This is a genomic window from Rhodococcus ruber (assembly GCF_027270735.1).
GTDB lineage: Bacteria > Actinomycetota > Actinomycetes > Mycobacteriales > Mycobacteriaceae > Rhodococcoides > Rhodococcoides rubrum_A.
On sequence record NZ_JAPWIJ010000002.1, the window covers coordinates 173015 to 288357 of the forward strand.

General features: G+C 64.4%; 111 protein-coding genes and 1 tRNA gene (2 of these 112 running past the window's edge). 46 read left to right on the plus strand and 66 right to left on the minus strand.

Translation table 11 applies throughout. The features are described from left to right. The 15 genes from O4220_RS04505 to O4220_RS04575 all read right to left on the minus strand — a co-directional run. Window positions 1-80: the 5' end (the start) of a ricin-type beta-trefoil lectin domain protein gene (locus O4220_RS04505; RefSeq protein WP_269602427.1), read on the minus strand. It extends 1171 nt beyond the left edge of the window; 80 of the gene's 1251 nt are visible here — the first part of the coding sequence; its start codon is at window positions 78-80; the stop codon falls past the left edge of the window. A gap of 164 nt (window positions 81-244) precedes the next feature. Further along, on the minus strand, window positions 245-460 hold the full coding sequence (locus O4220_RS04510) for a DUF2945 domain-containing protein (protein WP_269602428.1): 216 nt from the start codon (window positions 458-460) through the stop codon (window positions 245-247). 62 nt (window positions 461-522) lie between these two features. Beyond that, on the minus strand, window positions 523-1527 hold the full coding sequence (locus O4220_RS04515; RefSeq protein WP_269602429.1) for an alpha/beta hydrolase: 1005 nt from the start codon (window positions 1525-1527) through the stop codon (window positions 523-525). Window positions 1528-1626: 99 nt separating this feature from the next. Continuing rightward, complete coding sequence (locus O4220_RS04520; protein WP_269602430.1) at window positions 1627-2784, minus strand: RNA polymerase sigma factor; 1158 nt, start codon at window positions 2782-2784, stop codon at window positions 1627-1629. A 22-nt stretch (window positions 2785-2806) separates the two neighbouring features. Then, on the minus strand, window positions 2807-3214 hold the full coding sequence (locus O4220_RS04525; RefSeq protein WP_269602431.1) for a YciI family protein: 408 nt from the start codon (window positions 3212-3214) through the stop codon (window positions 2807-2809). A 94-nt stretch (window positions 3215-3308) separates the two neighbouring features. Then, the gene (gene fbaA, locus O4220_RS04530; RefSeq protein ID WP_032405687.1) at window positions 3309-4331 is read right to left on the minus strand and encodes a class II fructose-bisphosphate aldolase; all 1023 of its coding nucleotides are present in this window, start codon (window positions 4329-4331) and stop codon (window positions 3309-3311) included. Window positions 4332-4339: 8 nt separating this feature from the next. Beyond that, window positions 4340-5365 (minus strand): LacI family DNA-binding transcriptional regulator, encoded by a 1026-nt coding sequence (locus O4220_RS04535; RefSeq protein ID WP_269602970.1) that lies wholly within the window; start codon window positions 5363-5365, stop codon window positions 4340-4342. Between the two features lie 60 nt (window positions 5366-5425). Continuing rightward, on the minus strand, window positions 5426-6076 hold the full coding sequence (locus O4220_RS04540; protein WP_269602433.1) for a nucleoside/nucleotide kinase family protein: 651 nt from the start codon (window positions 6074-6076) through the stop codon (window positions 5426-5428). Next, window positions 6066-7004, minus strand: coding sequence for a PfkB family carbohydrate kinase (locus O4220_RS04545; RefSeq protein WP_269602435.1), 939 nt, complete (start codon window positions 7002-7004; stop codon window positions 6066-6068). The genes O4220_RS04540 and O4220_RS04545 overlap by 11 nt, the downstream gene beginning before the upstream one ends. Further along, on the minus strand, window positions 6985-7767 hold the full coding sequence (locus O4220_RS04550; RefSeq protein WP_269602436.1) for an ATP-binding cassette domain-containing protein: 783 nt from the start codon (window positions 7765-7767) through the stop codon (window positions 6985-6987). The genes O4220_RS04545 and O4220_RS04550 overlap by 20 nt, the downstream gene beginning before the upstream one ends. Continuing rightward, entirely contained in the window at window positions 7764-8753 is a 990-nt protein-coding gene (locus O4220_RS04555) for an ABC transporter permease (protein WP_032376276.1), read from the minus strand. The genes O4220_RS04550 and O4220_RS04555 overlap by 4 nt, the downstream gene beginning before the upstream one ends. 34 nt (window positions 8754-8787) lie before the next feature. Next, window positions 8788-9786 carry a substrate-binding domain-containing protein gene (locus O4220_RS04560; protein ID WP_269602437.1) on the minus strand — a complete coding sequence of 333 codons (999 nt, stop codon included), beginning with the start codon at window positions 9784-9786 and terminating at the stop codon, window positions 8788-8790. Between the two features lie 194 nt (window positions 9787-9980). Next, complete coding sequence (locus O4220_RS04565) at window positions 9981-11564, minus strand: carboxylesterase/lipase family protein (RefSeq protein ID WP_269602438.1); 1584 nt, start codon at window positions 11562-11564, stop codon at window positions 9981-9983. After that, on the minus strand, window positions 11561-12163 hold the full coding sequence (locus O4220_RS04570; protein ID WP_269602440.1) for a TetR/AcrR family transcriptional regulator: 603 nt from the start codon (window positions 12161-12163) through the stop codon (window positions 11561-11563). The genes O4220_RS04565 and O4220_RS04570 overlap by 4 nt, the downstream gene beginning before the upstream one ends. A 70-nt stretch (window positions 12164-12233) precedes the next feature. After that, entirely contained in the window at window positions 12234-13208 is a 975-nt protein-coding gene (locus O4220_RS04575; protein WP_420030311.1) for a YihY/virulence factor BrkB family protein, read from the minus strand. 140 nt (window positions 13209-13348) lie between these two features. On the opposite strand from O4220_RS04575, the gene O4220_RS04580 reads away from it, so the two are divergent. Together O4220_RS04580 and O4220_RS04585 are read left to right on the plus strand one after the other, a co-directional pair. Next, window positions 13349-13519 (plus strand): CsbD family protein, encoded by a 171-nt coding sequence (locus O4220_RS04580; RefSeq protein WP_027495724.1) that lies wholly within the window; start codon window positions 13349-13351, stop codon window positions 13517-13519. 271 nt (window positions 13520-13790) lie between these two features. Beyond that, window positions 13791-14414 (plus strand): GAF and ANTAR domain-containing protein, encoded by a 624-nt coding sequence (locus tag O4220_RS04585; protein ID WP_269602441.1) that lies wholly within the window; start codon window positions 13791-13793, stop codon window positions 14412-14414. Between the two features lie 118 nt (window positions 14415-14532). Here the strand turns inward: O4220_RS04585 and O4220_RS04590 are convergent, their stop codons facing one another. The 4 genes from O4220_RS04590 to O4220_RS04605 all read right to left on the minus strand — a co-directional run bounded on the left by O4220_RS04590 (window position 14533) and on the right by O4220_RS04605 (window position 18723). Continuing rightward, a complete protein-coding gene (locus O4220_RS04590) occupies window positions 14533-15330 on the minus strand; it encodes a DNA-formamidopyrimidine glycosylase family protein (RefSeq protein ID WP_269602442.1) in 798 nt (265 codons plus the stop codon). Window positions 15331-15489: 159 nt separating this feature from the next. Continuing rightward, complete coding sequence (locus O4220_RS04595; RefSeq protein WP_269602443.1) at window positions 15490-16680, minus strand: Dyp-type peroxidase; 1191 nt, start codon at window positions 16678-16680, stop codon at window positions 15490-15492. A gap of 25 nt (window positions 16681-16705) precedes the next feature. After that, complete coding sequence (locus O4220_RS04600) at window positions 16706-17260, minus strand: copper chaperone PCu(A)C (protein WP_269602445.1); 555 nt, start codon at window positions 17258-17260, stop codon at window positions 16706-16708. Then, window positions 17257-18723, minus strand: a complete 1467-nt coding sequence (locus O4220_RS04605) for a PepSY-associated TM helix domain-containing protein (protein ID WP_269602446.1) — start codon at window positions 18721-18723, stop codon at window positions 17257-17259. Before O4220_RS04605 ends, O4220_RS04600 begins: the two co-directional genes overlap by 4 nt. A 21-nt stretch (window positions 18724-18744) precedes the next feature. Here O4220_RS04605 and O4220_RS04610 point away from each other — a divergent pair, with 21 nt between their 5' ends. Beyond that, window positions 18745-18873: a hypothetical protein gene (locus O4220_RS04610; protein WP_269602447.1), complete on the plus strand. Its 129-nt coding sequence runs from the start codon at window positions 18745-18747 to the stop codon at window positions 18871-18873. 31 nt (window positions 18874-18904) lie between these two features. Here O4220_RS04610 and O4220_RS04615 read toward each other — a convergent pair whose 3' ends face one another. Both O4220_RS04615 and O4220_RS04620 read right to left on the minus strand, forming a co-directional pair. Beyond that, entirely contained in the window at window positions 18905-19432 is a 528-nt protein-coding gene (locus tag O4220_RS04615) for a hypothetical protein (RefSeq protein ID WP_269602448.1), read from the minus strand. Window positions 19433-19543: 111 nt separating this feature from the next. Then, on the minus strand, window positions 19544-20545 hold the full coding sequence (locus O4220_RS04620; protein WP_269602449.1) for an alpha/beta hydrolase: 1002 nt from the start codon (window positions 20543-20545) through the stop codon (window positions 19544-19546). Between the two features lie 91 nt (window positions 20546-20636). Between O4220_RS04620 and O4220_RS04625 the strand changes: the two genes are divergently transcribed. Further along, on the plus strand, window positions 20637-20891 hold the full coding sequence (locus O4220_RS04625) for a hypothetical protein (protein WP_269602450.1): 255 nt from the start codon (window positions 20637-20639) through the stop codon (window positions 20889-20891). A 37-nt stretch (window positions 20892-20928) separates the two neighbouring features. Here O4220_RS04625 and O4220_RS04630 read toward each other — a convergent pair whose 3' ends face one another. Next, window positions 20929-21504, minus strand: a complete 576-nt coding sequence (locus O4220_RS04630) for a TetR/AcrR family transcriptional regulator (RefSeq protein WP_269602451.1) — start codon at window positions 21502-21504, stop codon at window positions 20929-20931. Between the two features lie 78 nt (window positions 21505-21582). Here O4220_RS04630 and O4220_RS04635 point away from each other — a divergent pair, with 78 nt between their 5' ends. Next, a complete protein-coding gene (locus O4220_RS04635) occupies window positions 21583-22239 on the plus strand; it encodes an NAD(P)H-dependent oxidoreductase (protein WP_269602452.1) in 657 nt (218 codons plus the stop codon). A 27-nt stretch (window positions 22240-22266) separates the two neighbouring features. Here the strand turns inward: O4220_RS04635 and O4220_RS04640 are convergent, their stop codons facing one another. Both O4220_RS04640 and O4220_RS04645 read right to left on the minus strand, forming a co-directional pair. Then, on the minus strand, window positions 22267-22908 hold the full coding sequence (locus O4220_RS04640; protein WP_269602453.1) for a CatB-related O-acetyltransferase: 642 nt from the start codon (window positions 22906-22908) through the stop codon (window positions 22267-22269). Window positions 22909-22936: 28 nt separating this feature from the next. Then, the gene (locus tag O4220_RS04645) at window positions 22937-23356 is read right to left on the minus strand and encodes a nitroreductase/quinone reductase family protein (RefSeq protein ID WP_269602454.1); all 420 of its coding nucleotides are present in this window, start codon (window positions 23354-23356) and stop codon (window positions 22937-22939) included. Window positions 23357-23522: 166 nt separating this feature from the next. Here O4220_RS04645 and O4220_RS04650 point away from each other — a divergent pair, with 166 nt between their 5' ends. The 4 genes from O4220_RS04650 to O4220_RS04665 all read left to right on the plus strand — a co-directional run bounded on the left by O4220_RS04650 (window position 23523) and on the right by O4220_RS04665 (window position 27927). Next, window positions 23523-24569 carry an ABC transporter substrate-binding protein gene (locus tag O4220_RS04650; RefSeq protein WP_269602455.1) on the plus strand — a complete coding sequence of 349 codons (1047 nt, stop codon included), beginning with the start codon at window positions 23523-23525 and terminating at the stop codon, window positions 24567-24569. Window positions 24570-24667: 98 nt separating this feature from the next. Continuing rightward, on the plus strand, window positions 24668-25633 hold the full coding sequence (locus O4220_RS04655) for a FecCD family ABC transporter permease (protein ID WP_269602456.1): 966 nt from the start codon (window positions 24668-24670) through the stop codon (window positions 25631-25633). Then, the gene (locus O4220_RS04660) at window positions 25630-26409 is read left to right on the plus strand and encodes an ABC transporter ATP-binding protein (protein WP_269602457.1); all 780 of its coding nucleotides are present in this window, start codon (window positions 25630-25632) and stop codon (window positions 26407-26409) included. Before O4220_RS04655 ends, O4220_RS04660 begins: the two co-directional genes overlap by 4 nt. Window positions 26410-26418: 9 nt before the next feature. Beyond that, window positions 26419-27927 (plus strand): protein adenylyltransferase SelO, encoded by a 1509-nt coding sequence (locus O4220_RS04665; protein ID WP_269602459.1) that lies wholly within the window; start codon window positions 26419-26421, stop codon window positions 27925-27927. A gap of 10 nt (window positions 27928-27937) precedes the next feature. Here O4220_RS04665 and O4220_RS04670 read toward each other — a convergent pair whose 3' ends face one another. The 3 genes from O4220_RS04670 to O4220_RS04680 all read right to left on the minus strand — a co-directional run bounded on the left by O4220_RS04670 (window position 27938) and on the right by O4220_RS04680 (window position 30655). After that, window positions 27938-28384: a VOC family protein gene (locus tag O4220_RS04670; RefSeq protein WP_269602461.1), complete on the minus strand. Its 447-nt coding sequence runs from the start codon at window positions 28382-28384 to the stop codon at window positions 27938-27940. A gap of 24 nt (window positions 28385-28408) precedes the next feature. Further along, entirely contained in the window at window positions 28409-29587 is a 1179-nt protein-coding gene (locus O4220_RS04675; protein WP_269602462.1) for an acyl-CoA dehydrogenase family protein, read from the minus strand. 207 nt (window positions 29588-29794) lie between these two features. Beyond that, a complete protein-coding gene (locus tag O4220_RS04680) occupies window positions 29795-30655 on the minus strand; it encodes a class I SAM-dependent methyltransferase (protein ID WP_269602463.1) in 861 nt (286 codons plus the stop codon). A gap of 63 nt (window positions 30656-30718) precedes the next feature. On the opposite strand from O4220_RS04680, the gene O4220_RS04685 reads away from it, so the two are divergent. From O4220_RS04685 to O4220_RS04695, 3 genes are read left to right on the plus strand one after another with little or no spacing between them, the layout of a single operon-like run. Then, entirely contained in the window at window positions 30719-31531 is an 813-nt protein-coding gene (locus O4220_RS04685; protein WP_269602466.1) for a class I SAM-dependent methyltransferase, read from the plus strand. Window positions 31532-31536: 5 nt separating this feature from the next. After that, window positions 31537-32502 carry a phytanoyl-CoA dioxygenase family protein gene (locus tag O4220_RS04690; RefSeq protein WP_269602468.1) on the plus strand — a complete coding sequence of 322 codons (966 nt, stop codon included), beginning with the start codon at window positions 31537-31539 and terminating at the stop codon, window positions 32500-32502. 49 nt (window positions 32503-32551) lie between these two features. Continuing rightward, window positions 32552-33841, plus strand: a complete 1290-nt coding sequence (locus tag O4220_RS04695; RefSeq protein ID WP_269602469.1) for an esterase/lipase family protein — start codon at window positions 32552-32554, stop codon at window positions 33839-33841. Between the two features lie 64 nt (window positions 33842-33905). On the opposite strand, the gene cynS is transcribed toward O4220_RS04695, so the two are convergent. Further along, a complete protein-coding gene (gene cynS / locus O4220_RS04700) occupies window positions 33906-34358 on the minus strand; it encodes a cyanase (RefSeq protein WP_420030328.1) in 453 nt (150 codons plus the stop codon). A gap of 177 nt (window positions 34359-34535) precedes the next feature. Here cynS and O4220_RS04705 point away from each other — a divergent pair, with 177 nt between their 5' ends. The 3 genes from O4220_RS04705 (at window position 34536) to O4220_RS04715 (ending at window position 38025) form a co-directional block, all read left to right on the plus strand. Continuing rightward, a complete protein-coding gene (locus O4220_RS04705) occupies window positions 34536-35450 on the plus strand; it encodes an aldo/keto reductase (RefSeq protein ID WP_269602471.1) in 915 nt (304 codons plus the stop codon). Between the two features lie 133 nt (window positions 35451-35583). After that, the gene (locus tag O4220_RS04710; protein ID WP_269602472.1) at window positions 35584-36558 is read left to right on the plus strand and encodes an iron-siderophore ABC transporter substrate-binding protein; all 975 of its coding nucleotides are present in this window, start codon (window positions 35584-35586) and stop codon (window positions 36556-36558) included. A 177-nt stretch (window positions 36559-36735) separates the two neighbouring features. After that, window positions 36736-38025: a sensor domain-containing diguanylate cyclase gene (locus O4220_RS04715; protein ID WP_269602473.1), complete on the plus strand. Its 1290-nt coding sequence runs from the start codon at window positions 36736-36738 to the stop codon at window positions 38023-38025. Window positions 38026-38050: 25 nt separating this feature from the next. Here the strand turns inward: O4220_RS04715 and O4220_RS04720 are convergent, their stop codons facing one another. Then, window positions 38051-38830 (minus strand): SGNH/GDSL hydrolase family protein, encoded by a 780-nt coding sequence (locus tag O4220_RS04720; RefSeq protein ID WP_269602475.1) that lies wholly within the window; start codon window positions 38828-38830, stop codon window positions 38051-38053. A gap of 89 nt (window positions 38831-38919) precedes the next feature. On the opposite strand from O4220_RS04720, the gene O4220_RS04725 reads away from it, so the two are divergent. Both O4220_RS04725 and O4220_RS04730 read left to right on the plus strand, forming a co-directional pair. Then, window positions 38920-39480, plus strand: a complete 561-nt coding sequence (locus O4220_RS04725) for a PadR family transcriptional regulator (RefSeq protein ID WP_269602476.1) — start codon at window positions 38920-38922, stop codon at window positions 39478-39480. A gap of 103 nt (window positions 39481-39583) precedes the next feature. After that, window positions 39584-39988 (plus strand): nuclear transport factor 2 family protein, encoded by a 405-nt coding sequence (locus tag O4220_RS04730; RefSeq protein WP_269602477.1) that lies wholly within the window; start codon window positions 39584-39586, stop codon window positions 39986-39988. 108 nt (window positions 39989-40096) lie between these two features. On the opposite strand, the gene O4220_RS04735 is transcribed toward O4220_RS04730, so the two are convergent. Beyond that, window positions 40097-40237: a hypothetical protein gene (locus O4220_RS04735; RefSeq protein WP_269602478.1), complete on the minus strand. Its 141-nt coding sequence runs from the start codon at window positions 40235-40237 to the stop codon at window positions 40097-40099. A gap of 86 nt (window positions 40238-40323) precedes the next feature. Further along, window positions 40324-41352, minus strand: coding sequence for a LacI family DNA-binding transcriptional regulator (locus O4220_RS04740; RefSeq protein WP_269602479.1), 1029 nt, complete (start codon window positions 41350-41352; stop codon window positions 40324-40326). Between the two features lie 280 nt (window positions 41353-41632). On the opposite strand from O4220_RS04740, the gene O4220_RS04745 reads away from it, so the two are divergent. Both O4220_RS04745 and O4220_RS04750 read left to right on the plus strand, forming a co-directional pair. Further along, window positions 41633-43048, plus strand: coding sequence for a sugar porter family MFS transporter (locus O4220_RS04745; RefSeq protein ID WP_269602480.1), 1416 nt, complete (start codon window positions 41633-41635; stop codon window positions 43046-43048). Window positions 43049-43076: 28 nt separating this feature from the next. Continuing rightward, complete coding sequence (locus O4220_RS04750; protein ID WP_269602481.1) at window positions 43077-43433, plus strand: universal stress protein; 357 nt, start codon at window positions 43077-43079, stop codon at window positions 43431-43433. 260 nt (window positions 43434-43693) lie between these two features. Here O4220_RS04750 and O4220_RS04755 read toward each other — a convergent pair whose 3' ends face one another. Genes O4220_RS04755 through iolC form a run of 8 tightly spaced genes read right to left on the minus strand, consistent with a single transcriptional unit; the run spans window position 43694 to window position 52846 of the window. Continuing rightward, window positions 43694-45190 carry a CoA-acylating methylmalonate-semialdehyde dehydrogenase gene (locus O4220_RS04755; RefSeq protein ID WP_269602482.1) on the minus strand — a complete coding sequence of 499 codons (1497 nt, stop codon included), beginning with the start codon at window positions 45188-45190 and terminating at the stop codon, window positions 43694-43696. A 24-nt stretch (window positions 45191-45214) separates the two neighbouring features. Continuing rightward, window positions 45215-46084, minus strand: a complete 870-nt coding sequence (locus O4220_RS04760) for a sugar phosphate isomerase/epimerase family protein (protein ID WP_269602483.1) — start codon at window positions 46082-46084, stop codon at window positions 45215-45217. A gap of 5 nt (window positions 46085-46089) precedes the next feature. Next, window positions 46090-47124 carry a Gfo/Idh/MocA family protein gene (locus O4220_RS04765; RefSeq protein WP_269602484.1) on the minus strand — a complete coding sequence of 345 codons (1035 nt, stop codon included), beginning with the start codon at window positions 47122-47124 and terminating at the stop codon, window positions 46090-46092. 22 nt (window positions 47125-47146) lie between these two features. After that, window positions 47147-48070, minus strand: a complete 924-nt coding sequence (locus tag O4220_RS04770) for a sugar phosphate isomerase/epimerase family protein (RefSeq protein WP_269602485.1) — start codon at window positions 48068-48070, stop codon at window positions 47147-47149. Window positions 48071-48112: 42 nt separating this feature from the next. Beyond that, on the minus strand, window positions 48113-50071 hold the full coding sequence (gene iolD, locus O4220_RS04775) for a 3D-(3,5/4)-trihydroxycyclohexane-1,2-dione acylhydrolase (decyclizing) (RefSeq protein ID WP_269602486.1): 1959 nt from the start codon (window positions 50069-50071) through the stop codon (window positions 48113-48115). Then, complete coding sequence (gene iolB, locus O4220_RS04780) at window positions 50068-50949, minus strand: 5-deoxy-glucuronate isomerase (RefSeq protein ID WP_269602487.1); 882 nt, start codon at window positions 50947-50949, stop codon at window positions 50068-50070. Before iolB ends, iolD begins: the two co-directional genes overlap by 4 nt. Before the next feature lie 3 nt (window positions 50950-50952). Continuing rightward, window positions 50953-51855: a Cgl0159 family (beta/alpha)8-fold protein gene (locus O4220_RS04785; protein WP_269602488.1), complete on the minus strand. Its 903-nt coding sequence runs from the start codon at window positions 51853-51855 to the stop codon at window positions 50953-50955. Then, window positions 51848-52846, minus strand: a complete 999-nt coding sequence (gene iolC / locus O4220_RS04790) for a 5-dehydro-2-deoxygluconokinase (protein WP_269602489.1) — start codon at window positions 52844-52846, stop codon at window positions 51848-51850. Before iolC ends, O4220_RS04785 begins: the two co-directional genes overlap by 8 nt. A gap of 189 nt (window positions 52847-53035) precedes the next feature. Here iolC and O4220_RS04795 point away from each other — a divergent pair, with 189 nt between their 5' ends. Then, window positions 53036-53806, plus strand: a complete 771-nt coding sequence (locus tag O4220_RS04795) for a GntR family transcriptional regulator (protein ID WP_269602491.1) — start codon at window positions 53036-53038, stop codon at window positions 53804-53806. Between the two features lie 38 nt (window positions 53807-53844). On the opposite strand, the gene O4220_RS04800 is transcribed toward O4220_RS04795, so the two are convergent. Beyond that, on the minus strand, window positions 53845-54843 hold the full coding sequence (locus O4220_RS04800) for a Gfo/Idh/MocA family oxidoreductase (protein ID WP_269602493.1): 999 nt from the start codon (window positions 54841-54843) through the stop codon (window positions 53845-53847). 78 nt (window positions 54844-54921) lie between these two features. Between O4220_RS04800 and O4220_RS04805 the strand changes: the two genes are divergently transcribed. From O4220_RS04805 to O4220_RS04825, 5 genes are all read left to right on the plus strand, one after another. Beyond that, the gene (locus tag O4220_RS04805) at window positions 54922-55956 is read left to right on the plus strand and encodes a Gfo/Idh/MocA family protein (protein WP_269602494.1); all 1035 of its coding nucleotides are present in this window, start codon (window positions 54922-54924) and stop codon (window positions 55954-55956) included. Window positions 55957-56099: 143 nt separating this feature from the next. Continuing rightward, window positions 56100-57134 carry a substrate-binding domain-containing protein gene (locus tag O4220_RS04810; protein ID WP_420030312.1) on the plus strand — a complete coding sequence of 345 codons (1035 nt, stop codon included), beginning with the start codon at window positions 56100-56102 and terminating at the stop codon, window positions 57132-57134. A gap of 66 nt (window positions 57135-57200) precedes the next feature. Next, window positions 57201-58259, plus strand: coding sequence for an ABC transporter permease (locus tag O4220_RS04815; RefSeq protein WP_269602496.1), 1059 nt, complete (start codon window positions 57201-57203; stop codon window positions 58257-58259). Window positions 58260-58261: 2 nt separating this feature from the next. Further along, window positions 58262-59080: an ATP-binding cassette domain-containing protein gene (locus O4220_RS04820; protein WP_269602497.1), complete on the plus strand. Its 819-nt coding sequence runs from the start codon at window positions 58262-58264 to the stop codon at window positions 59078-59080. 79 nt (window positions 59081-59159) lie between these two features. Further along, window positions 59160-60326, plus strand: a complete 1167-nt coding sequence (locus tag O4220_RS04825; RefSeq protein ID WP_269602498.1) for a Gfo/Idh/MocA family protein — start codon at window positions 59160-59162, stop codon at window positions 60324-60326. Between the two features lie 95 nt (window positions 60327-60421). On the opposite strand, the gene O4220_RS04830 is transcribed toward O4220_RS04825, so the two are convergent. The 5 genes from O4220_RS04830 to O4220_RS04850 all read right to left on the minus strand — a co-directional run bounded on the left by O4220_RS04830 (window position 60422) and on the right by O4220_RS04850 (window position 65176). Beyond that, window positions 60422-60844 carry a phosphate acetyltransferase gene (locus O4220_RS04830; protein ID WP_269602499.1) on the minus strand — a complete coding sequence of 141 codons (423 nt, stop codon included), beginning with the start codon at window positions 60842-60844 and terminating at the stop codon, window positions 60422-60424. Window positions 60845-61193: 349 nt separating this feature from the next. Beyond that, the gene (locus O4220_RS04835) at window positions 61194-63692 is read right to left on the minus strand and encodes an ABC transporter permease (RefSeq protein ID WP_269602500.1); all 2499 of its coding nucleotides are present in this window, start codon (window positions 63690-63692) and stop codon (window positions 61194-61196) included. Between the two features lie 3 nt (window positions 63693-63695). Continuing rightward, the gene (locus O4220_RS04840; RefSeq protein ID WP_269602502.1) at window positions 63696-64475 is read right to left on the minus strand and encodes an ABC transporter ATP-binding protein; all 780 of its coding nucleotides are present in this window, start codon (window positions 64473-64475) and stop codon (window positions 63696-63698) included. A gap of 185 nt (window positions 64476-64660) precedes the next feature. Next, a complete protein-coding gene (locus tag O4220_RS04845) occupies window positions 64661-64930 on the minus strand; it encodes a hypothetical protein (protein ID WP_269602504.1) in 270 nt (89 codons plus the stop codon). A gap of 171 nt (window positions 64931-65101) precedes the next feature. Next, window positions 65102-65176, minus strand: a tRNA-Thr gene (locus tag O4220_RS04850). 92 nt (window positions 65177-65268) lie between these two features. Here O4220_RS04850 and O4220_RS04855 point away from each other — a divergent pair. Continuing rightward, a complete protein-coding gene (locus O4220_RS04855; RefSeq protein ID WP_032376227.1) occupies window positions 65269-66732 on the plus strand; it encodes a threonine/serine ThrE exporter family protein in 1464 nt (487 codons plus the stop codon). Between the two features lie 8 nt (window positions 66733-66740). Here the strand turns inward: O4220_RS04855 and O4220_RS04860 are convergent, their stop codons facing one another. Next, the gene (locus tag O4220_RS04860) at window positions 66741-67001 is read right to left on the minus strand and encodes an MbtH family protein (RefSeq protein WP_032376226.1); all 261 of its coding nucleotides are present in this window, start codon (window positions 66999-67001) and stop codon (window positions 66741-66743) included. A gap of 91 nt (window positions 67002-67092) precedes the next feature. Beyond that, entirely contained in the window at window positions 67093-67902 is an 810-nt protein-coding gene (locus O4220_RS04865; protein WP_269602506.1) for an alpha/beta fold hydrolase, read from the minus strand. A gap of 92 nt (window positions 67903-67994) precedes the next feature. Between O4220_RS04865 and O4220_RS04870 the strand changes: the two genes are divergently transcribed. Together O4220_RS04870 and O4220_RS04875 are read left to right on the plus strand one after the other, a co-directional pair. Then, the gene (locus O4220_RS04870) at window positions 67995-68522 is read left to right on the plus strand and encodes a general stress protein CsbD (protein ID WP_269602507.1); all 528 of its coding nucleotides are present in this window, start codon (window positions 67995-67997) and stop codon (window positions 68520-68522) included. Between the two features lie 30 nt (window positions 68523-68552). Beyond that, complete coding sequence (locus tag O4220_RS04875) at window positions 68553-69206, plus strand: hypothetical protein (protein ID WP_269602508.1); 654 nt, start codon at window positions 68553-68555, stop codon at window positions 69204-69206. A gap of 90 nt (window positions 69207-69296) precedes the next feature. Here O4220_RS04875 and O4220_RS04880 read toward each other — a convergent pair whose 3' ends face one another. Together O4220_RS04880 and O4220_RS04885 are read right to left on the minus strand one after the other, a co-directional pair. Next, window positions 69297-70760 carry an HNH endonuclease signature motif containing protein gene (locus O4220_RS04880; RefSeq protein WP_269602509.1) on the minus strand — a complete coding sequence of 488 codons (1464 nt, stop codon included), beginning with the start codon at window positions 70758-70760 and terminating at the stop codon, window positions 69297-69299. A 104-nt stretch (window positions 70761-70864) separates the two neighbouring features. Continuing rightward, window positions 70865-71821: a GlxA family transcriptional regulator gene (locus O4220_RS04885; RefSeq protein WP_269602511.1), complete on the minus strand. Its 957-nt coding sequence runs from the start codon at window positions 71819-71821 to the stop codon at window positions 70865-70867. 126 nt (window positions 71822-71947) lie between these two features. Between O4220_RS04885 and O4220_RS04890 the strand changes: the two genes are divergently transcribed. Together O4220_RS04890 and O4220_RS04895 are read left to right on the plus strand one after the other, a co-directional pair. Beyond that, window positions 71948-72127, plus strand: a complete 180-nt coding sequence (locus O4220_RS04890; protein WP_269602512.1) for a hypothetical protein — start codon at window positions 71948-71950, stop codon at window positions 72125-72127. An 89-nt stretch (window positions 72128-72216) separates the two neighbouring features. Then, window positions 72217-72984 carry an NAD(P)H-dependent oxidoreductase gene (locus tag O4220_RS04895; RefSeq protein ID WP_269602513.1) on the plus strand — a complete coding sequence of 256 codons (768 nt, stop codon included), beginning with the start codon at window positions 72217-72219 and terminating at the stop codon, window positions 72982-72984. On the opposite strand, the gene O4220_RS04900 is transcribed toward O4220_RS04895, so the two are convergent. The 4 genes from O4220_RS04900 to O4220_RS04915 form a co-directional block, all read right to left on the minus strand. Beyond that, window positions 72985-73473, minus strand: a complete 489-nt coding sequence (locus O4220_RS04900) for an FBP domain-containing protein (protein ID WP_269602514.1) — start codon at window positions 73471-73473, stop codon at window positions 72985-72987. Between the two features lies 1 nt (window position 73474). After that, window positions 73475-74041: a TetR/AcrR family transcriptional regulator gene (locus O4220_RS04905; protein WP_269602515.1), complete on the minus strand. Its 567-nt coding sequence runs from the start codon at window positions 74039-74041 to the stop codon at window positions 73475-73477. Between the two features lie 69 nt (window positions 74042-74110). Next, on the minus strand, window positions 74111-75859 hold the full coding sequence (locus tag O4220_RS04910) for an ABC transporter ATP-binding protein (protein WP_269602516.1): 1749 nt from the start codon (window positions 75857-75859) through the stop codon (window positions 74111-74113). Continuing rightward, the gene (locus tag O4220_RS04915; RefSeq protein WP_269602518.1) at window positions 75856-77604 is read right to left on the minus strand and encodes an ABC transporter ATP-binding protein; all 1749 of its coding nucleotides are present in this window, start codon (window positions 77602-77604) and stop codon (window positions 75856-75858) included. Before O4220_RS04915 ends, O4220_RS04910 begins: the two co-directional genes overlap by 4 nt. A gap of 104 nt (window positions 77605-77708) precedes the next feature. Between O4220_RS04915 and O4220_RS04920 the strand changes: the two genes are divergently transcribed. The 3 genes from O4220_RS04920 (at window position 77709) to rsgA (ending at window position 80560) form a co-directional block, all read left to right on the plus strand. After that, a complete protein-coding gene (locus tag O4220_RS04920) occupies window positions 77709-77882 on the plus strand; it encodes a hypothetical protein (protein WP_008710019.1) in 174 nt (57 codons plus the stop codon). A gap of 52 nt (window positions 77883-77934) precedes the next feature. Further along, the gene (locus tag O4220_RS04925) at window positions 77935-79386 is read left to right on the plus strand and encodes an alpha,alpha-trehalose-phosphate synthase (UDP-forming) (RefSeq protein WP_032376219.1); all 1452 of its coding nucleotides are present in this window, start codon (window positions 77935-77937) and stop codon (window positions 79384-79386) included. A gap of 157 nt (window positions 79387-79543) precedes the next feature. Next, window positions 79544-80560, plus strand: a complete 1017-nt coding sequence (gene rsgA, locus O4220_RS04930; protein ID WP_269602520.1) for a ribosome small subunit-dependent GTPase A — start codon at window positions 79544-79546, stop codon at window positions 80558-80560. A 1-nt stretch (window position 80561) separates the two neighbouring features. Here rsgA and O4220_RS04935 read toward each other — a convergent pair whose 3' ends face one another. After that, a complete protein-coding gene (locus tag O4220_RS04935) occupies window positions 80562-80792 on the minus strand; it encodes a hypothetical protein (RefSeq protein WP_269602521.1) in 231 nt (76 codons plus the stop codon). Window positions 80793-80946: 154 nt separating this feature from the next. Here O4220_RS04935 and O4220_RS04940 point away from each other — a divergent pair, with 154 nt between their 5' ends. Together O4220_RS04940 and O4220_RS04945 are read left to right on the plus strand one after the other, a co-directional pair. Continuing rightward, window positions 80947-82362, plus strand: a complete 1416-nt coding sequence (locus O4220_RS04940) for an MFS transporter (protein ID WP_269602522.1) — start codon at window positions 80947-80949, stop codon at window positions 82360-82362. After that, on the plus strand, window positions 82359-82763 hold the full coding sequence (locus tag O4220_RS04945; RefSeq protein ID WP_269602523.1) for a MarR family winged helix-turn-helix transcriptional regulator: 405 nt from the start codon (window positions 82359-82361) through the stop codon (window positions 82761-82763). The genes O4220_RS04940 and O4220_RS04945 overlap by 4 nt, the downstream gene beginning before the upstream one ends. Window positions 82764-82771: 8 nt before the next feature. On the opposite strand, the gene O4220_RS04950 is transcribed toward O4220_RS04945, so the two are convergent. The 6 genes from O4220_RS04950 to O4220_RS04975 form a co-directional block, all read right to left on the minus strand. Next, entirely contained in the window at window positions 82772-83518 is a 747-nt protein-coding gene (locus O4220_RS04950; RefSeq protein ID WP_269602525.1) for an FAD-binding oxidoreductase, read from the minus strand. Window positions 83519-83835: 317 nt separating this feature from the next. After that, window positions 83836-84252, minus strand: coding sequence for a heat shock protein transcriptional repressor HspR (locus O4220_RS04955; protein ID WP_269602526.1), 417 nt, complete (start codon window positions 84250-84252; stop codon window positions 83836-83838). Beyond that, the gene (dnaJ, locus tag O4220_RS04960) at window positions 84252-85430 is read right to left on the minus strand and encodes a molecular chaperone DnaJ (protein ID WP_094610928.1); all 1179 of its coding nucleotides are present in this window, start codon (window positions 85428-85430) and stop codon (window positions 84252-84254) included. The genes O4220_RS04955 and dnaJ overlap by 1 nt, the downstream gene beginning before the upstream one ends. A 31-nt stretch (window positions 85431-85461) precedes the next feature. Beyond that, the gene (gene grpE, locus O4220_RS04965; protein ID WP_032405538.1) at window positions 85462-86094 is read right to left on the minus strand and encodes a nucleotide exchange factor GrpE; all 633 of its coding nucleotides are present in this window, start codon (window positions 86092-86094) and stop codon (window positions 85462-85464) included. Further along, window positions 86091-87935, minus strand: coding sequence for a molecular chaperone DnaK (gene dnaK / locus O4220_RS04970; protein WP_269602527.1), 1845 nt, complete (start codon window positions 87933-87935; stop codon window positions 86091-86093). The genes grpE and dnaK overlap by 4 nt, the downstream gene beginning before the upstream one ends. 301 nt (window positions 87936-88236) lie before the next feature. After that, complete coding sequence (locus O4220_RS04975) at window positions 88237-88740, minus strand: Pro-kumamolisin, activation domain family protein (RefSeq protein WP_269602528.1); 504 nt, start codon at window positions 88738-88740, stop codon at window positions 88237-88239. 295 nt (window positions 88741-89035) lie between these two features. Here O4220_RS04975 and treS point away from each other — a divergent pair, with 295 nt between their 5' ends. After that, window positions 89036-91216: a maltose alpha-D-glucosyltransferase gene (treS, locus tag O4220_RS04980; RefSeq protein ID WP_269602530.1), complete on the plus strand. Its 2181-nt coding sequence runs from the start codon at window positions 89036-89038 to the stop codon at window positions 91214-91216. A gap of 40 nt (window positions 91217-91256) precedes the next feature. Then, window positions 91257-91817: a hypothetical protein gene (locus O4220_RS04985; protein WP_269602531.1), complete on the plus strand. Its 561-nt coding sequence runs from the start codon at window positions 91257-91259 to the stop codon at window positions 91815-91817. An 18-nt stretch (window positions 91818-91835) separates the two neighbouring features. Here O4220_RS04985 and O4220_RS04990 read toward each other — a convergent pair whose 3' ends face one another. From O4220_RS04990 to O4220_RS05000, 3 genes are all read right to left on the minus strand, one after another. Beyond that, window positions 91836-93296 carry a dynamin family protein gene (locus tag O4220_RS04990; RefSeq protein WP_269602532.1) on the minus strand — a complete coding sequence of 487 codons (1461 nt, stop codon included), beginning with the start codon at window positions 93294-93296 and terminating at the stop codon, window positions 91836-91838. Then, window positions 93293-95101 (minus strand): dynamin family protein, encoded by a 1809-nt coding sequence (locus tag O4220_RS04995; RefSeq protein WP_269602534.1) that lies wholly within the window; start codon window positions 95099-95101, stop codon window positions 93293-93295. The genes O4220_RS04990 and O4220_RS04995 overlap by 4 nt, the downstream gene beginning before the upstream one ends. Window positions 95102-95231: 130 nt before the next feature. Continuing rightward, window positions 95232-97748, minus strand: coding sequence for an IniB N-terminal domain-containing protein (locus tag O4220_RS05000; protein ID WP_269602536.1), 2517 nt, complete (start codon window positions 97746-97748; stop codon window positions 95232-95234). Window positions 97749-98009: 261 nt separating this feature from the next. On the opposite strand from O4220_RS05000, the gene O4220_RS05005 reads away from it, so the two are divergent. The 6 genes from O4220_RS05005 (at window position 98010) to O4220_RS05030 (ending at window position 107722) form a co-directional block, all read left to right on the plus strand. After that, window positions 98010-99788 carry an Hsp70 family protein gene (locus O4220_RS05005; RefSeq protein ID WP_269602537.1) on the plus strand — a complete coding sequence of 593 codons (1779 nt, stop codon included), beginning with the start codon at window positions 98010-98012 and terminating at the stop codon, window positions 99786-99788. 7 nt (window positions 99789-99795) lie between these two features. Beyond that, window positions 99796-102303, plus strand: a complete 2508-nt coding sequence (locus O4220_RS05010; protein WP_269602538.1) for a helix-turn-helix transcriptional regulator — start codon at window positions 99796-99798, stop codon at window positions 102301-102303. 77 nt (window positions 102304-102380) lie between these two features. After that, the gene (locus O4220_RS05015) at window positions 102381-103499 is read left to right on the plus strand and encodes a hypothetical protein (protein ID WP_269602539.1); all 1119 of its coding nucleotides are present in this window, start codon (window positions 102381-102383) and stop codon (window positions 103497-103499) included. Next, window positions 103496-105127, plus strand: coding sequence for an Hsp70 family protein (locus tag O4220_RS05020; RefSeq protein ID WP_269602540.1), 1632 nt, complete (start codon window positions 103496-103498; stop codon window positions 105125-105127). The genes O4220_RS05015 and O4220_RS05020 overlap by 4 nt, the downstream gene beginning before the upstream one ends. An 81-nt stretch (window positions 105128-105208) precedes the next feature. Continuing rightward, the gene (locus O4220_RS05025) at window positions 105209-106507 is read left to right on the plus strand and encodes a S1 family peptidase (RefSeq protein WP_269602541.1); all 1299 of its coding nucleotides are present in this window, start codon (window positions 105209-105211) and stop codon (window positions 106505-106507) included. 87 nt (window positions 106508-106594) lie between these two features. Beyond that, entirely contained in the window at window positions 106595-107722 is a 1128-nt protein-coding gene (locus O4220_RS05030) for a S1 family peptidase (protein WP_269602542.1), read from the plus strand. Window positions 107723-107791: 69 nt separating this feature from the next. Here O4220_RS05030 and O4220_RS05035 read toward each other — a convergent pair whose 3' ends face one another. Then, on the minus strand, window positions 107792-108451 hold the full coding sequence (locus O4220_RS05035) for an ammonium transporter (protein WP_269602543.1): 660 nt from the start codon (window positions 108449-108451) through the stop codon (window positions 107792-107794). A gap of 540 nt (window positions 108452-108991) precedes the next feature. Between O4220_RS05035 and O4220_RS05040 the strand changes: the two genes are divergently transcribed. Continuing rightward, a complete protein-coding gene (locus tag O4220_RS05040; protein ID WP_269602544.1) occupies window positions 108992-112375 on the plus strand; it encodes a (Fe-S)-binding protein in 3384 nt (1127 codons plus the stop codon). A gap of 118 nt (window positions 112376-112493) precedes the next feature. On the opposite strand, the gene O4220_RS05045 is transcribed toward O4220_RS05040, so the two are convergent. Beyond that, on the minus strand, window positions 112494-113486 hold the full coding sequence (locus tag O4220_RS05045; RefSeq protein WP_269602546.1) for a diguanylate cyclase domain-containing protein: 993 nt from the start codon (window positions 113484-113486) through the stop codon (window positions 112494-112496). Window positions 113487-113643: 157 nt separating this feature from the next. On the opposite strand from O4220_RS05045, the gene O4220_RS05050 reads away from it, so the two are divergent. Both O4220_RS05050 and O4220_RS05055 read left to right on the plus strand, forming a co-directional pair. Then, on the plus strand, window positions 113644-114498 hold the full coding sequence (locus O4220_RS05050) for a hypothetical protein (RefSeq protein WP_269602547.1): 855 nt from the start codon (window positions 113644-113646) through the stop codon (window positions 114496-114498). Between the two features lie 41 nt (window positions 114499-114539). Then, on the plus strand, window positions 114540-115244 hold the full coding sequence (locus O4220_RS05055) for a hypothetical protein (RefSeq protein WP_269602548.1): 705 nt from the start codon (window positions 114540-114542) through the stop codon (window positions 115242-115244). An 11-nt stretch (window positions 115245-115255) separates the two neighbouring features. Here O4220_RS05055 and O4220_RS05060 read toward each other — a convergent pair whose 3' ends face one another. Then, window positions 115256-115343: the final stretch of a helix-turn-helix transcriptional regulator gene (locus O4220_RS05060; RefSeq protein WP_269602549.1), read on the minus strand. Its footprint extends 2372 nt past the window's final position; the window shows 88 of its 2460 coding nt (coding positions 2373-2460); its start codon lies beyond the right edge, outside the window — the gene reads right to left on this strand; it ends in the stop codon at window positions 115256-115258.

Consider the following 115343-nt stretch of genomic DNA (forward strand, 5'->3'; position numbering starts at 1 on the left):
GCGGGATCCTCGGACCCGAACGGACTGCACCCGGTGATCAGCGACGCCACGGTCAGTAGCGACACAGACGCAACAATCATGCGTCGTGCACTCCGTACGCCTCCACCCCACCGACCGGGACGCGAACTTCCATGCCGAATTCGCATCGGGGTCGTCCCCATTGCTGCCTCCATAAGTGACGATCCGTACTTTCCGAGAGTACAGACAGTCGGCAGTCGACCCGTTTCTCAGCCCTCCAGCGGGCTCAGCCCCTCTTTTTCAACGCGTCCGGCTTGTGGACTGCATCCTTACCCGACTTGTCGCTCTCGACGCGATACTGCGGGTCGTCCTTCGAGGCCTTCACTGTTCGGCCTGCCGCTTCGGTCTCGGAGGTGATCTTCTCCACCACCTCCCCCTCGGTCGTTGTTCCATGGGTCTGCCATTCGACCTTGTCGCCCTTGTGTAGTTCGTCTTTCGCCATGGTCGGGCAGTCCCTTCGTCGGTGATGTTCATCGACGAGTACCCAAGGGAGTCTCGGCGCAATCAGCTGGTTCCCAGAGCCGGAGCCAGTGTGGTGAACCAGGCTTCGCGTAGCTGATCCTCGAACAACGGCCAGGTGTGTGCACCCTCGTCGCGCATGGAAACGGTCGCCGGCACATCGGCCTGGCGCAGCGCATCGACGAAGATCGACGTGCAGTAGTTCACCATCGCTTCGACCGCCATTCCACCGAACGGCGGAATGGCACCCTCGGGAATCCGGTCCACCGGTCCGGGAAGTCCACGGGACGAGCTGACGTACACTGCGGTTCCGCGCAGTCGTTCGACGTTGAGGGAAGGATCGTGGTCGCGCCAGCCCTGGCTTCCCGGCAGCCCCCACATGTTGAACGGATTGTTGAGCCCGCCGGCGATCATTGCCGAGATACCAGCGGTGGCAAGAGGATTCGACGGTGCCGGGCAGCCACTGAACGACGCGGCGGCGTCGAACACATCCGGGGCCTGGATCGCCAGATCCAGTGCGGGCCCACCGCTCATCGACAGACCTGCCACCCCGCGTCGACCGTTGGACCCATAGGCGGCGTCGACGGCTGCAGGCAGTTCGCGAGTCAGGTACGTCTGCCACATGTTGCTGCCCAGTACCGGATCGGGTGTCTGCCAATCGGTATAGAAGCTGAAACGGCCTCCGATGGGCGCTACGACCGTGACGTTCTTGTCGAGAAAGAACTGTTCGACGCCGGAGTTGTTGAGCCACCCCACCCCGTCTTCGTTGCCGAGTGCACCGTTGAGCAGGATCAGGCTCGGGGCAGGTCCGCCTCCCGGCGAATGCAGAATCTCGTTGGAGACGACGCGATTCATGGACGGGGAGAACACATTCAACACTGCACGGGTGGCCGACACCTGATGGATCCCGACGGCTCCGGCCGCCGCGTCGGCCGATCCCGAGTTGCCCGGCAGGGCCTGGGCCGACGTCCCGGTCAGCAGCATCGATCCCATCACGGCGGCCGTCACCACCGCAGCGGATCGAGTTCGCTTCTTTCTCTTCAGTCCCACTGGCAACATCAGCACCATCCGAGGGTTGCACGGATTCCGCTTTCTACCGCTAACGATCAGATTACGAAACCGATCGGTTCGTACGCTTGCTCGGCGCCGTCACGGATTCGCAGCACGGATCCGCGCGGCTTGCAGCGTCAGATGGTGCCGCTCGGTCACCGAGGGAGCCGACTGCGCCGCGCGGGCGTACAACTGCGCGGCCTGGGTGAGGTCACCCGCCTTCTCGTGCAGATGAGCAGCCGCCGCAGTGTGCCTCGGGACGGCGGAATCGACCTCGGCGAGGGCCGCGAGCCCAGCGGCGGGGCCGTCGGCTTCCCCGACGGCCACCGCACGGTTGAGCTGCACGACGGGGCTGCCGGTGAGGGCCAGCAACTCGTCGTACCACTCGACGATCTGGACCCAGTCGGTCTCCTCGACTCGCATCGCGTCGGCATGCAGGGCAGCGATCGCCGCCTGGGCCTGGAACTCACCCAACCGGTCTCGGGCGAGCGCCGCCTGCAAAATCTGTACGCCCTCGGCAATAAGTGCTGTGTCCCAACGGGATCGATCCTGTTCCGCCAAGGGGATGAGTTGACCGTCCGATCCGGTTCGCGCCGAACGGCGCGCGTGATGCAGCACCATCAGCGCCAACAGACCCGCGGTTTCTTCGTCGTCGGACAGTGACGTCAGCTGTCGCGTCAACCGGATCGCCTCCGCCGCCAGGTCGACATCTCCGGTGTACCCCTCGTTGAACACGAGATACAGCACCCGTCGTACCGTGCCCAGGTCGCCCGGCGCATCGAAACGCACATCACGCACCGCACGCTTTGCTCGGCTGATGCGCTGCGCCATGGTCTTCTCCGGCACGAGGTACGCCTGCGCGATCTGCTGTGTCGTCAGCCCGCCGACGGCGCGCAGGGTCAGCGCCACCGCGGCCGCCGGAGTCAGCGCCGGATGTGCACACAGGAAAAACAACTGCAGCGTGTCGTCGACGCTCGCCACGCTCCCCTGTTCCGGCTGCGCCGCGAGTCGATCTTCCCGATCTCGACGCGCCTTCTCGGAGCGCTGTGCATCGAGAAATTTCCGCCAGGCGACGGTGACGAGCCAGCCCTTCGGGTCGGTGGGCGCGTCACCTGCCCCGGCCGAGATTGCCCACGTCGAAGCCGCCTGCACCAATGCCTCCTGCACGGCGTCCTCGGCCGACGCGAAGTCTGCTCCGCGGTGGACGAGGACGCCGATCACGGCGGGCGTCAGTGCCCGCAGCACTCGGGGATCCATGACGATCGTCGGCCGACCGCCGTCAGTCGGCGATCGTCGGAGGAGCCTCCATGAACGGACGCAGCTCGAGCCACTCGTCGATCGGCTTCCCACCGGCACCGGGCGCTGCCGACAGCTGCCCGGCCAGCTCGAGCGCGCGATCGTAGGAGTCGACATCGATCACCATCCAGCCTGCGATGAGGTCTTTGGTCTCCGCGAACGGGCCGTCGGTGACCGGAGGCTTCCCTGCTCCGTCCGAGCGCACCCACGTTCCCTCGGGTGCCAGAGCCTGCGCGTCGACGAACTCGCCGGTCTTCTCGAGCTCGGCGGCGAAATCTCGCATGAACTGAATATGGTCGTGCACTTCGGCCGGGGTCCACCGGTCCATCGGGATCCAGTCGGCAGGCTCGGGGGCTCCGCGGTAATGCTTGAGCATGAGGTACTTGGCCATGATCTCTCCTAGCGTCGGATGCAGCCATTCTTTCTGCATTCGACCCTGGGACGTAGCCGGTCCTCGGAATTCGACATATCCGAGAAAAAAGTTTTCAGCGCATCGTGCGGCCTGCCGAGCCGAGCATCTGCGTCGCCTCGACCACTCTCGCCGCCATCGCCGTCTCGGCCGGCTTGCCCCACGATCGGGGATCGTAGGCCTTCTTGTTGCCGTACTCGCCGTCGACCTTGAGGACCTGGTCGTACTTGCTCAACATGTGCCCTGCGATGGAACGGGTGAACGCGTACTGAGTATCGGTGTCGATGTTCATCTTGATCACCCCGCTGGCCACCGCGGAGGCGATGTCTTCTGCGCTGGATCCCGATCCGCCGTGGAACACCAGATCGAACGGGTTGTCCTTCCCGGTCTCGGCTCCGACGACGGCCTGAATCTCGGCGAGAATTTCCGGGCGTAGGTGCACCGAGTCAGGGTTGTAGACGCCGTGCACGTTGCCGAAGGTCAGGGCAGTCATGTATCGACCGCGCTCCCCTGCGCCGAGTGCGGCGATCGTGGCCCGAGCATCGTCGACTGTCGAGTACAACTGCTCGTTGATCTCGTGTGAGACGCCGTCCTCTTCGCCGCCGATCACGCCCACTTCGATTTCGAGGATCGTGTTCGCCTGCACCGACAGATCGAGCAATTCTCGAGCGACACGCAGGTTCTCGTCGAGCGGCACCGCCGAACCGTCCCACATGTGCGATTGATACAGCGGGTCGAGTCCGCGTCCGCGCCGGTCGATCGCGTCGGCCAGCAGGGGCCGCACCCAGTCGTCCAGATTCTCGGCGGGGCAGTGATCGGTGTGCAGCGCAACCGAGATCGAATAGTGTTGCGCCACTTCGTGGGCGTACTGGGCGAGAGCCTTGGAACCGGCGAAACGGTTCTGCACGGCGTTGCCGGAGAGGTACAGCGCGGTGCCGACCGACACCTGGATGATGCCATCGCTCTCGGCCTCGGCGAAGCCCTGCAGCGCTGCGTTGAGCGTCTGCGAGCCGGTGACGTTGATCGACGGGTAGGCGAACCCGCCTTCCTTCGCACGGTCCAGCATGGCCGCGTACTGATCCGGACTGGCAATGGGCATGAGCTGTCCTATCTTTCGGGTGCGGCCGGTATTCCGGCCGAGGTTGCGGCGCAGCCGCAGGAATTGCGATGGTTGAACGTGGTCGGCACTCGGATCGACCGAGGCTTCTCGTCCCGTCCCTCGATGCGATTCAGCAGTAGGTCGGCTGCGGTTCGTCCTATCGTCTGTACGTCCTGAGCTGCCGCCGTCAGGCGAGGCTCGAACAGATCGGACCATTCGAAATCGTCGTAGCACACGAACGCAAGATCGTCGGGAATCGACAGGCCAAGGGCACGAACTGCTTTGAGTGAGCCGATCGTCATCGAGTTGTTCATCGACACCAGTGCCGAGGGCCGGTTCGAGCTCGACATCAGCTCATGCACGTGCATTTCGGCCACCTCGACGTTGGACCTACCGTCGAGAATCAGTCGAGGATCGAGGTCGACTCCCCGATCGGCGAGCGCGCGGGCATAACCGTCGAACCGTTCGTTCGTGGAGGAGATTCCTTCGATTCCGCGGACGATCGCGATGCGACGATGGCCGGCATCGAGGAGGTGGGCGGTGAGCTGGTAGGCCGAGGCGTCGTTCTCCGGACCCACTTGATCGCACGGAAGATCGAGCATCCGGTCGATCAACACCAGAGGGGTACCACTACGCACGATCTCGGGAATGGTCGTCGACTCCGATCCTGCTGCGGGAGCGAGGATCATGCCGTCGACCTGGCGGTCCAACAGGGAATCGGTCACTCGCCGCTCGGACAACGGCTCGTCGTGCGAATCGCCGAGAATCAGCACGTATCCGGCCTCGGAAAGTCGTTGCTCGACGGCGTGTACCAGGCTGCCGAAATAGGGGTTGGTCAACGCGGCGATCGAGAGCCCCACCGTATTGGTTCGGCCCGCGGCGAGCGAGCGGGCAACGACGTTGCGTCGGTAGCCGATCTCGACAATCGCCGCGTCGACGCGTTGGCGGGTGGTCGGATTGACGTTACGGGTGCCGTTGAGTACGTGCGAGACAGTCGACACCGACACTCCGGCGATGCGGGCGACATCGTCCATCGTGGGCACGTCAACGGTCCCGGAATTGTTGCGTCCGAGGGCTGCGGATCCGCGAAACTGTCATGCCAGACGCAGGATTCGATCGGCGCGGCCGGCGGTCGACCCGATCAGTTCCGCGTTGCGTTCGTCCGAGCCCAACGCCCAGAACTCCGCATCCTCGTGCGACTTTCCGTAGGCCTCGTGCCGAGCTACCAGGCGCTCGTGCCGAACCCTTGTGTGCGGAGCCAGAAACCAGACCTCGTCGATCATCGACCGCGCAGCGGGCCACGCGTCGGACTCCATCAGCAGATAGTTGCCCTCGGTGACCACCAACGGAACAGTCGACGGAACCGGAATGGCCGAACCGATCGATTCCTCGATCTCGCGCCGGAACCTCGGTGCGTACACGATGGGGTCGCCGGGTCGCTGGTCGTGAATTGCCGCGATCAGTCGCGCGTATCCACCGTCGTCGAACGTGTCGTGTGCACCTTTGCGGTCGAGCCGGCCCAGGTCGATCAACACCTCGTTGGCCAGGTGGAACCCGTCCATCGGAACCAGCACCGCGCGCTCCGGCCCGAGCGCATCGACGAGTTGCCCGGCCACCGTGGACTTTCCGGCTCCCGGCGCGCCGGTCAGGCCGAGTATGCGCCGTTCTCCGGCGATGGAGAGTCGCCCGGCCAGCTCCACGAGCTCGCCGAGGGTCGCTCTCTGTACATCCTGATCAGTGCTCACCGTTGCCGCTTTCAGTCCGTCGGTAGTGAAGTGTGTCAGCGGAAAGTTCGTGTAGCCACGCCCTGGGTCCGATCACCGAGCAGCGCAGTGCCGCAACGTGAGCCGACCTGTCGATACGCTCGGCCAAGGAGCCCGACTGCGTCGAGTAGTAGGCATACGCGCCGTGGAAAGCGTCTCCGGCACCCACTGTGTCGACCGCTGTCACCGGCTCCACCTCGACCGAGCCCGAGGATCCCTCGGTCCACCATTCGACGGGCTCGCTGCCGTGGGTGGTGACGACGGTATGCACGCCCGCTCCCACGAGTGCCGCTGCAGTGGTAGCCGTGTCGGAGGTACCGGGGGTGCGAAAGTCCGCCGAGCACACCATGTCCGTGACATGCGGGATCAGCTCGCTCATCACCGGCTTCCAACGGCCGGCGTCGACGACCAAAGTGGTAACCCGCGCCGCCGCATGTTCGGCGGCGGCGCAGGCGATCAGGGGGTGATGCCCGTCGACGAGGACGACATCGGCACCGGCCACTACGGTCTCGAGATCCTCCGGCGGTGAAACTTCGGAATCCACGGCGTCCGCCGAGACGACCGACCGGTCGCCGGTCGACTCGATCACCGTCACTGCCGAGACGGGCACCGACCTGCTGGTGCCCAGGGACGCGTCGAGCACTCGGACGCCGAATGCAGCCAGATCGGCTTTGACCAGCTCGGCCACCGGGTCGTCGCCGAGTGCGGTGACGAGCACGGCCGTGCCGCCGAGCGCGGCGAAGGTGACGGCCGCGTTGGCGGCCGGCCCTCCCGCCGCGACGAACTGCGCACTGGACGTGATCTTCTGGTTCGGCGACGGGGCTGCCGACACTCGATGGATCACGTCGAGTGTCGCCAGCCCGACGAAAACTCCTACCGGAGCATCCCTTTCAGAGGCCTGCGCGTTCATCGTCGGTCGGCTCCTCTGCACCGGTCATCAGCGCAACGACCTCGGACATGGTGCGGTTCTTCGGATCGACGACACCCGCGCGCTTGCCGAGGCGGTGAATGTGAATCCGATCGGCAACCTCGAACACGTGCGGCATGTCGTGGCTGATGAGCACCACCGGTATGCCGCGGTCGCGAATGGTTCGGATCAGATCGATCACCATGCCCGATTCCCGCACGCCGAGCGCGGCCGTCGGCTCGTCCATGATGATCACGCCGCGTCCGAACGCTGCAGCCCGGGCAACTGCCACGCCCTGACGTTGACCGCCGGAGAGCGTCTCGACCGCCTGATTGACCGACTTGATACCGATCTTGAGATCCTGCAGATGCTTCGACGACTCCTCCCGCATCCTCGGCATGTCCAGACGCCGAAAGAGGCTGCCGCTGATGCCTTTACGCTTGATCTCGCGTCCCAGATAGACGTTCGAGGCGATGTCGAGCGCCGGGATGACGGCCAGGTCCTGATAGACCGTCTCGATGCCGGCCGCTCGTGCGTCGCGTGTGTTCTTGAACGACACCGGCGAGCCGTTCATCAGGATCTCACCCGAATCCGGGATGACAGCCCCTGCCAAAGCCTTGATGAGACTGGACTTTCCGGCACCGTTGTCGCCGATCACCGCCAACACCTCACCGGCCCGCAACTCGAAATCCGCACCGTTGATGGCCGTCACGCTGCCGTAGGTCTTGACCAAACCGCGTGCTTCCAGAGCGAGGGGGGCATTCACTGTGACCTCCTACGTGCGAATTGGTCTACCGCCACCGCGACGATGACGAGAATGCCGGTCGCGACGTTCTGGTACAGGCTGTCGACGCCGGCCTGGGTGAGCCCGTTGCGCAGCACACCGACGATCAAAGTTCCGATGAGCGTCCCGATCACGGTGCCGCGGCCACCGAACAGGCTGGTTCCGCCGATGACGACCGCGGTGATCGTTTCGAGGTTGGCGTTCTGATACGCATTCGGGTCGGCGTTGGGGATCCGTCCGAGCGCTGCCCATGCCGCGATCGCTGCGATGACACCCGTGACGATGTACACCGAGAACAGCACCCGACCGGACTTGATGCCCGAGCGGTCCGAGGCCTGCGGACTGCCGCCGACCGCGTAAATATGCCTACCCCATGATGTTTGGGACAGGGCGTACCACATCACGGCGTACACCAGCAGCATCACCACCACGCCGTAGGTCGTGGAGAAACTGCCGATCTTGAACGAGGTACCGAGCAGCGTCAGTGGTCCGCTCGGCACCTGGTAGGTCTCGGAGCCGGCCAACAGCCTGGTGGCCGCTTGGATTGCCGTGAACGTCCCGAGCGTGACGATGAACGGTGGCAGCCGCAGCATCGTCACCAATCCGCCGTTGATCGCGCCGAACGCAACGCACACGGCGAGCGTCGAACCCAACGCTACGACCGGTCCGTTCGCCCCGGCCGACTGCGCCATCACGATGGTGCCCATCACTGCGACCGCGCCGATCGACAGATCGATACCGGACGTGAGGATGATCAAGGTCTGGCCGACGGCGAGAATGCCGACGACCACAGACTGCTGCAGAATCAGAGAAACGTTCTGCGGGTTGAGGAACGAGCTCGAGATCGAGCTGAACACGATGATGGCAATGACGAGTGCGGCCAGTGGCCCGAGCAGCGGTTCACGCAGGATGGTCCCCACGTTGAACCGGCTCGGTGCCTTGGGAGGCGCAGCGGTATCGGTACTCACGAATCAAATCCCTGTGTTCGCCGTTACTTCGCGATCAGCCCCAGCAATTCGCTTCGCCCCAGGCTGTGTCCTGGGAATCGATGCCGGCGACCGGCTTGTCGGTGACGAGCTGCGAGCCGGTGTCGTTGAATCCGCTGGGCTTGGTGCCGTCCTGGGCGAACTTCACGACCGCGTCGACGCCCTGCTCGGCCATCTTCGCCGGGAACTGCAGCACCGTCGCGCCGATGATGCCGGACTTGACGTTTGCGATGCCGGTGCAGCTGCCGTCGATGGAGCCGATAGTGATCTGATCGGCGCGGCCGGCGGACTGAATTGCCTGGTAGGCACCCGCCGCGGCGGGCTCGTTGATCGTGTAGAGCGCGTTGACGCCCGGAGCACGCTGCAGCAGGTTCTCCATGGCCGTCTGTGCCTTGGTCTGGTCGCCGTTGGTGTTCTCCTGGCCGACGATCTCCGACGAGCTGTCGGTCAGGCCCATTCCTTCGAGGAAGCCGTCGTGACGGAATGTGTCCACGGTGCCGCCCGCGGTGCCGTCGAGCATGATGACCTGGGGCGCTGTGGTTCCGAGTGTGCCCTTGACCCATTCGCCCTGGCTGACGCCTGCAGCCTTGTTGTCGGTCGCGAACGTGGCGTCCACCGCGTCCTCGGGGTCGGTGGCAGTGTCGAGGGCGATGACGACGACACCGGCGTCACGTGCCTTCTTGATCGCGTCGAGCACTCCGGTCGAGGAGTTCGGGGTGATCAGAATTCCCTTCACGCCCTGTCCCACCAGGTTCTCGATGGCTGCGACCTGTCCTTCGTTGTCACCGTCGAATGCACCGGCCAGAGCCACCAACTCGGCACCGCTGGAATCTGCCTTCGCCTGTGCGGCCTCGCGCAGCTTGACGAAGTACGGATTGGAATCCGTCTTGGTGATGAGCCCGACCTTGACGCTGTCCGAGTCCGAGCTGCTGCACGCGGTGAGACCGAGGACGAGCGAACCGGCCATCAGCACGGTCCCGATCGTCAGCGCAGACTTCCGACGGTGATTGAACATGTGGACTCCCTTGTCCCCTAGCCACGCGGTCGCGTCGCTCGATTGCAGGAGCCTAAGGCGCATACAAGCGCTTGCGCATGCGCTTTCGCGAAACAAACTCGAAGTCTTTTACGAACGACCGGCTGACCGGTTCGTGACGGGGGTCACGCGGCTCGGCACTTGGTCCTCGCCGCCCCAGCCTCCGCCCGCCAGCCTCAGCGCTCGAGTGAATTCCAGAAGTCACAGTGATGCTCGGCATCGGCGTCGATCACCGAGATGTCGTCGGAGACGAACTGCAGAACGGGGCTGACGTCTGCGGTGGTACGAGGCCACTGCGGTGCATCGTCTGCACTGGGCGTTCCGGTGTGGGCAAACGAAGTGAAGTACTCGATCATCGTTCGCGCCAACTCCTGCTGGGCCGGTGTTTTCAGCAGGTTCACTCCGCCGAGATCGAAGAGGTACGGCATGTCGGTCGCGTGTGCGGCGTCCTGCGAGACTCCCGACGCACCGACTCCGTTGACGTCGGTGGTCCCGGTGTCCGCGAACTCGTACGAGTACACCGGCGCGGCCTTTCCCAAAGCGCGGTTGTTTCGGTATGTGGGACAGGACCATCCAGCATCCGTGGTTGCCGCCGCCCATGCGAGCGCCGCGGATGGATAGTCCTGCAGCGGATACAGATCGGCGACGCGGGCAGCGTTCGAACCAAAGGCGTCGCCCAGCAACCTCGGGTAGGTGTCAGCGGTGATCGAGGTCGGGTCCGCCAGTACCGCACCGCCCACGAAGGATCGCTGCTCGGCCTGGGTACCGCCTGAGATAACCGGAATCGGTAGTGCAGCACCACTTTCGACGGCTGTTCGAGGATCGTCGGGCAGAAGTTCGGTACCGAAGGCGACGTCGAAGCCGAAGTTCTCCCCCTTGGCTACGAGTGCGTCGACGGGCAATGCACGCAAGCATGCCAACGCATCAGCGCCGGTGCACCCCAGTTGCTGCGCAACGTCCGAACCGACCGCCTCGTTGACCGCGAGCGGGACGAACGGACGCTGGGGCGGGACACCAGGGAAGACCGCGTCCGCGGGGAAGTCCAGCGCACACGATCCGGACATGATTACCGCCTTGTCCACCAGGCCTTCCGAGGCCGGAGACGTCAGCAGAGCGCAGGTGGACATGCCGCCCGCGGACTGTCCGAACACGGTGACATTCTCCGGGTCACCGCCGAATGCAGCAGCGTTGTCGTTCACCCATCGCAGCGATTCGATCTGATCGGCCAGTCCGAAGTTGCCCGACCCTGCCAGTCCGGGGAGCCCGAAATATCCCAGCATTCCGAGGCGGTAGTTGACGGTCACGACGATCACGTTGCCCTCGCTCGCCATTCGCTGTGCGTCGTAAGCGGAGCCCGAGCCGGTGGTGAAGCCGCCACCGTGCCACCACACCATCACGGGAAGTGGATTGTCCGACCGCTTCGACGGAGTCGTAACGTCGAGGAACAGGCAATCCTCGTCCGAGGACGTGGTCACACCCGGCAGACCGGACGCCTGCGGGCACTGCGAGCCGGGTGCGGTGGCGTCGACATCGGCGCTGGACGTCGGAAGCGGTTGCGTCGGAGACCATCTCAGATCTCCGACGGGAGGCTCGGCGTACCTGATTCCTGAGAACTGCCGGGTACTTTCGGTGGTCAGACCGTGCACCGTGGCCGTGGTCGTATCGACATCCACAGGCGCATCATCGGATTCGACAGGGGTCGATGCGCACCCTGCGAGAACCAGAAGGAGTGCGACGAGGGTTATCGGGAACTTCTTCATCGGACGTCCGATCGTGTTGCTGCGTCGAACGTTCGACGCAGTTCGTTCGCGAGGGTTGTTGCATCGTCGCCGGCACCGACTCGCCACACTGCCGCGTCGAGAGCGGCGCGAATTGTCATGGCCATGATGCGGGCGTCGAAGGATCGGAACCGACCGCTCCGCTGCCCTGCCTCGAGCAGCGTGTGCACTTCGAGCATCTCGGCTCCGTGCTCGGATCGTTCGGTCCGTGCGGGGGCGGCGGCGAAGATGCCCGAGAGCGCCTTCATGTGGCGCGGGTAGGCGGCGTAGAACATGACGCTGCCGCTGATGAACTCCAGCAGTGCTTCCCGACTCGATTCGGCCGCGCGAACGAGAGGTCCCACTTCCTGCTCGCCGAGTGCGTAGACGCGTTGGACAACAGCATCCAGAAGTTCCTCGCGGCTGCCGAAGTGGTACGAGATCACCCCGCGGCTGATGCCTGCATACCCGGCGATGCGCACCAGCGACGCCTTCTCGACCCCCGCTTCCGCGATGACGTCGACGGCGCATTCGATCAACTGAGCGCGGCGAGCATTCTGAATGAACGTGGGCTCGGTTCGGTCTGCCTTGATGGAGGGCATGCCACCGAATTTAGCATCGATGCCACATTTTTCCCATAGGTGTCAGAAATTTCCTGTCATGCAACCGGGCTCACTTGTCTTCGGTTACCGAATTCGGCTCGTCGTAGGTGACCGTGATGTCCTGGAATCCCTTGTTGCGCTGCGCTTCTGCCTGGCCAGTGTAGGAGTTCTTGTCCCCTTCGGTGAGTTCGACGTTGTCGGTGAACGGCGTGAGCAGTGCCCGGGGGTGCAGGTGATCGACCCGTACGGCATTGACTTCGATGCACAGCACGATCAGCACCGATGCGACGTACAGAAAGCCCAGCAGCCCGAGGACGATCGCGAAGATGCCGTTGGCGGCACTGGCATTGCCGACGACGTAGCGAATGTAGATTCCGCCGAAGGATTGCAGCGCCTGCCAGATCACGGCGGCGATCGCGGCACCGGGCAGTACTTCGCGAACACTCAGTGCGCGTGCGGTTCCGATACGAAACGCTGCAGTGAAGACGACGACGTTGACGATCACCGCACCTATCAGCGCCAACGCACCGCCCGCGAACCCGAACACACCCGAGGATGCGACTCCGTTGAGGACGGTCAACCCGATGATCGCAGTGCCGACGGTGCTCAGTAGCAACAGCCCGCGCAAGCGTCCCTTGATCGGATCCGGCTGCTCGTTCCGGGGCACCGACCACGCGGTGTTCATCGCGTACTGGGCGGCCAAGGAGACTCCGAGTCCGCCGTACAACGACCCGACGACGCCGATGACGATGGCGGTGGTTCCGCCGCTCAGGCGATCGGGCTGACCGAGTTGATCACCGATCACGGGGATCTGGCTCATCGCCGAATCGATGATTCGGGTCTGCAGTTCCGGGTCGCCCGCCAGCACGATCCCCAACACCGTCGTGAACAACAGCAGTAGCGGAAACAGTGAGAGGAACGAGTAGTACGCGATCAGTGCTGCGAGATAGCCGCCTCGGTCGTCGAGAAACTTGTACAGCACGGCCAACGGAAAACCCGCCGACGGGTGTTTGCGCTGATAACTGTCCACTTTGGCGACCATCATCGGTCGAATGTATCCACCGCCGACGTCGCAGAAACGTCGGCGGTATGTGTGACCCAGATCTCTCCGTGCACACGTGCGCTTCGGACGGCAGCACTCGACTAACTCATCAGTACCAACCCAGGACGAGGAAAGGAACTCACATGAGCTTCATCGACAAGGCCAAGAACGCCGCAGAAGACGCCATCGGCAAGGCCAAGGAAGTTGTGGGCGACGCCACGAACAACAAGGACCTCGAGGCCGAGGGCAAGAAGGATCAGGGTTCGGCCGGCGTGAAGAAGGTCGGCGAGAACATCAAGGACACCTTCAAGTAAGTCTTTTCGCAGAGGGGACCGTCGATCACACGATCGACGGTCCCCTCTGCTTTTGCACCCGTATAAAATGCACAGAACCGGCTGTAGCGGTCGGCAGGGCGTCCAGCAGGCGGCGCATGTTCATGGATCTGTCCGGCGAACGACGGCATAGGTCCCATGCGAGAGGACAGTGTGAATGTCGCAACAGTCGACCGATAGGCACCCTGCCAGTACGTCTCATGCTTCGTTGCTCGCCGAGTTCGCGCGATCTCTTCGCGATACCCGTCGTTCGATGCCCGAGACGATCAGCGAAATTCTGCGAACTGCGATTCGGCTCATCCCAGGAGCCACCGTCGGTTGCGTCACCACGGTGAGCAAGGGTGAGCGAACCGTCGTGGCATCCACCGATCCTGTTGCCGAGGAGCTGTGTCGACTTCAGTACGAACTCGACGAGGGCCCGATTCCCACCGAGGTCCGCCATTTCGACGTCGTCGTATCGGACGACCTTACGTCCGAACCGCGGTGGCCGGAATTCGCCGTCCTTGCCGTCGGCGAAGGTTTCAATTCACTGGCCGCATTTCAGCTCTACAGCAACGCCGATGACCTCGGCGCGTTGGTCTTCTACAGCAACGAACCCGGGGCGTTCGACGCCGCTGCCGTCGAGATCGGTGAGGCGCTCGCCGCCCACGCCGCGATCGCGATGCTCAGTGCCCGCGACAACGAACAGTTCCGCACGGGCCTGGCCAGTCGCGACATCATCGGCCAGGCCAAAGGGATGATCATGGAACGCTACGATCTCGACGCGGTGCAGGCCTTCGAACTGCTGGCAAAGCTGTCGCAACAACAGAACCTGCCGTTGCACAGGGTGGCTCGCGATCTGGTCGAGACCGATCACCCGACCAACTCGACTTTCTGACCGGCCCCCCAGGTTTCGATTTCCGCGCACGAGGAAGCCTGTGGGTGGTGCCTGCTCACAACACGCGGTACCCGCGGGCGGTTATGTCGTTGAGCCAACAGCGATCGACCGCTCGTCGCTAATGCTCCGGTTGGCACCTCGGACACCACCACGTTCGACGCCGATCGGGGTTACCGGGGACCTCAGCGACTACCCGAACGAGCGTCCCACATCGCAGACACGGTTTGCCTGCTCGTCCAGCGACCCAGTGTGAGCGACCCTTTCGAGAGTCTCCGGTGGTGACCTGCATCGCCCCCGGAACGGTCGCGGAGTGACGCATCGCCCGCTCGAGCAGCGCGACCAGTTTCTCGGCATCCACGTCACTCGATCGAGTCCACGGCCACAATCCGCGTAGGAAACACAGTTCGTTCGCCCACAGATTGCCGGGCCCTGCTATCACCTTCTGATCGAGCAGAGTCGCGATAATCGGCCGATCCGTCTGAGCGACCACGTTGGCCACCGCCGTGTCGGTATCGAACATCGGCTGCAAAGGGTCCGGACCGAGATGCGCAACCAGGGCATTCATGTCGGTGACGAAGCCGTAGTCCACCACCGGCAACAGGATTCCGTAGGCAGTGGGCCCGTCGGCCACGGCCAGCTGCACGCGAACGTCCGGACGCACACGCTGCGGAATCGATCGACCGGCCCGCACCACGGTCCACGAACCGCTCATGCGCAGATGTGTATGCAGCGTTGTACCGTCGTCGAAATCTGTGAACAGATGCTTCCCGTGGGTCCGATGCGCGACGACGGTTCGCCCGACAAGATTCTCCACCGCATGTGCCGGTACGTTCAATCTGCCGGCCCGTAGGGTGGCACCGTCCAAGGCTCGCCGTAGCCTCGCGGCCAGCGCGAACACGGTGTCACCTTCGGGCATGCCTGTGGTGTATCCCGGGGAGCGCGAGCGCAATCCAACGCTGCTCCCTACGGCGTAACCGAGGATCGCAGAATCCCTGAGCGCACCTGATTGTTCACGATCGAACCCCATTAGCTTCGATCCCGCCGGCCGAGGACGATCGTGAACACTCGGGTCCGGTTACCCGAACAAGCTCTGCCCCAGATAACCACCTTCCGCCACTCCCGGCAGGATCGCGAACACCGCAGACCCGATCGGCGTTGTCCATTCGTTGAGCGCATCGAATTCGTCGAGGCGCTGCTGAATCGGCAGGAACTGCGTGAGCACGTTGCGCTGATAGCTCGCGAACAGCAGGCCGGTATTCGACAACGCCCCGGCGGCCGGTGGGTCGTCGTAGTTGTAGGCCCGCCTGAAGATTCGCTCTCCGTCGTGAGCGTGCCGCGCCCGAGCGATGTGCGAGGACGGCGGGATCACCGGAATTCCGAATCGATCGATGGCGTCGAAATCGGCCTCGTCGAATTCGGCGGTTCCGGTCAACGGGGCACCGGTATCGAGCCTTCGCCCCACCGACAACTCTCGCCCGGGTCGGTCCAACTCATCCCAGGTGTCCATCTCGATTCGGATGCGCCGCAACACCATCGACGTCCCATGTTTCATCCAAGGCTGATCGCTACCATCGTCCCAGACCAGAGCGTCGAAGTCCGTGCTTCCGGCCGCGGGATTGACGGTGCCGTCGACCTGTCCCATCAGATTGCGCATCGTAGTGCCCGATTCCTCGGTACCACGCGAGCGCCGGAATCCGCGTTGCGTCCAGGCGATCGTCACCAACGAGCGAACGTTCTTGGTGAGTGCGCGCACAGCGTGCGCAACGGTGACAGGGTCGTCCGAGCACACCTGCAGCAGCAGATCGCCTCCGGTGAATCCTGTTTCGAGACGGTCGATCCCGAACGCAGGAAGAGGTGCCAGCCACGACGGCCGCCGATCCAGCAGACCGATCGCATCGAACACACCGGGTCCGAGCCCGACGGTCACCGTCAGGCGTGCCGGCCGAAGAGCAAGTTCGGCTTCGGTATCGGCCAACGCGGGCGCACCGGAAGTGAGCCGTCCGATGTCCTCGGTCCAGACCTTCAAGATCCCGACCAACTCGTCACGACCGACACGATCGTGCAGATTCAACCCGACGAACGTCGAGTGTGCCTGCGGCGGAACCGTATCGATTCCGGCTTGATGCAGGCCACGCCACGGCACCGAGTCGGTTCCAGCAGCCGCCTCGTCTGCTCGGTTGCCGATTACTCCATAACCGGTCGCGGCTCCCACGCCCGCGACGCCGAGCGCGGCGACGCCTCCTCCGAGGAGGCGTCGCCGGCTCATCGAGCGTGGTGACCGGTTCTCGTTCTCAGCCACCGTGCGCCGGCGCAGAGGTCGCCGACCCGTCCATGTTCATGTTCATGATGCCGGGCTCGTAATTCTCCTGGGCACCGGAGAAGTCGCGGACCTGAGCGGTGAATGTCGTCGTCGACGCATCCTCGAATTCGAGGGTGAACTCCGCATCGGCTCCAGGGGTCAGCGGTGCGGTGACGTCCATCAGCATCAGGTGGTCACCGCCCGCGGCGAGTACGTGCGTACCGCCCGCCGGAATGACGAAGCCGCCTTCCTTGGGCCGCATCACCATCGCTCCATCGGCCCCGGTTGCCATCTCGTGCAATTCCATTCGGCTCGATGCCGGTGACGATGCACCGACCACGTGCACATCGGAGTCGCCGGTGTTCTGCACTTCGGCGAAAGCCGCCGTCATACCGGAGTCGGCCGCTTTCACCCATTGCTCGCGGACGACGACGGAATCGGACTCCTTCGCCGCGGCGGCCGGCTCGTTGCTGGAGCATCCGGTGAGGATCAGACCGGTGACCGACAGTGCGGTCAACACAGCCGAGGTACGTCGGGAGAGTGTCATGCGAGTTCGCTTTCATGTTGGGAAGCAGCGGAATTGGCGGCTCTGGTCCGCGCGCGACGGATCGAGCCGAGAACGACGTCGACGGCGAGGAAAGCCACCAGGCTCAGCCCGAGGAGTGGGACGAACCAGCCGACGGCGACCGCGACGACCGCCAGTACGACGACGGAGATCGGCGAGATGCGGCGAAGACCGCCGCGCAGGGGCGGTCTGCCCGCAGTGAGACCGGTTGCTTTGGTGGGACGGCGTTTCCACCACATCATGTAGCCGCGCACGATGACCGATGCCAGCGCGACTGCGAGTGCAAGCAGGGCAAGCTGATTGGCCACACCGAACAGCGTCCCCATGTGCAACTGGATACCCCAGGCCGACAGCTTGGCCGCGAGAGGCCAGTCCGAGAAGTACGAAGTATCGATCACTGCGCCGGTGCTGCCGTCGATCGAGATGGAGTTGTTCGACATCACCCAGGGCTGACGCGTTTCGGCGACGACGAACGCCGTGTCGTCGGACGCCGGGATGGACGCCTCCACTGCTCCGTCGACGCCGTTGGCTCGAGCAATATCGAGGACCGAATCGATACGCCCGACGTCGATCGTCGGCGCATCGGCCGGCATCTCCATCGAATGCCCGCCGTGACCGGAATGATCGGTCGTCGCCGCCTCGGCGGATCCGATGGTCGTGGTGATGGCGGGTGTGGTCCAGCTCAGTGCCGACCTCAGCTCGGTGACGTTCTCACCCGCGTAGGTGGACCACGTGAGTCCGGTGGCGGAGAGGAAGATCAGACCGACGGCTATCCAGATACCGGCCACGCCGTGCCAGTTCAAAGACCTGTTGCGGCCCTTCGACTTTCGATCCAAGGTGAACAGCTTTTCCTTGTCGCGGTTGCGTCGATAGCGCTCGAACCACAGGTAGAGACCGCAGAGCGCGATGACCCACAACCACGAGGCAGCGAGTTCGCTGTAGAGGCGACCTGGCTCTCCCAGGTGCAGATGGCGATGCAGTTCGGAGATCCAGGTACGCACCGGCAATGCGCTGGACGAGCCGTAGACCGGGAGTTCACCCACGGACGTCGCAGTCGCGGGATCGACGAACACGGCCAGCCGCTGGGATTCGCCGAGGCTGGGGTCGGTGAACAGCACGCGAGTGGTGTCGCCGAGGTCGGCGGCGGGGCGCACCGCGGCGACGGTGAGGTCGGGTCGTTCGGCCTGCGCCGCCCGAATCTGCTCCGCCACCGGAACGGCCGGGCCGGTGTCGTCGACGTGCAGATAGTCGCGATACATGAGTTGTTCGATGGTCGGCGCGACGGCGTACAGCCCGCCGCTGATGGTGGCGATCAGGATGAACGGTGCGATGAGGATGCCCGCGTAGAAGTGCAGACGCAGGATCAGCGGACGCCAACTGCGAGGGCTGGTCGGACGGGTGGGCGGGGAAGGATCGGCGACGCGTTCCTTTTCCGGTGTGGACACGAGGACTCGTTTCGTGAAGGCATGAGTGTGCGCGCGGATATGCGCGACGTGGCATCGCACGACGGATCGAGCCGTGCGCAGACGGCGCGAATCGACGACAGTGCGGGGTACAGGATCGAATGCGGCAACAACCCACTACCCGACACCTGAGAGCAGGGCGGGTTACACGTTCGGGCTGTGCTCAGGCAGTACGAGCCGGTGGTCCTCGGTTCCCGCAGCCCGAGAGGTCGAGCAGGAGCGTCGATCCCGGGATCCGATACACCGGGAGCGGCGGAGCGATCCGATTGTCGTCGACGACGAGAGCCGCCAGCACGGGCAGTGCCCTGCGCAGCGAGGTGATTGCCCGCCGGATTCCGTGCTCGGCTCCGCGAATGGCGAGTGCGCCGACCAGGACTGCGGCGGCGTGCGCGGCGAGCATCTGCTGGGAGAGCATCGAACCGTGGTGGTGACCGTCGACGACGGTCAGCAACAGGTGCCCGATCGCCTGAGCAGTGGCCAGAACGGCCAGAAGTTGCGCTCGCGGTGCCACCGCAGTCGGTACTGCCGACGCCGCACATCCGACTGCCGCACAGACGAGCACCAGCAGCACTACCGCCGCGTCGGACGGGAACATCCCGCCACCGAACGTGTGCGCAGTGACTGTGACCAGCGCAGACAGGGTGCCCACGGAGGCACCGCGCAGGGGCGCGAATCCATCCGGGGCAGACATGAATGGGATCCTACTATCGACGACGCCGCGTAGTACTCATGAGTTGCTCGGTGCGACCGGTCGTATCGTTGCCCTGCGCTCACGCACTCTCCGCCTGCGTCGACCGAAAGATCACGTCACCAAACGCCCGATCAACCACTGAACTGTCGCCTGCCGAACTGCGTCGGCGTGATCGGTGAACAGCTCGAAATGCGATTCGGGGTAGGACACGTACTCGACGCTGTCGACGTCGGCGAGCGCCTTTCGTACTCGTGCGGGCGGAGTGATGGTGTCGGATTCGGCAAGAACCGCCAGAACCGGCACGGCGAGACGGGCCGCAGCCTTACGCGTCGACCACCGCAACATAGCCGGTAACGAGGCGACGGTCACCTCGTTGCGGTAGTTCTCCGCGCCGCGCGCCATGCCTTCTGCCCATTCGTACGCTCCGTCCGAGTTCATCGCGGCGACCTCGCCCGGCCGTCCCGCAGCGGGGATGGTCAGCCCTGGCCTGCGGAACAGCCGCCGAAGTGCGTCTCTCGCGATGACCGGCGCGAGTTCCAGATTGCCCGTGGGAGTGAGGCGAATGAAGGGGATGATCGCGGCTACCGCCTTCACCCGTGGGTCCGTGGCGGCCACGGCGATTGCGTGCCCTCCGGACATGCTGGTTCCCCACACCCCGATTCGCTCGGAATCGATGCGCGGGTCGGCGATCAACACATCGAGCGCGGCGCGGAATGTGCGCAGTTGCTGGGGCAGATCGATGTGCTGCCGAACGATGCCCGCGCTCGCTCCGAACCCGGGGTAGTCGAATGCGAGCGAGGCGACGCCGCCTGCAGCGAGTTCTCGGCTGTAGTCCGGAATCAGCATTTCCTTGACTCCGGCAAATCCCGGGGCGGTGAACACTGCTGGCCAAGGCTCGACGCTCTCACCCGCGGGCGGGGTCAGCACGGCGGACACCTCGGTGCCGTCCACCTCGAACGTCATCTGCTCGTCGATCATCGCGCGCCCCTCGATCGTGATCCCCCCGCCGACCTCGGCGGCACCTCTACCTGCCTCGGACCCCAGCGAGTGGACGGTACTCGATCGCAACGACGGCGCGGTCCGTTCTGGCAGAACGACGGCCACATACGCCATATCCGATCCCGCGGTTTTTTTGTGGGTGGTTATCCTGCTTCTCGGTACTCGAACTTTTGAGTACTTCATCGTTGTTCGCGAAAGGACACTCATGACGGGGAGCTCGGACGAGGCCCAGGCGCGGGTATTTGCCGACATGCTGGTTGCCGAGATCGCTTCGGCGTCGACTCGTGTGGAGGAGTCCGAGCAATCTGCGCGCAAGGCGTCCCGGGTCGGAGATTCCCGCAGTCAGGTGTGGCACAGCGAGGAAGCGCACACCCAGAGGCGGGCACTGTACGAGTTGCATCGCCAGCTCGATGCGTTGCGCAACCGGTTTCCCATCATGAACGCGCCGACGTCTCAGTAGACGCCGCCCGATTCACACTCCCATCCCGCCTGCCGCGTCAGGCCTTACCGACGATCGCGACGATCAACTCCGCCAACTCCCCGGTTGCCTCTTCGGGAGCGAGCGCACCCGATACAGCCGCATGAGACAGCGCGTCCGCGGCACCGAAGATGGCGGTGAGGGAGGGCGCAGACAGGCCGGCTGGGGCGGTGAACGGCTGCAGGATTTCTCGACAGCGTTCGGAATAAGCGTGTTCGGCGGTGCGCTTGACCTTTTCGAGTTCGGGTGAACCTTCCAGCGCGGCAAGCACTCCTGTCAGTTCACGCCCCTGTGCCAATGCGCAGCCCACGTAGGAATCGGCGATGGCATTCGCGCGTCCGTCCAAGGTCGCGGGCGCAGTGTCGAGAGATGCCTCGAGCATCGCGGCCTGCCTACCGTCGAATTCGGTGAACAGCGCGGCGAGCAGTTCGGCACGGGATCCGAAGTGGCTGTACACCACCGGCTTTGCGACGCCGGCGTGTTCGGCGAGCCGGCCCAGCGTCAGGGCGTCGGCCCCCTCGGCCCGGACGAGAGCCCACGAGACCTCGACCAGTTGGTCGTACCTGTCCGATCGGGACAGTCTCGTGCGTGCCATCGCGGACCTCCTTGCGCTATATACGAATAGTAACCTACTCTTGGTACATAGCCGTTCGCCTCAACGAAAGAGCCAGCCATGACCGCACTCGTCGTAGTCTCCCATTCCGATCCCGACTCGCTCACCCACTCCGTCTCAAGATCCATTTCGGACGCGATCCGCACCTCGGGCGGCATTGTCGAGACGGCCGACCTCGCCGCCGAGAACTTCGATCCCCGATTTGCTATCGACGATCTGAATCTGTACCGCGGCAACGGAACCCCGCCGGCCGATGTCCTCGCCGAACAGCAGCGAATCGACCGCGCAGACCATCTGATTCTCGCCTTCCCGATGTACTGGTGGTCGATGCCCGCGCTGCTGAAAGGGTGGATCGATCGTGTCTTCGTCAGCGGATGGGCGTACGAGTACAACCCGGGAGTCGAGTTCGTCAAGAAGCTGGACCGACTCGTCGTCCACCTCGTAGTGATTGCGGGCGACGAGGCCGAGAGCTTCGAACGCCATGGCGTGTACGACGCGTTCCGGACACAGATTGAGCGCGGCATCGTCGAATACTGCGGGGCGACGGTCGGTTCGACGACATTCGTGTACGAGTCGGATTCCAGACCTCGCGAGGACCTCGCTGTCGAAATCAGCGAGATCGGCATTGCCGTTGCCGCGCGCGTGCAGGATCAGCCGTCTCACTCAGGTGCACGCAATACAGCACCGACCTACTCGAATTCACATGCGACGGTGTAGAAATCGCGGCGAGTAGTCGCCTTCCACTCAGTCGAGTCGCGCTGCCACCGCGGCAAGGTCGGCCACCGACCCATCGGAGATCGTGCGGATGTGTTCGGTGATCGAGTCGATGGGCCAGTTCCACCAGGCGATGTCCAGCAGGGTCTGGATCTCGTCCGCTGTGAAGCGCTCTCGGAGCACACGTGCGGGGTTGCCACCGACGACGGCATAGTCCGGAACATCCTTGGTGACAACGGCTTCGGTCGAGATCACAGCCCCGTGTCCGATCCGCACACCCGGCATCACCGTGACGTTGCCGCCGATCCAGACATCGTTGCCCACCACCGTGTCTCCCCGCGACGGCAGATCGGACACCAGATCCGAGTGCTCGGCCCAGGCACCACCCATGATGGGAAAGGGATAGGTGGACACACCGTTCATTCGGTGGTTGGCCCCGTTCATGATGAACGTGACCCCGGTGGCCAAGGCGCAGAACTTCCCGATCACCAGACGATCGGGTCCGTAGTGATGCAACACGTTTCGAGTCGCGAATCGATCGGCGAACTCTGGATCGTCGTAGTACGTGTACTCGCCGATGTCGATGAGCGGGCTGGACACCAGCGGCTTCAACAGCACCACCCTCGGCTGCCCGGGAATGGGGTGCAGGTTCGATGCGTCAGGAGCGGTCATGCTTCGACACTAACCAGGTATCGACCGGTCAGGCGGGAGTCAACCGGAAGATCGGGAACCGTCGCCCCTCGGCCGTCTCGACGTACTTCGCGAAGCCCTCGGACGCGTCCAAGAATTTCTGCCAGTTCGTGTCCCACTCGTCGTCGGGGATTTCCGACACGGCCACCGAGATGGTCTGGACGGCATCGTCTCCGGGAATCTCGACGTCGATGGCGGGGTGGGCACGGAGGTTGTGCACCCAAGCAGGATCTTTGGGTGAGCCTGCTGCCGATCCGACGATCAGCCAGCTTCCGTTCTCCGGGATTGCCATCAATGGGTTCAGCCGAACCTCGCCGCTCTTGGCACCTATGGAGTGCAGAACGACGAGCGCATCGCCGAAGCCCGCCGTCGACACATGCCCGCCGTTACTACGGAACTCGTCGATGATCATCTGGTTGAAGTCGGCCATACGACGAGTATGACGCCCGTCCCGTCGTTTCGGACCTGATCGCATCCGACGATTTCCATCGACGCGGCTCAAAGGTTAGCCTGTGCTCACACGTGCCACATGTACGTTGCGCCGTCGGGAACGCCCCGGCGGCTCATTGCTGTCTGAAGCAGAAGGACATCCTCGAGTGCTCAACGTTCGTCGCTGTGCCGCATCTCTTGCCGCCGCGGTTGCCCTGACCGGATCGCTGGTTGCGTGCGGTGCCTCCGAGGAGGTTCCCGACGTGATGTCGGACGCGACCGCCGGCGGAACGTCCTATCCATTGACTATCGACAACTGTGGAGAGTCGGTGACGTTCGAGTCGGCGCCGCAGCGGGTGGTGTCGCTGGACCAGAACTCCACCGAGATTCTTCTCTCGCTCGGCGTACAGGATCGAATGGTGGGCACCGCATCCTGGACGGATCCGGTGCGGGAGAACTTGGCCGAGGCGAACGCGTCGGTCCCCCGACTCGCCGACAACGCGCCCACCTACGAAGTCGTTCTCGATACCGAACCCGATTTCGTCACCGCATCGTTCGGACGCCATTTCGAGCAGGGCGGCATTGCAGAACGCTCACGATTCAGCGAAACCGGTGCAGCCACCTATCTTTCACCGACGGACTGCGACGCCGGTCGCAGCGTCAACGGCGGCAACACCCGAACGACGCCGCTGACCATGGATTCGCTGTACCAGGAGATCACCGAACTCGCGGCGATCTTCGACGTCAACGAGCGCGGGGCCGAATTTGTCGAAGAATTGAAGACCCGCATGGCCGACGCCACCGCGCAAACCGCGAACGCCGACGTGTCCGTCGCCTTCTGGTTCGCAGACACCAAGAGCCCGTACGTCGCCGGAGGGCGGGGATCGGCCGATCTGCTCGCACGCACGGTCGGTATGTCGAACGTATTCGCCGATACCGACGACGACTGGCCCGCCGTCGGGTGGGAGACCATGGTGGACAGGGATCCGACCGTCCTCGTGTTGGGCGATTTGGCCCGCAATCGCTTCCCCGGTGACCTACTCGCCGACAAGATCGCGTTCCTCGAGTCCGACCCCGTCACCAGCACGATGGCCGCCGTCCGCGACAAGCGCTACATCTCGCTGCACGGCGCAGAGATGAACCCGTCGATTCGGGCAGTCGACGGTGTCGAGAAGGTGTCGGCCGGCCTGCGCGATCTGGGGCTGTCGTCCTGATCACCACCGCTGTCCGCCGCCCTGCAGTCGATCGCTCACCTGCATCCCGTCATCTGTGGCGGTGGGTGCTGGCGGCGGTCGCTGGAATCGCACTGTGCGTGGTCTCGATTTTCGTCGCGATCACCTTGGGGCCGGCGAACATTTCGCTGGTCAACGTTCGCGATGTGGTGCTCAACCATCTCGGCGTCACCGATGTGCCGGTGAAGGTGTCCAAGAACGCGATCGTCTGGGAGGAGCGGCTCCCTCGAGCACTCGTCGCTGCGGCCAGTGGCGTCGGACTCGGCATCTGCGGCGTCATCATGCAGTCGCTTCTACGCAACCCGCTGGCGGACCCGTTCGTTCTCGGGGTGTCATCCGGAGCGTCGACCGGTGCAGTTGTGGTCGGGGTTCTCGGCATCGGAGGAGCCGCACTCGGCCTGTCCGGCGGGGCGTTCATCGGCGCACTCGTCGCGTTCGGCCTGGTGCTGTTCCTCGCCCGCATGTCCGGCAGCGGAAACGACCGCGTGATCCTCGCCGGTGTCGCGACCACTCAATTGTTCTCGGCGCTCACATCTTTCGTGATCTTCGCGTTTGCCGACTCCGACGAGACCCGCGGCGTGATGTTCTGGCTCCTCGGTTCGTTCGAGGGTGTTCGGTGGGACGACGTCGTGCTGTGTGTGGCCGTGGCCGGCATCGGAGCAGTGGTGTGCTGCTACTACGCGTATGTGCTCGACGCGTTCGCGTTCGGTGACTCCGTGGCGTCCTCGTTGGGCTTCGATGTCGCGAAGGTACGCATGGCGCTGCTCGTCGGTACCGCCCTGATCACCGCGACGTTGGTCAGCGTCGCCGGCGCGATCGGATTCGTCGGCCTCATTCTCCCGCACGCGGCACGACTCCTGGTGGGGCCCAACCACAGCCGCCTCGTGCCGGCGACAGCGATCATCGGTGCCGTCTTCATGGTGTGGGTCGACGCCGTGTCCCGAGTCGCGTTCGCTCCTACCCCACTTCCGGTAGGAGTCGGAACGGCACTGGTCGGCGTCCCGGCCTTCATCGCGATCATGGCTCGCAGGAGGGGAATTCGATGACACTCCATGCGTCGAACGTGTCGTGGAAGCGCGGCGGAGTCCTGGTCGTCGACGGCGTGACCGTGCATCCACGGCCCGGACGAATGGTGGGCCTGTTGGGCCCCAACGGTTCCGGCAAGTCCTCGCTGCTGCATCTGCTGGCCGGGGCCGCGACACCCACCTCGGGTGTCGTCGAGCTCGACGGAGCCGAGCTCGGTTCGCTCAAACGCAAACACATCGCCCGCGCCATCGCAGTAGTCGGTCAGCATGCCCACACGGATATCGATGTGACGGTCCGTGACGTCGTGCGACTCGGTCGAATTCCGCACCGCGGACCGTTCGGCGGAAGCGACCTGGACGACGACACAGTGGACGATGCGCTGGCGCAGACCGGGCTCAGCGACAAGGCAGATCGATTGTGGCGCACACTGTCCGGCGGCGAACAGCAGCGGGCACACATCGCCCGGGCTCTGTCCCAGCAGCCCCGCGAGATGTTGCTGGACGAACCGACCAACCACCTCGACATCCATCACCAGCTCGAGTTGTTGGCGCTTGTCGCACGCCTGCCGATCACCAGCATCGTCGCCCTCCACGACCTGAACCTGGCGGCAATGTTCTGCGACGAGCTGCTGGTACTCAAAGACGGAAAGGTCGTCGCAGGGGGTACCCCTGCGGACGTACTGACCGAGGACTTGATCGCCGAGGTATACGAGGTGCGGGCGAAGGTGTCGGTCGACGACGGGCGAGTCCACATTCGATTCGACGCGGCGGCGATGCCCGAGGTCGTTCGCCGCTAACCTCGAAGTATGAGTGGACCCGCGAACGACCCAGCAGTCTCGACCACGGACCTGCCCGCATTCGGGTTCGAGTCGACCTTGGTCGACGAGGTTCCCGGCGTAACGGTGCCGTGGCAGGGTGCCCACGCACCGGACCCTCGGGTGGTCATTCTCAACGACGACCTGGCCCGGTCACTTGCACTCGACCTAACGTCGGTGCGCAGTCCGGAGGGGGCAGGCGTGCTGTCCGGGTCGATTCCCCCGGCCGATGCGGCCACCGTCGCGATGGCGTACGCCGGCCACCAGTTCGGCAATTTCGTACCGTTGTTGGGTGACGGCCGCGCACTGCTGCTCGGCGAGCTCCACGACGATCGCGGCCGCCGAGTAGATCTTCATCTCAAAGGGTCCGGCGCTACTCCGTTCTCGCGTGGCGGTGACGGGCGTGCGGTAGTGGGAGCGATGCTGCGCGAATACCTGATCAGCGAGGCCATGCACGCACTGAACATTCCCACCACACGCTCACTCGCCGTCGTCACGACCGGCGAGCAGGTAATGCGAGAAGGAGGTCCGCAACCTGGGGCAGTGCTTGCCCGGGTTGCGGTTAGCCACCTGCGGGTTGGGACTTTCGAGTTCGCCGCCCGTCGCGAGGGGCTCACGCAGCCCCTGGCGGACTACGCGATCGCTCGCCACTACCCGGAATTCGTCGGGCACGCACCCGAGGACCGCTACCTCGCCTTCTTCGAGGCCGTCGTGGAGGCTCAGGCGTCCCTGGCGGCCCGGTGGATGTCCGTCGGATTCGTGCACGGTGTCATGAACACCGACAACACGACTATCTCCGGCGAGACCATCGACTACGGGCCGTGCGCGTTTCTCGACTCCTACGATCCGGCGACTGTGTTCAGCTCCATCGACCACGGCGGACGCTACGCCTACGGAAATCAACCTGCGATTCTCGGATGGAATCTGGCACGATTCGGCGAAACACTGCTGCCACTGGTGAATTCGACGCCCGACACTGCCATCACAGCTCTCACGGCAGTCCTCGACACCTTCGGGGATCGGTACCGACAGCACTACTCTGCCGTGATGGCCCGCAAGCTCGGACTGGGGAGCGATGCCGTGGACGTCGAGCTCGTCGACGATCTTCACCGGCTGCTCACCGATCACCGTGCCGACTGGACCCTCACCTTCCGCGCTCTCGCCGAGAACCTGCGAGGGAACTCGGCTCCGTTCGACTCCCTTGTTCCACCCGACGCGTCCGCGAACTGGCTCGAGCGTTGGCGCACTGCGGTTTCGGTTGACAGACAAAATCTTTCGTCGGTAGCCGACGGTATGGACAGCGTCAACCCGGTATACATTCCTCGCAACCACCTGGTCGACGCTGCCCTACGGGCCGCAACCGACGGCGATCTCGAACCTTTCGAGCGTTTGCTCGAGGCCGTCACGTCGCCGTTCGATCGACGCGACGACCGGTCGGACTACGCTCTGCCTGCGCCCGAGAACTTCAGTGCGGGCTTTCAGACCTTCTGCGGTACCTGAAGATCGATCGTCACTGCGGGGGCTCCATGAATTCGATCGTCTCTCCGTGTGGACCCAACGCATACATCACGCGGGTGCCCACCCTTGCCCCGCCGGCAATAGGTTGAGGAGTTCCCTGCGCCGTCCACCCGAAGTCCGCGATTCGTGTCAGGACCGCGTCGATGTTGTCGACCTCGAAGGCAAGATGGGCGAAACCAGGATCGTGGGGTCGAGAGTATCCCTGCTCTCCCTGGACGTTGCGATATTCCAGCAGTTCGATCGTCTGACCCGCAACGGATACCACCGCCAGCCGGACTGCAGCCCCGTGCGCTCCGGTGACCTCTCCGAGAAACTCTCCACCCATCTCACCGGTGCGTTCGAGGACCGCGCCGAGTCCATCGATCCAGAACCGAAGGGCGTCATCGAGGGAACCGACGGCGAAGCCGACGTGGTCGGAGCGAAGGATTCTGAACGACATGCCAGGAGCCTACGCCCGGCATGTTCACGAGTTGCGCTTCTGTTCGGCTCTGATCAGTCCGCCGCCGACGATCAACCGCTGAATCTCGCTGGTGCCCTCGTACAGCCGCAGCAGTCGTACGTCCCGGTAGATGCGTTCGACCGGGACCTCACGCATGTATCCGGCACCGCCGTGGATCTGGACGGCGAGATCGGCGACCTTACCCACCATTTCGGTGCAGAACAGCTTCACCGCGGACGGCGCGATCCGTCGATCGGTCTCCTGCACCCACGCCCGCGCAGCCTCTCGAACCATCGCTCGGCCCGCCATCACACCGACCTGCTGATCGGCGATCATCGCCTGCACCAACTGAAAGTTTCCGATCGGCTCACCGCCCTGAGTGGATGCCGCAGCGTGGGAGACCGACTCGTCCAAGGCACGCTGCGCCTGCCCGACGGCCAACGCCGCGATGTGCACCCGCCCCCGCGCCAGCGACGTCATCGCCGCCTTGTACCCGATGTCGCCGTTCCCGCCGACCAACGCATCGGCCTCGATCCGCACGTCGGTGAAGTTCACATCGGCGGTGCCGGAACCCTGCTGCCCCATTTTCGCATCCTTGACGCCCACCTCGATCCCGGCTGTCTCGGCAGGAACCAGAAATACCGCAATGCCGTTGCCGCGCTGCGGTTTCGGATCCAACTTGGCGAACACGACGAACATGTTCGCGATCGGAGCATTGGTGATGTAACGCTTGCTGCCGTTGATGACCCACCCGGTGCCGTCGACCTTCGCCGTCGTCTTCAGGCCCGCCGGATTCGATCCAGCCCCATCCTCGGTCAGCGCGAAGGACGCGACGATATCGCCGGTTGCCATGCCCGGCAACCACTTCGACTTCTGCTCCTCGGTACCGAAGCCCACGAGCACCTGACCGGCGATCCCGTTGTTGGTGCCGAACATCGATCGCAGCGACAACGAGGTGTACCCGAGTTCCATCGCGAACTCCACATCCTGGATCAGGTTCAGACCCAACCCGCCCCACTCCTGCGGAATCGCGTAGCCGAACAGTCCCATGTCCGCGGACTGCTTCCGCAGATCATCCGGAATCGAATCGGTGTTCATGATCTCGAGCTCCCGCGGCACAACACGCGACCGAACGAACTGAGAGATCTGCTTCAACACGTCCGCAAAAACATCATCCGGTACATCGGGATTCAGCGTATCCATGGCACCACTATCGGCCAGCGCATCGCCTTTCGTCCACTACACGATTTCCGGAAATCAGCACCCTCCCGTCGCGCTCGCAGGGCCCGCACATCGAATCGGCTCCTCGGTTCTGAATTGCGGCCTCCGATCGGCGTCGGGTATTCGAATCCGAGGAGCTGATTCGCGGCGACGGGCGGCCCCGACTACACAGATCCTTCGCCGGACCTGTCAACGACGGGTCGCGCCGAACACGTCGACCGGATGCGGCACCCGAGGCCTGCCATCGGCACCGGGCACCGAGACCGCATCCAGGTAGGCACGTACCGGCCCGCGCAAATCTGGGGTCAGCCGGGCCTGCACGGAGAAGTCGAGAACCTCGTCGCTCGCGGAGGAGAGGTCGATCTGTGCGTCGAGGGTGACCACGTCGTCGAGAAAGATCCCGGCGTCGACGAAGGCCCTCTCGACGTCGGCACTGAACCACTGCTGGTGGCCCTGCAGCGGCGGGGCGAGGGCGACGACCAACGCGTTGAGCGCGGCCGTCGGCGCAATGGCCACCCACAGCTGCCCGCCCGGTCGCAGCAGACCGAGCGCGGCACGGAGCGTCGCGCTCAGGTCGGGGACGTAATACATCGAGTGCACAAAGGTCACGACATCGAAGGTCTCTTCCACCGGTGAGTCACCGAACGACGCGACGTACGCGTCGGCGCTGAGCTCCTCCGCCTCCAGCGCGGACATTCTGGCGGCGAAGCGCTCCGCGCTTCCAACCCAGGGGTCGACGCCGACGTACCGCACCGGTCGGCCGGGTACCCGCTGTACGAGCCCCGCGGCGAGCCGGGCATCCAGCGAGCCGTCACCGCAACCCACCGACAGCACCGAGATCGGTCCGTCCCCGATCGCTGTCAGCCGGTCGGCGAAGTGCTCGGCGATCAGCCCGCGCTGATCGGAGAGGCGCTCGAAGGCGGCATGCTCGCGTGCGTAGGACTCGGGCTCGAGGCCGGCCAAGGCCGGAGCACCACGCCGTACCACTCGCACACCGTCCAGAAGCACGGCCGCGATGTCGGTCGGCGGATTCGGAGCTATGTTGGACATCACAGTGAGTCAATCATGACGCACCCACCCGGTGCGTTGCGGTCGGCTTCGAGAAGGAGTGGCGTGAGCAGCGGAGATACAGCCGAACGCAGTCTCGAGCATTGGAGCGAGGCCGGACGCACGGGCATGGAGGCGTTCTACGCTCTGGCCACCGAGGACTACCACCAGCTGGCACTGGCCGCCGACTGGCCCGCGCTACTCGCCGACCACGCTCACGACGGTTGGTCGCTGCTCGATGTGGCCTGCGGCAGCGGCAAATTTCCCACCGCGTTACGTCGATACACCGACCTGTCCGCCGTGCCCGAGCTGGCCTACGACCTGCTCGACCCGTCTGCGTTCTCGGTCGCCGAGGCACGCGGGGCGCTCGGCGCGCCGTTCACGGCCCGTCGCGACCTGGTGATGACCCTGCAGGACCTTCCCACCGATCACACCGGCTACGACGTCGTCTGGGCCACCCACGCGTTGTACGCACTTCCTCCGGCCGAGCTGGACGCCGCCGCCGAGCGGTTCGTCGCCGCGCTGGCCCCCGGAGGTCTGGGTCTGGTCGCGCAAGCCACCGAAGCTTCCCACTACATCGCGTTCTACGACGCCTTCCGCGCAGGCGTACGTGACGCGACGCCGTACACAACGGCCGAGCAGGTGCGCGACGCGCTGACACGAGCCGGTGCGGACGTGCGCGACCAGCGCGTCACGTACACCACCGGTACATCCGATCGCGCTGTTGCCGAAGGCTTTCTGCAGCGATGCGCCTTCGACGACTCCGTGTCGCTCGACGAGATGGAGGCGGCACCTGTGCTGGGCGACTACCTTGCCTCCTGTCGCGACGCGTCCGGTTCCTATACCTTTTCCCACGAGGCGGCCCTGTTGTGGCTCTGAACCCGATGACCAACGAGCTTCTGCCCGAACAGAATCGCGACGGCGGTATCGATCAGGACTGGGCAGGTGACGATCAGGACTGGTGGGACTGGTACGTCACGCTGGCCGCCAACGATCAGGCACCCACCGAGTTGGTCGACGGTCCTGGCCTGCCCGATATCGAGGCGGCTTCCGACGAGCAGGTGGAGCGCGAGCTTGCCGAGCCCTACGACCTCGACCCTGCTGCCGTCGACGCATTCGCTCGACACGCCTTCGTGCGGCTGCCCGCCGTGTTCTCGCCGGCCGTCGTACGACGCCTCGCCGAGCGACTCGAGGAGCTGCTGCGAGCCGAACACGGCGACGACGTCGCGGGCCGATTCACCGCGCTGGAACAGATGTGGCTCCATGACGACCTGATGCGCGCCGTGGCGCTGTCTCCCCGAATCGGAGGCTTGGCCGCGGCGTTGCTCGCTGAACCGGCCGTTCGGCTCTATCACGACAACGCGCTGTCCAAGGAGCCCGGTTGCGGACGCACACCCTGGCACCACGACGCCGAGCACTTCCCGCTGCAGACCACCCAGGCGGTCACTGCGTGGATGCCGATGTCGGCGATCCCCGGCCGAATGGGTCCGCTGTCGTTCGCTCGCGGCCGAAAGGTGCTGGACGAGGTTGCGGACTTGGAGTTCGACAAGGTCGGCACGTCGTACGACGAGGCCGTCGCCAAGCGCTTCGTCGAGCGTGACGTCGCGGTGCAGTCGGAGCCGTTCGCAGTGGGCGACGTGTCGTTCCATTCTGCGCTGTGCTTCCACACCGCAGGGCCGAACCTCACTACGCAGCCCCGCCGAGCGCTGGCCACCACCTACTTCGCCGACGGGGCTCGTGTTGTGGAATCGCCGACGCTGATCAGCGGCACCTGGCGCGAGTTCCTTCCGGGCGTCGAGCCCGGCGGCCTTGCTGCCTCCGAATTGAACCCGGTGGTCGGCCGCCGCTGATCAGTCGAAAGCAATGGCCGTTTCAGTGGACATACGTACACTGGATTCGGTGGGGAAGAAATCTCAGCGCACGCAGGAGTTGGGTGAACTCGGTGAGCTCACCCTTCGCGAGTTGGCGTCGGCCGCAGGTGGTGTCCGCGCAGTCCACTCGGCAATTGCACGCCGCACGTTCGCGGCCGTGCGGCTCGGCGTCGGCCCAGCCGTTCTACCGACACAGCTGATGCACGACGCCATCGCCGCAGGCACCTACGCGACCATCTCGGCCGCCTGCGCCGGCGCAGCCAAGGTCGTCGGCACCCTGACCGCTGGCGACGAGACGAGCGAGGACGGCTCGCGGCCGTCGCCGTCGCCGTCGCACACCATGGGCGGTGCGCAGACAATCGCGGTCCTGCACGGTCTCATCGGCGACGACATGGAGCGGACCGCCCGGGTCCTCGCCTATCCGATGTCGATTCGCGTCGACGGGCGCCCAGTACCTCCGAAGTACCGCGCCCTCGCCGAGTCGTTTCCCGACGCGGGAGCGCACCTCGTGTTGTTCCTACACGGGCTCGTCGAGACCGAATCGGCATGGCGGCTCGGCGGGCGGCCCACCTACGGGGAACGACTGGACTCCGAAGCCGACACCACCTCGATCTTCGTGCGCTACAACACCGGACGTCGAATCGGCACGAACGGCAGCGACCTGTCGGACCTGCTGGAACAGCTCGTCACGGCGTGGCCGGTCCGGGTTCACCGAATCACACTGGTCGGGCACTCCATGGGCGGACTGGTCTCACGTAGCGCCGCTCATCACGCCGCCGAGAGCGGCCGCCGGTGGGTGGACCTGTTGACGGACGTGTTCACCCTGGGAACTCCTCATCTGGGCGCTCCACTCGCACGCGGGGTGCACCTGGCCACAGCAGCGCTGGCGCTCGCACCCGAGACCCGGCCGTTCGCCCACCTGTTGGCTCGTCGAAGCGCCGGGGTCCGCGACCTGATCCACGGCGCGATCACCGAACAAGAGGGGCATGCCAGCTACACCGACGGATTCGATGTGGGCGCGGCCCTGGACATCTCGGTTCCGAAGGGGGTTCGGCACCATCACGCCTCCGCCGTCATCACAGGAAACCCGCGACACCCTGTCGGGATATTCGTGGGCGACGGCCTCGTTCGCACCGACAGCGCCGGAGGACGGAACAAGCTGCGCAACATCGGACTTCGTCCGGACGATGGTCTGGCGATCAACAGCGCGCACCATTTCACCCTCCTCAACGACGAGAGGGTGTACGGCTGGATGCGGCGTGCACTGATCGTGGTTCCAGACTCCCCCAAGAAATCCGATCTACGCCCGTTGTCGTAATCCACGCCCCGTGTGCGGGGTGCGGATTCGGACAAGGGCCGTATGTGCCGACACCGTGCCCGCGCTACTCGGTCCATCGATAGTCGAGGAACTTCCCATCGAACGTCACCACGACCCGATCTCCGTCATCGTGCGGGCGACGTTCGATGTTCATCGTGAAGTTGATGGCACTCATGATGCCGTCGCCGAACTCCTCGGCGATCAGCTCCTTGAGCGCGGGCCCGTATACCGCCAGCGCCTCGTGGAAGCGGTAAACCGTGGGGTCAGAAGAGATGTCGAGCGATCCACGATAGGGAGCCAGGGTCAGCTCGAACAACGAGCCTTCGGGCATGCTCAGCTTCTCTGCGAGCAGATCGGCCTGCTCGACACTGAGAGGATGCTGGCCGTACAGTGCCGACACCGTCCATGCCACCGGCATGTCGATAGCCGAAGCCAAGCTTGCCCAACTCAACCCAGCACGGGCGCGTGCAAGCCGAATCTCACCGATCAATGGCCTATCTGCAAAATCGGTCAACAGCCTTCTCCTCCATGGTCGTTTCGACAGCTGAGCGTCTTCGATGTCGCGCGGCCCAGCAACATCCCAGTCTCAGCCGAGAACTCATAGCTCGCAACATTTCGTATCGAGGCCGCAGGCGCTACCCGATCGCGGATATGGTGGTTGTTTTCGCCCCGGCACAACGAAAGTACTGACGACATGACGCAACTCGGTCTCGGCCTCGCCGCACTCGGACGCCCCGAGTACCTGACGGTCGGGCACTCTGCGGCTGTGGACGGACGATTCGATCCAGCAGCCTTGGAGCAGCTGTGCCACGCAGTACTCGACGCCGCGTGGGACAGCGGAGTTCGACACTTCGACGTCGCACGCTCCTATGGGTTGGCCGAGCGCTTCCTCGGTAGCTGGTTGTCTCGACACCCGAATCGGCGCGAGAACCTGGCGATCGGCTCCAAATGGGGATACGCCTACGTCGCCGACTTCCAGCGGGGAGCCGAAGTTCACGAGGTCAAAGAGCACTCGGTCGAACGTCTGGCCGAACAGTGGCCCCAGACCCTGCACGACCTCGGCGGCGCACCCGATCACTATCTGATCCACAGCGTCACCCCGGACAGTCCTGCCCTCACCGACACGGCACTGCTCGACGACCTACGCGCCGTAGCCGAGAGTGGTACCCGTATCGGCATCAGCACCAGCGGCCCGCATCAAGCCGATGTAATGCACGCTGCGCTGGAGATCGGCGTGTTCAGCTCGGTGCAGTCGACGTGGAACCCACTCGAGCCGTCCGCCGGCCCTGCTCTGGAACGCGCGCACGACGCCGGCTGGTTCGTCGTCGTCAAAGAGGCGATGGCCAATGGCCGACTAGTGTCCGAAGATTCAGCGCTGGGCAGGGCCGCGGATGCGAACCGGGTCGGCCGTGACGCACTGGCGCTGGCTGTTGCACTCGCACAACCGTGGGCCGATGTCGTTCTCTCCGGCGCGGCCACCGCGGCGCAACTCGAGCAGAATGTTGCCGCGCTTTCGATCGACCGCGAGCTGATCACAGCCATCGACGTCGACTCACACGAAATTCCAGAAATGTACTGGCACAAACGATCCCAACTAGCGTGGACGTGATGCACTTCGGCAGCGACTGCGCCCTCACCGTTCCGGCGTCGCGGTGGACAACAACCGCTGGTAGGTCCTGGACACTGCACGACCTGATCGTCACTGACCCACTCGAGGACTTCGGCCCCTACAATCGTCCGATATGCGAAGGTTTTTCGGTGCCTTGACCGCGGTTGTCGTCGTTTCTCTGCTGGGCTGCTCATCGAGCGAGTCACCCGATCCCGCACAACCGACGGGCGCGAACACGTCCGCCGAGTTCCCGGCCACGATCGAGGGGGCACTCGGTTCTTCCGTGGTTGGCTCGGAGCCCACCCGAGTCGTCGCACTGTCGTGGACCGACGCCGACATTCTGCTGTCGCTGGGAGTGACGCCGGTGGCCACCGCCCGAGCAACCGCTGCATCGGGGTTCCAACCGTGGGCCGAGGCAGAGTTGGACGATCAGGATGCCCCGGCGTTCCTACAAGGAGCCAACGCCGACCTGTCGGTCGAAGACGTCCTCGCCTACGAGCCAGACCTGATCGTCGGGACGAAGGCGTTCGGACTCGACGCCCGCTACGAACAGCTGTCGGCGATAGCGCCCGTCGTACACTACTCGAGCACGCCGTCGGCCGAAACCTGGCAGGACGCCACCAGAACGATCGCGACCGCACTCGGGCGCAGTGACGATGGCGAACGAGTGATCGCAGAGACCGACTCGACGATCTCCGCCGCGGCCGAAGCCAACCCCGACCTGTCCGGAAAAACGTTCACGTTCTTCGTCGGCCCCACCAATGGCAGTGTCTACGTGGTCAATTCGATCGACGACGCCGGAGCACAATTTCTCGACTCGCTCGGCATGCGGCCCACCGACTACGCGACCGGGTTACCGACGAGCTCCATTCCGGGGCGAGCGCAGATCACCTACGAGTTTTTGGCAGACAATGACGCCGACCTCGTGATCGCGACGGGTCAACCCGCCGATCTCGACGCTTTTCGAGCGCTCCCGGCTATCGCATCCCTGTCCGCGGTCGCGCGCGGAGCTTTTGTTCCACTCTCCCCGACCGAGGCTCAGTCGATCGCCTTCCCGTCGCCGCTGAGTCTCGAGTGGGCCGCAAACAACATCGTGCCGAAGTTCTGACACAGAAGTGACGACGCCGCACTGAGCGCGTGGTTGGCCCCTTCCGGAACATTCGGCCCAAGGGCTCCCTGTCGCTGCGCACCCGAAAACCGACAGAATCCCTGATTCCATCGCGTGAATTGGTCCATTGGTACACACTCGTAGAGGAACAGGGTCGGCAGAGGGATGGAGTCGGAGATGGTCGACGCCCCACATCCGTCGTTCGGCGCGGAACCACTCGTCTCGGACACGGCATTCCACGCGGCGTCCGTCGGAATCACCCGCTTTCACATCGGCACCTCATACCTGGAATGGGATACACGCGCAGCCGCGATATTCGATGCCGGTCACGACGACCGGCCCGCCATCGACATCTGGCGCAGTCGTGTGCATCCGCACGATACCTCTGTGCTCCGAACCCTCTACGGTGATGCACGCACTTCCATCGGGGCGGAGTGCATCTATCGAATCATAGATCGCGACAACAACATTCGGCACGTACTCACCAGGAGCGTTGCCATCGAGCACGACCCAGATGGTCGGCCCTCGGTACTCACCGGAGTCGTCTCGCTCGTCGAGCCGCCCCCGGAACCGCAGGTGCACCTCATGCCCGCCGTGCGGTGGGGCCGCATCCTCGATGGCGTCTCCCTCGGATTCGCCATTGTCGACAAAGCGATGGTGTTGCAGTACATCAACACTCAGACCGAGCGGCACTTGGGCGTCAGTCGAGAGGAGGTCGTCGGACGGCACATGCACGAGGCTCTGCCGGAGACGGCAGGGTCCTACTTCGACGATCTGCACCGTGACGCAATCGCCACTCGCGGCGAGGTCACCAGGGTGGTGCAAGCGCTCTTCCTTCCAGGAAGGACGCTCGAGGTGACGGCCAACTACGTGGAGAGTGTCGTAGCTATCAGCTTCCGAGATGTCACCGATTTCGCAGCAACGACCAGCAGCCTGCTGGAGGCGTACCGCGAGCTTCTGATCAAATCGAGGGTCGACGATCTCACCGGCGTGCTCAATCGCGCTGCGTTACTCGAACGAATCGAGCGGATGACCGCGGAGACGGCGGCACCAGCAGCCGTCTTGTTCATCGATCTCGATGACTTCAAAGGCATCAACGACACCTACGGACACTTGGCCGGGGACAGAGTTCTGCGGATCACAGCCGCCAGGCTGGTCGCGATCTGCGACTCCGGCACCGTGTTCGGAAGGATCGGCGGTGACGAGTTCGTTGCGGCGCTCTTCGACGACACCCTGCTCGGTCCAACACGATCTGCCGCTGACATCGAACGCGAGATGATCATCGCGGCGTCGCCGCCGATCGACATCGTCGATGCCCACGTCTCGGTGTCGATCAGCATCGGCATCGCGCACAACACGGGAGCCAGCACCCTCGAAGAGATGCTGACTCAGGCCGACAGAGCTCTGTACAGGGCCAAGCAAACGGGCAGTTCGGATCGGACCGACATCCCGCCCTTCTCACCGTGAATTCGAACAGACTCCAGTCGACGCTCTACCCGACCAGCGAGGTCAGCTCCGGCCGTTTCGCCGTCCGACTGTCGCCCGAGGACCGTCTGAGGACTCGGCGAGCCAACCACGGCGCGAGGAACATTCCGGCCCAGGCGAGGTCGGCACGAACTCGGGAGAACAGGTGCGGGCGTGTGAGTGGTGCCAGAGGACGATTCCACGCGTCCGTGGCACCCGGTAGACCGAGTGCGTAGGCAGCAGCTGCAGCAAGCCGCGCATGTCCTGTCTCGTTCAGGTGCAGACGGTCCCAGCTCCACAGCCGCGGGTCCGAAGCCACATCATGTTGCTCGAGGTCGATCACCACGACACCGAATTCCTCTGCAACCCTGCGAATCTCGACGTTCAGTTCGGCCATACGCCTCGCAATGACTGCCCTACCGGGGACCGGGCGAGCAAGACGGGGAAACGTCATGGTGATGACGGTGCAGTCGATGGACCGCAGTGCGCCGAACATTGCGCCGAGCTCACCTGCCACGGTCCGCGCATCGAAATTCGGCCGCAAGATGTCGTTGACGCCGGCAGCGACGGACGCGACGGTCGGTCTCAACGCCAGAGCTGCGGGCAACTGCTCGGCTCTGACCTGCGCGGCTTTGCGACCACGCACCGCGAGGTTGGCATAGGCGATCCCGTCGTCGCTCCCCGCCATGTGCTCGGCGAGTCGATCGGCCCAGCCACGAAAGCCCATTTCTTCGTCGCCATCGTTCAGCCCCTCCGTCTGACTGTCGCCAAGGGCTACGTAACGCAACTGGTCCTTTTCCTTCACCACATCCACCGCTCTTTCATCAAGCGCCCAATATACAACAAGTTGTCTATCAGAGCGCCCCGAGGTGTGGGCGACGGGTACTGTGCCGAATCATGTCGCTACGTGATGCTGTGCTCGCCGCGCTGGTCGACGGGGAGCTGTCGGGATACGACCTGTCCAAAGCGTTCGATGCCACCGTCGCCAACTTTTGGACTGCAACTCCCCAACAGCTATACCGCGAGCTCGATCGAATGGATCGAGACGACGTGATCTCGGCAAGGCTGGTCGAGCAGGACGGTCGCCCCAACAAGAAGCTGTTCAGCCTGACCGACAAGGGCCGAGCCGCGCTGCGCCAGGTCAGTCACAAGCGGTCGAAACTTCCAGCCATTCGCGACGAGCATCTGGTCGCAGTCCACGCACTCGAGGCCGGCGACCTAGAGCCGATGACCGCTGCGATCCGTGAACGAATGCAGCTCTCGCGCGACAAGCTGGCCAGGTACGACCGAATGGCGCACCGCCTGCTCGGCGGACGCACCGAGACCGATTTTCTGGCGACCGCTGATCGCATCGGTCCGTACCTCACCCTGATGCGAGGACGAATGTTCGAGGAGGAATCGCTGCGTTGGGGTGCCCGCGTCCTCGAAGTACTCGACGCCCGTGCTGGTCGCCGATGACCGCGGCATAACCCCATCAATAGTCGCAAAGTTGTGTATGGTTCGCGGATAACAACCGGATCGTGGGCAGTCCCGATCCTGGCCTCACTGAAGGAGATGACGCGTGCAACTGTTCCGAGAAGCCGTCGAGGCGAACGACCACGACGCCATGGCCTCCGCCCTTGCTGACGACGTCGTCTTCAGCTCCCCCGTTGCCTTCAAGCCGTACCACGGCAAGCAGACAACCGCGGCGATACTGCGCGCCGTCACTCGCGTGTTCCGCGACTTCCATTACGTCCGAACCGTCGACGACGTCGGCGGCCGCGATCACGTCATGTTCTTCGAGGCCCGCATCGGCGACGTCACCGTCCACGGCTGCGACATCCTGCACCTCGATTCCGATGGCCTTATCGACGACTTCACCGTGATGGTGCGTCCACTGTCAGCGGCACAGGCACTCTCACGAGCCATGGCTACGGAATTCGCCGCCGAGATGGCCCCGATCACTCCCACCGACGAGACCGGCTGACGCGAACGTCGCCCACTGCCGAGTAGCGGTGAATCCGTTGTGCAACAGCGAAATACATGACTGGCGTTGCGACCCGCGCCGACGTTTCCTACGCCGGCAACAGCGTTCTCAATTCCTGATCGCCCCTGCAGCGCCGATGATTCCGGAGGCGACGAAGCCGAGAATCAACACGAACAGCATCACAGCGAACGCGAGTGCGGCGGCAGCGGACTTCACTGCGGTAGCGCCGGCCTCGACGAAATTCGACATCTGATCTCCCAGTTCCAGTGCGTCGTGAGACGCAGTTACTTAAGCGCGTTAGTAGAACTAACTATGGGCTACATCACACGTCGAAGTCAAGAGTTCGATGAGAAACCCCGTCGCCTCAAGACGCGAGCGCGCTCGGCAGAACGCACCGGTCCGGTGCTTCCGCGCACGACGAGATGCGGTTCCACGATCATCTCGGACGCCGGCACGGAGCCGTCCTCCAAGCGTGTCACCGCGAACGCAACGGCGTTCTCGGCCAGAGCGTCGACGTTCTGTCGCACAGTCGTCAGATCGATCCGAGACAGGCGCGCGAGGTCGCTGTCGTCGTACCCGACGATCGACACATCCCCGGGAACATCGATTCCGGCGCGGTCGAGTGCATCCATGAGGCCCAACGCGCAGCGATCGTTGCCCGCAAGAACCGCCGTCGGCAAAGTGCCTTCGTCGAGCATGAGATGTCCTGCCGCAACCCCCGACGCCTCGTCATGGGCTCCGCCGATCACTCGAATTCGATCGCCCAGGTTCTGTCGATCCATCGCACCGCGATAAGCGGCGCTTCTGATCGCAGATCCCGGACCAGATCCCCCGTCGATGTGATAGATCTCGCGGTGCCCCAGTTCGATCAGATGGTCGACGGATTGCCGAACACCGCTGTCGTCGGCACTGCGTACGCTGTCGAAGCTGCTCCGAGACAACGGTTTTGCCACGACAACTACGACGGCGCGCTCTTCCAACTCCTCGAAGTACGATTGTTCCGAACTCGGGCCGAGCAGGATCAGCCCTTCGCATCGGTGGCCGATCAGAGATTCGACGGCAGCCACTTCGTCTCGCCCCGGTGCGCTTGCGGATAGCAAGACCTCGTAACCCGCGGCCTTCGCGACCGGATAGATTCGCTTCACCAACTGAGCTTGGAACGGCTGCTCGACGTCGACCAGAACTCCGATGGTTCGACTGCGTCCGCGGGCCAACAGCTGAGCGGTGGCGTCGGGTTTGTAGCCGAGCTCATCGGCGATTCGAAGGACACGCTCTCTCGTTCGCTCCCCCGCACCGGCCTTACCTCCGAGGACGAACGACACAAGCGTGCGCGATACCCCCGCTCGGACGGCAATATCGTCCATCGTGGGTTTTCGAGCTCGCGCTCTGCCGCGTGAATCCGCGTCCGAGCGTCGATCGCCCTGCTCACTTCCAGCCACTGACTCCCACTCTCGCGAACCCTGACTGCGTCGACAAACCGTACCTCCGAGCGCTCTCGATCGCTGTGCGTTCGAGCGGCAGCTCGGCGGGTGAAGCCATGTGATCCACTTCTCATTTTGCTGTCAGTATGTTAAGACATACGTACATACAGTTTCAGTTGTGCCAGCACATCGCCAACCACGGGTACCGGAGGATGAGAAACAGATGTCTTCAGCTCAACCAACCTCACGGAGTGCGCTCCCGCCCGACACCCCGGGGGCACATTCCCGACGACTGGGCGTCATCGCAGTCGTTGCGACGTTCGGCGGCCTACTGTTCGGCTACGACACCGGTGTCATCAACGGTGCGCTCGAACCGATGAAAGACGACCTGGGGCTCACGTCTTTCACCGAAGGTCTCGTCGTCAGTATTCTCATCTTCGGTGCCGCGATCGGCGCACTGGTGGGAGGGCGTCTGTCCGACAAATACGGGCGACGCCACAACATCTTGCTGCTCTCCGGAGTCTTCGCTCTCGGCACGATCGGGTGTGTGCTTGCCCCGTCGTGGGAGGTGCTCGCGGTATTCCGATTCATCCTCGGTCTTGCAGTCGGCGGCGCGTCCGCCACGGTCCCGGTCTACCTCTCCGAGGTTGCACCTGCCGAACGACGCGGATCTCTGGTCACCCGCAACGAGGTCATGATCGTGAGCGGCCAGTTTGCGGCCTTCATCATCAATGCCATCATCTTCAATATCTGGGGTGACCACGAGTCGGTGTGGCGCTACATGCTCGTGGTCGCACTCTTCCCCGCGATCGCGCTGTTCGTCGGCATGCTGCGCATGCCCGAGAGTCCGCGCTGGCTCGTGCTGCAGGGTCGCGACGACGAGGCACTGGCAGTGCTGAAGCAGGTGCGGACCGACGAACGCGCAGTGGCCGAGATGGCCGAAGTACATGCTCTGGCCGAAGAGGAGAGACTCTCCCAGACCGGAGGTGCCGCAGACCTGTCCGTCCGCTGGATTCGGCGGCTCATCTTCATCGGCGTCGGCCTCGGCGTCTTTCAACAGTTCACCGGGATCAACTCGGTCATGTACTACGGCACACAGCTGCTCAGCGACGCTGGATTCTCCGACAGCGCGGCAATCATCGCCAACACGCTCAACGGGCTGTTCAGCGTTCTCGGCATCACTGTCGGTTTGCTCATCATGAACAAGGTGAACCGCCGGACGATGCTCATCGCCGGCTTCGGGCTGACGACCTTCTTCCACCTCCTCGTCGGCCTGTCCGCCCTCCTACTGCCGGACGGCAATGCCAAGGCGTACTTCATCCTCGTCTTCGTCGTCCTGTTCGTCTTCTGCATGCAGGGCACCATCGGTCCCCTGGTGTGGCTCATGCTTGCCGAAATCTTCCCTCTCAAGATCCGCAGCTTCGCAATCGGGGTGTGCGTGTTCATGCTCTGGTCGGCCAATGCTGTTGTTGCGCTCGCATTCCCGCCTGTCGTCGAGGCCCTTGGCATAGCGCCGACCTTCTTCATCTTCGTCGGGCTCGGAGTCCTGGCACTGATCTTCATCGTCACCCAGGTACCGGAAACACGCGGGCAATCACTCGAACAGCTAGAGGCCGGATTCCGTCGCGAGTATTCGTGAACCGAACGCAACGAAAGGACGTCACGACATGGCAATACTGGTTGCAGTAACCGACAACGAAGAGGGCCGCCACGCCCTGCGCGTCGCGGCCGACGAAGCAGGCGCCATGCGCACCGAACTGATCGTGGTGAATTTGACTCTCGGCGGACTCGACGTCAGCGGACTGGACGCAGAGCTTGCTGTGCGGGTCATCGACCGTGCCGGACGCGCAGACCGCGACCCAGCAACAGCGGTCCTCGACGAGATCGACGCACATCCCGAAGTGACGCGACTCGTCATCGGAATCAAGAGACGCAGTCGTGTCGGCAAAGCGTTGCTGGGCAGCATCACTCAGCGCCTACTGATGATGTCGCCCGTCCCGGTCCTGAGCGTCCAACCCAGCTGAATCCGACCCGTCACCGATTCGTACCTACCGAAGAGACCCTGCGCAGCTGAACATGCCGCGCAGGGTCTTCTCGTCGTCGACGACGGTAGTCCGCCGGACCGCACAGCTGTGTCGACAGCGGCCGTCCACAGTGCAGCTCACCGATATGCACCCACGCAGCGCGAGACCCCCGCTCCGACAATGGAAGCGGGGGTCTCGCAGTTCAGGACTCAGTCGATTTCAGGGCTCAGTCGTTTTCAGGGCTCAGTCGTTTTCAATGCTCAGTCGTTCTCAGGGAATCCGAGGTTGATGCCGCCGTGGCTCGGATCGAGCCACCGACTGGTGACAGCTTTACCGCGGGTGAAGAAGTGCACACCTTCCATTCCGTGGGCATGGGTGTCGCCGAACAGACTGTTCTTCCAACCACCGAAGCTGTAGTACGCCATGGGGACCGGGATCGGGACGTTGATGCCGATCATGCCGACCTCGACCTCGTTCTGGAAACGCCGGGCAGCACCACCGTCGTTGGTGAAAATGGCGGTGCCGTTGCCGTACGGGTTCGAGTTGATGAGCTCGAGTGCCTCGTCGTATGTATCAACGCGGACGACCGAGAGGACCGGCCCGAAGATCTCGTCGGTGTAGATGGACATGTCGGTGGTGACGTTGTCGATCAGCGTCGGGCCGAGCCAGAAGCCGTCCTTGCCGCCGTCGGCCTGGACCGTACGGCCGTCGACCACGATGGTCGCGCCGGCGGCTTCGCCGGCATCAACGTAGGAGGCGACCTTGTCGCGGTGCGCCTTGGTCACCAGCGGTCCCATGTCTGCGCCGCGGGTGCCGTCGCCGGTGACCAGTGGTGTGGTGCGCTCGACGATCTTCGCCACCAGTTCGTCGGCGATGTTCCCGACGGCAACCAGCGCGGAGATGGCCATGCAACGCTCACCTGCCGATCCGAAGCCGGCGTTGACCATGGCGTCGGCCGCGAGGTCCAGATCGGCGTCGGGGAGAACGATCGCATGGTTCTTCGCTCCGCCGAGAGCCTGGACGCGCTTACCGTTCGCAGTGCCGGTGGAGTAGACGTACTGCGCGATCGGTGTCGACCCGACGAAGCTGATCGACTTGATTGCCTTGTTCTCGAGCAATTCGTCGACGGAGACCTTGTCTCCCTGGAGCACGTTGAAGACACCCGGAGGTAGGCCGGCTTCTTCCCAGAGCTCGGCGATCCACAGCGACGCTGTCGGATCCTTCTCGCTGGGCTTGAGAACGACCGTGTTACCTGCCGCAATGGCGATGGGGAAGAACCACATCGGCACCATCGCCGGGAAGTTGAACGGAGAAATGATCCCGACGGGTCCGAGAGGCTGCCGGATCGAGTAGATGTCGACCTTCGTCGATGCGTTCTCGGTGAAGCCACCCTTGAGAAGATGCGGTATTCCACAGGCGAATTCGACGACTTCCTGGCCGCGGCTGATCTCGCCGAGTGCATCGGAGAGGACCTTGCCGTGCTCGGCGGTGATGATCTCGGCGAGCTCACCCTTCTTGGCGTTGAGCAATTCCCGGAACTTGAAGACGATCGCGGTTCGCTTGGCCAACGAGGTATCTCGCCACGCCGGGAATGCCGCTGCGGCAGAGGCGATGACAGCGCGTGCATCGTCGACGGTGGCCAGCGCTACCTGGCCGGTGATCTGGCCGGTGGCGGGGTTGGTGACCGGCGCGGTCTTGTCGGACGTGCCGGCGAACGGCTTTCCGTCCACCCAATGTGCAATAACGTTGTCGGTCATGTTGTGTCCCTACGTGAGTGAAAATCAGGAGTGCTCGGAGACGTACTTCCGAATGGTGTCGAGCTGATAGCGCGAGACATCGTGCGCGTTCTCGTTCTCCGCGAACACACTCGAGACCATGACGGTGTCGCGGTCGTAGAAGCCGAGCTTGCCGAGGCCGCCGAAGAACTGGTTCCAATCGACATCACCGTCACCGATCTTGAGGTGCTGATGTACGCGTACGGCGTTGCCCGGAGGATTGGTGATGTATCGAAGCCCGTGCGAGCGATGATGATCCATCGTGTCGGCCACGTGCACCAGTCGCACCATGTCGCCCGCCGCCGCCATGATCGCGTCGAGATCGCCGCCCATGTGGAACTGGTGACATGCCACGATCACCATGCCGATGTTCTTCGAGTTGATTCCTCGAATGGTACGAACCGCCGCCAGACCGTCTTCGACGAAATCGTCGGGATGCGGATCGATCAACACATCGAGACCTTCACGTTCGATGATGGGAACCAGCTCCTCCATCGACCGGTAGAAGGCCCGTTCGGATTCCTCTGGCTTCTCGGGTCGACCGCTGAACTCGGTGTTCATGGTCGACACACCGAGGTCGACGGTGATCTGAATCGCGCGCTTCCAGTACCGAACTGCGGCCTCACGCGCGTCCTCGTCGGGACCGGACCACCGCAGCACCGGAAGCACGGATGCAATACCGACACCGGCGTCGGAACACGCCTTCTTGAACTTGGAGACGAGGTCGTCGTCGGCTTTCGGATGGTTGAAGAAAGGAATCATGTCAACATGCGGCGTCAACTGCAACCACTCGTACCCGAGATCGGCTACCACACGGGGTAATTCGAGCAGCGAGTAGTCGTGATGGAACGGAGTCGGATCGAGCGCGATCTTCATTCGCTTCACGCGCCCGGGATCGAGGACCGCGGAACCATATCCACGGCCACGGGAGCACCCGACTCGAGCGACTTCACTCCGGCCTCGCACACAGCTGCTGCGGCATAGCCGTCCCATGCGCCGGGACCGTCGACGTAGTTTCCGGTCTCGGCACCCGAGCGCACGGCGTCGACCCATCGCTGAATTTCCGTGTCGTATGCCTGCCCGAAGCGCTCCTTGAACGACGGTGTGATCGTGCCGCCCCAGGTTCCGGGCGCGGACTTACGCACCAGGCCTACATCGAGACCGATCATGGCACTGCCACCTTCGGCCACTACCTCTGTCCTGACCTCGTACGCGACGCCCGTGGTCACGAACACCTCCGCGTCGACATGCCGACCGGTCTCGGTCGTGAAGATGGCGATCTGTGGATCCTTGAGTCCCGCCGGCGCATTCGTGTTTGCAGACGGTGTGATGATCTGCACCGTCGTGATTTCCTCGTCGAGCAGGAAGCGGGTGACGTCGACTTCGTGCACCAGCGAATCCTTGACGATCATCGCGCTGTCGAAGTGCGGCGGTACAGCCGGGTTTCGATGTGCGCAGTGCACGACGAGCGGCCGACCGATGTCTCCGGAGTCGATCAGAGCCTTGAGGTCTGCGTACTCGTTGTCGAAGCGGCGCATGAAGCCGACCTGGATGAGCTTCTTGCCCAATTCGGCCTCCGCCTTCACCACTGCGAGCGAGGTTTCGACGTCCGTGGTCAGCGGCTTCTCGCACATGACGGGCTTGCCGTACTCGAGACACGCGAGGAGCTGCTTCTCGTGCGTCGGACCGGGGGTCGCGAGCAACACGGCATCGACCTCGGGATCGGCAATGGCGTCGATCGGGTCGTTGACGACCCGAGCGCCAGGGATGGACGCGGCGAGCTCTTCCGCCTTTTCGGTGAAGTAATCGTTGACGACGGCAACGCGTGCACCGGCGATCTTCGAGGAGATGCGTGCGACGTGGTCGGCACCCATCATGCCGACCCCGAGGACGGCGATGCGCAGTTCGTTGGTCATGAAAAAAGTCTCCTTGCGGGTATCAGCTGAACTGGATGGATGGGATCCCGCAGGAGCCCAGGTACTTGCGAGTGCGCTGTGCGATCGGCAGCGGGTAGTCCGGTTCGCACGGATACATGTCCTGCTCGACGATCGCGAAGATGTCTGCTGTGAGCTTGCCTTCATCGGCCAACCGCTCGATGGTCGACAGCAGTGGCGGCATGTCCGGGATGCCCAGGGGCGGTTCGGTCATCGCGCCGAGCTTGCATGCCTCGCCGAACGGCAGATCCTCCGCCTCGACTCGGGCGCGAACGGCTTCGTCGACCTGCTTGAGATGCAGGTATCCGATGCGCTCCGGTGCGCGCTCGATGATGGCGATGTTGTCTCCACCGCAGTAACTGATGTGACCGGTATCCAGGCACAGATTGACGAACTCACTCGACGTGCCATCGAGGAACCGATAGACGTTCTCCTCGGTGTCGATGTGAGAGTCCGCGTGCGGGTGGTACTGAGCCTTGACGCCGTACTGCTCGAACATGCGCTTGCCGAGCTCGTTCATGCCCTCGGTCTTCTTGCGCCACTGATCGGGGGTGAGCGTGCGGTCCTCCAGCACCGCACCGGTGCCTGGGTCACGCCACATCTCGGGAATGACGACGACGTGCTTTCCGCCCACTGCTGCAGTCAGTTTCGCGACATCTTCGATCTGGGTCCAGACCGCATCCCAGGAATCGTCCTGGTGCAGGTGCTCGAAAACGGTTCCCGCAGAGAGCTTCAGGTTGTGCGCAGCGAGCTCGTCGGACAGCTGCCGGGGGTCGGTCGGAAGATATCCGAACGGCCCGAGCTCGATCCACTCGTAGCCCGATGCGGACACCTCGTCGAGGAACCGGCCGTACGGGGTCTGCTGCGGGTCTTCCGGGAACCAGACGCCCCACGAATCAGGTGCCGATCCCACGCGAATAACGCTCATGAAAATAGTTCCTCTCGAAATATGCCGAATGTTGTGGGGTGACTACTGGCCGGACGGACGCAGGAACGGCCGCTGGATCTTCTTCCACTTCTGATACGTCTCGTATGCGGTCTTCGTCGACTCGAGGGTCGAGGTGGCACTGACCGGCACATCCCACCAGGACTCGGAATCCGGTGCAGCGATGAGTGGATCGGTCTCGACGTGGATGACCGTGCTCGTCTCGCTCGCCTTCGCCGCCTTCACCGCGTCCGTGAACTCGTTGCCGTTGTTCACCCGGACGACGTCCACGCCGAGGCTTGCCGCGTTCGCGGCCAAGTCGACCGGCAGGATGCCACCGTCCAGGCGACCGTCGTCGCTCCGATACCGGTAATCGGTGCCGAACCTCTGCGATCCGAGCGACTCCGACAGCGAACCGATGGATGCGAAACCGTGGTTCTGCACGAGAATCATGATGACCTTGACGCCCTCCTGCACGGCGGTGACCAGTTCGGTCGCCATCATCAGGTACGAGCCGTCGCCCACCATGATGAACACGTCGCGGTCGGGCTCGGCCATTTTTGCACCGATACCGCCTGCTACCTCGTAGCCCATGCACGAGAAGCCGTACTCGACGTGATATCCCTTCACATCCCTTGTGCGCCAGAGCTTGTGCAGATCACCGGGCATGGAGCCGGCAGCACACACCACGACGTCGCGGGGATCGGACAGGCTATTCGCGAGACCGATGACCTGGTTCTGATTCAGCGGTGCGGACGAATCCTCGATGGCGTACACCGAGGTCACCGTGTCGTCCCAGTGCTGCGCGAGCTCGGTGACTCTGCCACGATAGCCGTCCGACACCGTGAAGTCTCCGAGGGCCTCGGCCAGCGCGTCGATGCTCTCACGGGCGTCGGCGACGACGGAGACACCGCCCTGCTTGACCGAGTCGATCGAGGCCACGTTGATGTTGACGAACTTCACGTCGGGGTTGGTGAACGCGGTGCGCGAAGCGGTGGTGAAATCGCTGTAACGCGTTCCGATTCCGATCACGACGTCGGCTTCGGTTGCGAGCGCGTTGGCGGCCGTCGTTCCGGTGGAGCCGACGGCGCCGACGGACTGTGGGTGGTCGTACGGCAACGATCCTTTGCCCGCCTGGCTCTGCCCGACGGGAATCCCCGTCGTCGCACAGAACGAGGCAAGCGCATCGGTTGCACGCGAATAGATCACGCCTCCACCCGCGACGATCAGCGGTTTCCGCGCGCCGCGGATCACGTCGGCCGCCCGCTCGACGGCGGATTTCTCCGGGACAGGCCGGGCCACGTGCCACGTACGCGGCGCGAAGAGTGATGTCGGCCAGTCGAATGCTTCGGCCTGCACATCTTGCGGAATGGCGACGGTCGCCGCACCCGTTTCGACCGGATCGGTGAGCACGCGCATCGCACCGAGCAGAGCACTCGGCAACTGCTCGGGGCGCCACACCCGGTCGAAGTAACGAGACAGCGGCTTGAATGCATCGTTGACCGTGACGTCGCCACTGGACGGAAGTTCGAGCTCCTGCAGCACCGGCGCGCTGGCGCGCGTGGCGAAAGTGTCTGCTGGAAGCAGTAATACGGGCAGCCGGTTGATCGTGGCCAGAGCTGCGCCGGTCAGCATGTTGGTCGAGCCGGGCCCGACGCTGGCCGTCACCGCCCAGGTCTGCAGACGGTCCTTCTGGCGGGCATAGGCCACGGCGCTGTGCACCATGGCTTGTTCGTTACGTCCGAGGACATAGGGCAATTCCGGTTCGGTGCCGGCTTCGACAGAGTCGATCTCGGCCTGTAGTAATGCTTGCCCGAGGCCCGCGACATTCCCGTGACCGAAGATGCCGAAGGCTCCCGCGAAGAACTTGGCGCGGACGCCGTCGCGCTCGACGAACTGGTTGGCCAGAAACTTCACGACGGCCTGCGAGACCGTCAGATGCACTGTCGGTTCGGCGTTGTCGTTCTTGCTCGCCGAGATCGGCGCTGTGGACACCACGGTCATGCTCCTGTCGGTGCGGTGTGGAGGGGAAGGCGGGGGTCGACCGGTTGGTCGGTCCAGCTGCCGCGAATCCAGGTGTGTTCGGGGTCGTCGACGATGTTCCAGGCACGTTCGGCACCGGGTCCGGCCATGACGTTGAGGTAGTACATGTGGTACCCGGGGGCTGCAACGGACGGTCCGTGGTATCCGTGCGGAACGAGGACCACGTCTCCGGTTCGCACTTCTTCGAGCACCTCGATCGGTCGCTGCGGGGTGCCGTAGACCCGGTGGTAGCCGAAACCTGCTGCGCCCTGCGGTCCGTCGGCGATCTCGAAGTAGTAGATCTCCTCCAGAGCCGATTCGGTCGCGGTGTTCTCGTCGTGCTTGTGGCCCGGGTACGAGGACCAGTTACCACCGGGCGTGATGACCTCGCAGGCGATGATCGAGTCTGCGTCGAAAGTGTCTGCGGTACCGAAGTTGTGGACCTGTCGACTGCAGTTGCCCGCGCCGCGCAGTTCGACCGAAATATCCGATGCGGGCACGTAACGAAAGGGGAGCTCGTTCTTCGCTCGTGCCCCGCAGAGAGCGAAGCGGCCTCCGCCTGCGCTGGACACCGAGTACGCCGAATCTTTTCCGACATAGACGAAATCGGACGGGCCGTCGAACACCGAGGCCCGACCGGTGAGCTCGAACGTGGTACCGCCGCTGGTGACCGCAGCCGAACCTGACAGCGGAAGCACCATGATCTCGTCCGGACCCGAGTCGAGCTCGACCGACTGACCTGCGGAGAGCGTGAACGTCCACAGGCTCGATTCGGTCCAGCCGGCAGAGTCCGGTGTGACGACGACGTCGAATCCGTCCGCGCTACCTCTACCGGCAGCGACGTAGTACTCGGAGTTCATGTTTCACCTCACCATGTCTACGGCGGTACCGACGGCAGCTTCGACGTTTCCGTCCGGTGGATAGAGCAACGTGCGACCGACGATCAGGCCCCGAACTGCGGGAATCTCCAGTGCGCGTGCCCAACTGGCGTACGTCTCCTCAGGAGCGGTCTGCGGGTCACCCCCGAGTAGCAGTGTCGGGAACGTGGTGGCGTCCATGACACGTTCCATCTCGGGTACGACGGGAAGCTTCATCCATGTGTGGGCCGAAGTGGATCCGAGGCCCTGCGTGATGTGAATCGACTTGATGACCGCGTCGGTGCTCAAGTCGTTCTTGACGCGACCTTCGACCCTGCGTGAGAGGAACGGCTCGACCATGGCGATGAGGTTCGCCGCGGCCAGTTCGTCGATTGCCTGCGCGCAGGCGGTCATCGTCGCCAGCGTGCCCGGATCGTCGAGCGCAATCCGGGTGAGCATCTTCGCACCGTTCATCCGCGCCTTGGCCGTGGAAGCAGCTGTGGCACCCGTCATTCGATCGTCCAACTCGAACGACGCGCCGGCCAAGCCGCCGCGATTCATCGACGAGAAGACCACCTTGTCCTCGAGCGCACCGAGCAGCACGAGGTCGTCCAGGATGTCGGCGGATCCGAGCACACCGTCCACGCCGGGGTTGGCGAGCGCGGTGCGAAGCCGGTCCAGCAGCTCGGTGCGGCTGTTCATGGCGGTCATGTTCGAGCCGACCGACAGCGCTCCCCGTGCCGGGTGGTCGGCAGCAACGATCATCAGCCGGCCGTTGCCGCGGATAGTCGGGCGGGTGACCCGAGTTGCCCACGCACGTTCGATGGCCTGCGGATCGGTAGCGCGAATCGCGGTGACCTCGGCGTAAGTGGTGGCCGCGGGTGCGGGACTCAAGGTGGTCTCAGACATTGACAGCCTCCGTTGCGGTTTGTTCGGCGAGTAGAGCGACTTCGGTGGCGGTGGGCATTGCCGTCGAACATTCGAGGCGCGATGCCACGATCGCTCCTGCGGCATTGCCGTAACGCAAGATTTTCTCCAGGGGCCAACCGGCGAGCAAGCCGTGGCACAGCGAACCGCCGAAGCTGTCGCCCGCGCCGAGACCGTTGACCACGTCGACGAAATTCGGTGCCACCGTGACGGTCTGCTTCTTCGTCTTGCCGAGAACACCTTTGGGGCCCATCTTGACGATGGCAAGGGAGACCCCGAGGTCCAGGAGTGCATCGGCCGCCTTGTGCGGGTCGGTCTCACCGACTGCGATCTGACACTCTTCCTTGTTTCCGACGGCAACCGTGACCTGGGCGAGCGCCCGGCGCACCTGCTCCGTCGCGGCGGCGGGCGAATCCCAGAACATCGGCCGGTAGTCCAGATCCAACACGGTCAACGGCGCTCGATCTCGGGCCTCCCAGGCAGCGAAATGAGCGCTGCGACTGGGCTCTTCGGACAAGCCGGTGACTGTCGACCAGTACAGGCGTGCGTTGCGGACAGCATCGACGTCGATGTTCTCCGGACGGATCTGGAGGTCGGGTGCCGACGGCTTCCGATAGAAGTACAGCGGAAAGTCGTCGGGCGGGAAGATCTCGCAGAACGTGACCGGAGTCGCGAACTGGTCGTCGGTCACGACGAATCGGTTGTCGACACCCAACCGGGCCAGTTCCGCGGCCACGTATCGACCGAAGGGGTCGTTGCCGACGCCGGAGATCAACGCCGATCGGCAGCCCAGTCGCGCGGCGGCAACGGTGACGTTCGCGGCGCTACCGCCCAGGAACTTTCCGAAGGTGTCGACCTCCTCGAGACCGACGCCGGTCTGCAGTGGATAGATATCGACACCGCTTCGCCCGATGGCGAGGACGTCGAAGGCCGCGGTGTTCGCGTCGGCTGAGGTGGTCACGATCGACTCCATTGGTGTGAGGTGTTGGTTTCGAGTGGGGGCTTCCCCACGTTTCTTCGATGCGTCCACTGTGCGTGAGCTCACATAAGAATGTCAATAGTTTGTCCTGACATTCTTACTTCCGGTCAAGTGATGTTATCCATGACCTAGACTTCGTACAAACCGGTGCCCACAGCGCCCACAGAATGGCGGGAGAGACCAGTGACCACGTCGAACACAGCGGCGGCTGCAACCGAGGCGGCTCAACTTCCCGTCGAACTCAATCGGTCGAGCCCGGTGCCTCTGTACTTTCAATTGGCCCAGGCCATCGAATCCGCCATCCTGCAGGGTGTCCTCGCGCCGGGAGAGCGCTTCGAGAACGAGCTCGCACTTGCCAAGCGGCTGAGCCTGTCTCGTCCCACCACCCGGCGCGCGATTCAGGAACTTGTCGACAAGGGGCTGCTGGTACGGAAGCGGGGCGTCGGAACACAGGTGGTTCAGAGCCCGGTCCACCGACCGGTCGAGCTCACCAGCCTGTTCGACGACCTCGCCCGCGCCGGCCAGAACCCGACGACCCGCCTGCTCGACTACCAGGTCGGTCCGCCGACTCACGACGTCGCACAGGAACTGAACATCTCCGAGACGACGGACGTCGTCACCATTCGCAGGCTCCGAAGCACCAACGGTGAGCCACTCGCGGTCATGGTCAATTACCTGCCGAGCGACATAGCCCCGGATCCGGACGAGTTGGAGACCCAGGGCCTGTACTCCTCACTGCGTACGCGAGGGGTGCACATCCGGCTCGCCCGCCAGCGCATCGGCGCCCGCGCGGCCGACCGCGACGAGGCAGCCCTGCTCGACGAAAAGTACAAGGCGCCCCTACTGACCATGCACCGCACCGCTTTCGACGACTCGGGGAGCGTCGTCGAGTTCGGAGCGCACGTGTACCGGGCGTCACGGTATTACTTCGACACCACCCTGGTCGACCGCTGAAGGCCCGAGCCACACCAGGACATCGGTAACCGCCGCGGTCAGAATGGGCTCTCGACCGCGACTGTCCTGCCGCCGCTGTGCATCGAGGTGATCAACGCCTGCGCCACCACGCTCGCCTGCAGCCCGTCACGCGCCGAGGCCAGAGTGGATGTGCGCCCTTCGGTGATCGAGCCGATCCACTCGCCCAGTTGGAGTCGATAAGCGTCGGCAAAGCGAGGGACCCAGTCCTTCGAGTACGAATGACCGTGCTGCAGAGCGTGATCGGTCAGCGTCCGAACCGGCTCCGCCAGACGGCTCGCGCCATCTTCGCCGACCACCTCACAGCGGATGTCGTAACCGTAGCCGGCGTTGAGGAACAACTCCACGGTCGCCAGGACGCCACTCTCGGTTCTGATCAGCATGAACTGCGGATCGCGGCGATGCGCTGTTCGCTGGCTCGCACGAGTGGCGTGCCAGCTGACCTCGACCACCGGGGAGTCGAGCAACCACGGCACGGTATCGAGTTCGTGTATCGCGGAATTGGTGATAGTTGCCTCCGAGTCGCCGCCCGGACCGGAGGTGACCGTGCGACTCGAGCAGTGCACGATCAACGGATCTCCGACGGCACGTGAGGACACCGTGTGCTTCAACTCGACGTACCCCGGGTCGAATCGACGCATGAATCCCACGGTGACCAAGGGAATTCCGCCTGAAATCGCAGCCTCGTGGGCGCGCACCACTGTCGAGCATTCCGCGACGGTGGCTGCGAGCGGCTTCTCACAGAGGACAGGCTTGCGGGCCTCGATGCAGGCGAGCACCAACTCGGCGTGGGTGGAGTCATGGGAGGCGACGACAACGGCGTCGACGTCCGTTCGCGATATCAAAGCGTACGGGTCGATGATGCCGTCCGCGCCGACCTCGGCAGCCAGACCGGCCGCGCGGGTGGCGTCGACGTCGGCTACAGCCGTGACAGTCGCACCCGGCACCACCGAGTGCAGATTCCTAATATGGTCGGCACCCATCACTCCGGCTCCGATGACTCCTACGCGCACGCTCATGGGTTCTCACTGTCGACCTCGATGGAAATATCCGAATGTCCGGACATATGTACAACACGCGATACTAGGGTGTCCGCCATGACTTCGACCACAGAATTACTACTTCCGCCCTCACGCATCGCACCGCCCATGAATGCACCTGCGCTTCGATGGGGCATCCTGGGTCCGGGATGGATCGCTGCGCGATTCGCAGAGGCACTGCGCCACCACACTTCTCAGAAGATCACCGCCGTCGCCTCGAGAAACGCGCAGCGCGGCTCGGCCTTCGCGGCGGACTGGGGAATCCCGACCGCCCACGGCAACTACGACGACCTCGTCACACGTTCCGATGTCGACGTCGTGTACATCGCCACACCACACACTCTCCACTTCCAGCACGCAACGCTCGCACTCGAAGCAGGCAAACACGTCGTGGTGGAGAAGCCCCTCGCCCTCGACGCCCACCAAGCTCGCACTATCGCCGAGCTCGCACGATCCAAGGGACTGTTCGCAATGGAGGCCATGTGGTCTGCATTCCTGCCGAAGTTCGACGTGATCGACCAGATCTTGGCGCAGGGAATGCTCGGTGAAATCAGTACCGTCCTGGCCGACCACGGCGAGCACTTCGACACCGATCATCGAATCTACGACCCCGCACTCGCCGGTGGGCCGCTCCTCGATCTGGGGACCTACGTCGTCTACTTCGCCCAGAAGGCGCTGGGCCGGCCTGCCGGTGTCACGGCAGTGGGACAGCAGGCGAATTCGGAGCTGAACGGTCAGATCTCGGCGACCCTGACCTCGCCGACAGGTGCGCTCGCCGTTCTCAACACCACCATCCTGGCCGACACACCGAACCTCGGTGCCATGTGCGGCACGGCGGGCATGCTTCGTACCGCGGACGTCTTCTACCGGCCGGGAGACTTCACCGTGTCCCTGCGGGACGGACGATCGGCTCGGTTCATCGACCACGTCAGCGGTTACCCCGCCGGACTTGCTTACGAGGCTGCGGAAGCGGCACGTCGGATCGCCGGCGGAGAGCTCGAAAGCCCCTGCCACACAATGATCGACACAATCTCCACCCTCGAGACCCTCGACGAGCTGCGACGTCTGCTCGGGATCGATTTTCCTCGCTGATTGCCGCTCATCGAGACACCGGTGCAGTCCTAATGTCTGGACAAAGTATTGACTTTCTGGTGTGACCGGTATTACATCTTCTTAGGCAGTACGCCCGACCCGACATCAGCGGGTCGTCTGGTCATCGAGAGGATGTTTGGAAAATGACGTCTCGTCTGGGTTCGGTAGCGGACAGGTCCCCAAAGAACCTGGGGCGCAAAACCATCGCACTGGCGATGGGGGTCGCGTTGGCGGCATCGGTCGCCGCGTGTTCGTCCTCGGGAGGTGCTCCCGAGGAGTCCGACTCCGGAAGCAATGCAGGAACGGCCGATACGCCGAAGGCAACGATAGCGATGATCACCCACGAGGTACCAGGCGATACGTTCTGGGATCTGATTCGCAAGGGTGCCGAGGCGGCGGCCGCGAAGGACAACATCGAACTGCGCTACTCCGCAGATCCCGAAGCGCCGAATCAGGCCAACCTGGTCCAGAGTGCGATCGACTCGAAGGTCGACGGCATCGCAGTGACGCTGGCCAAGCCCGACGCGATGGCCCCCTCTGTGGAGGCCGCAGAAGCGGCAGGAATTCCGGTGGTCGCGTTCAACTCCGGCTACGACTCCTGGAAGGACATGGGAGTCGGCCAGTACTTCGGCCAGGACGAGACCATCGCCGGCCAGGCTGCCGGTGCCCGGTTGACGGCGGACGGTGCGAAGAAGACACTCTGCATCATCCAGGAGCAGGGTCAGGTGGCTCTCGAATCTCGCTGCGCCGGAGTGACGTCCGGATTCACCGGTGGCAGCACCGAGATCCTCAACGTCAACAGCAAAGACATGCCCTCCGTGGAGGCCACGATCACTGCCAAGTTGCAGCAGGATCCGTCCATCGATCACATCGTCGCGCTCGGAGCCCCGATCGCCTTGACCGCCGTGCAGTCCAAGGCCAACGCCGGTAGCAATGCCACCATCGTCACCTTCGACACCAACGCTGCACTGGTCGATGCGATTACGGCCGGAGACGTTGCATGGGCGATCGACCAGCAGCCGTACCTGCAGGGCTACCTGGCCATCGACTCGCTGTGGCTCTACCTCAACAACGGCAACACCATCGGAGGCGGCACCCCCGTTCTGACCGGGCCCGCGTTCATCGACTCGACCAATATCGACGCCATCGCCGAGTACGCCAAGAACGGTACTCGCTGAACCCGACGCTCACCGGCAGCCGATCATCGCTGCCGGTGAGCGTCGTACCAGCAGGGAAGGAATACCATGTCCACGCAGGCCGACCTGGATCTGTCCAAACACACTGTCGTCGTCGATGAGCGGGTGAAGAAGCAGAAGCCGTTGCAGCGCTTGTTGATTCGCCCGGAGATCGGGGCTCTCTTCGGCGCGATCATCATCTTCGTGTTCTTCTGCATCGTCGCACCACCGTTCCGCTCCCCCGAAGCGCTCGCCACCGTCCTCTACGCGTCGTCGACGATCGGCATCATGGCCATCGGAGTCTCGTTGCTGATGATCGGCGGCGAGTTCGATCTGTCGACCGGAGTCGCGGTCACCTTCTCGTCCATCATGGCGTCGATGATTGCCTACAATCTGCACTTGAACGTGTGGATCGGATCGGCGTTGGCGTTGGTGCTGGCGCTGGCGGTCGGGTTCCTCAACGGGTATCTGGTGATGAAGACCAAGATTCCCTCGTTCCTGATCACCCTCGCAAGCTTCTTGATGCTCACCGGAATCAACCTCGCCGTCACCAAGTTGGTGACCGGACAGGTAGCAACACAGTCGATCTCGGACATGGACGGGTTCGATTCCGCCAAAGCGGTGTTCTCATCCTCGTTCTCGTTGTTCGGAGTCTCCATCCGGATCACCGTCGTGTGGTGGATCGTGTTCACTCTCGCAGCCACCTGGGTGCTGATGAAGACCCGGATCGGCAACTGGATCTTCGCCGTCGGCGGCAACCAGGACTCGGCCCGCGCGATCGGTGTACCGGTGACGAAGGTCAAGATCGGTTTGTTCATGTTCGTCGGCTTCTGCGCCTGGTTCGTCGGTATGCACCTGCTGTTCGCGTTCAACACCGTTCAGTCCGGCCAAGGCGTCGGCAACGAGTTCCTGTACATCATCGCCGCCGTCATCGGTGGGTGCCTGCTCACCGGCGGGTTCGGAACTGCCGTAGGCGCTTTCATCGGTGCGTTCATCTTCGGAATGGCCAACCAGGGCATCGTCTACGCCGGGTGGAACCCCGACTGGTTCAAGTTCTTCCTCGGCGCGATGCTGCTGTTCGCCGTCATCGCCAACAACTCGTTCCGCACCTACGCTGCCAAGAGGTAATCATGACCGTTCATGCCGACACCCCCATCGAATCCGAACCCGCAGGCGGAGGTAAAACGCCCCTCATCGAACTGAAGAACGTGGGAAAGAGCTACGGCAACATCATCGCTCTGCAGGGCATCAACCTGCGCGTGGGTGCCGGTGAAGTCACTGGAGTCCTGGGCGACAACGGAGCCGGCAAGTCCACCTTGATCAAGATCATGGCAGGCCTGCATCAACAGAGCGAAGGAGAACTGCTCGTCGACGGCAAGGCGACCACGTTCGACTCCCCCAAGGACGCGTTGAACCAAGGCATAGCGACGGTCTACCAGGACCTTGCCGTGGTTGCGCTGATGCCCGTGTGGCGCAACTTCTTTCTCGGTCAAGAGCTCCGCAAAGGCACTGTGTTCAAGTCGCTCGACACCAATGCCATGCGCGCGACGACCATCGAGGAATTGCACAAGATGGGCATCGACCTACCCGATGTCGATGCACCCATCGGGTCCCTCTCCGGTGGTCAGCGTCAGTGTGTTGCCATCGCTCGCGCCATCTTCTTCGGTGCGCGTGTACTGATCCTCGACGAGCCGACCGCTGCCCTCGGCGTCAAGCAGTCGGGAATGGTGCTGCGCTACATCTCCGCAGCCAAGGAACAGGGCTTCGGCGTCGTCTTCATCACCCACAATCCCCACCACGCCTACATGGTCGGCGATCACTTCGTCCTACTCAACCGTGGCCGACAGAAGCTCGATTGCAGCTACGAGGACATCTCGCTCGACGACCTCACGAAGGAAATGGCGGGCGGCGACGAGCTCGACACCCTCACCCACGAACTCCGGCGGTAATTCGGGCTCGTCACCCACCTGCTGTATCGGGCCGGTCCGATCGGACCGGCCCGCACATCTTTCGAAAGGGAGTTTCGTTGTGCGGTCGACTCGGTCTGTTCGTGTCGGAGTAGCTGGTTTCGGATGGATGGGACGGGTGCACACCCAGGCGTATTCCCGGCTGACGCAACACTATCCAGACCTCGGCCTGCGCCCGGAGTTGGCGATGGTCGCGGACGAGCTCGAAGGCCGAGCGGACGACGCTGCCGATCAGTTCGGCTTCGCGGCGGCGACAACCGATTGGCACGAGATCCAATCCGACCCGACGATCGAGGCCGTCTCGATCACAGCGCCCAACTTCCTGCATCGCACCATCGGAACCGCAATGGTCGAAGCGGGAAAACACATCTGGATCGAGAAGCCGGTCGGTCTCTCCGCCGACGACGCGCGGGCAGTTGCGCGCGCCGCCGACAAGGCGGGCGTGCAGACGGCCGTCGGCTTCAATTACCGCAACGCTCCTGCGGTCGAGGAAGCCAAAGCTCTGGTGGAATCCGGCGAACTCGGAACGATCACTCATGCCAGATTCAGATTCTTCAGCGACTACGCGGCACATCCTGACGGAGCGCTGAGCTGGCGCTTCGAGCGGGCCCGCGGCGGTAACGGTGTACTCGGCGATCTCGCCTCACACGGAGCCGATCTGGTCTACTACCTGCTGGGCGAAATCGAATCCCTGGTGGCAGACACTGCAATCTTCGTTCCCGAGCGGACGAAGCCGAGCGGGTCCGCCACCGGTCACGCTCTCGCCGCCGGAGGTGAACGCGGGACCGTCGAGAACGAGGACTTCGTCAGCAGCCAACTCCGCCTGCACAGCGGAGCTCGCGTCGTACTCGAGGCAAGTCGAGTGGCCGTCGGCGATCAGAACTCGTACGGATTCGAGATTCACGGCACCAAAGGTGCTGTGTCCTGGGACTTCCGCCGGCTGGGCGAACTCTCCCTCAGCACGGGTGGCCGATACCAGGATCAACCTGCATCGACCGTCTACGTCGGACCTTCGCACGGGGAATACGGTGCATTCCAACCCGGTTCTGCGTCCTCCATGGGTTACGACGACCTCAAGGTCATCGAGGCAATGCGCTTCTTCAAGTCCATCGGAGACGGAAAGCCCTGCGGCGCAACGCTACGAGACGCCGTCCGCAGCGCCGGGGTACTCGATGCCATGTCCGAATCGGTTGCATCGGGACGCTGGATCCAGCCCGGCACCGAGTAGTCGGCGCTTACCGCTGACGATCCCGTTGCAAGGACCGTGTCGCCTCCTTGACTTGTGCGTTCCGTCAGTCCGGATTGCTGCACCGCTTCCGCGGTCTACTTTTCGGCTAGACCTAGAGCGGCTGAGAGATATTCACGTGAATCTCGAAACGTCTGCGCGACGCCGCGCCCCGCGACGGCTCTGTACCGACTGATCTGGTCGTCATCGAGAAGGTCGAGCACAGTGCTGGAATCCGCGTGCATCCAACCGCCGTCTCGCACCAATTCGTGGGCGCGTTTGCCCTGCAGGGCTGCGATTCCCTCGACCCTGATTCCATTCGGATCGGTGGACACTGCGATGTGGTAAGCCTTCTTGCCGGGGTAACCGGCCTTGACCTTCGAGCGCAACCGCAATACGGCATCGACCGCGTCGTCGACGGCAGATGAATGGTCGTCGGAGCCCGATTCGGCAGCAGAGACTCGCGCAATCTCAGCATCCAGTCCAGCAAGCAATGTGGCGAGGTACTCGAGGTCGCTCATCAACTCATGATGCCCTACGACAGTAGGATCTCGAACCAGCACCCGACGAGGTTCACAATGCAGCTCCAGCCACGTCGGCGGCTGAGGCCCGGCAGATCAGCTCCTCCGTTTCGAATTACCGACTCCGATCGGCGTCGGGTATTCCAAGCCGAGGAGTCGATTTCGCCGCGCATTGCTCCTCCGAATCCTCTCGACAAGGAGCTGTGTGTTGCCGCTCGCCGTAGTGCCAGCGGGGGAAAGCTGATGAGCCGAAACGCAGGGGCGGTCACGGAACGCTGCGTCCGCAGCCAACGCCCTCGTTCGGCTCCCTGCGTTCATCGTGTCCTTCCTTCGGTATCGGTCTTCACGACTACACCGCCAGTTCAGTGGATCGACGCAGGGATCTGGCTGCCGTCAGGGTGCCTGCGCCAATGGAGAGTACGAGGCAGGCGGTGATGGAAGTGGCAACCACAGTGGGATTTACTTGCGCTGACACAGCCCTGCCGACGGACGCCGAGAATCCCGACGCAATCGCTGCCAGCGCCGGCAACGAGACCAGTAGTCCGAGAATGACACCTACCCCGACGGTGATTGCAGACTCGGCCGCAACGCCTTTCACGATTTGCCGAGACGTGCCGCCCGCCAGCTTCAGCGCAGCGAACTGACCTCGACGACCTTGCGCGGACATGGCGGCGGTATTCGCGACAGCGATTGCGGTGTACCCCACCGCCAGAATGATCAGCACCAGACTGAATTGACGCATGAGCCAACTGTCGCGTTCGTAGTCTGCTGCTGCGTAGTCGAAAGCGTCGTACACCGTCGCACCTGACCCCAAGCTCGTGGGGGCATCTGCCTGCGGAACGAATACCGCTTCGGCCAACGACCCCGGATCGTGTTTGCGGACGGTGTCCCTCGACAGATCGAATCCAGCCATCGACGCGTCGATGTCGCGCACCGCTACGATGGTCAACTGCTCGGACTCGCCGTCTCGGAAGCCTACGTCTATGGTCTGTCCCTGTGTCCACCCGAACTTGTCGGCCAAAAGAGTTGACACAACGGCATTTTCAGGCCCCTGATCACCTTCGTCGAGCCAGCCGACGCCGTCGAGCACCGTCTGAGGTTTGCCATCGGGTTCGACGAACACGCGTGTCGGGAGCGCCGCGCGGACGACTCCGGCTCGAGAAGCCTGTGCCACTTCTTCATCCGTGAGGCCAGGTTTGTCGACCGGCCACACGATGGACTGGCCTTCGAGCGGTTCCGCTGCTTCCAGAGGATAGGCGGTCGCACTGGTCGCGACGTACCCACTGATCAGTACTGCGAAAGCGACGGTTGCAATCACAGGTGCCGCGAGGGCAGCGGTGCGGGAAGTCGAGTTGATCAACTCCGCCCTCACCAGCATCGCGCCTGCACCTCGAACTCGCCGTACCGGCCACGTCACGACCCGAACGATCGGACCGATCACGACCGGGGCAAGGAGAGTGGCCGCAACGGTGAGCGCCATCGTCGCCGCCATCGCGCTGTAGATACGAGTGTCCGCGCTCGCTGCTCCCGCGACGACTATGACGACAACCCCAACCGACACGGCTGCGAGTCCACCGATCCAGCGACCCCGCGACATACCTGAGGCGGGTGCCGCCGCAGAGCGAAGCGCCTCCATCGGCGGTATTTTCGCCGAACGGTTGCTCGCTGCCCACGCTCCGGCCACTGCCACGACGACACCCGCTACAATCGCACCGAACATCGGTGCGACGCTGAATTCGATCTCGTACCCGCGCGGTGCGACGTCGATGCGCTGAAGCACGATTGCCATCAACGGTGCGGCGGCGACTCCGATGGCTGCGCCGACGACACCACCGGCAACACCGGTGATCAATGCTTCTCCGAGCACCATTCCGCGGACCTGCGACGGTAGTCCGCCCACATTCCTCAGCAAACCCATCTCGCGGCGTCGCTCGGCGACGTTGAATGCAAATGTGGAGGAGACCACGAACATACTGACGAAGCAACCGAGCAACGCCATTGCGGTAACCAGCTGCACGGCCAGGAAACGCTCGCGTGCAGGGTAAGCCGGTTCCAAGAGCGACCGTTCCTCACCGCTGACGATCTTTCCACGATCACCGACCACTGCGGCGGCGGCATCCTTCACAACAGACGCAGATGCATCGGGTGTCAGCTGCAGGCCGATTGCCGTAACCCCGGGAGCTTGCCGCGCCGCAACCTCGTCCGTTACGAATACTCCCCTCTCCGCAAATGATTCGGCGTCACCGGCAGTAGATGTGTCGACCGTGCCCGACACCTGCATCTGGCGGGGACCTTCGGTGAACAGTATCGACACCTGTTGCCCGACAGAGAATCCGAGACTCGAATCCAGAACGACTTGGTCGTCACTTCGAGGCGCGGCACCGGTCACCAACGGGTACGGTGCGAGCGCGGCACTGCTCCAGCCGTGTCCAGCGGAGAGCGCCTCGTCGCCCGCGGCGATCGGCGCACCGTCACGTGTCGCCTGGGCGAAGAAGGCGCGGTCCTGGACCGGCTGCTCGACGCCATCGACTTCGGAAAGTTGTTGCGCCAGCTGATTGCTCTCCTCGACCGACCAGGGCCTGCTGTCGGCAGCAGTGCCGCTCTCGTTCGAGGCCTGCTGAGGTACCGCGAACATGTCGGTTCCCTCGACCCGTGGCGGAACCTGTGCACCCGACGAACCCCACACGAGCAGCGTCATCGTGATGAGCCCTACGCCGAGGCACACCGCCATGAAGGCTCCCACGAAGCTGGTCCACCGCGTTCGCACGTTGGCCAGTGCGAGCGATGCGGCCGCGCCACGCCCGAACCGAGACTGCGCGCCGGTATGTTTACTCCTCCTCGAAATCATATGTCACCCCTCCATATTGGCCATGCGGGCCGCCACTGTGGCCGCGTTCGTGCGACGATCGGATTGATCCTGGAGCACTCGATCGACGATCCGGCCGTCTGCCAAGAACAACACTGCGTCGGCGTACGAAGCGGCCGCCGGGTCATGGGTCACCATGATCACGGTTTGATCGTGTCGATCGACCAGCGAGCGCAGTCGTCGCAACACATCGTGCGAGGTGTTTGTGTCGAGTGCGCCAGTCGGCTCGTCAGCAAACAGAACCGACGGCTTTGTGAACAGAGCGCGGGCGAGGGCGACGCGCTGCTGCTGGCCGCCGGACATCTCACTCGGTCGGTGGTGTGCTCTTTCGGCGAGTCCGACCTCGGCCAACGCTGCAAGCACATCTTTCTGATCGGGACGTGCCCCGGCGAATCGCATGGGGAGCTCGACATTCTGGGCCGCCGTCAGCGAACCGACCAGGTTGAAAGCCTGAAAGACAAAGCCGATGTTCTCGCGACGAAGCAGGGTTCGATCTCGCTCGCCGAGGCCGCTGAGCGCAGTGCCCGCAATGGTCACATCGCCCCCACTCACTTCGTCGAGACCGGCGGCGCATTGAAGTAACGTCGACTTACCCGACCCGGACGGGCCCATGATGGCGGTGAAGGTGCCCCTCGGGAAGCCAACGGACACATCGTCCAGTGCCGTGACCGAGTTGTCGTTCGAACCGTAGGTCTTCGTGACCGACCGTAGTTCGACTATCTGTTCTGTCGCACGCAGGGGAGTATCTACCGTCGAAGTTTCCATACCTCCATCCAATAGCCGGCAGCACACGGAAGCACGGGTGTAGGTACGACTCTTCAGGGTAGTGATAGCCGGAGGGTCCATGCGACGAGTGCCCCGACCCCAGCCGCGATGCGAGATCAGGTGATCCCGCTCTGCTCGAGCGCGCGACACCGAATTGCGCTGTCAACGAGACCGACTCGTCGGGTTCACCGTCGCTCCCCCAGCCGCGCCGACGTCGTTCGCATTTTCTGAGCCCCAGCGATCTCGGCTGACCCTTCTGGATCGCACCGTAGATACAACTGCTCCACCGCCGGCCACACAACGCCCTCGGCGTCACCGAGCCCCGGACGCTTCACCGAATCCAACACCGTCTGCTCCGCCGACCCAATCGGATCGTGCCGCGTCGGGACTGCAACCATGGCCGTCGCCAACGCCCGCGGAATCAGACCGTGCAACCGCGCAGCTCTGATACCCATCACGACAGCGTCATCGCGGCGCAGGCGTCGTTTCGATCCACCGCCTCGAATCAGCTCCTCCGTTTCGGATACCTGACTCCGATCGGCGTCGGGTATTCCACACCGGGGAGCCGATCCAGAGAGGCGCGGGCAGAGAAAAACTCCGGTCCCCAGCAACCGGGGGCGGAGCGTTGGAGCCTCCTAACGGGATTGAACCGTTGACCGCTCGCTTACAAGGCGAGTGCTCTACCGCTGAGCTAAGGAGGCAGTGAAGCGAGCCAAGCATATCCGTTCATCGGACGCTCAGTGTCAACAGGTACCTTGTCGGTGGATCACCCCAGCAACGTGTAAAGACGGTCATGACTTTCCTGCAAGACCTGACGGCTTCGCTGAGCCGTCTCACCGGTGAGCGTCGGGCCACCATCGATACGCCGACCGCAGCGCCGTCACCCCTACGCCCGATCGATCTGACCGACGATGCGTCGGTCGCGGAGGTTCTGGACCTCGCGGTTCGCGTCGGCGAGGTGTTGTTGGCCTCGGGCACATCGGCGGTGGATACGGCGACGCAGGTGCAGTTCATCGCGGCGACGTACGGCCTCGCGCGGTGCGATGTCGACGTCACGTACAACTCGATCACTCTGAGCGCCCATCGCGGCCCGACGCGTCCTCCGGCGTCGACGATGCGCATCGTGCATTACCGCTCGATGGACTTCACGCGGCTGGCCGAGGTCGACCGTCTCATTCGCGCGGTCCGCGTAAAGATGGTCCCGCCCAGTGTGGCTCTCGACCGGCTCGACGACATCACCAAGGCCCCGCACCCCTACAACCGCTGGATCGCGACCCTCGCCTGGTCCGGCATGGCCGCGGCCATCAGTGTGCTGCTCGGTGGTGGCCCCCTGGTGGCCGTGGTCAGCTTCCTGACGACGATGGTGATCGACCGCATCGGACGAGTGCTCAACCGCGCAGGCCTGCCGTTCTTCTTTCAGCAAGTCGTCGGCGGCTTCGTGGCCGCAACACCGGCGATCACGCTGTACAACTTTCAGGACCAGCTCAACATCAGCATTTCGCCGTCGCAGATCATCGCGGCCGGTGTGGTCGTGCTGCTGTCGGGACTCTCGCTCGTCGGCTCTGTGCAAGACGCGATCACCGGTGCCCCGATCACGGCGTCGGCGAGGTTCTTCGAGGTGTTGATGATGACCGGCGGCATCATCGCCGGTGTTGCGACGTCCCTGCGGATTGCGGCGTTGATCGGTAGCGATCTGCCCCAGATCAGCAACTTGGCACCGCCGGACATCCTGCAGGTCCCCACGAAAGTGCTCGCAGGCGCGGCAGCGTCGTTGTTCTATGCACTTGCCTGCTACGCCGAGCGACGTGCGCTGACGGCTGCGTTCATGGGCGGATTCGCAGGCTCCCTCGTCTACCTGCTGTCGCAGACGCTCAATGTAGGTCCGATCATCGCCTCGGCCATCGCCGCTGTTGTCGTCGGATTCGCGGGTGGTCTGCTGGCCCGTCGAGCGCTCATTCCGCCGTTGATCGTGGCCGTTGCCGGCATCACGCCGTTGCTGCCGGGTCTCTCGCTGTACCGCGGTCTGTACGCGATCCTGAACGATCAACTATTGCTGGGAATCAGCTCACTGTTCGCGGCGTTCGGCGTCGGTTGCGGCCTGGCCGCCGGCGTGACCCTGGGTGAGTGGGGTGCCCGCACCCTGCGCAGGCCGCGCATCCTAGCGCGCACCGAGGAACTACTGCGCCCGACGCTTCGCCGCAAAGAAGAACCGCGCCGACCGACGGTTCGTCGGCGGCGCGGCACGGGTACTTCGTAACGCGGAGCTCAGGCCTCGGCGCTGGGGGTTCCCTCGGCAGAGGCGCGTGCAGCAGCGTCGGCTTCCATGGCCTCACGCAGGCTACGCGGACGCATATCGGTCCAGTTCTTCTCGACGTACTCCAAGCACGCGGCGCGGGTGTCTTCACCGAAGACGACACGCCATCCCTGGGGGACCTCGGAGAACGTCGGCCACAGCGAATGCTGGTCTTCGTCGTTGACCAGCACGAAGAAGCGTCCGTCTTCGTCATCGAACGGGTTGGTACTCATCTCGCCTCACTCGTCGCAAACGTTTGATTGGTACGTGATGCACCGTGAAGTGCACCACGACACTAGCAACGCGGGTGCCTGCCCGGTGCCGTCAGGCCTCGAGAAAGCCGAGCAATTCCGCATTGACTGCCTCGGGGCGCTCGAGATATCCGTAGTGGCCGGCATCTGCTATTTCGACGTACCGGGCACCTGGAATGGCGTCCGCCAACTCCTTGCCCAGGTACGCGGGGATCATCCGATCGTCGGCGAACCCGACCGACAGGCACGGAACCGACACCCCTCGGTAAGCCGAAGTTCGATCGAAATCGTCCTCCATGCCCAGCTGGGCACGTACACCGGCCGAGGGCGAGGATGCCGAGAACTCGAACAGATCCAGCCAATCGCGGGCACTGCGCCCGTCACGCAACGTCGCAGGCGACAGGTTCATCACTGCAGTCACCGCCGCCGAGTACGTTCCCGGGAGCTCGACCCGCTTGTCGTAGAGGGCCCGCTCACCGTGGGCGAGAGTCTTCTGAAACTCGTCCACTCTGGCGTGCCCTGCGAGGAAAACGGCCTTGCGCACCAGATCAGGCCTGGCCAAAGCCAGCTCCTGCGCGACGCGTGAACCCATCGACGTTCCGACGACGAAGGCCTTCTCCTCGCCGTTGCGGACGAGTTCGATCAGGCCTGCGGTATCGGCGACCATGGATTCGATAGTGATGCCGTGAGTGCTCTCCGACGACGGCGCGATGCCGCGATTGTCGAACGTACACACCCGATACCCCGCTGCTGTGAGAGCGGGCACCTGGTGCAGCTCCCACACGCGGCCGGGGCTACCGGTACCCATAACGAGAACCACCAGGTCTCCACTGCCTTTGACCTGGTAATTGATGTCGATGCCGTTGATCTTGGCGATAGGCATAGGTCTCCTCACTGCTGATGCGTCCGTCGGCGATCGTATCGTTCGGGGCCGACACGGGGTTACTCGTACAGCCAGCGGGTACCTGGTGTTACATGACTGACGAGAACGTAGCGGGCGAAGCACGCAAGGGATTGCTCGACGGAATCAAGGGCAAAGCCAAAGAGGTCGTGGGCGCGGTGACCGGCAACGACTCGTTGACTGCAGAAGGTCAGTTGCAGGCCGCCCAAGCGCGCGAACGCAAGGAGGCCCAAGCCACCGAGCGGGTCGCGGAGGCTCAGGCCACCGACGCCGGCGAGGAATTGGCCGACGTGCGCACAGCTGCCGAAAGCCGACGGGAAGCTGCCGAGAAGAACGCGGCGGTGACCGAGGCCAACGCGGATAGAGTTCGCGAGACCCAGGTGGCTGCAGCCGAGCAGAACAAGCGCGAGACTGTGGCGCAGGAGCGCGCAGCGGCAGAGGTCGATGCAACTGCCGAGCAGATCGAAGCCGACGAGGACCGGCGCATCGAGCAGGCCGCTGCGGACTCCGACGAAATGGTGGCCGCACAGAAGCATCAGGAGGCACTTCGTCAGGCCGAGGCCGATCGCAAGAAGGCCGAAGAGCTCCGCAATCAAGCCTGAACCACTACCGCAAAACAGGAGTTTCGTTTTATGAGTGTCCTAGCCATACCGATGACCATTCTTCGTATTCAGTACAAGATCGCTCGAATTCCGTTGCAACTCATCGAGACCAACGTTGTCGAGAAGATGAATGCGGAATCGCCCGCCCGCCTGGTGTACGAGCACACACTGGGATCACTGGACCGCGCTGTCGGAAACCTGTTGGGCGACAGAAGCCTTGCTGATCGCGGCGAGACGTTGGTCGACAGCACCGAGAACCGAGCCGAGGCAGCGCGCCTGGACGCCGAGGCCCGCGCCAAGAAGGTCGCTGCGGACGACGAGCTGAAGGTTGCTCGTGAGACCGCGGAGAAGGATCGCAGAGCGGCCGACGCCGCGGCACAGGAAGCAGCCCGTGACGCGCGCCAGGAAGCTGAGCAGCGCAAGTGCGAGGCTGCTGAAGAGGCTGAGCGCGAAGCCGCCGCCAAGAAGAAGAAGGCCGACGAGCAGGCTGCGGCAGCGGCAAAAGCTGCCGAGGATCGCAAGAAAGCCCAGCAGGCGCAGGTCGACAAGCAGGAAAAGCTGGCTGCAGCGCCGTCCGAGGCCGAATTGGCCGAGGCTGCAGAGCGTTCCGAGGAAGCCGACGCCAAGAAGGATGAAGCAGAGCGCATCGAGAAGCTGTTCATCGCCGAGAAGAACAAGGACTGACCAGATTGAATCACTCGAATTGAGTTGATGGTCAACCTTTTCCAGCCCCGCACCGTGTTCTCGGTGCGGGGCTGGATTGTTTGCATGGGCTTACGCGATGTGGGGGCCGGCTCGGGCGTGGGATTGTCGGGGTTTTCGGTAGGGGTCGACGGTGGCGGGTGGTAGGAACCACGGGTGGTTGTCTGCGGCGATGAACACTTCCCAGTCACTGTGGTGGATCAGTCGGTGGTGGAATCCGCACAGCAGAACCAGGTTGTTCATGTCGGTGGGGCCACCATCGGTCCAGTGCCAGATGTGGTGGCCTTCGGTCCAGGCGGCGGGTTTGCCGCAGCCGGGGAACGCGCAGCCGTGATCGCGGGCAGTGAGGGCGCGTTTCTGTTTGGCGGTGACGGTGCGGGCGGTGCGGGCGAGGTTGATCGGGGAACCGTGTTCGTCCATGACGATCGCGGTGAGAATGCAGTCGCAGGCGAGCTGCCGAGACGTCTCACGGGAGAGTGGCCCCATCCACGGTAGCCACCCGACGGTGGTGCCGTCACCGAACAAGTCGCGATACGCGCCACGATCGGCGGTAGGTCCGGTAGCAGTGTCGCAACCATCGCCGCTGCCACCGGCACAGTCATCGTTGCTGCTGTGGCTGGCGCAATCATCGCCGCTGTCGCTGACAGTAGCACCGCCGACATTGCCGTTGTCGGATTCGGTTGCGGTGCTGCCGTTCTCGTAGTTCGAGTCGGAGTCGGTGTCGCTGTCGCTGTCGCTGTCGCTGTCGCTGTCGCTGTCGGCGTTCATGGTGCGGCGCAGGTTTGTGAGGTCGCGGAGGGTGATGTGCAGGTTGACGTGCGGCTTCTCCCCGCCCTCGGTGGGCCGGTTACTCGAGGCGAGGTAGCGGTCGAGGATGTGTCCGAAGGCGTCGGCTCGGCGTCGGGCGGGGCTGCGTTCGTCCTGGGTGCCGTCGGCTGCCGGTCGGGGTTCGGTCAACGGTGAGAGCGCAGTGAGGAGTTTCTCTCCGGTGATCGCGTCGAAGTCACCTTTCAGGACGAGGCGTCCGTTGAGGGTGGTGGAGGCGAAGAGTTCGTTGCGGTCGGTGTCTTCGGCAGGTGGTGTCTTGCCGCCGTAGGTGTCGTGGAGGCGGGTGATCGCTGCGCGCAGTGGCCCGGTGCGGGCGTCGGGTCCGGTGGCGGCGGTCAGCAATGCTGCTCTGGCGACGTCCTGGCCTTCTTGCGGGAGGTTCTTCGGTGGTGTTTCGGCGAAGGTGAGGATCAGGGCGGCGTGGTCGACGGAGATGCTGCCGGTGTTGACGGCGTCGGCGATGTCGGGGAAGTTCTTCAGTCCGCGGGCGAGGGCGACGATCTTGGTGGCTTTGCCCGGGGAGAGCAGTGTGGTGGAGGTCAGCCACCCTGCTGGGCCGGGGAAGCCGAGTTTCTCGCGGCTCACGCGGGTGTCGATGTCGGCGACGAGCGCGATCCGGCGGGCTTCGAGGAGTTGGATCTGGTGGGAGACCGCGGTGGCGTCGGCGAGGAGTTCTGCCTCGCTCAGTTGCCAGATCTCTGCGGTCATGGGGGTAAGTGTATCGAACATGCATTCGACTGGCAATGATAGTCGAATCGAAAACTATTGCCCTGCATAAGGATTCGGAAACAGTAATTTGTCGGTGAGCCGTGCTAGGCGAGTCGACCGCCGACCCTGAACGTCGCTCGGTACGCACTGGGTGAAACCCCTAACTCCGCGGCGAGCTGATTCCGCAATGACGCGGCCGTGCCGAATCCCGTGTCGTGCGCGATGCGTTCGACGGTCAGGTCTGTGTTCTCGAGCAACTCCCGCGCCCGCTGCACCCGCTGCGCCACGATCCACCGGGCCGGGGACATACCGACTTCGGCCGTGAACCGGCGTGAGAACGTCCGAACACTCGTCGATTGCCGTCGAGCCAGGTCCTCCACCGACAGAGGCGCACCCAAATTGCCCAGCGCCCACTCCTGCGTGCCCGCCGTCGATGTGCCGTACGTCAGTGGCACCGGAGTATCGATGTACTGCGCTTGACCGCCGCTGCGATGGGGTGGCACGACGGTTCCTCGGGCCACCCGATTGGCCACCACCGCACCGAAATCCCGACGAATCATGTGTAGACACAGATCGATTCCCGACGCCTCCCCGGCCGCCGTCAGAATGTTGCCATCTTCGGTATAGAGCACGTTCGGATCGAGTTGTACTTGGGGATACAGCTCTGCGAACCGGGAGGCCGACTTCCAGTGAGTGGTAGCGCGTCTGCCGTCGAGCAGCCCCGCTGCGGCGAGAACGAACGCGCCTGTGCAGATCGACGCCAATCGCTGATTCGTCACCACGCGGAACAGGGGCGAGACCGCGGCAAGGTCGGTCTCGTAGTCAGCGTCGGAGGCCGGAACGATCACGGTATCGGCCTCGGCCACAGCGTCGAGCCCGTGTTCGACGAGTATCCGGACATCGGAGTCGGTCCTGACAGGTCCCGCTGAGTCGGTGCAGGTGATCACCTCGTACAGCGCATCGCCGGAGTCGGAGTGCGCCTGCCCGAACAGGCGGTGGACGATGCCCAACTCCATGGCAAGTAGGCCGTCGCGGACATAGACGGCAATGCGATGCGTCATCGCCGAATCCTCCCACGTGGTATTTCCTCTGGCGCGCCGACCAACCTCCCGGTTTACTGTTGGCTCAGCGACGTGGACGACCGTGACGTCCGATGCAGACACGACGATCAGGAGTTGGCTCGAACGATGAGGGAACAGCGCACGCTCTCGCCGATATTCGCGACACTGGTGATCGTCGGCGTTCTTGCCGTCCCCCGACTGGATCTGCCGTGGGCGGGCATCGCGGGGTGGGGACTGGCTTTCGTCGCGGCAGCGGCCTGGCTGATCACAGCACTACGGCCGCGGCGGGCGAGCCGACACGGGTAGCCGCGCCACCCAGACTGTGGCCGAAGTCTTGCACAAGTTGTCATTCATGACACTGTTGTTCGCGGGCCAGCTGCCCCAGGATCGAACTTATGAACATCTTGTGGGTCTACGCCCATCCAGACGCCCGCTCACTGAACGGCTCCCTACGCGACGCAGCGTTGACCCAGTTGCAGGCCGACGGCCACACCGTCGAACAGTCGGATCTGTATGCAATGCAGTGGAATCCGGTAGTTACCGCTGAGGATTACGCCCACGATCCGACGGAGCGATTCCAGGTGGCGACCGCATCCAGCACCGCCCTCGCGGCCGGCACCCAGAAACAAGACATCGTGGCCGAGCAACAGAAGCTGCTGCGTGCCGATGCCGTTGTGCTGCAGTTTCCGCTGTGGTGGTTCTCGATGCCCGCGATCATGAAGGGCTGGGTGGATCGCGTGTTCGTCGAGGGATTCGGATACGGCATCAGGGCATCGGACGGCAGCACGCGGCGCTACGGCGACGGCATGCTCGCCGGAAAGCGCGCGATGGTCGTCGTCACCATGGGCGGCAGCGAACACACGGTGTCGCCACGCGGTATCAACGGCGACCTCGACGAGATGCTGTACCCGATTCAGCACGGCATCCTGTTCTACACCGGCATGTCCGTTCTTCCGCCGGTACTCGTGGCGAGCGCCGACCGGATGACCGAGTCCGATTACGCTGCAGCAGAATCGGAACTTCTCCAGCGAATGAAGGGTCTGCACACCGAGGAGCCCATCCCCTATCGCACCCAGAACGGTGGCGACTACGACCGACGATTCGTACTGCGCGAGCACATCGAGCCCGAGGACACCGGCGTCCGAGTACACACCATCAGTTGATCAACCGAGAATGCGAGCGAGAAACGCACCGATGTTGTCTTCGACTGCTGCGGTGCGGGTCTCGACATCGAAGTCTTCCTTGAACTGCCGACCCAATGCCGGGGTCTTCTTCTTTCGCGCGTAGAGCGAGCACGCGAGGTCCGAGCAGATGTAGGTGCCCACCGTATTTCCACGCCTGCCGGACTCTCCGGCCTTGGCAGCAGCCATCAGCGACACCCCGCCGTTGGCGTGCGTGGTGAGGCAGATGCTGCACATCTGCGCCGTGCGCGGCCCTCCGGGCTTGTAGCGCAACGCGATTCCGCGCAGATCATCCCCAGACGGAACGACGATGTAGCTCCTTCCGGCGAGCTTGGGATCCACCCAACCGAAGAAGTCGAGATCGTCCCACGGTACTGCGTCGAATGCCTCGGGAAGGGTGACCCGTTTGGCGTCACCCTTGGACGAGTTGACGAACGACGACCTGATGTCGCGTTCGGAGATCGGTTCCACGTCACTGCCTCCAGTGCTGTAAAAGTATGTCGATTCCGTCGAGGATGCGTGTCCACGACTGCTGCGAGTCGGGCGCACTGTGCGCGAACGAGCCGGCCGCGTCGAGGCTGGCATAACCGTGAAAGACACTGCCGAGCAATCGAACTGCATGAATCTGATCCTCTTCGCCGAGGTCGTATCCCCGCAGGATCGCCTTCATCATCGCCGAGTGACGCACTCCCGCACTCGCAAGAGCGGTCTCGTGATCGAGCGGAAACTGCGTCGCCGCGTAGCGACCGGGGTGCTCCCGCGAATAGTCGAGATATGCGTTCGCGACGGCAACCAGAGCATCCTTGCCTGCTCGGCCCGCGAGAGCCTCCGACACCCGATCGGCCAGTTCCTCCAACGCCAGCAACGCGATGCCGACGTTCAACTCGTGCGAGTTCTTCAGATGCGAATACAAACTCGCCACCTTGACGTCGAAACGTCGCGCCAACTCGCTGGCAGTCACGCGATCGAAGCCGACCTCGTCGGCCAGATCCGCTCCTGCTGCCACGATGCGCTGCGTGGTCAATCCTGCGCGTGCCATGCCGGCCTCCTCCTCTGTACGAGAAGACCGTAGCCGAAACTAATACCTATAGGCAAATAGCTAATGCACTCAACGCCCCTGCCACGCCTCCCACAGCTGTGCGTACCGTCCACCGGCTGCGACCAGCTCCTCGTGCGGACCCTGCTCCAGGATTTTTCCGTGTTCGAGTACCACCACGCGGTCGGCCGCAGCGGCCTGCGTCAGGCGATGCGCGACGATCAACGTGCTGCGACCCTTTGTCGCGGCCTCGGCGGCAGCTTCGAGTTCTCGCGCACCGGAACTGCCGGCCTCCGCGGTGGCCTCGTCCAACACTGCGACGGCCGGGTCGGCGAGAACCAAACGCGCTAAAGCCAATTGCTGCGATTGTGCCGCGGTCAACTGATGCCCGCCCTCACCGACGGCGGTATCGAGTCCGTCTTCGAGCGCCTCGACCCACCCCCATGCCCCGACGGTACGCAACGCGGCTTCGACGTCGGCGCGTTCGGCGTCCGGCGCGGCCAACCGCACGTCGTCGATCAACCGGCCGGCGAAGACGTGCACTTCCTGACTGATGATTGCGACGTGACGGCGCAACCCCTCACTGCCCAGTGCGTCCAGCGTTGCGCCGCCGACGCGAACCGCCCCGGAGGTCGACGCGATCGAACCGGCCGCGATGGCCGCGATGGTCGATTTGCCGGCACCGGTGGACCCGACGAGCGCCACCGTCTCACCCGCAGCGACGCGAAGGTTCACCCCGTGCAACACGTCGTGCCCCTCCTCGTACGCGTGTCGCAGATTCGCGACTTCAAGGGTGGCGTCGGCGGGCACGGAACCGTCGCCCACCGGCCGTTCGTCGGGAATGTCGACGACGCCGACCAGTCGGGCCAACGATGCACCGGCAGACTGGATGTCGTCGAACGTGAACAACAACGTGCCGATCGGATTGAACAGGCGATGGAACAGCAAGGCTGCGGCCGTCGTCTCGCCGACGGTGACGTAATCACCTCGTACGAGCAGGAAACCGGCCAGCAGGATCACCGACAGTCCCACGCATTCGGCACGGTTGCTGCGCGAACCGAAGCGGGTGAAGAGTCGAAAGACATCCAGGCCGATGTCTCGGGCCTTGGCCGACGACCGGTCGATGTCACTCAGATGGGCAGACTCGAGTCCGTACGCGCGCACCGTCTTTGCGCCCTGCATGCTGCTGACGAACGACTGCGCACGCTCGCCCATCGCGACGCGTTCGGCCGCGTACAGCGGAGCCGACCGCGGCAGATACCACCGCAGCGCCAGCACGTACATCGGCAATGCCACCAGTCCGGCGAGGCCGAGACGCCAGTCGATTCCGAGCATCGTGACCATGCTCAGGCACACGAGCAGGAATGCGCCGACGAGCTGCGGGATCACTTCACCGATCGACTTGGCCATCACTGCGACGTCGTCGCCCACGCGAGAGAGCAAGTCGCCCTTGCCTACTCGTTCCAACGTCGCCACCGGCAGATGCAGGGCGCGACGGACGACGGCTTCGCGCAGCGAGGCCAGGATTCCCTCGCCGAGGGTGCTGATGAGATAACCACTGAATCCGGTGACGATTCCGCCGATCACCGCGGCCACCGAGATCACCACGACGACACCGATGATCGTCGAGGTGTCGGCTCCGTCCCGGACGCGGTCGACCAGCACGCCGAGCACGTACACCGGCACCAGCGACATCCCCGCGGCAATTGCGCCGAGGAGCAGCGTCACTGCCGTTCGTGCCCGTCGTAGTTTCAGCTGTTCGAGCAGCCACTTGCCGGACCGTGCCCCGGTGGCGATCGGAAGTAGTTCGGGGGTCGTCATCGCAGCACCGTGTCCTTGTACTGCGCGTCCGAGGACGCGAGATCGTGGTGCGTTCCCTCGGCGACGACGCATCCGCCGTCGACGACGAGAACGCGATGGGTCACCGACAGCAGCGCAGGGCTGGTGGTGATGAGGATCGTCGTCTGCGCCGTGCTCCCTGCATGTCGCAGTTCGGCGACACCGCGGGCTATGGCGTGTTCGGTGACGGCGTCGACGGCCGTCGTGGGGTCGTGCAGCACCAGCACCGGGGCATCGACCGACAGCGCCCTGGCCAAGGCGACTCGTTGACGTTGCCCGCCGGACAGGCTCGCTCCGCGGTCGGTGACGGCGTGGTCGAGGCCGGCTTCGTGCAGTTCCACGACGTCGGTGGCCGCGGATGCCTGCAGTACTCGGTCGAGTTCGGCCTTGGGCCGCTCACGCCCGGCGGTGACGTTGCTACGGACGGTGCCGGCGAAGAGGTCGGTCAGGTGCGGCTCGACGAGAACGGTCTCGCGAGCGCGTCGGAGATCGATCTGCCCCGCCGGGATGCCGCCGATGCGAACCGATCCGGTGTAATCGGACTCGGAGATCTGGCCGGACAGCAGTGCGGCGATCGCTTCGCCGTCCTGCGGCCGGTAGGCCACCACTCCGATCAACTCACCCGGTGCTGCCCGGAAGGCGAGGCCGTCGAGCGATCGGAACCGAACGTCGTCGACGGTCAGTTCGGTACCGACCGGAACCGCGGACTCGGACTGCGGTAGAACGTGTTCCGCGCCGAGCACGAGGGCAAGCCGATCGGCCGATCCACGCACCATGGCCACCACACCGGGGATCTTCGACAACCCGGTGAGAGGTTCGATGACGAATTGCGACAATCCGATGACGGTGATCAACTCACCCACCGAAATCCGGCCTTGCAACGCGAACCAGCCTGCGGTTCCGGCAATTCCGACGGCGAGCAGTGCGTTGACCGCCGCGGCGAGGCCCTGATAGACGTTGTTTGCGCGGGCCAGTTTCAGCGTCGCTGCCAATGCCGTTCGGCTCGACGTCACGAACCGCTGCGTTGCAGCGTTCTCGGCACCGATACCGCGCAGGGGCCGCACTCCGCTGACCAGATCGGTGGCCATTCCCGATACCCCGGCGATCTCGGCCTGCTGAGCGGTGGCCGCACGAGTGAGCAATGGGGCGAGTCGCTGGAGCGCAATCAGAATCACCGGAGTACCGATCACGACGGCCAGACCGAGAGGAATGTCGATGATCAGCAATGCCACCGCCGACGCCACCACCGCCACGGCCGATGCGAAGACCCGGGCGATCAGATCGAGGATCCACGACTCCTTCTCGGCATCCGAGGTCGACACCGTGAGCAGCTCCCCCGCCGACAGCTCGGTCCGCAGTCCCCGGGGATCGAGGACGCGTCCGGCCACCTCGACGCGCACCAGGTGCGCCTCACGCTCGATCGCGACGACGATGATGCGAGCTCCGATGCGCCACGCGTACGACAGGGTGACGAACAGGGCCGCCAGCCCGATCAGCGAGACGATCATCGCCGTGACGTCGCCGGTGTCGATGGCCCGCGAGACGATGAGACCGATGGCCACCGGGACCATCGTTTCGCACAGTTGATGTACCCCGAACAGCATCGACGAGCCGATCAAGCGAGCGCGATGGCGTCGAACGGTGCGGCGCAGAATTGCGGAGCCGGTGGCCGGAGGAGGGCCCTCCACCACCGTTCGAGCAGGGCGGAGCGGTACAGAATCGGTCATTTGCTGCAGCCTAAGGCATCGGGAACTGGCGATGGGGTGCCACATTTACATAGAGTCGTGGCCAGGAACACCACGTAAGTCCAGTAGAGAGTTCGGAGAACACCATGCCTGCCAAGACATCGACCGACAACGACATCGCCGACGAAGACATCGTCCCACTCGAGTACGAGACGGCCAGCCAGGCTCAGCGTGTCGTCGCTGCCTACGCGACCGATGCAGACGAATGCCGCATGTTGTTGTCGATGCTGGGTATAGACCCCGTAGCGAAGACCGACTGACAGGTTTTCGCAGGGCTGTTTTCCCAGGGATCTACAAGCGGATTGGACAGTTGTGGCTGACGCCTCGCAGGGTTCGGATTTTGTCGTCGTAGCCAACAGGTTGCCCGTCGATCTGGAAAAGCTTCCGGACGGAAGCACGCGATGGAAGCGAAGCCCCGGCGGGTTGGTCACCGCCCTCGAACCGATCCTGCGCGCCAACAAGGGTGCCTGGGTGGGATGGGTCGGCGTGTCCGACGTCGACGTCGAGCCGTTCGTCGAGGACGACCTGCAGCTGCGACCGGTGCCGATCAGCGAGAAGGAATACACCCAGTACTACGAGGGGTTCTCCAACGCGACCCTGTGGCCGCTCTACCACGACGTCATCGTCAAACCGGAGTACGACCGCGACTGGTGGAACGCCTACGTCGAAGTCAATCGCCGCTTTGCCGAGAAGACATCCGAGGCGGCGGCACAGGGCGCGACGGTCTGGATCCAGGACTACCAGCTCCAGCTCGTCCCGAAGATGCTGCGCATGCTGCGCCCCGATCTGACCATCGGGTTCTTCCTGCACATCCCGTTTCCGCCGATCGAGCTGTTCATGCAGATGCCGTGGCGAACCGAGATCGTCGAAGGACTGCTCGGTGCCGACCTCATCGGCTTCCACCTCTCCGGCGGCGCACAGAACTTCCTCTACCTTGCCCGACGCCTCGCCGGGGGAACCACATCTCGCGGAACCGTCGGAGTGCGGTCCAAGCTCGGCGTCGTGCAGGTCGGCTTCCGGACCGTGCGCGTCGGAGCCTTCCCCATCTCCATCGACTCGGGCGACCTCGACACCAAGTCTCGCTCCAAGGCCGTCCGCGATCGCGCGAAGCAACTCCGCAAGGACCTGGGCAACCCGAAGCGCATCATGCTCGGAGTCGATCGACTCGATTACACCAAAGGAATCGACGTCCGGCTCAACGCTTTCCGTGAATTGCTCGAAGAGGGCCGCGTCGACCCCGCCGAGAACGTCATCGTGCAGTTGGCCACGCCCAGCCGGGAACGCGTCGAAAGTTACGTAGCGATGCGCGGCGAGATCGAGCAGCAGGTGGGCCGCATCAACGGCGAGTACGGCCAGGTGGGTCATCCGGTGGTGCATTACCTGCACCGGCCGATCCCCCGCGACGACCTGCTGGCCTACTTCGTCGCCGCGGACGTCATGCTGGTCACCCCGTTGCGCGACGGTATGAACCTCGTCGCCAAGGAGTACGTGGCCTGCCGCAGCGACCTCGGCGGTGCGTTGGTACTCAGTGAATTCACCGGTGCCGCAGCAGAACTGCGCCAGGCGTACCTGTGCAATCCACACGACCTGGACAGCGTGAAGGACGCCATCATCGGCGCGCTCGAGCAGGAACCCGAGGCAGGAAAACGCCACATGCGTGCCATGCGCCGGCAGGTGCTCGCGCACGACGTCGACCGCTGGGCCCGCTCCTTCCTGACCGCGCTCGCACAACCTGCGGAGGGCTCGAACCCCACGCAGCGTTAAATCGCTTTCCTTCCGACCGTCGACGGCTGTAACTTTGCCGTCGACGGTTTCTTTTCATGTATCGAGTTCATGCGCTTTCACGTGAGGAGGTGGGCATCGTGGCCACCTGGACAACAACACCCCCGAGCCCTCGTTCCTCCTCCCCGAAGGATCTCGCATGTCTCCACTCGACCACTACGGTCTCGATCAGCACTGGCTGACCGAATTCGAAAAGCTTTCTCAGAAAACAATTCTCGCCCGCGTCGTTCGCGTCGACCGCGGTGAGTTCGACGCCGTCACCGACAGCGGCATCGTCCGATGCACCGGTAACAACATATGCACCGGGGATTGGGTGACACTGGACGAGCACTCGTTGCGGCTGAGCGCCATCCTGCCCCGCCGGACAGCCATCGAACGCGCCTCCGCCGGATCGACATCCGAGACACAGGTTCTCGGAGCCAACGTCGATACCGTCGTGGTCACCGTTGCGTCGGACACGGCTCTCGACCTCGGTCGCGTCGAGCGCTACATCACCCTCGCCTGGGGCAGCGGCGGCGTTCCCGTTCTCGCGATCACCAAGAACGACAGCGGTAGCGTCGACGAGGAGCGAATACTGGCAGCCGCACCGGGTGTCGCCGTATGCAGCACGAGTGCTGTGTCGAACGGCGGAATCGACTCACTGACAGAACATCTGCGGGGCACGGTCGCACTGATCGGGCCGTCGGGATCCGGAAAGTCGACGCTCGGCAATGCTCTTCTGGGTGGCCCGGCTTTCACGACCGGCGCCACCCGCGACGCCGACGGCAAGGGCAGGCACACGACAGTGCATCGGGAGTTGGTGCCGATTCCGTCGTCCGGCCTCGTTCTGCTGGATACACCCGGTCTGCGGTCGGTGGGTGTCCAGGGATCGGAAGATGCTGTGGCGAGCGCCTTTTCCGACATCGAAGAACTGGCCGCACAGTGCCGGTTCGGTGACTGTGCGCACGAACGCGAGCCCGGATGCGCAGTGCTTGCCGCCGTCGAAGCGGGCGAGCTCACCGAACGCAGACTCGGCAACTATCGAAAGCTGCTGCGGGAGAACGCGTGGGCCACCTCGAGGCACGACGCCCGAGCCCGCAGCGAAAAGCTACGCGAGTACAAGCAGATCTCGAAATCACTGCGCCGGAAATACGCAGCCGACGGCAAGGTGCGGTAGGTCAGCTCTCGTCGAACAGCGAGGGGCTCTCGCTCTCCGCCTCGGCCTGCGGACTCGAACCCCCGTTGTTCGATGCCTTGCGTACCACCTCGACCGTGGTGGTGCGCACCGACAACCGATGCCCGTCGTGATGTTCGAGCAACGCCAAACCCTGACGAATCTCGAGCACCTTCCACGGGCCGGCGTGCCCGGACGCCTGAACCAGGTCGCCTGGTGCGATCTCGGAAGCCACTGTTGTTCTCCATTCGGCGAGCGATCGGGTTCGAGCAAGTCTGTGACACACACCCTATCGGGCACCCGCCGACGCGCACTCACTTGCTCGGCGAACAATTTAGGAGTACTCATGTAATAGTTATAGACATACAAGTAATCGCGTGGAGGTGGACGTGGCCGAGCTGACTCGACGACACCGGTATCTCGTACTCGGCATCTGCTGCCTGAGCCTGTTTCTCGTCAGCACCGACAACACGATCGTCAACGTGGCACTTCCGTCGATGCGCACCGATCTGAACGCGTCGGTATCGGGACTGCAGTGGATCATCGACGCATACACGCTGGTTGTCGCCTCGCTGCTGATGCTCGGCGGCTCGATGGCCGACAAGTTCGGGCGCAAACGTTTCTTCCTGATCGGCACCGGAACTTTTGTGTTCGGGTCACTGCTGTGCAGCATTGCACCGTCACTGGGTTGGCTCGTCGCCTTCCGAATGCTGCAGGCCGTCGGCGGCTCGATGATGAATCCCGTCGCGATGTCGATCATCACCAATACCTTCACCGACCCGAAAGAGCGTGCCGGGGCCATCGGAATGTGGGGTGCTGTCGTCGGGATCTCGATGTCGGCGGGCCCCGCGCTCGGCGGCATCCTCGTCACCGGTGCCGGCTGGCAATCGATCTTCTGGATCAACGTCCCTGTCGGCATCTTCGCACTGGCGATGACGGTGAAGTTCGTCCCCGAATCCAAAGCCGAGCACGCGAGAAAGTTCGACCCGGCCGGTCAATTCCTCATCTTCGCGTTTCTCGCCTCGCTGGTGTTCACCATCATCGAAGGCCCAGCGAAGGGCTGGGGATCGCCGCTCATCGTGCTCACCGGTGCCATTGCAGTGGGTTCCCTCGTGGGCCTGCTGGTGGTCGAGTCGCGGATCGAGGAACCGCTGATCCAGCTGAAGTTCTTCCGCAGCGCACCGTTCAGCGGAGCGACGGTGATCGCCGTGTGCGCGTTCGCTTCCCTGGGCGGATTTCTGTTCCTCAACACCCTGTACCTGCAGGACGTGCGTGGGTACTCGCCGCTGCATGCCGGTCTCTACACTCTGCCGATGGCCTTGATGACGCTGATCTTCGCGCCGATCTCGGGCCGTATCGTCGGCACCCTCGGAGCGCGCATTCCGCTGCTCGTCGCGGGAATCGGATTCGTGACCTCGGCGCTGATGCTCACCCGACTGACTCCGACAACGTCGTTCGCGTGGCTGGCGGTCGCATACGTGATCTTCGGAATATCCTTCGGCATGGTCAACGCCCCGATCACCAACACCGCGGTGTCCGGAATGCCGCGCAGCCAGGCCGGAGTGGCGTCCGCCATCGCGTCGACCAGCCGGCAGGTGGGTCAGTCGCTCGGTGTGGCCGTCGTCGGCTCCATCGTGACCGCGAGCATCGTCGGTGAGATCTCCGACGGTTTCACCGCCGCTGCCGTGCCCGCGTGGTTCGTCATCGCAGGCGCAGGCGTGGTCGTCACCGTGCTCGCAGTGGTCACCACCGGCCGGTGGGCCCGCTCGACCGCCGAGAACATCGGCCGTCCGGTGCTCGTATGACCGATTCGGAGGCGGGCCGCGTCTGGCGGGACATGCGGGCGTTGATGCTCGAGAAACACGACACCCGACGGGCCGTCGCCGACGCCACCGGTATGAGCTTTCTGCGAGCCAAGTTGCTCACCAAATTACTCACGGGTGATCGGACGGTGACCGAGCTGGCCGAGATTCTCGCGTCCGACGCGCCGTACGTCTCTCTCAACGTTCGCGAGCTCGAGAAGCGCGAATTGGTGGTGCGCACCGAAGATCCCGACGATCGCCGACGCCGCATCATCGGGCTCACCGATACCGGCCGCCGCCTCGCCGAGAAAGCCAGAACGATCGCCGACGCTCCGCCGCCGGAATTCACGACGGTCTCTGCGGCGGATCTGGCACATCTGCGACGGATTCTGCAGCTGCCCTGATCCGGCTGTCAGCGGCGGATGGCCTCGACTGGGGTGCCGGTCTCTACGAGGGCGCGGACGGTCGCCGCTTCCATACCTGGGGATCCGCACACCAGAATTTGGCTGTCCAGGAATGACCCCTGCGCGGCGACGACGTCGGCCACACTGCCTTCCCAACAATGCTCGGGCTCGAAGAATGCTGTGGTGGAACCGATTTCGGCACGGATGTTCTCGTTCCATCGATCCGGGGCCCACGGCTCGTGCAGTTGATCGACGACGGGAACGACGGTCAACCACCGCAACTGCGACGCCATCAACCACAGCATGTCCCCGGCATACAGATCGCGAGGCGATTTTCCGCCGACGAACAGCGTCACGTTGGGTGGCTGCTCCCAGCGCGTGAGATCGAGCAGAATCGCCCGCAACGGAGCAAGGCCGGTGCCGCCCGCGATCATGACGACGTCGCGACCCGAGTCGTCGACGTGCAGACCGCCTTTCGGATCACTGATCTGCCACACATCCCCTGGCCGTGTCTCGTTGACGATCGACCCGCTCACCCACCCTGCCGGAACGGCCCGGACGTGAAATTCCAGTTTGCCGTCGAGCGAGGGAGGCAGCGCGGGTGAGTACCGCCGCGTCAGAGCAGAGTTCTGGGGAACTGTCACCGACACCGACTGGCCTGCCGCGAACGGAACCACGTCGCCTTCGAGTCTGATGACCGCGAGGTCGTTCCGAAGTCGGTGATACTGAACGACCGTCGAACTCCACGCCTGCATGTCGACCAGGATAGGGGTCGGTGCCGGGTGTCTCGCAAACGCGCGCGCGTTTGCTGGATGCGAGCGAAATAGCGACCGAATCTGCGCGCACCTGACAAATGCGCGCGCGTTTGCGAGGACGTGCGCCCAAGACCCGCGCCGCAGCTCCAGTGAACCGACTCAACCCTGGAGGCCAGCCCTGCCCGAGGTTCGCCACCGTCGCCCGGCTCGCCGGCGCACACGCGCGCGCGTTTGCTGGATGCGAGCGAAATAGTGACCGAATCTGCGCGCACCTGACAAATGCGCGCGCGTTTGCGGGGATGTCTGCGCCGGCGAACCTAGCGCTGATGCTTCGGCTTCCAGACCACCAGAGCATTGCGCTGGATCGGCACCAGGTCGCGGCGATAGCTGGCGTGCACGGTGGCCAGCTCCTGAGCGAGTTCGCTGATACGTGATTGCAAGGCCTCGACCTGATTGGTGAGCTCGATGATGCGCTTGATGCCGGCGAGGTTGACGCCCTCGTCCTGCGAGAGTCGCTGTACTTCACGGAGAAGTGCGACGTCACGCGGTGAGTAGCGTCGCCCGCCGCCGGTGGTGCGGTGCGGGGTGACCAGTCCGAGCCTGTCGTACGTACGCAGCGTCTGCGCGTGCATACCGGCCAGCTGTGCCGCGACGGAGATCACGAAGATCTGCGCGTCGGGATCAGCTTGTGCTCCACCGGGTTTCGGGGAACCGCCCTCGGGAGGGACCGACATCACACACCTGCCCACCCGGCCCGCGGGTCGAATCCGCTGGCCTTCTCGGCTTCCAGATAGTTCTTCAGAGCGTCGGTAGCAGCATCGTCGAGTTTCTGCGGGACGGCAACTTTGACGGTCACCATCAGATCACCGGTACCGGACTTCTTCGGGATACCGCGTCCGCGCACCCGCAGCACTCGGCCGTCGACGGTTCCCGGGGGAACCTTCACGCCGACGCGTCCTTCCAGGGTTGGCACCGACAGCGTTGTACCGAGCACCAGTTCGCCGTAGCTCACCGGGACGGTCACCGTCAGATCGTCGTTGTTGCGGCCGAACACCTTGTCGGGCTTGACCCGTACTGTCACGAACAGGTCGCCCGACGGCGCTCCGCGCAGACCCGCTTCGCCTTGACCGGCTAGCCGGACCTTCTGCCCGTCGCTGATGCCGGCCGGTACACGCACGGTGATGGTGCGGGTGCGGTTCTGCACTCCGGTTCCACGACAGTCGACGCACGGGTCGTCGATGATGGACCCGCTGCCACGGCAGTCGTCGCACGGCTCACTGAAGCCGAACGCGCCTTGGTTTCTGTTGACGACGCCTTGGCCGTTGCATTTGGGGCACACGCGCGGACTGGTGCCGGGCTTCGCGCCGCTGCCGTGGCAGGTGGTGCACGAGGACGGGCTGGTCAACTTCAAGGGGACCGTAACGCCCTGTGCCGCTTCACGGAACTGCAGCGAGGTCTCGGTCTCGACATCGCTGCCGCGTCGGGGCCTGTTGCTCTGAGGGCGCTGCTGCGCGCCACCGCGATTGAACAGGCCACCGAAGAGGTCACCGATTCCGCCGTCGCCGCCGCCTTGACCGAAGATGTCACCGACATCGAAGGTCTGGCCGCCACCGCCGAATCCGCCTGCGCCGGGTGAGAATCCACCGCCACCGCCGCGGCTTCCGAACCCGCCCGAGGCGAACAGCCGTCGTGCTTCGTCGTATTCCTTACGCTTGGCCGGGTCGGCGAGGACGGCATGCGCCTCACTGACCGCCTTGAACTTGTTCTCGGCCGAGGCGTTGCCGGGATTGGCGTCGGGATGGTTGTCCCGAGCCAACTTTCGATACGCCTTCTTGATTTCTTCTGCAGTCGCGCTGGAGGAAACGCCCAGCTCCTTGTAGAAGTCCTTCTCGATCCACTCCCGCTGGCTCACCGGGCGTTTCCTCCTCTCGCGCTATTTCTTTTTACTGCTCGTCGGACGCAGGTGCATCCGATTCTTGTGCTGCGCTGTCCACGACGCCGACCATCGCGGTCCGAAGAACGCGTTCGCCGAGCTTGTAGCCCGGACGCATCAGCGTCCCGACGACGGGACTGCTGCCATCGCCCTCATGGGAGACGGCCTCGTGGATGGCCGGGTCGAAGGCGTCGCCCTCGGCTCCGAAGGTGGTCAGGCCAATGTTCGAGAACACCCCTGCCAGCTTGTCTGCCACTGCCTTGAGCGGTCCGGTTTCGAGATCGCCGTGCTGGCGAGCTCGCTCGAGGTCGTCGAGAACGGGGAGAAGCTGCGAGACGACGGACGCCTTCGCGTTCTCCGCTCCGGTCTGCTTCTCTCGGTCGGTGCGACGCCGGTAGTTGGCGTACTCCGCCGAGACGCGCTGCAGATCGGCGGTGAGTTCGACAACCTGCGTATCGCGCGGGTCTTCGACTACGTCACCGTCGACGGTCCCTTCGTCCACCGAGTCGGGCTGGGGCGCAGCCCCGGTGCCCACGAGGGGCTCCGGGACTGCGTCACCTTCCCGTACTTCACCGGTCTCGGGATCTATCTTTCGCTTGTCCACGAAAGTGACCGGTTCTTGCTCGGTGTTCTCCGACGTCACTTCTTGTCCGTGTCGTCGGCGGGCTCGTCGACAACCTCTGCGTCGACAACACCGTCGTCAGCGGCCTGCGCGCCACCCTCTGCGTCGCCCTGCTCCTTGGCCTGAGCCTCGTAGATGGCGGTGCCGAGAGCCTGCGACTCGGTCGAGAGCTTCTCCACGGCGGTCTTGACTGCCGAGATGTCGCTACCCGCAAGAGCCGTCTTGGCGTCGGCGATGGCGGTTTCGACGCGTCCCTTGAGCTCGGCGTCGACCTTGTCCTCGTTGTCCTTGACGAACTTCTCCGTCTGGTGGACGAGGGACTCGGCCTGGTTACGAACCTCGGCCTCTTCGCGACGAGCCTTGTCCTCGTCTGCGTGAGCTTCCGCGTCGGCGACCATGCGGTCGATCTCTTCCTTGGACAAGCCGGAGCCGTCCTGGATCTTGATCGTGTTTTCCTTGCCGGTGCCCTTGTCCTTGGCCGTGACGTGCACGATGCCGTTGGCGTCGATGTCGAAGGTGACCTCGATCTGCGGGACGCCGCGAGGAGCAGGGGGCAGCTCGGTCAGCTCGAAGGAGCCGAGGAGCTTGTTGTGCGAGGCGATCTCGCGCTCACCCTGGAAGACCTGGATCTGCACCGAGGGCTGATTGTCGTCAGCGGTGGTGAAGGTCTCGGAACGCTTCGTCGGGATGGTGGTGTTGCGCTCGATGAGCTTGGTCATGACGCCACCCTTGGTTTCGATACCGAGGGACAGCGGCGTGACGTCGAGGAGCAGTACGTCCTTGACCTCACCCTTGAGCACACCGGCCTGCAGTGCAGCACCGACGGCCACGACCTCGTCCGGGTTGACGCCCTTGTTGGGCTCGCGTCCACCGGAGAGTTCCTTGACCAGCTCGGAGACGGCGGGCATACGCGTCGAACCACCGACGAGCACGACGTGGTCGATGTCCTTGACGGCGATGCCGGAGTCCTTGACCACTGCCTGGAACGGCGCGCGAGTGCGGTCGAGCAGGTCGGAGGTGATCTTCTGGAACTCCGAGCGGCTGAGCTGCTCGTCGAGGAAGAGCGGGTTCTTGTCGCCGTCGACCGTGATGTACGGGAGGTTGATCGAGGTGCTCTGCCCGGAGGACAGTTCGATCTTCGCCTTCTCGGCGGCCTCACGCAGACGCTGCAGCGCCATCTTGTCCTTGGTCAGATCGATGCCGTTCTGAGCCTTGAACTTGTCGACGAGCCAGGTCACGATGCGCTCGTCCCAGTCGTCGCCACCGAGGTGGTTGTCGCCGGACGTCGCACGAACCTCGACGACGCCGTCGCCGATTTCCAGCAGCGAGACGTCGAACGTGCCGCCACCGAGGTCGAACACGAGAATGGTCTGCTCGCTGTCGCCCTTGTCCAGGCCGTATGCGAGAGCTGCCGCGGTGGGCTCGTTGACGATGCGCAGGACGTTGAGGCCGGCGATCTGGCCGGCTTCCTTCGTGGCCTGACGCTGTGCGTCCTCGAAGTACGCGGGAACGGTGATGACCGCGTCGGTGATTTCCTCACCCAGGTAGGCCTCGGCGTCGCGCTTGAGCTTCTGCAGCGTGCGCGCGGAGATTTCCTGAGGGGTGTACTTCTTGTCGTCGATCTCCACGGTCCAGTCCGTGCCGACGTGGCGCTTCACGGAACGAATCGTGCGGTCGACGTTGGTGACCGCCTGGTTCTTCGCGGGTTGGCCGACCAGCACTTCACCGTTCTTGGCGAAAGCGACGATCGACGGGGTGGTGCGTGATCCCTCGGAGTTGGCGACGACAACCGGTTCGCCGCCCTCGAGGACGGACACGACCGAGTTGGTGGTCCCGAGGTCGATACCGACCGCACGAGCCATAATGTTTCCTCCTGTTATTGCGTGGATTCAGTCCCTGGGTGAGCGAACTCCACTCAAGTTTGCATAACGCGATCTGTTGCGTCAACTTCCAACTTGAGCCTCATCCACTCAAGGCTGCTGACCTGCACAACGGAGGGTGCGGCGAATTTGTTCCCACAAGGGAGCGGCTACGCCGCATGTGCGCGAAAACTCGACCCCTGCTACGAGCTTCTGCTCACGTGGGGCGAAGCCCTCCACAGCAGTACGCCGCGACGATCAGTGAGGATCGTCGCGGCGCAGCGGGAGAAAAGTCGGAACGGAACTACTCGGCAGGCTCCTCGGCCGGCGCGGGGATGCAGCTGTAGCTGAGCAGCCCAGCGGTGATGTTGTTCATGAAGTCGGCGTCGAGAGCGCTCGCGAAGGCCGCGGCACCGGCGGGACGAGCTACCCATTCACGATCGACGGAGGGCACGGTGTACGTCGCCGACTCGCCTGCCTTGATGGTCTTCTCGTTGTTCTGGCCCTGGACACCCGGCAACGCACCGTAATTGACGTTGACGTTCGATGCGTCGTCCGCGCCGACGTTGTCGACCTTGACCTGCAGTGCGACGACGCCGCCCTCGGGGGCGTCCTTCACCGTGATGTCGCAGACGGCAGCCATGGTGACCACCAGGTCGGGGCTTTCGATGACTGCAGAGCCGAGGGGCATAGCCGGCTCGGTCACGGGCTCCTCGGCCGACGCCATGGGTACGAGGACGACCGCACCGATGCCGGCGGCCAGGGCGGCCGTCGAGGCCAGGATCGATGTGCGGGCAAGACGTCGCATGGACAACTCCTGTAGCTGAGGGGATGTGACCCATGAGTCTGATGTGACTGATGGGACAGTTGGTACTCAACTCACTATGGCCTATCCGAATCAGACATTCCACACCGGGCGGTCTCGATTCGATGACGTTCGCATATCGAAGGACAACGGCCCGACGAATGACATCGGTGTAGTTCGGCGTAGGTTTCACCGGTCGGCGATCAAGGTTTCGCCCGTCGGCGATCAGGGGAACCACAACCCTGCGGATCGGCCGCGCCCTACGTAGGGTTGAAGAAAAGCGAGGCTACGGAGGCACATGGATCCCGAAGTGCAGCACGAACCGAGCGAGATCACCTACGACGAGAAGTTCTACCCGGCTCGGCCGAAACCACTTCGCCCCTCGGTGCGCCGCGCCAACCGGAGCAACAGTCCCACTCCCGACAGCGAGCCGGTGGCGTCGAACCCGGAGTACGTGGACTGGCTCACCGAACAGTCGATGCTGCGGGACGCCAAGCTGATCGCCGAGCAACTCTCGGGCAAGGGCAGCATGTGGCAGAACCCGTATGCCGATCCCGACCCTCGCGCCGCCGTCGAGCGCGCACCGGTGTGGTTCACCGCTTACCCCATCTCGGTGATCAACGCTCCGCAGACGAGCTTTCTGAGCACCCTCGGCGACGAGAAGCTGTGGCAGGCATTCTCCGAAATCGGCGTCACCGCAGTGCATACCGGCCCCGTCAAGGTGGCAGGCGGCATCCACGGCTGGCGTCCTACCCCCTCGGTCGACGGCCACTTCGACCGCATCGGCATGCAGATCGACCCCGCGTTCGGGTCTGAAGAAGAGTTCCGACGCCTGTGCGTGGTGGCGTCTGCGTACGACGGAATCGTCATCGACGACATCGTGCCCGGCCATACCGGCAAGGGGGCAGACTTCCGGCTCGCGGAGATGGCCGTGGCCGATTACCCCGGCATTTACCACATGGTCGAGATCGAGCCGCAGGACTGGCACCTGCTGCCGCGAGTGCGCGCCGGTGCCGACTCCCAGAACATCGACGCCGAGGCCGAGGCCAATCTCGCCCGCGCCGGATACATCATCGGGCAGCTGCAGCGAGTGATCTTCTACGAGCTCGGCGTGAAGGAAACCAACTGGAGCGCAACACCTCCCGTTGTCGGCATCGATGGCGTCGAGCGCCGTTGGGTGTACCTGCACTACTTCAAGGCCGGCCAGCCGTCGATCAACTGGCTCGACCCCTCTTTCGCCGGCATGCGACTGGTGATCGGCGACGCGTGTCACTCCATCGCCGATCTGGGCGCGGGAGCATTGCGCCTGGACGCCAACGGATTTCTCGGCGTCGAGCGTCGAGCAGAGGGCCCGGGCTGGTCCGAGGGCCATCCCCTGTCCGAGGCCGCGAACCACCTGATCGCCAGCGTGGTGCGCAAGATGGGCGGGTTCACCTTCCAGGAGTTGAACCTGACGATCGACGACATCAAGGCCATGGGTACCAACGGTGCAGACCTGTCGTACGACTTCATCAACCGCCCCGCCTATCAGCATGCGCTCGTCATGGGGAACACCGAATTCCTCAGGCTCACGATGACTCTGGCGCGCGACCACGGTGTCGATACGGCGTCGTTGGTGCATGCGCTGCAGAACCACGACGAGATGACGTTCGAGCTCATCCACTTCGCCACCCTGCATGCCGAGGACGAGTTCTCCTACGGCGGCGAGACGGTCAAGGGCTCCGACCTGGGTGATCGCATTCGCGGCGAGCTCACCGACCGGCTCACCGGACGGTGGGCACCGTACAACCGGACCTTCACGACCAATGGAATCGCTTGCACCACAGCAAGTGTCATCACCGCATCCCTCGGCATCCGCGATCTCGATCGGATGGACGAGGCAGACATCGAGACGGTCAAGCGAGCCCACCTTCTGTTGGCGATGTACAACGCCTGGCAGCCTGGCGTCTTCGCCCTGTCGGGCTGGGATCTGCTGGGCATCCTGCCCATCGATGCCGCCGAGGTCGACGATCTCATTCGGGAGGGTGACACCCGGTGGATCAACCGCGGCGCTCACGATCTCATGGGGTACTTCCCCGAGGCCGTCCGCTCGGAGTCGGGCATTCCGCGCGGACGCAGCCTCTACGGCTCGCTCCCCGAGCAGTTGGCCGACCCGCAGTCGTTCGCCCGCCAACTGGCGCGAATCATCGAGCTGCGCAAGCGGTTCGGTATCGCCACCGCCCAGCAGATCGACATTCCGACGGTCTCGCACAAGGGCCTGCTGGTGATGGTCCACGAACTCAGCCAGGGGACCATCCAGGCCACAGTGCTGAACTTCTCGTCCGAGGAGATCAGCGCCACCATCCAGTCCAAGCACTTGGTGCCCGGCACGTGCGCCATCGACGTGTACGACGACAACGAGATCGCAACGGTGGACGAGTTGAACAGCTTCCCGATGACCCTGCGACCGTACGAGGGTGTGGCGGTGGTGCTGCGCTGAGGCGGCAGCCCGTCACCTCAGCCCGATAGACTGCTGCATCGTGGCCGAAGAAGAGATGGACCCGACCTCGCGCGGACCTCGGCCCGCGCGTCCGCAACCACCACGGCCGGACGTCGTCGTCGAGCCTCTTCGGCCACGGCAGGAGCACACGCCGTCGATTCTTCCGAGGGTGGCAACTGCGCTGTGGACGTTCACTGCGGTACTGGTTCTCGCATTGGCAGCGGTGATCGCACTGAATTGGGAATCGGTGCTCTCCGGCGTCGAAACTGCCGTCTCACAGCAGGATTCGACGGCAAGTGCGGCCGACGTTCGCAACACCGCCTCGGCCACGCTGTTGTCCAGTGGGGCTGCATCGGCGGTACTGGTTCTGCTCGGATTCGTCGCACTGAACTTGCTGCGCGGCGCGGCGACGTCGTCCAAGGTTCTGATGGGCGCAGTCGGGATCTTGACCATCGGTGCGGCCGTCACGTTCTCGACCTTCGTCTCCGACGCCCCCGCGCTGCTCGGCGGTGTTCTGCAGTGGGGACCGTTCGTGGTCGCAGCAGCGGCAGCCGCGGCGACCGTCGTCGCCCTACTCCCCCGGCGGCCCTCAGCCATGTAAGACTCGAGCCAGTAAGACTCAGGCCATTGAAGCGAGTATCCCCTCGGCGCTGCGAGCGGCGAGGGCGCACGAGCCAGAGGTGAACTGATCCAGCAGTGGGTGCTCGGACAACCCCCGCCACTTGCGCACTGCTGCCAGCGCGATCTCGCGTTGTTGGGCGAGACCGGCATCGGGCGGCAGATTCAGGCGTTCGGTGGCGGAGATGCCGAAGCCGCCGATGACTCGCTGCAGGTCCAGCAGGGCGCCGTCCGGGAGTTTCGGTGTGGTGGAGCGTAATCGGCCGAGCAGACGCAGTTCGGCAAAGCCGTGCACGTCCGCCAGCATCCGCCCGGCCTCGGTGCGCAGGGCATGAGATTCCGGCCGGAACTCCAGAATTCGCTGCAGCGCAACCAGAGCCGAATGCAATTTCAGTTGGTCGGCGCGCTGACCGAACTGCACGTCGATCACCGAGCGTAGTTCGCTCAGGCCGCTTCGTTCGACCAGATCGGCAGCAAGCGTGGGCGAATCGCGCACCCCCAGCCGAATCAGCGTGACCGCCATCCGAATTCCGAACAAACCGAAGCGGTCGACGATGCTGGCCCGCAGCGCGGCGTCGACGGGCAACGTGCTCTCGGGGCGCACGAAGCGATCGGCCGAGAGCATCGCCAACTGCAGATCCTCGGTCGGTACCGTCGCCAATGTCTCGAACGCAGCGAATTCGTTCTGCCGCAGGGTTTCCGCACCGAGTGCGAGCAAACCTGCAACCGGGACCACCGCCTGACACAAACCGGTGGCCTCGAGCTCGGACGCGAACCTCGCGGCGACCTCCTTGGCCGACATCATCGCGTCCATCCGGCCCGAGCCGACCTCGTCGGCCCGCGAGACCACCCCGATCACGCCGAGGGGGCCCGAATCGCCGCCTACGTGGGCACCGATCTGACCGAGAAACGACACATCGGACGCGTTGAGCGTGCGCAGCAGATACACGACGGCATCGGCACCCGAGGACGAGTTCTCGGGGGTGAGCATCGCGAGGGTGCGGGCCGAGACATCGCGCGAGAGCGATGACGTGCCGGGGGTGTCGATGATCGTCGTCTGCGCCAAGGTGCTGGCGGGCCATTCGACGTCCAGACGATCGACCTGCGCGGCCGTCAACGACCCAAGATCGAAGGTCAATCGGCCGTCCCGTCGCTGCACCGGAACGTTCGCAGCACGATCACCGTCGTACCAGGCCGTGACGGCGGGAGTGACGCCGTTGCGATACCACGTGACGACCTTGGTGCATTCGGTGGCGTCGGTCGGGGCAATATCCTGCCCGACAAGCGAATTGAGCAGTGTGGATTTGCCGGCCTTGAGGGATCCCGCCAATGCCACCCGCAGCGGCTCGTCCAGTCGGTACAGACATTCGTCGAGCATCCACGAGGCTTCGGCGTCCCCCGCGTAGGTCGATCGAGCAACCGAGATCAGGTCACGCGCCCGGTTCAGAGCCGTCACGCTCATACCGCGGTGTCCTTGACGAGAGCGCTTGCCCGAGAGTTCAAATCGGCTGCCACTCGCAAGTCCTGCTCCAGCTGAGCAATGCGAGCAGCGCGATCGGTGTTGTCGGCCGCGGCGGCTTCCTGTGCCGAGCGCAGGGACTCGTTCAGCGACCGCAGAGTCTGTTCGGCGATCGAGGTGAAGTGATCGCGCAGTACCCGCTGGATCTGCCGCAGCCGGTCCTTGGACTCCTTGCCGACCTGAAAGCTGACGTCGTCGGTGAATCGGCGGATCGCCATCTTTGCCTCCGAGCGACGTGCCTTGACTCGGTTTTCCTTGTCTTCCTTGTAGGCCTTGGTGCCCAGCAGAACGCCCGCGCCGATCGAGATCGGGTTGAGCAGACTCAGCCCGACGAAAGTGGTGATCAGACCGAACATCAAGACGCCGCCGTAGGAGCCGCGCATTCCCACGAGAACCTTCTGCGTGATCCCCACTCGACCGGATTCCAGGTCGGCCAACGACGAGACGGGTTCGAGAACGTTGTCCAGATCGCCGAGATCGAGATTCGGCAGCGCCGCCGCTCCGGAGGACGCGAAGTGCTCGGCCACCAGCTCCGAGAGCCACAGAGCTCTCTCGTGCGCCCACACGAAATTGTCGCCGACGGATGCGGCAATCTGCTCCTCGAGCCATTCGCCGAGTTGCGGCCAGTCCTTGCCCGGATCCCCCTCGTCGACGGTCTCTTCCGCCTCCCGCGTGACACGACGCAATCGGTCTCGCAGATCGTGATCGATATCGGACGCCAGATCGGCGATGCCGTCACCGAGTGTCTGCTGCCATTGCGACGAGCGCTTGTGCAGTTCTTCGGCAGCGGATTTGGCGCGCTGCAGACCGGCGACGGCCGCGGCCGCCCGCTCCGGATCCTTCAGCGCCGCAAGCTCACTACCGAACGAGAGCGACAGGTGTTCGGTGACCGACCGAACGTCGAGTGAGACCGACGCGCGAGCCAGTACGTCCGCGCGGGCCACCACGTCGTCGCGAAGGAACGCGTAGAGCTGCTGAAAACCGGACTCGGCATTGAGTTCCTCGTCGTTCAAACGCAGTGCGTGAGAGCGCAACAGAGACGACACCGGAAGCATCTGCACCTCGAGGCCGCCGCGATCGAGGTGCCCGCGATTGGCCTCGACGATCTGCCGCCAGTGCGGATACAGATCGATCTTGGTGATCAGTACGGCCACGGCCGGGCACAATCCCTGCACCTGCCGCAGGAACGACAGTTCCGGCTCGGTGAATTCGCGGGAGGCGTCGGACACGACGAGTACTGCGTCGGCGGACGGGATGAGGCCCAATGTGCCTGCAGCGTGCGGATTTCCGTGACCGCCGACTCCTGGTGTGTCGACCAGAACCAGGCCGTCGGCGAGCAGTGGGCTCGGCACTCCGATGTCCAGGCGCAACACTTCGCGGCCCTGTGCTCGTGGACTCGCCGGGGTGACGGTCGTGACCTCTTCGAGCGGCACGTCGACACGGATGGGCTCACTACCCGGATCTGCGAGAACGAGTTGTGCAGAGAAGCTCTCGGCGTTGGACACCACCGTCGGGATGGCGGTGGTCTCGTCGTCACCGACCGAGCACACCGTCAGATTGAGCAGCGAATTCACGAACTGGCTCTTGCCCTGTTTGAGCGGTCCGACCACGATGATGCGTCGGCGCGGATCGAGGACCCGCGTTCGCGCCGCCTCGACGCGATCGACCAGATCGGATCTGCCCGCCGATGTTGCCACCGCCGCAGTGCGACTCAACAGCTCGGCCAGCTCCGTAGTGTGCCCGTCCATACTCTCGCTTCACAACCCGTTCTCATCGACACCCGCAGGCTCCGCTCCCGCAAGCACAAACTCTAGCGACGACACGGCCCCGAGTGTGACGAACACACTCGGGGCCGTGCACACGGTGTCGCTGACCGAATCAGGGGTGCAGCGTGTCGATGTCGTGATCGACCGTCACCGCGTGGCCGAGGGAATCGGCCGCCGAGTCCACCGAGCCGTGCAGGCTGCCGTCGCTGAACAGGCTCGAATCGCTTTCGGCCTGTCCGAAGACGTTGGAGTCGACACTCGACCAGCCCGTGCCGGACGCGGTTGCGCTCGAATCGAACGAGCTGGAGTGCTCGAACGATCCCGACGCTGCACCGTTCGCGGCCGAGGAAAGGCTGCCGCCTGCATTCGCCAGTCCCTCTGCACCGGATTCCAGACCGCCGGTGACGCTGCCCGCTGCCTGGCCACCGATGTCGGCAGCGGAATCAAATCCGCCGGCCGCGGAAGCCGCAGCGTCCGCACCAGCATCCAAACCCGCACCCACGGTGGACGCGATTTCGCCTCCGAGCGAGGCACCGGTGTCGAGTCCCGCGCCGACGTTCGACGCGATCTCGCCGCCCACCGAGGTTCCTGCGTCGACCGCTCCGCCTGCCGTACCTTCGAGGCCGCCGGCGACGGATCCTGCTGCATTCGCAGCTCCTTCGAGCCCGGCACCTGCAGATGCTGCTGCGTCGATTCCGGTGCTGATGCCGCCGGTCACAGTGCCTTCGAGCCCGGCCCCGGCCTGAGCTGCGGCATCGACGCCGCCGGTAACTCCGCCCGCTACTCCGCCGGCGATACCGCCACCGAGGCTGCCGAGGCCTGCGAGGCCGCCCGACAAGCCGGCTCCTGCTTCACCCAGGCCTGCGAGTCCACCGGTCAGGCCTGCACCCACGTTTCCGACGGCTGCGAGGCCACCGGTGACATCCGCACCCACGTTGCCGACGGCTCCGAGGCCACCGGTGACATCTGCACCGACCTGGCCGAGGCCGGCCAGTCCGCCGGTCAGGCCGGCGCCCACTCCGCCGAGTCCGGCGAGACCGCCGGTCAGGCCCGCACCCACGCCACCCACTCCGGCCAGACCGCCCGACAGATCTGCGCCGACTCCGCCCACTCCGGCGAGTGCTGCGTCGACAGTTCCCGTCAGATCGGCTCCGGCGGCCACCGCCGTATCGATTGCTCCGGACAGTCCTGCGCTCAGTTCGGTTCCGGCACCGAGTACGGCCCCGAGGTCGAGTGCTGCGCTGGTGTCGAGCACCGTCTCGAGGGCGGTGCCGAGCTGGGCACCGGCGGTCCCGCCGACGCCGAATGCCGCTCCGAGGAGGCCCTCGAGGTTCCCGGCAACTCCACCGGCACCGGCAACTCCACCGGCCAGGCCGCCTGCAAGTCCGCCCGCGATGTCGCCACCGATGCCTGCACCTGCGCCGAGGACTCCTTCGACTGCGGTGTCGAGGGCAGCGGTCAGGCCGCCGATCGCGCTGGTGTCCAGGTCGAGTGCCGTTCCCAGGGCGCCGCCGACGACCGCGCCGACGTTGCCGCCCGCAGCCAACAATGCGTCGACGTCGAGGTCTGCGAGCGCACCGGCGTCGAGGACGGCTCCGAGTGCGGTTCCGATGGATCCCGCGATGGCACCGTCGGCCGCGAACAGCCCACCGAGGCTGCCGCCGACGCCACCGGCGATGTCGCCGACCAGCGCGCCACCGGCACCGAATGCTCCGTCCAGTGCTGCACCGATATCGGTCGTGAGATCGCCGCCGACGGTGCCGAGGCCTGCGAGTGCGCCGCCGATTCCTGCGGTCAGAGCGGCACCGAGGTCACCCGCGATGTCGAGTCCGGCTCCGGCACCGAGGACGGCGTCGAAGACTCCACCGAGCGCCGTGCCGAGCTCGGCTCCGACGGTTCCGCCGACTCCGAAGATCGCGCCGAGCGCGCCGCTCAGCCCGCCCTGGATGTCGGCCAGTGCGCCGAGGTCGACGGCACCGGTCGCGCCGATGGCGGCGTCGAGAGCGGCCTGCAGTTGTGCGGTGATGTCGCCGCCGATAGCTCCCCCGATGCCCGCGCCGGCTCCGAGAAGACCGGTCAACGCAGCGCCGAGACCGACGGTTCCGCCGAGCAGACCGTCGAGGTCCAGATCGAGATTGCCACCGATTCCTGCGCCTGCACCGATCAAAGCGTCGAGGGCACCACCGAATGCGGCACCGAGCTCGACACCGATCTGCCCACCGACCGCGAGCGCTGCGGCGAGTGCTGCCTGCAGGGATGCGGCGATCTCACCCGTCACGTCGATTCCGCCGGTGAGGCTGCCTCCTGCAGCGAGTCCGCCGCCGGCGACTGCGCCTGCGGCCAGCCCGAGTCCGGCAGACAATCCGCCGCCGAGGCTCGCTCCTCCGGCGAGTGCGCCCTCGAGGCCTGCCGATCCGCCTGCACCCAAGATGGCCGACAGCTGACTGCCCGCTCCGGCGAACAGGCCCGACTCGGCGACCAGGGGTGCCACGGCGACGATGTCCGCGTGGGTCACGTCGCCGAGGCCGGCGGCGGCCAGCGTCGTCTCGGGGTTGGCGCAGTAGGCCGCTGCAGCCTGGTCGTCGCGCAGCAGGCTGAGAATGAAATCGAGTACGGCGTTGGTAGCCATCTGGGTCTCCTTGACGAGTGGTACTTCGTGGTTGATCACAAAGCTATGCACCGGAGAGCCCCCGCCCAACGGGGCCGATCCCCCTACTACCCCGGGGGTCGCCAGGGGGCTTTCATTAGGGGATCTGAGCGCTTTAGGGGATTTCACTCGTTTCGCGCTCTAACCTGCTGTGAGACGTAACGAACAACGAACGCGATCCGACAGTGCGAGTGACGGCAGTACCACTGACGGCTGGGGCGAGATGAAGGCGGCGACACCACTATGAACGGCAAGAGTGCAGCCTGCGGAATGACAGGGACAGGGCTCGGCATACGTATCGGTTCGGTGACAGCTGCCGCTGCGCTCGACAACGACCCCGTGACCTCGGTGGTCAAGCGTTCGGCACTCGATCTACGCCCCGGTGCGGCCCCGAGCCTGGCCGAGCTGTGGGACCGATCCACGCGCTACCTGATCAGTGGATTCGCCGACCGAGTGGGCGACCCGGTGGAACTGATCGACGACGACGGCCGCAGTCACCGTGCCGAGGATCTGTACGCCACCGCTGCTCGCGCACTCGTGGCCGAGGTGTCCGCCGGAGCCGATTCCGCTCCGACCGTCGTCGTCACCCATCCCACCCGCTGGACGGCGTACACGGCCGAGGTCCTCGGCGAGGCGTTGGACCGCGCAGGACTGGCAGACGTCACGCTGGTGCCCGAGTCCGTTGCCACGATGCGCTGGCTCGAGGTGACTCGCGGAGCACAGTCCGACGGCCTCGCAGTGATCTACGACCTGGGTGCCAGCGCCCTCGACGTGACCCTGATGCGGACCGGCACCGATGTAGGCGTCGTCGGCAGCGGCGTCCATTCGCAGGAATTCGGCGGTGCGCAGTTCGATCACGCGATCATGCAGTACGTCCTCGACACCGTCTCGGGAAGTCAGTCGTTCGAGTTCGATCCGTTCGACCCCGACACCGTGGGTGCGCTGGTGGAATTGCGAGCCCGGTGCGGCCAGGCCAAGGAACAACTCTCCTACGACACGTCCACCTCGCTCACTGTCGACCTACCCGGTCTGCACACCGAGGTTCGCCTGGTGCGCTCCGAAATCGAAGAGCTGGTACGCGCATCACTGCTGGCTTCGGTCGGGGTCGTTCGAGACGCCGTGGCCGCCGCAGGGCTCGAGGTCACCGACATCGACCAGGTGGTGCTCGTCGGTGGCAGCTCGGCCATCCCCCTCGTCGCCGAGCTCATCTCGTCCGAGCTGCGTGCGCCTGTGGTGGCAGGCCCGCGCCCGGAACTGACCGTCGCGATCGGAGCCGCGATACTCGGAAGCGACATCGCCGACGCCACCGCGGCGGACAACGCAGCATCCCTCGCCGCGATACCCACTGCGTCCGTGGCTTCTGCCGCGCCCATGCCGCGGCCCACCCCGAGACCGGCACCGACCCCTACGGCCGTCCAATCCGACGCGGGCATGTCCGGCCGCAAGAAGGCAGGCATCGTCGCCGGATCCGTGGTCGTCCTGGCACTTCTCGCCGGCGGAGGGTTGTCGGTGGGCACAGCATTGACCTCCGACAACACCGCTCCGGCCGAATCCAACGCCGAGATCTCGAGTACACAAACACCGGGAACCACCGCAGCGGTGGCGGATGCATCGACGACGGCGGCCACCGGCGAGAACGGTGCTGCTGCAGTCGGATCCGAGGGCACCCCCACCACGGTCGTCAACGCCGACGGCACGGTGACGCAGATCGATCCCGCCACCGGCGCACCGGTCGCCGGATCCCCCGCCCCCGCCGCGGCCCCCGCCGACAACGGTGCAGCAACCGTGCCGACCATCCCGTCGGTCTCGGCCCCGACGGTGCCCAACTACCAACCGCCTGCTGTGCAGGTCCCCAGCTACCAGCCACCCACGTACCAAGGCCCTACTCTCGGCGACGTCGGCCAAGGTGTGGGCCAGGGCCTCGGCGGCGTGGTCGGTGGCGTCGGTGACGGGCTCGGCGGTGCGGTCGGTGGCGTCGGCGAAGGTCTCGGCGGAGTCGTCGGCGGCCTGACCGGCCGATAAGTCGACCGTGACCAGCATCCGACCCTCCCTCGTCGGCGTCGAACGCGCCGATCGTTTCGTTCGTGATGCCCTCGACACCAAAGGTTTTCATGTTCTCGTCGGAGTGAACGGGTCCGGTCGCTCTGCGGTTCTCGACGCGATCGGAGCGTCGGTGGAGCCGTATCCCGGCAGTATCGCCGATGCACCGTCGGGCGCGACGGTTCTCGTCGACGACGCGCATCTGCTGCCCGAGCAACGGTTGGACGAGATCGCCGCAGCGGCAACTCGATCGGATATCACGCTGATCGTGGCAACCGCGCCGCGCGAGTTCGATTCTCGCATCGAGAAGTTGATCGCGTCCGCCGGTTCCGGTCGACTGACCCTGGTTCCGCTGGACAAGACGTCGATTGCCGCACGAGCTGCCGCCACCGCGCGTCCCGTCTCTGCGGCGCTGGCCACTGCAATCGCAAAGTCCACCGGGGGAATTCTCGCCGCTGTCGACGCGGCTCTTGCCGCGCTCGGCGCAGAAATCTCCGACCCGGCACCCCTGCGAGCGGTCACCGAAGCCGTTGCGGCGCAGCATCGCCGGATGTTGCTCGACACCACCGACGACACTCGGGCGCTGCTGCTCGCAGCTCGGTTCGGCATCGCTCCCGAGCCTGCGACGGCCGCGCAGCTCGTCGCGCGGCCGAACGAGGTCGAATCTCTTGTCGACCTCGCCTCCAGCTCCGGTGTGCTCGACGCGACCGGCGCGTTGATTCCGGCCGCCGAGGCTCCTTTGACCGAGCTGATCGGCGACCGGCGCTGCCGCATCCTGCTCGATTCCGTCACCGCCGTCGCCGCCCGGGCCCGCCTGCTCGACGCCACCGCCGCGCGTGCGCTGGCGCAGCGCGGCGTCGTACATGCCGAATTGGCCGATTTTCTCGTACAGCAGGCAGATTCGGCGTCGATCGAGACTGCGGGCGCGTTGTACGACGCGGCTGTCGACGCGGGGTTCGATCCGGCGGTGCTCGCTGCCCGGCGGTCCGAGGTCGCGGCCGCCACCGGCGACTTGGACCAGGCGGGGCGCTACGCCGATGTGGTACTCGACAGCGCCGCCGCCTGCGATTCCGCAGATCTGCGGACGGCGGTTCGGGTCTCGGCCTCGATTGCCGCGCAGCGCGGAATGCTCTCGCGCAGTGCGCAACTGTTCACTTGGCTCGGCGCGGATCGACTCGGGCCCGATGCAGTGTGGGCTGCTCTGTCCGCTGCCGCAGCCGGTGACCGCAGTGCCGCAGACCGGTCGATGACCGCCGTGTCCGCGCTTGCGCCGACGTCGAGCACCGCGTCGGGCACCTTGCTGGTGGCAGGCGTGCTTGGGTCCATCGATTCCCGCAGTGCAGCCGCATCGAGCGCTGCTGCACACTCGTTGATGCGCGCAATGTCTTTGACCGGCAACGTGTCCGATCGTTCGTGCGCCACCGATACCGCCGCGGCCGTCGCGGCCCTCCATGCACTGCACTGCGGCGACCTCGCCCGCGTCGATTCCATCCTGGCGCGGGCTCTGCCCGAACGGCGTCCGGGATCCGAGGCACATACCCGACTGATCCTCGTCGGGGCCTGGGCATCGATGCTGCGGGGCGATGCAGCCGAGGCGGGCTCTGCACTCGACACCCTCCGGATACCGATGTCGCACATGCGCAATCAGCTCTTCCTGCAGGCGATCCGGGTGGGTCTGGCTCGCAGATCCGGTGATGCAGGGTCGCTGATCACGGCATGGACCGGCGCACAGAACGTCATTGCCGAATACTCTGCAGATCTGTTCGCACTACTGCCCTTGGGCGAATTGCTCTTGGCTGCAACGCGACTCGGCCAGGTCGACCGCGTCGAACATCTCGTGGCGCAGGCCTCCGAGCTACTCACAGCGCTCGGAGATCCGCCCGTCTGGGCCTCGGCGCTGCACTGGTATCAGGTTCAGGCGGCCATCGTGGCCCAGACTCCCGACGCGCTGGTGCCGCACGCCAAGGCTCTCGCAGCAGCCGCGCCGACACACCCGTACAGCGCCGCCCTCGCCGCGGCCGGTCGCGCCTGGCTCGGTGTATTGCAGGGCAGGCCCGACACGACCGAAGTGGAGAACTCGGCACGTACGTTGACCGCGTTCGGACTGCCCTGGGACGGAGCCCGATTGGCGAGCGAGGCCGCGCTGACCGTCACCGATACCGCCACCGCAACCGCACTGCTGCACATCGCCAGGTCATTGCGTCAGACCGCCTCGCAGCCGCCCAGCTCGCAGCGACGCGACAGTCCTGGAACCACGCCGACTCCGACTGGTTCCCTGAGCGAACGCGAGGCCGAGGTCGCCGAATTGCTCGTGCTCGGAGTCACGTACCGCGAGCTGGGCAGCCGTCTCTACATCTCCCCGAAGACCGTCGAACATCATGTGGCTCGAATACGGCGCAGGCTCGGAGCCGAGTCTCGTTCGGAGCTCATCTCGATGCTGCGAGCGATGGGATACGGAGGCTCCACCAGCACAGCTGTCGGCACTGTAACTGTGTGAGGGCCCGAAGCGACATAACGACCGACCACCGGTAACCGATCAGAACAGGTAGCGCCACACATGACCGAGCAGCCCGCATGACCGAGCAGCCCGGCGGGGCGAGTATCGGCACACCGGACGTCGGCCTCTATCTGGACGACGAACGTGCCGTCGCCGCTGTGTCGCATCCCATTTCTCCCGGACCCTCGCTGCACCTGGCGTCGCTGCACTCCACCGTGCTCAACACTCACTCCGACGGCACCGTCTCCCTCGGTGACGCAACCGACGCCGATTCGGAGGCGTACACGCATTTTCTCGACTCCCTCGCCGACGGAGTCGGCGTCACCGGCAGCAAGGGCACCGTCCATCCCGCCGAGCAGCTGACGTCGATGGCCCTGTTGTGCCTGCTCACCGAGGTGGCATCGTCGATCCATCTGCAACCCGGCGACCTCGCCGCGGCCGCCACCTACCCGGCCCGCTGGACGGCCGAGCAGGTCTTCGCATTGCGCTCGGCGATGAATGCGCACGGCCTCGCGCACGTGTCGCTGGTGGCCGAAGCGGAGGCGCTCGCCGCGTGGAACGCATCGGTGCGAGCAACCCTGGAGAGCAGGGACACGGCCCTCGCCGCGGCGCGCGGAGCTGCCATTCTGGCCTCGGAATTCCCCGTCGACGCCGTCACCGAGCGCATTGCGGTACTCGCCCCGACCCGATCCGACCGTCGCCCACTGTTCGCGGCGGCGGCGTTCGCCTCGGCGTTGACCGTCGGCGCGGCCTTGTTCGCGCTGCAACTGGGAACCTCCACCCACACCACTGTGCCCACCATCGGTAACGCCCAGCTGACCCCGCCGACGACGTCTGCCGGGGCCGGAGCCGGTGGCCCGATCGATTTCCCCACCGTCGTCGTCGAGCCGGCAGCCGAGATCGCCCCCGTCGCTCCTCGTCCGCTGGAAACGACGGAACAGACGAGCCCGACCGAAACCACCGACAGTCCACGACGGGAACCGGACCCGACCGAGGTCGACACCCGCCCGGCGTTCGAAACACCCGAGAGCACAGACCGCGACGAACCGCGTGAGACCGTCGATCCGGTCGAACCCGAACCGGTGGTCCCGGTCGACGAACCGGGCGACGAGACCGACGAGACGACCGACCCGGATTCGGCCGAACTACAACCCGTGATCGAGTCACGCGACGCAACGACGGAGAGAACTCCATGAGCGGCGCGGGGCACCTCGGACTGACGGTCGGGAATACCAGGTCGGTGGCGGTACACCGCGTCCGCGCCGACGACGAGCCGACGGTCGTCGTGGTACCGACAACTCTGAGGTTCGACGAGGACGGCCGCGCACATCTCGGCGAACCCGCCGACACCGCGCCCTACACCCGGTTCGTGGACCTGGTCGGTCAGCAGGAGAACCTCGAACCCCACGCCGACGCCTACCGCGCCGAAGACCTGATGGCCAACGCGGCCAACTGCCTCGTCACGATGATGTCCGCGGCGGCCGAGTCCGTCGACAGACCCGTCACGACGATGACGTACCCGGCGCGGTGGCCACGCGAAAGCGTCGCCCTGCTGCGTGACGCCCTCGACCACACCGGCCTCGATTCGGTCGCGCTGGTGCCCGACGCGAAAGCCGCCAGTACCTTCGCGCAGCGCAACCCCGGCACGGCCGCAACGGTGATCGACATCGGGGCCACCGGTACCGACATCTCGACGTATCCCGGAGGCGGAACGGTTCGCACCACCGCCGTCAGCGGCGACGTGTTCACCGACGCACTGTTCGATCACGTGGTGACCGATCGCGAGCACATCGACCTGTCCGACGCCGCAGTGCTGGCCGCACTCTCCGGTGTCGTCGCCTCGTGCGAGGCAGCCAAACATGCGCTCAGCACCGACGAGCAGGCCACCATCTCGGTCGATCTGCCGGGCTTGTCGCAGACCACGACCGTGACGCGAGCCGAGTTCGCAGACCTGGTCGCGCCGTCGGTGCGCACCCTCGACGTGCCGCAGACCGGCACCGTTGTGCTCACCGGAGGCAGCGCCGCACTCGAGCCGGTGGCCGCAGAGATCGCCGAACGGACGTCGGGCCGGCTGGTCGTCGAGCCACTCGCCGCGCCCCGAGGCGCACTGCTGCTGGCCGAGGTCGACGACGTCGACGGCAACTCTCTCGTCACCGGTGCCGCACCGATCGTCACCCGCAACGACGGCACCGATTCGCTCGATACCGACGCCATTCCTGTTGTCCCGCCGGAGAAGTCCCTTGCCTTCTCCGAGGCCATGCCGGCGGTGGCCCCGATGTTCGAGCCCTCGGAGTTCCGGTCCCATCCGGTCGAACCCGCCGAGGAGAACGCGCCGAACACCGGTGCCGCGCCGGCGGCGGCCCCAGCAGTCGCGTCGTCCGAGGGCAAGAAGGAACGCAGCGAACGCTCACGCACCATCACCACCGTCGTTGCCGGTGCTGCGGCGGGTGTGGTGATCGTTCTGGCAATCGCGGCGGTCAGTGGCGTATTCGGCAGTTCGCCGGCTCCGACGCCCCCGGCCGTCACCGATGCGGGCTCGCCGGTCGTCACCTCCACCAGCGCGCCGTCGACCACAACCGTCACTCCCGCTCCAGCCGTCGTCGCGCCGGAGGTGGTCGACGAACCGACGTACGAGCCGTACATCCCGCCTCAACCCGCGCCGCTGCCTGCGCCGCCGCCCGCACCGATCCCCACGCCCCCGCCCGTGGTCACCACCACGGACCCGGTGCCCACCACGACCCCGGTGACAACCACCCCGGCCGCGACGACCACGACCCCGGCTACTACCACCACGACTCCGCCGACGACGACCCCGCCGGCATAGCGCTGAACTGCGTAAACACTGGTTGTACGACTGATGCCCTAAGGTGGGGCGCTGATACCAAGCACCCGATGAAGGGATTTCATGCGTAACACCGGGGCTCTGCGTACTGCAGTGCTGTGCTCGACGGCTTTCGTCCTGTTCGCTTCGTTCTCCGGAACAGCGTCCGCCGAGCCCGTCGTCCAATCTCCCGCCGATCAGCTTCCCGCAGAGCTCGTCGAGGCCGTGCAGCGCGATCTGAAGATCTCCCCGCAGGAGTATCTCGATCGAGCTGCTCGTGCGCAGGAACTGTCCGCCTACGCATCGGACTTCCGTGCCAGCCGCCCCGCCGATTTCGCCGGCGCATGGATCGGACCCGACGGCAACGCCGTCGTCGCCGTCACCTCCCCAGCCGCGGCGCAGGCAGTAGCCAAGGACGGATATGCCACCGCTCAGTCACCGGTGTCGGCGGACGGGCTGGAGAAGTCGCTGGCAGACCTCAACGGATGGATCGCCGGACTCCCCCGTGAGATCTCCGAGCAGATCAACGGAACGGCCATCGACTTCATCGACAACCAGGTCGTCATCGACCTGGTGAACAGCCCGATCGGTAGCGCGCTCAACCTCCCGACGTTGCTGGCCAATATCAAGGTCATCCTCTCCCCGGGCGGAAACAAGCCGGTCGACCCGACTCCCATGGGCGGCGACACATACGTCACCAGCACCGGGCCCATCGCCGACGCTCCGACCACCGACATCAGCATTTGTTCGTTCGGGTTCAACGCCGTCGACAAGTCCGGCGAAGCCGTCAATTTGACTGCCGGACACTGCAATCCGAACAAGGCCACCGGAGCCGGCGGCGCACCGGTGTACCTTCCCGATCCGTCGGACATCAAGCGCAGCACTCAGATCGGCTCGTTCGATCGGTCGAGCCTGGGCGCACAGGACGGCCTCGACTGGTCGGTGATCGCCCTGAACGACAGCGGCATTGCGTCCGGCCTCGACCGTCCCACCGTCCGCGGAGCAAACGGCAGCACCGTCACGATCACCGGAACCGCAGCACCCGTGATCGGAGCGCCGGTCTGCAAGTCCGGACAGTCGTCGTCGTTCACGTGTGGCGTTGTCGCAGCCGACCGCGTCGAGACGCAGCTCTACATGGAAGACGGCACCTCCCGCACGGTCCGCGGATTCGCCAGTACCGCGTGCACTCTGGCGGGCGACAGTGGCGGTGCCATCGTGACCGGAACACTCGCGCTCGGAATCACCAGCGGATCCAACAGCGGTGGCGCACCCGATTGCAACGAGGCGAACCTGGCATTGGCGCAGTACGGCGGCACCGCGAGCCTGGGCATTCCCATCGATCAGGTCGTCGACGCAACCGAATCCACCCTGCGAACCGAGTGAGCCGGTAGGTCGGCAGCTGCGCACCCCCTATAGTCGTACGGGGAGTGAACGGCATCACATCGCGGATGCCTTGGGGGAGGGGTATTCATGCGTCGCCGTGCGCTGGGGTTGTCGATGGTCGCTGTGTCGTGCCTGATCACGATGGCGGTGTCTGCTCCTGTCGCCACTGCCGCGCCCATGGTGAGCGCAGATCCGGTGCTGCCGCCCGAACTGGCCGACGCCGTTGCCCGTGATCTCGCGCTGAATCCGCAACAGTTCCTCGGCCGAGCCGACGCGGCTCGCCGATTGGCGGAGTTCGCTGCCGCGGTCGGTTCGGAGGCTGTCACGGGTACCTGGCTCGATGCGGACGGTCGGCCTGTCGTCGCGGTAGCGGACGGCCCCACCTACACCGCGGTGAGCGACGCTGCGTCGGCCAACGGGTTCGCAACAGTCGCCCCCGGGATAGAGATTCCGCAAGCAGTTCGAAGCGTCGTCGACCCACTACTCGAGCTGCTGCCCTTCGACCTCGCGCCCACTGCCGGTCCGATTCGTGCCAGTTCCTATCTCGGGGGAGACAGCTTCCTTGCCGGGACCCCAGCCGGCCTCGGTCTGCATTGCTCACTCGGATTCAACGCCGTCGACTCGACGCGAGGATCGGTCAACATCACTGCGGGCCATTGCAACCCGAGCGCAGCCGACACCGGTTCCGCAGTGTCGACGGGCGCATACCCGATGTACGGGAGCCTCGTCGGTTCGAAGTTCGGCTCGTTCTACCGAACCAATCAGTCGCACAACGATTACGCCCTGATCGACATCGACGACGCCAACGTCGGCGAATTCGAGAGCAATGCGGTGAGAGTGCCCGGCTCGGGACCGCTGAACGTCACCGGAACGGTGGATCCCATCGTGGGGGCGCCGGTCTGCAAGTCCGGTTCCAGAACCGGATTCAGTTGCGGCACAATCCTGTCCACGGGCCAGAACGTTGCCATCGGCGAAGCCGTCATGGACCGTAGCTTCTCTACCTCCATCTGCGCTCTCCGCGGCGACAGCGGTGGACCGATCGTCAGCGGCACCCTCGCCGTCGGCATCGCGAACGCATCGAATGTGGGCGATCAACCGTCCTGCGAAATCGCGACGGTGTTCAGCATGCTGCAGGGCCAGAGACCCGAACTGTTCGCCACACCCATCAACGACGTGTTGGCCGAGAACCCCGGATTGACGGTCCGCACGTCGTAGCCGACACGCGCTTCGAACGACGCAGGGCCCGCACTCTCGACGAGTGCGGGCCCTGCGTGAAGCTGAAGGCTACTTGGCCCACACAGTGGTGCCGGGTGCCGCATTCAGCGTGTTGATCAGGTCGATGCCTGCAACAACGAGAGTCGGTCCGCCGGCGACGATCGTGCCGACGACGCCACCGATGCCTGCACCGGTCACCACAGCCGGGATGACAGCGGGGCCGCCGATGATGCCGATGAGTCCCAGGCCCGCTCCGATGATGGTGCCGGTCAGTCCACCGACCGCGGTTGCGATTCCGAGCTGCGAGGAGAAGTTCTGCTGTGCCGCGAGGTTTTCCTCGGGCGATGCGACGGTCGTGGCACCGATGCTGCGCGAGTTCGCCGACGCCTTCGTGAAGTCGAGGTTCGGGATCAGGCGCAGGGTCTTGCCGCTGTCATCCACGTTCTGCTCGTACGGGAAGTTCAGTCCGCCCAGGTTGAACGAGAGCGGGAGGGTCAGGAGTGTCTTGTCAGCGGCGTCGAGGACGTCGACCGTCTTGCCGTCGTCGGCAACCTTGAAGACGCCTGCATCGATGGTGGTGACGATCGTGCGGTCTTCGAGATCGACGGTGTAATTGGTGTCGACAGCGGGAGCCTGCTCACTCGGAGCCTGTGCGTATGCGGTTCCGCTGGCCAGACCCATCGCCACTGCGACGAAGGCCGAGGTGACGACCAGTTTGCTGAATTTCATGTGGAATTCTGTTCCGTTTCTGTGATGTGCGCGCTCGACGGGACCAGGTCCTGCCGGGCTCAAAGCCACCCCGATGACCCTTTTGCGACGTTCGGTGCGAGCGAAGTGTAACGCAGAATCGGACCGGTCGTTGTCTTTCTGTCACTACTCCGTCACCTATCGGTTACTAACTGTCACAAATATTCTCGATATCCGCAGCACAAAAGCATGTTCGGCATCACAATGCCGCCGAAAACATCATTCGATCGGTTGAATTTCGGATAGCAGTCAGCCGAGCCCCACCTTCCTCAGGCCGGACCGGAGTCACGCATACGGCAGGTTAGGACTGCCTTCTCGACAGCACCCGGGAGGCCTACGCCTAACGTGACCTACGAGACAACCTACTGACGAGTTCCACCCGCCCGTCGGACGTCCCCGCTTCTGCACCCACCAGCATCGCTTGCCCTGATCGATGCTAAGTTACTCGTCAGTACGGTTACTTTGCTACCGACGAGTAACTTCGACCGTCATCCTGCTCGACGTACATCGAAAGGCCGCGACATGAATGCCGTGACTCTCTCCTTCGGCTTTGTAGGCGCTGTCATCAGCATTTACTGCTGGTACGTATTCATCCGCGGTGGATTGCGGATGTTCAACATCGTGCGGATCGGTCAGCCGGCACCCGATCGTTGGCGACCCGTCGTTCCTCGCTTCAAGCAGATGGTCGTCGAGTTCGTAGCCCACACCAAGATGGTCAAGTTCCGCACCGTCGGCTGGGCCCACTGGCTGGTCATGTGGGGTTTCCTCGGTGGCGCTGTGGTCGCAATGGAAGCGAACATCCAGACTTTCAATCCCGAGGGTCATTGGCCGATCTTCGGCGACTGGGCGATCTACCACCTGATGGACGAAATTCTCGGTATCGCCACCGTGGTCGGAATCATCGCTCTCATCGCGATTCGCCAGCTCAACCACCCGCGTAACCCCGACCGGCAGTCACGTTTCGCCGGATCGAATTTCAAGGCCGCTTACTTCGTCGAAGCGATCGTTCTCATCGAGGGCCTCGGCATGATCCTGGTCAAGGCAGGCAAGATCGCAACGTACGGGCACTCGAACCCGTACACCGACTTCTTCACGATGCAGGTGGCCAAGCTGCTACCTGCCAGCCCCGAGATGGTGTCGACGTTCGCATTCGTCAAGCTCATGTCCGCCATGGTCTGGGTCTACGTAGTCGGTAGCAGAATCAACTGGGGCGTCGCATGGCACCGCTTCACCGCATTCCCCAACATCTACTTCAAGCGCATGGACGACGGCACAGTAGCCCTCGGTCCCGCCAAGCCCATGATGTCCGGCGGCAAAGTCCTCGAAATGGAAGAGGCCGACCCCGACGTCGATGCGTTCGGTGCAGGACAGATCGAAGACTTCAGCTGGAAGGGCTGGCTCGACTTCACCACGTGCACCGAGTGCGGTCGCTGCCAGTCACAGTGCCCCGCATGGAACACCGGCAAGCCACTCTCCCCCAAACTGCTGATCATGTCGCTGCGCGACCACGGTCAGGCCAAAGCTCCGTACCTGCTGGCCGGCGGCAAGAAGGACATGGCCGGTGACGAGATCGGCCTCGTCGACGCGGAGGGCAATGTCGACCAGAAGAAGCTCGACGCAATTCCGCAGGCCGCTCGGGACGAGGCCGACCGCAAACTCGTCGCCGACGCCATCGAGGGCGGCATCATCGATCCCGAGGTGCTGTGGAGCTGCACCACATGTGGTGCCTGCGTCGAGCAGTGCCCGGTGGACATCGAGCACGTCGACCACATCATCGACATGCGCCGCTACCAGGTGCTCATCGAATCGGAGTTCCCGTCCGAGCTCGCAGGTCTGTTCAAGAACCTCGAGAACAAGGGCAACCCGTGGGGCCAGAACTCCAAGGACCGTCTCAACTGGATCAACGAGATGGATTTCGACATCCCGGTCTTCGGCCAGGACGCCGACTCGTTCCAGGACTACGAGTACCTCTTCTGGGTCGGCTGTGCCGGTGCCTACGAGGACCGCGCAAAGAAGACCACGAAGGCCGTCGCCGAGCTGCTCGCCACCGCAGGTGTGAAGTTCATGGTGCTCGGTGCCGATGAGACCTGCACCGGCGACTCCGCTCGCCGTGCGGGCAACGAGTTCCTGTTCCAGCAGCTCGCCATGCAGAACATCGAGACGCTGAACAACGTGTTCGACGGCGTCGAGCAGACCAAGCGCAAGATCGTCGTCACCTGCGCCCACTGCTTCAACGCGCTCGGCAACGAGTACCCGCAGGTCGGCGGCGACTACGACGTGGTGCACCACACGCAGCTGCTCAACCGCCTCGTGCGACAGAAGAAGCTGATCCCGGTGGCCTCGGTCAGCCAGGACATCACGTATCACGATCCGTGCTACCTCGGCCGTCACAACAAGGTGTACGACGCTCCGCGTGAGCTCATGGCCGCGTCTGGCTCCAACCTCAAGGAGATGCCGCGTCACGGTGAGCGGTCCATGTGCTGTGGTGCCGGTGGCGCTCGCATGTGGATGGAAGAGAATATCGGCAAGCGCATCAACATCGACCGGGTCGACGAGGCACTCGCCACCAACCCCAAGAAGATCGCCACAGGTTGCCCGTTCTGCCGCGTGATGCTCACCGACGGTGTCACTGCCCGGCAAGAAGGCGGCGCGCACGAGGGCGTCGAGGTTGTCGATGTCGCGCAGCTGATGCTCGAGTCGATCACCCGCGTCGAGTCCTCGGTGCTGGCCGAGAACATCAAGGTCATCCCGCGCGAGCGCACTCCCGAGGAGGAGCTGGCCACCGAGAACGCAGCCGAGGTCGAAGAGGCCGAGCGCATCGCGCCCGTCGAGGAGCCTGCCGAAGCGAAGTCCGCTCCGGCAGCTCCGGCTCCGAAGGCCGGCGGCGGACTGAAGATGAAGGGTCTGGCCAAGGCGCCAGGGGCGAAGACACCCGGTTCGGCTGCCAAGGCCGACACCGCCGAGCCCGACACTGCATCGGCTGCTCCCGCCGAAGCCGCTCCGAAGCCGAAGGGTCTCGGAATGGCCGGAGGCAAGGCACCCGGCGGCAAGGGTCTGCAGATGAAGGGCAAGGCTCCCGGCGCGAAGGCGTCGGCACCTGCACCTGCACCTGCACCTGCACCTGCACCTGCAGACGCTCCCGCGTCGTCCGACGCACCCGCCACAGCCGAAGCTTCCGAGTCGACCCCCACCGTCAAGCCCAAGGGCCTGGCCGTGAAGTCGGGATTCAAGAAGCCGGGAGCCAAGGCACCGGGCAAGCCCGTCGCGGCTGCACCGGCTGCCGAAGCTGCACCGGCTGCTACAGCTGCCCCGGAGACCTCGGGCGAATCCGCGGAATCGGGCGCTGCGGCAAGCGAATCCAAGCCGACCGTCCAGCCGAAGGGCCTGGCCGTGAAGTCCGGATTCAAGAAGCCTGGAGCCAAGACCGCGAGTGCCCCTGCGGCGAAAGCTCCGACTGCCGAGGCGCCTGCTGCTGAGGCATCGGCTTCCGAGGCACCAGCTGCTGAGGCCGCGACCTCGGAAGCACCCGCTGCCGCAGGGCCTGCTGCAACGAATTCCGCTGCAGCAGAATCCAAGCCGACCGTCCAGCCCAAGGGTCTGGCCGTGAAATCCGGCTTCAAGAAGCCAGGCGCGCGGACACCGGGTGCGGCCGCCGCTGCACCTGCCGCGCCGGAGAAGGCAGAGCCCCACAAGGCCGAGCCGACGCCGGAAGCCGAGGCACCGAAGGCAGAAGCAGCTGAAGCGTCGGCGACGGAAGCACCGGCCGCCGAGGCACCGAGGGCAGAGGCGTCGGACACCGAGTCCGATGCGACGTCCACCGGTTCGGATGATCGGACTCCACCCAAGCCGAAGGCCGGTGGACTCGGATTCGCTCCGGGGGCAAAGGTTCCGGGCCGCCGGAAGTAACGCCTCGACAGTCGCACAGCCGTCGAAAAACTGCACCCCCGCACTCGCGTGCGGGGGTGCAGTTGTCTGATCTGGTCCACAACCGTGATGAGGACCATGCTCGCCGAACCGCCGCGCTCTAGCGATTGGATCCGAAGCGGCGAGCCGCCAGCCTCTTCCGTCGATACAAGTCACCGTCTGCGTCCAAAAGCAGTTGGGCAAAAGTGTCCGGAACCGGTGGGCCGGTAGCTATTCCATAACCGATCGGAGTCGAACTTCTGCCGGCGAGCTCGGCGGCCAAATGCTCTGCATCAGCACCGATACCTCGCAGTACGGCGACGAATTCGCCTCTACTGATCCGCGCCAGCACCGCACTCGAAGGCAGGGCAGCACTCCAGACTTCGGTCAGCCGGCGAAGCGCACGATCACTCGTCACCTGTTCGTCGCCGGTGCCGGCGTGCTCGAGTTCGATCACGATAGCGGTGATCTGCTCGTCGCGCTCCTGTGCACGATCGATCAGCTCGGCTGCCGCGGCGACGGCACCGGTGCGATTCCACACCGAGGTCAGCGGGTCGCGTAGCACCCCGAAGAGAAGGGACGCCACGAGCGAGCCATAGATCTCGGCCGAGGCGAAAATGCATGCTGCCCAGAGGAAGTACCACAAGACCGGCGGGTTTGCAGGCGAGAGCGCCAGCACCAGGACGGCCGACAGTGCGATCGTCGCGCACACCAACCGTGCAGTGAATGCCACCGAGCACACACCGCGCACATACATAGCGATGAACATCAACGGGATCAGGGTCCACAGCAACGCAACCAGATGTTCGTGGAACAGGGCCGCACTCAACGGGGCACCGACAGCACACCCCAACGCGAAGGAATGCTGCCAAACCCGGACGCGACGCACAGACAGAGCGAATACTCCAGCTGCGCTCGCGCACATCGCAATCACGTCACCGGAGGCCGATAGCGAGTAGGAATCGAACACAACGGCTACGAACGTGGAACTGGCATAGAAGACGAACAGAACTGCAAGCAGTGGAAACAGAATGCGACGATAGCCGCTCACGAAGCTCTTGGCGCGCGTCTTGTTTCCGTATATGTTCGTCGTCCACTCCGGTCGAATACTCACAGTCACCAGTGTCCCAGCCGACTACAGAGTTCTCGCTCAGCGGCGGTATGACCCCATCGGCTTCACCCCCTAATTCACCCCGGCAGGGTGCGTTTCACCTTCGGGTTCACAACGATGTTGTCACTACGCAGTGATCTGTCACTGTTCAATAAGGGGTATGAGTTACTGGAGTGACAGAAGGGCCGAGCCTGATACCGCTACCCGCTCGCCGACGCGACGCCGCGGAGTTCTGGGTACCGCAGCCGTGGGAATTACGGTGGCCGTGACGGTAGTTTTCGGCGGCATTGCGCACGCTCAGAGCACCGACCTCGCAGCCGAAATAGACGTCGCCACCGATACCTTGAGGATCAATCTTGCGCCCGGAGAACCGTGGCCGAGTCCGAGTCTGTCGATCTTGTTCTCTCCCGGCATATCTGCAGGTGACGCGTCGAGCATCTGCCTCGACGCGTGGAACGTCGAAACGGTGGCCCTGACATCCCATGACCCCGACACCGGTACGAGCGAGAGCGATCTGGAATCCCAACGGTTCACGTGCCAAGTCGATGATGCCGCGCAGAACGACTCCCTGACCATGGAGGTACCTATCGTGGTCACGGAAGCTGCCGCGCTGCGACCGATGTCCGCCACGGTGGGCATCGAGTCCGCAGCGATGCTCCTGGAGACGACCGCGTTGCCCACCACCACTTCGGAATTCGTCGACGCGGTCTGCGACCCGAACGGGCTGACCGTGAACGGCTCCGAGGAGAAAGAAGCCAGTGACGCTCCGGCGAACGGGATTGTCGCCGGATACGTGGAACATGATCCAGCGAGCACGGCGCAGCCGGTACAACTCGTCGGGGTCGACTCATGCAACCAATGGATTTCACGCTCGGTGGCCCCCACCGGCGACGGAATGTTCTCCTTCTCAGGGCTTTTACCCGGCAAATACGCCCTCGGAATCCGGGGCTCGAAGCTGACCACCGCGGTTTCGTTGACCAGGGACCGTGCGCGCGTCTTCGGCATCACGCTGTGACGCCTCGGTAATCCCGTACGTTCCTCTGCCACAATCAGATTGTGAGTTCCGCCATGTCTGTCACCAACACCGATCTCCCGTTCGACATCCAACGCCGCGGGTACTCTCCCGACCAGGTGAAGGACTATCTTCATCGCTTGCACTTACGGTTCGAGCGAAACGTCGAGGCAATCGATCGTCAACAACAGCACATCGACAAGATCGAGGCCGAACTCGGCTCGGCCAGAAAGCAGTTGGCGTCGGTCAGCGAAGAACGCGATCGTGTCACAAGGAAATTCGGGGAAATGACGGCCGCGGCTGCTGAGCACCGCCGAGCAGCGGACGCCGCGCGTGAGGGACTCGCCGCCGCGTCGGCCGTAACACCGCCCGGGGAACAGATCAGTACGCGCCTGCAACAGATTCTGGCTCTCGCCGAGGAGGAAGCGAACCGAATCACCGAGGAGGCAGGCAATGCACTGCGCCTCGCCAACATCGAGGCAGACACGATCCGACGCGAAGCGGAGCAGGCCGCGACCGACGCACGAGCCGACGCGGAAGCCGATGTGCGCGAAATCTATTCGGACAGAAACGACATCATCACGGAACTTCTGAACACCAGCGAGCGTCTGCGTGAACTACTCGACCGAGCGGACATCCCCGATTTCGAGGAAGCCGTCGATTCCGTCGAAGCCCTGGATTCCGCGAAAGCCCTCGACTCCGGGAAAGACACGACACCCGACGAGGAGGACCGACCCGCTGGCGACTGACGCGTGGGCGATCACTCGAGTAGGCCGATCTCCCGCGCTGCGGACAACGCCTCGTCGCGAGTGTGCGCCCCCAGCTTCTTGTACGCAGAGCGCAATTGG

Bases quoted from the DNA above. Each gene is read 5' to 3' on its own strand.
- O4220_RS04625 (WP_269602450.1), top strand. From the start codon at position 20,637: ATGACGGGGAGCTCGGACGAGGCCCAGGCGCGGGTATTTGCCGACATG.
- O4220_RS04710 (WP_269602472.1), top strand. From the start codon at position 35,584: ATGCGAAGGTTTTTCGGTGCCTTGACCGCGGTTGTCGTCGTTTCTCTG.
- O4220_RS04660 (WP_269602457.1), top strand. From the start codon at position 25,630: ATGACACTCCATGCGTCGAACGTGTCGTGGAAGCGCGGCGGAGTCCTG.
- O4220_RS04870 (WP_269602507.1), top strand. From the start codon at position 67,995: ATGACTGACGAGAACGTAGCGGGCGAAGCACGCAAGGGATTGCTCGAC.
- O4220_RS04560 (WP_269602437.1), bottom strand. From the start codon at position 9,786: ATGTTCAATCACCGTCGGAAGTCTGCGCTGACGATCGGGACCGTGCTG.
- O4220_RS04990 (WP_269602532.1), bottom strand. From the start codon at position 93,296: ATGAGCGTGACGGCTCTGAACCGGGCGCGTGACCTGATCTCGGTTGCT.
- treS (WP_269602530.1), top strand. From the start codon at position 89,036: ATGGATCCCGAAGTGCAGCACGAACCGAGCGAGATCACCTACGACGAG.
- O4220_RS04615 (WP_269602448.1), bottom strand. From the start codon at position 19,432: ATGTCTGCCCCGGATGGATTCGCGCCCCTGCGCGGTGCCTCCGTGGGC.
- O4220_RS05020 (WP_269602540.1), top strand. From the start codon at position 103,496: ATGAGCGGCGCGGGGCACCTCGGACTGACGGTCGGGAATACCAGGTCG.
- O4220_RS04595 (WP_269602443.1), bottom strand. From the start codon at position 16,680: ATGAGCCGGCGACGCCTCCTCGGAGGAGGCGTCGCCGCGCTCGGCGTC.
- O4220_RS04840 (WP_269602502.1), bottom strand. From the start codon at position 64,475: ATGGAAACTTCGACGGTAGATACTCCCCTGCGTGCGACAGAACAGATA.
- fbaA (WP_032405687.1), bottom strand. From the start codon at position 4,331: ATGCCCATTGCCAGTCCGGATCAGTACGCGGCCATGCTGGACCGTGCG.
- O4220_RS04910 (WP_269602516.1), bottom strand. From the start codon at position 75,859: ATGACGACCCCCGAACTACTTCCGATCGCCACCGGGGCACGGTCCGGC.
- O4220_RS04690 (WP_269602468.1), top strand. From the start codon at position 31,537: ATGACCAACGAGCTTCTGCCCGAACAGAATCGCGACGGCGGTATCGAT.
- O4220_RS04880 (WP_269602509.1), bottom strand. From the start codon at position 70,760: ATGACCGCAGAGATCTGGCAACTGAGCGAGGCAGAACTCCTCGCCGAC.
- O4220_RS04705 (WP_269602471.1), top strand. From the start codon at position 34,536: ATGACGCAACTCGGTCTCGGCCTCGCCGCACTCGGACGCCCCGAGTAC.
- O4220_RS04995 (WP_269602534.1), bottom strand. From the start codon at position 95,101: ATGGACGGGCACACTACGGAGCTGGCCGAGCTGTTGAGTCGCACTGCG.
- O4220_RS04575 (WP_420030311.1), bottom strand. From the start codon at position 13,208: ATGATGGTCGCCAAAGTGGACAGTTATCAGCGCAAACACCCGTCGGCG.
- O4220_RS04610 (WP_269602447.1), top strand. From the start codon at position 18,745: ATGAGTGTGCGCGCGGATATGCGCGACGTGGCATCGCACGACGGATCG.
- O4220_RS05015 (WP_269602539.1), top strand. From the start codon at position 102,381: ATGACCGAGCAGCCCGGCGGGGCGAGTATCGGCACACCGGACGTCGGC.
- O4220_RS04885 (WP_269602511.1), bottom strand. From the start codon at position 71,821: ATGACGCATCGCATTGCCGTCTATGTCCGCGACGGCCTACTTGCCATG.
- O4220_RS04735 (WP_269602478.1), bottom strand. From the start codon at position 40,237: ATGTCGAATTTCGTCGAGGCCGGCGCTACCGCAGTGAAGTCCGCTGCC.
- O4220_RS04750 (WP_269602481.1), top strand. From the start codon at position 43,077: ATGGCAATACTGGTTGCAGTAACCGACAACGAAGAGGGCCGCCACGCC.
- O4220_RS04805 (WP_269602494.1), top strand. From the start codon at position 54,922: ATGACTTCGACCACAGAATTACTACTTCCGCCCTCACGCATCGCACCG.
- O4220_RS04520 (WP_269602430.1), bottom strand. From the start codon at position 2,784: ATGGATCCCCGAGTGCTGCGGGCACTGACGCCCGCCGTGATCGGCGTC.
- O4220_RS04810 (WP_420030312.1), top strand. From the start codon at position 56,100: ATGACGTCTCGTCTGGGTTCGGTAGCGGACAGGTCCCCAAAGAACCTG.
- iolC (WP_269602489.1), bottom strand. From the start codon at position 52,846: ATGGAGTCGATCGTGACCACCTCAGCCGACGCGAACACCGCGGCCTTC.
- O4220_RS04545 (WP_269602435.1), bottom strand. From the start codon at position 7,004: ATGAACGCGCAGGCCTCTGAAAGGGATGCTCCGGTAGGAGTTTTCGTC.
- O4220_RS04580 (WP_027495724.1), top strand. From the start codon at position 13,349: ATGAGCTTCATCGACAAGGCCAAGAACGCCGCAGAAGACGCCATCGGC.
- iolD (WP_269602486.1), bottom strand. From the start codon at position 50,071: ATGACCGTGGTGTCCACAGCGCCGATCTCGGCGAGCAAGAACGACAAC.
- O4220_RS04905 (WP_269602515.1), bottom strand. From the start codon at position 74,041: ATGGCACGCGCAGGATTGACCACGCAGCGCATCGTGGCAGCAGGAGCG.
- O4220_RS05050 (WP_269602547.1), top strand. From the start codon at position 113,644: ATGAGTTACTGGAGTGACAGAAGGGCCGAGCCTGATACCGCTACCCGC.
- O4220_RS04755 (WP_269602482.1), bottom strand. From the start codon at position 45,190: ATGACCGACAACGTTATTGCACATTGGGTGGACGGAAAGCCGTTCGCC.
- O4220_RS04640 (WP_269602453.1), bottom strand. From the start codon at position 22,908: ATGACCGCTCCTGACGCATCGAACCTGCACCCCATTCCCGGGCAGCCG.
- O4220_RS05035 (WP_269602543.1), bottom strand. From the start codon at position 108,451: ATGAAATTCAGCAAACTGGTCGTCACCTCGGCCTTCGTCGCAGTGGCG.
- O4220_RS04630 (WP_269602451.1), bottom strand. From the start codon at position 21,504: ATGGCACGCACGAGACTGTCCCGATCGGACAGGTACGACCAACTGGTC.
- O4220_RS04645 (WP_269602454.1), bottom strand. From the start codon at position 23,356: ATGGCCGACTTCAACCAGATGATCATCGACGAGTTCCGTAGTAACGGC.
- O4220_RS04820 (WP_269602497.1), top strand. From the start codon at position 58,262: ATGACCGTTCATGCCGACACCCCCATCGAATCCGAACCCGCAGGCGGA.
- iolB (WP_269602487.1), bottom strand. From the start codon at position 50,949: ATGAACTCCGAGTACTACGTCGCTGCCGGTAGAGGTAGCGCGGACGGA.
- O4220_RS04860 (WP_032376226.1), bottom strand. From the start codon at position 67,001: ATGAGTACCAACCCGTTCGATGACGAAGACGGACGCTTCTTCGTGCTG.
- O4220_RS04585 (WP_269602441.1), top strand. From the start codon at position 13,791: ATGCCCGAGACGATCAGCGAAATTCTGCGAACTGCGATTCGGCTCATC.
- O4220_RS04620 (WP_269602449.1), bottom strand. From the start codon at position 20,545: ATGGCGTATGTGGCCGTCGTTCTGCCAGAACGGACCGCGCCGTCGTTG.
- O4220_RS04725 (WP_269602476.1), top strand. From the start codon at position 38,920: ATGTCGCTACGTGATGCTGTGCTCGCCGCGCTGGTCGACGGGGAGCTG.
- O4220_RS05030 (WP_269602542.1), top strand. From the start codon at position 106,595: ATGCGTCGCCGTGCGCTGGGGTTGTCGATGGTCGCTGTGTCGTGCCTG.
- O4220_RS04950 (WP_269602525.1), bottom strand. From the start codon at position 83,518: ATGCAGGCGTGGAGTTCGACGGTCGTTCAGTATCACCGACTTCGGAAC.
- dnaK (WP_269602527.1), bottom strand. From the start codon at position 87,935: ATGGCTCGTGCGGTCGGTATCGACCTCGGGACCACCAACTCGGTCGTG.
- O4220_RS04510 (WP_269602428.1), bottom strand. From the start codon at position 460: ATGGCGAAAGACGAACTACACAAGGGCGACAAGGTCGAATGGCAGACC.
- O4220_RS04855 (WP_032376227.1), top strand. From the start codon at position 65,269: ATGACTTTCCTGCAAGACCTGACGGCTTCGCTGAGCCGTCTCACCGGT.
- O4220_RS05000 (WP_269602536.1), bottom strand. From the start codon at position 97,748: ATGGCTACCAACGCCGTACTCGATTTCATTCTCAGCCTGCTGCGCGAC.
- O4220_RS04890 (WP_269602512.1), top strand. From the start codon at position 71,948: ATGAGGGAACAGCGCACGCTCTCGCCGATATTCGCGACACTGGTGATC.
- O4220_RS05025 (WP_269602541.1), top strand. From the start codon at position 105,209: ATGCGTAACACCGGGGCTCTGCGTACTGCAGTGCTGTGCTCGACGGCT.
- O4220_RS04680 (WP_269602463.1), bottom strand. From the start codon at position 30,655: ATGTCCAACATAGCTCCGAATCCGCCGACCGACATCGCGGCCGTGCTT.
- O4220_RS04895 (WP_269602513.1), top strand. From the start codon at position 72,217: ATGAACATCTTGTGGGTCTACGCCCATCCAGACGCCCGCTCACTGAAC.
- O4220_RS04715 (WP_269602473.1), top strand. From the start codon at position 36,736: ATGGTCGACGCCCCACATCCGTCGTTCGGCGCGGAACCACTCGTCTCG.
- O4220_RS04815 (WP_269602496.1), top strand. From the start codon at position 57,201: ATGTCCACGCAGGCCGACCTGGATCTGTCCAAACACACTGTCGTCGTC.
- O4220_RS04920 (WP_008710019.1), top strand. From the start codon at position 77,709: ATGCCTGCCAAGACATCGACCGACAACGACATCGCCGACGAAGACATC.
- O4220_RS04590 (WP_269602442.1), bottom strand. From the start codon at position 15,330: ATGCCCGAAGGTGACACCGTGTTCGCGCTGGCCGCGAGGCTACGGCGA.
- O4220_RS05005 (WP_269602537.1), top strand. From the start codon at position 98,010: ATGAACGGCAAGAGTGCAGCCTGCGGAATGACAGGGACAGGGCTCGGC.
- O4220_RS04635 (WP_269602452.1), top strand. From the start codon at position 21,583: ATGACCGCACTCGTCGTAGTCTCCCATTCCGATCCCGACTCGCTCACC.
- O4220_RS04845 (WP_269602504.1), bottom strand. From the start codon at position 64,930: ATGGGTATCAGAGCTGCGCGGTTGCACGGTCTGATTCCGCGGGCGTTG.
- O4220_RS04535 (WP_269602970.1), bottom strand. From the start codon at position 5,365: ATGGACGATGTCGCCCGCATCGCCGGAGTGTCGGTGTCGACTGTCTCG.
- O4220_RS04915 (WP_269602518.1), bottom strand. From the start codon at position 77,604: ATGACCGATTCTGTACCGCTCCGCCCTGCTCGAACGGTGGTGGAGGGC.
- O4220_RS05040 (WP_269602544.1), top strand. From the start codon at position 108,992: ATGAATGCCGTGACTCTCTCCTTCGGCTTTGTAGGCGCTGTCATCAGC.
- O4220_RS04760 (WP_269602483.1), bottom strand. From the start codon at position 46,084: ATGAAGATCGCGCTCGATCCGACTCCGTTCCATCACGACTACTCGCTG.
- O4220_RS04765 (WP_269602484.1), bottom strand. From the start codon at position 47,124: ATGACCAACGAACTGCGCATCGCCGTCCTCGGGGTCGGCATGATGGGT.
- O4220_RS04675 (WP_269602462.1), bottom strand. From the start codon at position 29,587: ATGGATACGCTGAATCCCGATGTACCGGATGATGTTTTTGCGGACGTG.
- O4220_RS04945 (WP_269602523.1), top strand. From the start codon at position 82,359: ATGACCGATTCGGAGGCGGGCCGCGTCTGGCGGGACATGCGGGCGTTG.
- O4220_RS04835 (WP_269602500.1), bottom strand. From the start codon at position 63,692: ATGATTTCGAGGAGGAGTAAACATACCGGCGCGCAGTCTCGGTTCGGG.
- O4220_RS04600 (WP_269602445.1), bottom strand. From the start codon at position 17,260: ATGACACTCTCCCGACGTACCTCGGCTGTGTTGACCGCACTGTCGGTC.
- O4220_RS04745 (WP_269602480.1), top strand. From the start codon at position 41,633: ATGTCTTCAGCTCAACCAACCTCACGGAGTGCGCTCCCGCCCGACACC.
- O4220_RS04800 (WP_269602493.1), bottom strand. From the start codon at position 54,843: ATGAGCGTGCGCGTAGGAGTCATCGGAGCCGGAGTGATGGGTGCCGAC.
- O4220_RS04770 (WP_269602485.1), bottom strand. From the start codon at position 48,070: ATGAGCGTTATTCGCGTGGGATCGGCACCTGATTCGTGGGGCGTCTGG.
- O4220_RS04565 (WP_269602438.1), bottom strand. From the start codon at position 11,564: ATGAAGAAGTTCCCGATAACCCTCGTCGCACTCCTTCTGGTTCTCGCA.
- O4220_RS04525 (WP_269602431.1), bottom strand. From the start codon at position 3,214: ATGGCCAAGTACCTCATGCTCAAGCATTACCGCGGAGCCCCCGAGCCT.
- rsgA (WP_269602520.1), top strand. From the start codon at position 79,544: ATGTCTCCACTCGACCACTACGGTCTCGATCAGCACTGGCTGACCGAA.
- O4220_RS04670 (WP_269602461.1), bottom strand. From the start codon at position 28,384: ATGTCGTTCAGAATCCTTCGCTCCGACCACGTCGGCTTCGCCGTCGGT.
- O4220_RS04865 (WP_269602506.1), bottom strand. From the start codon at position 67,902: ATGCCTATCGCCAAGATCAACGGCATCGACATCAATTACCAGGTCAAA.
- O4220_RS04830 (WP_269602499.1), bottom strand. From the start codon at position 60,844: ATGAGCGACCTCGAGTACCTCGCCACATTGCTTGCTGGACTGGATGCT.
- O4220_RS04955 (WP_269602526.1), bottom strand. From the start codon at position 84,252: ATGTCGGTCCCTCCCGAGGGCGGTTCCCCGAAACCCGGTGGAGCACAA.
- O4220_RS04875 (WP_269602508.1), top strand. From the start codon at position 68,553: ATGAGTGTCCTAGCCATACCGATGACCATTCTTCGTATTCAGTACAAG.
- O4220_RS04740 (WP_269602479.1), bottom strand. From the start codon at position 41,352: ATGGACGATATTGCCGTCCGAGCGGGGGTATCGCGCACGCTTGTGTCG.
- O4220_RS04570 (WP_269602440.1), bottom strand. From the start codon at position 12,163: ATGCCCTCCATCAAGGCAGACCGAACCGAGCCCACGTTCATTCAGAAT.
- O4220_RS04785 (WP_269602488.1), bottom strand. From the start codon at position 51,855: ATGTCTGAGACCACCTTGAGTCCCGCACCCGCGGCCACCACTTACGCC.
- O4220_RS04665 (WP_269602459.1), top strand. From the start codon at position 26,419: ATGAGTGGACCCGCGAACGACCCAGCAGTCTCGACCACGGACCTGCCC.
- O4220_RS04975 (WP_269602528.1), bottom strand. From the start codon at position 88,740: ATGCGACGTCTTGCCCGCACATCGATCCTGGCCTCGACGGCCGCCCTG.